The sequence below is a fragment of the Bradyrhizobium sp. AUGA SZCCT0222 genome, assembly GCF_018130205.1.
Taxonomy (GTDB): domain Bacteria; phylum Pseudomonadota; class Alphaproteobacteria; order Rhizobiales; family Xanthobacteraceae; genus Bradyrhizobium.
The window spans coordinates 112,328-201,866 of record NZ_JAFCLX010000011.1 but is presented as its reverse complement, the minus strand read 5'-3'; the positions used below and the strand labels follow the sequence as shown (position 1 = coordinate 201,866).

The following is an 89,539-nucleotide window of genomic DNA, read 5'->3' as shown; positions in this document are numbered from 1 at the left end:
CTAGTGTCCTGAACCAAAAGTTCGGGGCATTTTAGACCTTCGCAGGCGAGTTGTAAGCGCAGAAGCGTTCGATTGAGCGGAGAATGTCGTCGGCTGATTTGGTCCAATGGAACGGCCTTGGGTCTGCGTTGTGATGGTCGATGAAGGACGTAATCTCGGCACGTAACGCCGCCACGCTGCGATAAATGCCGCGCCTGATCTTGCGCTCTGTGATGAGGGCAAAGAAGCGTTCGACCTGATTGAGCCATGACGAACTTGTCGGCGTCAGATGCACGTGCCAACGCGGCCTCTTTGCCAGCCAGTTGCGGATCAGTAGCGTCTTGTGGGTTGCGTAATTGTCCATGACGAGATGAACGTCCAAATCGTCCGGAACAACGGCTTCGATCTCATCGAGAAATTTGCGGAACTCTTTGGCGCGATGGCGTCCATAGCACTTGCCGATGACCCGGCCGGTTGCGATGTCGAGGGCGGCAAACAACGAGGTGACGCCATGTCGCTTGTAGTCGTGACTGCGTCGCGCCGCCTGACCAGGTCGCATCGGGAACATGGGTTGGCTGCGGTCCAGCGCCTGGATCTGTGACTTCTCGTCGACGCACAGCACGATGGCACGCTCGGGTGGAGCCACGTAGAGGCCGACGACGTCACGCACCTTGGCGACGAAGTCGCGGTCGGTTGAGAGTTTGAAGGTCTCCAGCCGATGCGGCTGCAGGCCGAAGGCGCGCCATATCCGCTGGACTGTTGAGACGGATAGCCCACTGGCCCGCGCCATACCCCGCGAACTCCAGTGGGTAGCGTCGGGCGGCTTTGTCTTAAGGGTGCGGGCAATTACCGCTTCGATCCGGGCGTCCTCGATCGTGCGCGGCGTTCCCGATCGCGGCTCATCCCAAAGACCTTCGAGCCGATGCTCGGCGAAGCGCCGGCGCCACTTGCCGACCGTGTCCTGATCAATACCCAGGCGGGCCGCAACCACCTTGCTTTGTTCGCCTTCAGCGCAGGCCAGGATGATCCGAGCCCGCAGCGCCAAGCCTTGGGCCGTGCTTCGGCGCGAGGCCAACGACCTCAACTCAGTGAGTTCCACCTCATTCAGTTCCAGCGGAGCAAAGCGTCGACCCATAGCCAATCCTCCCCAAAATGCGGAGAGTCCGCCATCTTCGAGTCGATTTGGAGTCCGCTGAACTTCAGATTCGGGACACTAGAGCCCCGTTCCGATTCCATCGGAACGGAAAAGGCTCTAGGCTCCCACCCGCCTCTCAGATGCGGCCAGCGAGCCCCAATTATGCCCCACCCGCTCCGGAATTGCGGCCCATTACGACCCAAGTCTTTAACGAAAACTTGAATCGTAAGCGTCGCGTAAGCGTTGCGTATCACCATCGGGGATGGCCATGTCACACCGTTCAGCAAAATTCATCTCGGCGATCTTCGCCGGCATTTTGGCGGGAACCAGTTTCGCCGCCGTTGCGCAGGATGCCGCCAAGCAAGATGCCGCCAAGGAGAACAACGCGAAAACGGCGGACACCTGCCTGAAGGGTCCAAAAGGGCCTTTGCCGGCAGGCGGTCATTGGTATTACCGCGTCGATCACGCCACCAAACGCAATTGCTGGTACATCGGCGAAGCGAAGAACAAGACCGCGCGCGCCGCGCCGAAGGAATCTTCATCCACGCCTGCAGCATCGGATTCCGCATCGGCGGAGGCGCCCAATCCCGTTTCGCCGCAGCAGAGCATCAATACGCGCAAATCGATCGCCAACGCCCGCGCCGAACTGACCGCGCCGCAAGCACGCGTCGAGGATTTGATCGAGCCGCAGAGCGCGGGTGCCGTGCCCGCTGCTAGAATCGCAAATAGCCAAATTGCGGCCGCACCGGACTCGCCGCCGCCATCGTCCGTCGCGTCGCGCTGGCCGGAATCTTCGGGCGTCAGCCCCTCGAGCGGACCGCGCCTTGCCGCGGCCGAGCCAGCGCAGAGCCTGCAGACTCAAAACCCGCAGACCCAAAGCCTCCAGACCCAGAACCTTCAAACCCAGAACCTTCAAACCCAGAGCCTTCAAACCAATCCCGCAGCGGCGCCGCAGCCCGCCATCGCGCCGGTCGCGCTCGCTGCCGCGGATTCATCGCAGGAAAGACGGTCGGCATCGATGCAGATGCTGCTGCTGGTGATGGCCGGTGCGCTGGCGCTGGCAGGCATCACGGCAAGTCTGGTTTACCGGTTCGGCCGCGCACAGGCGATCCCGCTGGAAGCGCGCGGTGATCGCCGTGCGATCTGGGACTCGATCCCGACCGAACGGACGTCGCCATCGATGTTCCCGGACGAGACGCCGATCTGGCGCAGCAATACTCCCCGCGACGTTCCCCGCGATCCGCGCGCGCCCGACGATCCGGAGCGGCGGGTAACGGAGATGCTGTCGCGATTGGCGCGCAGTGCGCATACGTAAGGCCGGGCTTAGCGTAACCCCGGCACGGACCAGGCCTGCGATCGCAGTCGGGATTATTTTTCGAGCTGGCGCTGCAGGCCGCGAACGAATTCCGTCAGTCCGGTGCGGCGCTCGCGCTTGAGCCGCTCGGCCTTGAGGATCGACTGCACCTCGGCGAAGGCATGTTCGACGTCCTGGTTGATGACGATGTAGTCGTATTCCGCCCAATGGCTCAGTTCGTGGGTGGCGCGGTTCATCCTACCGCGAATGACCTCGTCTGAATCCTGGGCGCGGGTGTGCAGGCGCTTTTCAAGGTCGGCAGCCGACGGCGGCAGGATGAACACGCTGACCACGTCGGCGCGGGCTTTCTCGCGCAATTGTTGCGTGCCCTGCCAGTCGATATCGAACAGCACGTCCTGCCCGGCCGACAGCGCGGCCTCGACCGGCGCGCGCGGCGTTCCATAGCGATTGTCGAACACGGTGGCCCATTCGAGCAATTCGCCATTCTTGGCCATTGCTTCGAATTTCGGTTTGTCGACGAAGAAATAGTCGCGCCCGTCGACCTCTCCCGGCCGCATCGGCCGCGTGGTCGCCGACACCGACATCTTTAGACCAGGCATCTTGTCGATCAGCATCCGCGACAGCGTGGTCTTGCCCGCGCCGGATGGCGAGGACAGCACGAACATCAGTCCGCGCCGCTCAACCCCGTCGAAACCACCAGCCGTCATCGCTCACTCCAGATTCTGGACCTGCTCGCGGAACTGCTCCACCACGTTTTTCATCTCGAGCCCGGTATTGGTCAACTCCAGATCGTTCGATTTCGAGCAGCAGGTGTTGACCTCGCGGTTGAACTCCTGGGCGAGAAAATCCAGCCGGCGCCCCACCGGGCCGCCCTTGCCGATCATCTCGCGGGCCTGGGCGATGTGGGAGGCGATGCGGTCGAGCTCCTCGCGGATGTCGGCCCTGGCCGCGATCATGATCGCTTCCTGATTGAGCCGGTCAGGATCGAAACGATCTGACGTTTCCAGCAGCGCCGCGACCTGTTCGGCCAAACGCGCCCTGATCGCCTCGGGCTTGCGGCCGGGCGCGGCCTCGGCCCTCTTCGCGAGATTGTCGATCTCATCCATGCGCTGGTTGAGAATCTGCCCGAGCGTGACGCCCTCGCGGCGGCGCATCTCGACCAGATTGGCCAGCGCCTGCTCGAAGGCCAGCGCCGCGGCGTCCTTGGCCGCCTTGTCTTCGGCCTCATCGCTTTCGGGTTCGACCATCTCGATGACGCCCTTGATGCCGAGCAGACCGTCGATGCTGGGCGCCACCGCGTCGATCTTGCCGGCGAGCACACCCGCCACCTTTACGATCGAGTTGAGCACGTCCTCATTGATGCGGATGGTCGAGACCGCGTTGGCACGCTTGACGTTGAGATTGGCGTAGACCGTGCCCCGCGACAGCACCTCGCCGGCGCGCTTCTTGGCGAAAGCCTCGAGTTCGTCCCATCCGGGCGGCAGCCGCAACCGCAGGTCAAAGCCCTTGGCGTTGACCGACTTCAGTTCCCATTCGAACGTGTACGGACCGCTGGCGCCGTTGCTCCGGGCAAAACCGGTCATGCTCGATAGCGCCATCGCGTAAAACTTTCCGAAAACAGGGAGATGCGAGACTCGGGGTGCGGCGCGAGCTTAAAACGAATTCACGCCTGATGGAATTGACTTAGCGCTGAACCACCGGCGCCGTGGTGGTCGATTGCGCCGCGCCCTGGCGGGCGCCGGGGGCAGCCGCAGGCGCCGCCGGACGTGCGGGCTGTCTCTTCGTCCCCGTTGGCCTCGGCGTCGTCGCCGTCGGGTTGGTGTCGGCCGCCGGCGCGCCTGCCGCTGCAGGAACTGCGGCCTCTTCGGCCGGTTCGACCGTGTCGTTCTGGATCTGCTTTTCCAGCACCCGCAGCTTGGCGACGTTCTTCTGGTGCTGGTCGTAGGTTTCGGTAAAGGTATGTCCGCCGCTACCATCGGCGACGAAGAACAGGTCGCGGGTCCGCGCCGGGTTGGCGACCGCCTCAAGCGAGGCGCGGCCGGGATTGGCGATCGGGCCCGGCGGCAAGCCCTCGATCACATAGGTGTTGTAGGGCGACGGCTGGGTGATCTCGGAGCGCTTGATCGGCCGGCCCAGCGTACCCTTGCCGCCCACCAGCCCGTAGATGATGGTCGGATCGGACTGCAGCTTCATCTTCTGTCGCAGCCGGTTGGTGAAGACAGCGGCGACCCGGCTGCGCTCGTCGGCCCGGCCGGTTTCCTTCTCGACGATCGAGGCAAGCGTAATCAACGCCTCCGGCGACCTGACCGGAATGTCCGGATTGCGGCGTTCCCAGATTTCCGCAAGCACCCGCTTCTGGGTCTGCTGCATGCGCTGGACCACTTGTTCGCGGCTGGTGCCGCGCGGGAATTTATAGGTTTCCGGCAACAGCGTGCCCTCGCGCGGCATTTCCTTCAGCGAGCCCGAGAACAGGTCGTTGTCGGTGAGGCGCGCCACGATCTGCTCGGAGGTCAGGCCTTCGGGAATGGTGACGCCATGCTGCACCACCTTGCCTTCGACGATGGTGGCGATGACATCGCGCAGGCTGGCGCGCTTCTGGAACGAATATTCGCCTGGCTTGAGATCGGAACTCGCCTTCAGCGCAAACACGCTGCCGATGAACAGCCACGGATTGACGTTGATCACGCCCTCGCGCTGCAGCGCGTCGGCGATGTCCCTTTTGCCGGCGCGTGCCGGAATATTGACGATCTTGTCTTCCTGCAGCGGACCCGGCGTCTCCAAAAGCTGGCGGCCGTAATAATACGCCGTGCCCGCGCCGATCATCAAAATGATCAAAATGGTGATGATGGCATTGCCGATCACGACAAACGGATTGCGGGCACGCTCGGACCGCTTCGGCGGCGGCGGTACCTGCTCGGGCTCCAGCGCAGCGCGCGGGCTCCGGGGGGAAATGGGCGGCCTTTCACTCATCGATGCAACCTGAATCCTGCCGGTTCAATCGTGGCCTGACAAACCCCTGCCCGGCCAATAGCATACGCCCACGCCTAGGAGTCATCGCCGAATACGGCAAAACGGTGGAGTCGCTCTAAACACTTGCTAACTAACTACGCGCCGAACGATGACGGAGGCGTTGGTACCCCCGAAACCGAAAGAATTCGACAGCGCGACATTGATCTCGCGTTCGCGCGCCGTTTGAGGCACGAGATCGATCGCCGTCTCCACCGACGGATTTTCCAGATTGATGGTGGGCGGGGCGATGTTGTCGCGAATCGCAAGGATGCTGAAAATCGCCTCGATCGCGCCGGCCGCGCCGAGCAGATGCCCGGTCGACGACTTGGTCGATGACATCGACACCTTGGACGTTGCATTGCCGAGCAACCGCTCCACCGCGCCGAGCTCGATCTCGTCGCCGATCTGCGTCGAGGTGCCGTGCGCGTTGATGTAGTCGATATCGGAAGCGCTGATTCCAGCGCGCTTCAACGCCGCACTCATGCTGCGGAAGGCACCATCGCCGTCCGGCGCCGGCGAGGTGATGTGATAGGCGTCGCCGGACAGGCCGTAGCCGATCACCTCGGCGTAGATTTTCGCGCCGCGCTTTTTGGCGTGCTCATATTCCTCGAGCACCACGATGCCGGCGCCCTCGCCCATCACGAAGCCGTCGCGATCCTTGTCGTAGGGACGCGAAGCCCGTTCCGGCGTGTCGTTGAAGGCGGTCGAGAGCGCGCGCGCCGCGCAGAAGCCCGCCATCGCCAGCCGGCAGATCGGCGATTCGGTTCCGCCCGCCACCATCACCTCGGCATCGCCGAGCGCGATCAGGCGGCTGGCGTCGCCGATCGCGTGCGCGCCGGTCGAACATGCGGTGACGACGGAATGGTTAGGTCCCTTGAGGCCATGCTCGATCGAGACGTAGCCGGAAGCGAGATTGATCAGCCGCCCTGGAATGAAGAACGGCGAGACCTTGCGCGGCCCGCGCTCCTTGAGCAGCAGCGCGGTATCGGCGATGCCGGACAGGCCGCCGATTCCGGACCCGATCAGGGTGCCGGTCGCGCATTTGTCTTCTTCGCTCTCGGGATGCCAATCGGCGTCGTCGAGCGCCTGGCGCGCGGCGGCCATCGCAAAGATGATGAAATCATCGACCTTGCGCTGGTCCTTTGGCTCCATCCACTGGTCCGGATTGAAGGTGCCGCCGCTCCCGTCGCCGCGTGGAATCACGCAGGCGATCTGGCTGGAGAGATCGGCAACTTCGAAGGTCTCGATTCGCCTGGCGCCACTCCGGCCAGCGAGGATACGCGTCCACGTTGCGTCAACGCCGCAGCCGAGTGGCGTAACCATGCCCAGCCCCGTGACGACAACCCGCCTCATATCAAAAACTCCGGCCCGAAACTGGCGGTCCATAACAAGAAACCGGGGGACCGTTCGACAACGGCCCGTCCGGCTCTATGCGCACCGCGCGGGGGCGTCAGCTTTTCGCGTTCTTTTCGAGAAATTTTGTCGCGTCGCCGACGGTCAAAATCGTTTCCGCGGCGTCGTCGGGAATCTCGCAACCGAACTCTTCTTCAAATGCCATCACAAGCTCGACGGTGTCGAGGCTGTCAGCGCCAAGGTCATCGATGAAACTTGCCGCATCGACCACCTTCTCGGGTTCAACACCGAGGTGCTCGACCACAATCTTCTTAACCCGCTCGCCAATCTCACTCATCGTTCAACCTCGTGCTTGTTCCATTGGACCCGACCCCAAGATACCGCAAGACGATACGAGCCATCGTGGTCGTTAAACTTCCTTCGCAATCGCGCATAGTCTTGATTCGGCACGGTGGTAGCCGATAAAGGCCCGGCGAACGGCAGGCGTCGCCACGCCAATATACAGGGTTTCAAAATCCTGCAATGGCCTTGTTTGCCCATCCGTCGGTGGTTCGGTTATCATACTTCCCTACCGTTGACTACAAGCCCTCGCCCGGCCCCCCGAAACCGCCTTTGATCGCATCGATCGGGCCGTTAACCGGCTCAAATCATGGCCATTCCGCCGTTGACGTGGATGGTTTGCCCGGTGACGTAAGCCGCCTCGTTCGAACTGAGATAAACCGCCGCCGCGGCGATGTCCTCGGGCGTTCCCAGCCGTGCTGCAGGAACCTTCGACAGGATGGTCTCGCGCTGCTTGTCGTTGAGCGCATCCGTCATCGGTGTCTTGATGAATCCGGGCGCGATGCAATTGGCGGTCACGTTGCGCTTGGCGTACTCGGCGCCCAGCGTCTTGATCAGGCCGATGATTCCCGCCTTCGACGCGGTGTAATTGGCCTGTCCGGGATTGCCGGTCACACCGACGATCGAGGTGATGGCAATGATACGGCCGAACCGCTTGCGCATCATCAATTTGGTCGCGGCGCGCGCCAGGCGGAACGTCGCCGTCAGGTTGACGTTGATGACGTCGTCCCAATCCTCGTCGCGCAATTGCACGAACAGGTTGTCGCGGGTGATGCCTGCGTTGGCGATCAGGATATCGACCTGCCCCATCGCCGCTTCCGCCGCGGGCACCAGGGCCTCGACTTCCGCGCTGTCGGAAAGATTGCACGGCAGCACGTGAACGCGCTCGCCGAGCTTGGTGGCGAAGGCATCCAGCACCTCGCGGCGCGTGCCCGAAATCGCCACCGTCGCGCCCTGCGCATGCAGTGCCTGCGCGATGGCGTTGCCAATACCGCCGGTCGCGCCGGTCACCAGCGCCGTCCTGCCCGTCAAATCGAACATCGAAATCTCCTTGTTCGGCAAGCTTACTTCGAAGCCGCCAATGCGTCCTTGGCGGTGGCAATATCGCCGGGCCCGCCGACGGAAACGCCAACGGCACCGTCGGCGATGCGCTTGACCAGCCCGCTCAGCACCTTGCCGGCGCCGATCTCGAAAAACCGCGTGACACCGTGGCCCGCCATATAGGCGACCGACTCGCGCCAGCGCACGGTGCCGGTGACCTGCTCGATCAGGCGGCGCCTGATCTCATCGGGATCCGTGATCGGCGCGGCCAGCACGTTCGACACCAGCGGCGAAGCCGGCGCCTTGATCGTCACATCGGCCAGCGCCTTCGCCATGGCGTCGGCCGCGGGCTGCATCAGCTTGCAATGGAACGGCGCGGACACCGGCAGCAGCATCGCGCGCTTGGCGCCCTTGGTCTTTGCAATTTCAAGCGCGCGTTCGACCGCGGCCTTGTCGCCGGAGACCACCACCTGCCCGCCGCCATTGTCATTGGCGGCCTGGCAGACCTGGCCTTGCGCCGCTTCAGCCGCGACAGCCACCGCCGCCTCGTAGTCCAGACCCAGCAGCGCGGCCATGGCGCCGACGCCGACCGGCACGGCCTTTTGCATCGCAAGGCCGCGGGTGCGCAACAGGCGCGCGGTATCGCTGAGGCTGAGGCTGCCGGCCGCGGCCAGCGCCGAATATTCGCCGAGCGAGTGACCGGCCACGAATGCCGCATCCCGCCCGACCGAGAAGCCGGCCTCGGTCTCCAGCACGCGCAAGGTCGCGATAGACACTGCCATCAGCGCCGGCTGGGCATTTTCGGTGAGCTGGAGGGTTTCGGCAGGCCCCTCCCAGATGATCGCGGTCAGCTTTTCGCCGAGCGCCGCATCGACCTCGTCGAATACCGCCCGCGCGGCCGGAAAGGCGTCCGCCAGGGCCTTGCCCATGCCCACGGCCTGCGACCCCTGGCCCGGAAAGGTGAATGCTGCGGTCATTTTGACTGAAAACTCCTTCAAGTGCAGCCGTAAGACACCGGCTTTCGCCGCCCTGTCAAGCCGGACGGAGCGTGCATCGCACAAGCAATCGCGGTGCAAAATTGGTTACGCCGCCCGGAACCTCGCCGCGGCGCTTGCCGGCATCATCGCAGATATCGATCAACCCAGCTATTTCGGCACCGGAGCAGTTCCTGCTGCCTTGAGCGCCCTGTAACAAGCGTGTAACGGCGCGAGCGGAAACGGATGCCGCGCAAGCCCCGCAATCGCCGAGCCCGGCCAAGTCCTGCTCATAAGTCGTGCTCATAAGTCCTGCCCATAAGTCTTACCCAGGTGATCTCTTGAGTCCTGAACCTTCTGCGAAACCCGTGGCGTCCAGCTCGTTCGCGGCCATGAAGTCGCAGCCCTATCGGGCCCAGTTCATCGCTTACGTGCTGGCCATGATGGCTGACAATGTCGAGCACGTGATCAGCTACTGGGTGGTGTTCCAGAAATTCCATTCGCCGGCGCTGGCGGGCTTTGCGGTGCTGTCGCACTGGCTGCCCTTTCTGTTGTTTTCCGTCGCCGTCGGCGGTCTCGCTGACCGGTTCGATCCACGCCGCATCATTCAGTGCGGCATGCTGCTCTTCATCGTGGCGTCGGCGGGATGGGGAATTTTCTTCATCACCGACACGCTGCAAATGTGGCACGCGATGCTGCTCCTGGTCATCCACGGCTGCGCCGGCGTGCTGTGGCAGACGCCGAACCAGCTGCTGCTTTACGATATCGTCGGCCCCGCCGACCTGCCGAGCGCGGTGCGGCTGAACGCAATGGCGCGCTATCTGGGAATCCTGGTCGGTCCGGCCGCGGGCGGCGTGATCATGCTGGCACTCGGCCCATCCCACGGCATCATTCTCAACACGCTGTTCTATCTCCCAATGCTGCTCTGGCTGTTCTGGGCGCCGATCAGCGCCCAGGGCGCAGTGGCAAAGCGCCTCGCCGTCCGCGGCCTTGCCGACATCGTGCAGACCATCCGCGTCATCGGCACCTACCCTGTCCTGATCTCGATGACGCTGCTCGCCGGGCTGACCTCCTTCATGATCGGCAACGCCTATCACGCCCAGATGCCGGGCTTTGCCATCGATCTCGGCCACGGCGACCCCGGCGTGGCCTACAGCGTGCTGCTGGCCGCCGACGCCGCCGGCGCGCTGCTTGCGGGCATCGCGCTGGAAGCGTGGGGGCGGCTCAGAGCGACGCCTCAGACGGCCATCGTCCTTGCCATTCTATGGGCGTTGTCGCTGCTCGCGTTCGCGTCGGTCGGGATCTATTCGCTGGCGATCGCGCTGCTGTTCGCCGCAGGATTCTTCGAACTGTCGTTCAACACGATGGCGCAGACCATGGTGCAGTTGAATGCCCCCGCCGACATTCGCGGCCGCGTCGTCGGCCTGTTCAACATGGCCGGGCTCGGCATGCGGGCCTTCAGCGGCATCACCGTGGGCCTGTTCGGCGCGGCGATCGGCATTCACTGGTCGCTCGGCCTGTCGGCCGCGGTGCTGTTGGCGTTTCTGTTCGTGCTGTTTCGCCGCGCCAATGAGCAAGCCGGCCGAACACGCGTTAGCGGCGGCTAGAAGCCGCCGGCCTTCTGATCGCCGCCGACCTCCGCCCCGGCCCGCGCACGACGCGCGCTGCTCACAAGCTGGCCCGGACGATCCTGCTGGTTCGGCTTTGCGGTCGCTAGGCGCAGCACCGCAGCATAGTTCGGCTGCACCTCCATGCGGTCGGCATGCCGGCTTTGGCTGAGAATGCTGTGGACGCGCGGCAGGTTGTAGCAGGGCACGTAGAACAGCAGATGATGCTCGAGATGATAGTTCACGTAATAGGGCGCAATGAACAGCCGCTCGAGAAAGCCGGCATGCGTGGTGCGGGTATTGCGCAAGGGATCGCTGCTGTCGGGCACCACGGCATGCTCGGCGATATTGCGGATGCGGGTGATCACCATCTGCCAGGTGAAGAGCGGCAGCAGCCATAACAGCGGATAGGCCCACCACACGCCGGCAGCGGCAAGGCCTGCGAACATCACCGCATTGACCGCGAATTGCGGGCCGAGCTTTTCCCAGAAATGCGCTACGCGCTGCGTCAGCGGCCATTCGCGAGGTCCCAGCGCGTTGAGCAATTGCGCCTTGCGCTGCTGATAGCCGGTCTGCCCGGTGATATCGCGCAGGAATTTGCGGCGATAGCTCATCGTCGTAATCGGAAACGGCGCCGACAGGATGAGATCGGGATCGTCGTCCTGCTGGGTGCGCGCATGATGCTGCAGATGATAGCGGCGATAGGCGCGGGTCTCGGCAAAGACCGGATAGGCGCAGAACCACTGGCCCAGGGTCAGATTGGTTTTCTCGTCGGGCGAAAGGCAGCCATGGGCGCCGTCATGCATCAGGATCGCGAGCCCGAGCTGGCGCGAGCCGATGATGCCGACCGCCAGCAGAAAGGTCAGCGGATTGGGCCACCAGGCCACCAGCGCGATCGAGCCAATGATCAATACCCAGGCATGAACGATCAGGGCAACGCCTTTCCAGGTCGAGCGCCGGCGCACGGCGATCAATTCATCCTCGGACAGGAAATCACGGGCACGCATGCGAAGCGCGGTCATGACGATGTCTCCCCTTCGGGTGAATCTGAAGCTGATGTGGGATTGCCGACGAGGCGCAGGCGGCCGCCGTCGCCGGTCGATGTCGTCGTCGCCTGCTCGCCCAGCACGCGCAGCATCTCTGCGGATAATTCTTCGGCCGAACGGCCCATGGCATAGCCCTCGACCATCACGCCGATCGCGACCGCCCAGAATCGCCGCGAGGTCGCGTCGGGATCGCGCAGCGTGGTCCAGCCATGCCGTTCGATCTGGTTCGAATAGGCGCGCAGGCCCTCGCCGTGCAGCCGTTCGATGGTGCGCTCCACCAGCGGCGCGAGATCCTGGCGGCGGCGCGTCAGCGTCAGAGCCTCGGCAAAGAAGGCGACCGAATCCGTTGATGTCACGCTCTCGACCAGCGCGCGCGTGTAGTCGCGCGGCGTGTGCGCCGACAACGCCGCCTGCTCGGCCGCACGGGCGACATAGAGCATGTCGCGGCAGGCGGCCTCGACGAACAGCGCTTCCTTGGTGCGGAAATAATAGGTGATCTGGCTCGGAAACGCGTCGGCAGCGGCAGCGATATCCGAGATCGAGGTGCCGGAAAGGCCACGCTCTTTGAACAGGCGGCTGGCGCCATCCAGCAGGCGGGAACGCATCTGGCGTCCGGCGGAACGCGTGGCGCGGACGGCGTGCTTGGGGTCGCCGGCCAGTGCCTGAGCGGTTTCGACGGACTCGGAAACCATTTTGGGAGCCATTTTGCCCTCTCGTCTTTTATTTGTATGATATACAAACAAATATGTCAATTGGGCCCTTGGAGGCGGAGGTCGGCCATGGCATCAACCGGGCCAAAATCCCGCATCAACGCTTGCCAGCGGGCTCAAAATCTCTATAAACCGCGCATCCGTGGATCCCGGCCGGGAGCTGAACGGACGGTCTCAGCAATCTCACCTTTCGGCGATGTTGATGTGGCAGGGCCAGTTGGCCCGTCGTCCCGTGCTTCCGCCTTCTGAGCATTATCGAGTCCTTTCCGAAGGTCTCGAAGGGCTTGCCGCCGGGAACCGCGCCAACACAGGAAAGGACACCCATGCCTCTTTATGAGCATGTTTTTCTCGCGCGTCAGGATGCGAGCACCCAGCAGGTCGAAGAGCTGACCACCCAGATGACGGGCATCGTCGAAGGGCTCGGCGGCAAGATCACCAAGACCGAGAACTGGGGCGTGCGCTCCCTCACCTATCGCATGAACAAGAATCGCAAAGCACATTTCGTGCTGATGAACATCGATGCGCCCTCCGCTGCGGTCACCGAGATCGAGCGGCAGGAGCGGATCAGCGAAGACGTCATCCGCTATCTCACCGTCCGCGTCGAAGAGCACGAGGAAGGTCCCTCTGCCATGATGCGCAAGGCCGATCGCGATCGCGAACGCGACGACCGTGGCGGTGGTTTCCGGGGTGACCGCGAAGGCGGTTTCCGTGGCGATCGCGAAGGCGGTGGCTTCCGTGGCGACCGCGGGCCGCGCCGTCCGCGCGATGAAGACGCAGCGGTAGAGGAGTAAGAATCATGGCTGAAGCTGGTGCACGCCGTCCGTTTTTCCGCCGCCGCAAGACCTGCCCGTTCACGGGTCCGAACGCGCCGAAGATCGACTACAAGGATTCCAAGCTGCTGATGCGTTACGTTTCCGAGCGCGGCAAGATCGTGCCGAGCCGCATCACCGCCGTCTCCGCCAAGAAGCAGCGTGAACTCGCCCGCGCCATCAAGCGCTCGCGGTTCCTCGGCCTCTTGCCCTACGTTATTCGCTAAGACGATTTCGATCGGCGGCATCCGTGCCGCCGATCGCGACTTTTCATAAGGCTTCCGGGTCGTCCGGTCGCCGATGGTTGGGGTCCAAAGACCTCTAACCGCTCGAAGGGAGCGGGACAGCTGATGATCGTGATCATACTCATTGCGCTTGCGGCCGGCTCTGCGTCGGCGCTGATGTTCGCCTCGATCATCTCGGGCGCGTTGATCTCATTGCTGTTGTTCTATCTGGCCCCGCTGCCGCTGATGGTGGCCGCCCTTGGATGGGGACCGCTTGCGGCAACGATCGGCGGCATCGCCGCGGCTTCGGGCCTCGGGCTGATGTTCGGCCTGCCCTACTGCATCGCCTTTGTCGTCACCGTCGCCCTGCCCGCCTGGTGGCTCGGCCATCTCGCGCTGCTCGGACGGCCGCTGCCCGCCGAGGAAGCAGGCAATGGCGCGTCGCCTGCCGCGCCTGCCATGGAATGGTATCCGGTCGGCCGCATTCTGCTGTGGATTGCAGGCTTTGCCATGCTGACCACGATCACCGCCATGCTGACGCTCGGCAGCGACGCCGATGCGATTACGGCGGCACTGAAACGCGGCCTGCTGCGAATTCTGACGCCCCGCAATGCCGCGCCATCAGGCGACACCGAGCGGTGGGTTAGCGCGCTCGCAATCATCGCGCCGCCGGCGGCCGCGATCGTCGCCATGATGACGCTGACCCTCAATCTCTGGCTCGCCGGCAAAATCACCGCGACCTCCGGCCGCCTGCACCGGCCGTGGCCGGATTTGAAGGCCGCCGAATTACCGCCGATGACGCTGGTCGCGTTGTCGGTCGCACTGGCGTTCTGTTTCGTCGGCGGGCTTCCCGCATTGTTCGCGCAGATCACAGCGACAGCACTGCTGATGGCTTACGCCATCACCGGCTTTGCCGTGCTGCACACGCTGACACTGGCGCTGAACGGCCGCGCGTTCTGGCTGTCCTGCGCCTACGCCGTCGTCGTGGTGTTCGGCTGGCCGGTACTGGCGATGGTCGTGCTTGGCCTCGCCGACGCCGTCTTCGGATTTCGCCAACGCTTTATGCGCGGCAGACCGCCGCCGGTGCCTGCAGCGTAACCATTCCACCCATCCACTCGAACCACATCACCACTTCAAAAGGAGAACGAATATGGAAGTCATTTTGCTGGAACGCGTCGCCAAGCTCGGCCAGATGGGCGAAGTCGTCAAAGTCAGGGACGGATTTGCCCGCAACTTTCTGCTCAAGCGCGGCAAGGCGCTGCGCGCCACCGCGGACAATCGCTCCAAGTTCGACGGCATGAAGGCCGAACTCGAGGCCAACAACCTCAAGGCCAAGGGCGAAGCGACCAAGGTCGCGGAGAAGATCAACGACCGCAACGTGGTCGTGCTGCGCCAGGCCTCCGAAACCGGCCAATTGTTCGGTTCGGTCAGCGTGCGCGACATCATCGCTTCCTTCGAAGCCGACGGCGTCACCATCAGCCGCAGCCAGGTCATGCTGGACGCGCCGATCAAGACCATCGGCAAGCACTCGATCGCGATCGCCGTGCACCCCGAAGTCGAAGTCAGCGTCAGCGTCACGGTTGCACGCAGCGCCGATGAAGCCGAGCGCATCAACCGCGGCGAGGACATCTCGAGCCGTCAGGAAGATCAGGACGCCGCCGCCGAGGCGCTGGCCGCCGCCGGCGAGTTCTTCGATCCGGAAGCCCAGCACGACGACGAAGCGCCGGCACCGGCTGCGACCGAGAAGTAACGCGCGCTTCTCTTTATCGCGCCTCTGTTTATGTGAGAACCAAGCCCGGCCGATCAGGCCGGGCTTGGGATTCGTGCCGCCGCTTTCTCGTCGAGCATCGCGATCGAGGCCAGCGCCGTTGCGGTGTGCTTTTCGACGCCGTCGGTGAGGCAATAGACATCGGCCGCAACCACCGCGACCTGACGTCCGGGCTTGATCACCCGCGCCCGGCAGATCAGCCGCTCGCCCACCGCCGGCGACAACAGATTCAACTTATATTCAGCCGTGAGCGCCGCCTGGCCGCGCGAGGTCGCAGCCGCGATGGTGGTCGAATTGTCGACCAGGAACGCGGTGACGCCGCCATGGAACAGGCCGTGCTGTTGCAACAGCTCCGGCCGGCGGTCGACCGCGAGCGTGCACGACCCGCGCGTCAGTTCGGACAGCTCCGCGCCGATATGGGTCATAAAGCCCTGGCGACCGACATTGTCGCGGATGCGCGTGGCGATCGGCGCGAACTCCGGATCGGTATTGGCGATCATGGGGTCTCTCCTGTTCTGTGGTCGGCATCAATGGCGACCACCGCGCGGGTGGCGCAGGCGATCAGGATGTCGGTCTGGTCCCTGGGATCGGCGCGGTCGCGGCCCGACAACCACGCGCGACAGAATATCTGCGCAGGTCCGATGATCTGGCTGAAGAACAAGGTCGCCGTCATCGGCAGCAATTCGCCGCGCGCGATCAGCGGCGCGCGCCAGCGCTCGACGGCCTCGGCGAGACGCGAATTCTGCGCGCGCTGCGCACCACGGATTTCTTCGGTCCATTCGCTGCGCGAAATCTCGAACAGATAGCGCGCCTCGCGGCGGTTGTTCACAACCCAGTCCAGATGCGCATGGATCAGCTGCGCCACGCCTTGCCTGGCGCCGCAGGATTCGTCGATCGCAGCGAGCACGGCAGCGTGATAGCGGCCGAGAATTTCCAGGAACAGCGTGCCGGCCAGTTCCTTCTTTGATCCGAAGAAATGGAAGAAGCTGCCGTTCGACGCCCGCGCGCGGGTTCGAATGGCGGCCACGGTTGCGCCCTCAAAGCCGTCGCGGTCGAACACCGCCAATCCCGCCGCCAGCAAATCCTCTCGCGCCGTGGTCACCACACGCCAACCCTCGCATTTTTCTTAGATCGCTGCTCTAGAGTATTGCTCTAGGAATGATTGAGCAAGTCCGTCGTGCGAGCTTTCCGTCGCGAACGTTATCGGCGTGCGTTGTTGGAACGCGGCGTTACTGGGAAATGGGCGGTGCGGGCGGCCCCGCCGGAGCAACCGGCGGTGGAGGCGGCGCAGATGCCGTCACCTCGGGCGGAGTGGCCGGTGCAGTTGCTGCGGCGGGCGCCGACGGGCTCGGGATGGCGGCTGGCTCTCTCGGGATCGCGGCTGGTTCTGATGTACCGCTGGGGGTCGGTGCGGCGGCCGCCGGCGCGGGCGTGACCGGCGGGACTGGATCAGGCCGCAGCGGCGTTGGTTCGCTGCCGCCGGTTTCCCTGGGCGCATCGACCTTGGCGGTCTCGGACTTTCCTGATTCAGGCTTCCCTGCTTCAGACTTGCCTGCTTCAGACTTGCCTGCTTCAGGTTTGCCCGTTTCAGGCTTGCTCGAGTCAGACTTGCTCGAGTCAGACTTGCCCGAGTCAGAAATGCCCTCGCCCGCCGGCTTGGCGGCTTCAGGCTTTTCGCCGGGATCCACCTTGGCGGTTTCGCGCTTGGCTTCTTCCTTGGCCGCCTCGTCCGGTTTCGGCGGCTCTTCGGCAGGCTTGCCGCGCTTGCCGAGCTTCTGCTTGGCGCCCGTTTTGCTGTCGGTCGCGGCCTGCGGCGTCTGGCCATCGGCGGGCCTGGCGGCATCGGGCTGCTGCTGGCCCGGCCGTCGCTTGCCGTCGCGTCCGGGGCTTTGCGGCGTCAGCCCGTCGGCGTCGGGCCGGGACGCCTCTTGCGTCGCGGCGGGATGTTGCCGGCGGCCGAACCGGTCGGGCTGATCCGGCTTGGCAGCCTCTTGCTTGGCGCCCTTTGCCGCATCGGTCTTCGTCTGATCCTTGCTCTGAAATCGTGCGTCGGCCGCGCCGTTCGATATCAGGAACGAGGCGAGCACCCCGGCCATCTCGCTGCTGGTGGTGTAGTGCTGGCGCAGGAAGCCGGGCAGCGACGACGGCGACACGCTCTTCAAAAGGCCGCGAGGGCTCTTGTGGCAGGCGTTGCAGGTACCCGAGAAGATCTGGGAAGGGGTCTTGCCGGCCTCCAGGTTTTCAGCCCGGGCCGTGAGACAGCCAACCAGAAGCATCACCGTCGCCAGACTGAGCGCTCGGCTCAACATTCCCTGCTTCTCCAATTGGAATCGCTTCCGGCGTCGCACAACACGGCCGGCGGCGGACCACCTTGTAGCCGATTATCCTACGAATGGAAGCTCACTTGAGACGCAACTGCGTGATCTCCACATTTGGGAATATCCGCTTTGACTACAATGCCCTAGCCCCTCGGGCTGATCACGATTATGATCTGGCTGACGCACATGGGAACCTTCGTTCCCGCCGTGCGTCGGTTGTAACGGGCCGGTCGTTCCATTGGTGCTTTGATGGATCGTTTGTTGCGTTATTTCCTGGGGCAGTTCATCCGCCGCGGCACGATGACATTCACGGCCGCGAGCGGGAGCACATTTACCTGCGGCGACGGCACCGGGCGGCCGGTATCGGCCCGGTTCCTGAGCCCGCGCACCGAGTGGCGGATCCTCCTCAATCCCGAACTGGCGCTGGGCGAATCCTATATGGACGGCACGTTCGTGGTCGAAAATGGCTCGATCGCAGACGCGCTGGCGATCCTGCTCGATCAGCCGGCCATGGTGCCGCAATGGGCTCGGCTGCAATGGTGGATGCGCTATCTCGCCCGGCACTTCAGTCAGTTCAACTGGCGCGGCCGGTCACGAAACAATGTCGCACATCATTATGATCTCGACGGGCGGCTCTATTCGCTCTTCCTCGACGCCGACAAGCAATATAGCTGCGCCTATTTCGAGACGCCGGATGCCACGCTCGATGATGCCCAGTTGGCCAAGAAGCGCCACCTCGCCGCCAAGCTCAGAATCGGGCGCGGCGACCGCGTGCTCGACATCGGCTCGGGCTGGGGCGGCCTTGGGCTCTATCTGGCCGAGATGACCGGCGCCGATGTTACCGGCATTACGCTCTCGACCGAGCAATTGCAGGTCGCTAACGCCCGCGCCGGGGAGAAAAGACTGGGCCGTCAGGCGAAATTCCTGCTCAGCGACTACCGCGACATTCCGGGTCCGTTCGACCGGATCGTGTCGGTCGGGATGTTCGAGCATGTCGGTGTCGGGTTTTATGAAACCTTCTTCAAGCGATGCGCCGAATTACTCAGCGACGACGGGATCATGGTGCTGCACTCGATCGGCCGCTCCACCGGCCCCGACGTGACCAGCCCCTGGACCACGAAGTATATTTTCCCGGGCGGCTACATCCCCGCGATGTCCGAAGTGACGCCGGCGATCGAGAGCGCCGGGCTTCTGGTCTGCGACACCGAGATTCTGCGGCTGCATTATGCAGAGACGCTGAAAGCCTGGCGCGAGCGCTTCATGGCGCGGCGCGAAGAGGCCGTGCGCCTTTACGACGAACGCTTCGCCCGGATGTGGGAATTCTATCTGGCCGGGTCGGAAATGTCGTTCCGGAAGCAGAACCTGATGAATTTCCAGATCCAGCTCACCAAGCGCCAAGGCGTGGTGCCGATGACGCGCGACTACATCGCGCGTGAAGAGGCGCGGCTGCGCAGGATCGAAACCGGAAAGCAGCCGCGGCTGCAAATCGCGGGCGAGTAGACCGATTTTGAGCTGAATGTCTTAGTTTCGGAAGCTGTAGTCCGAGCCGTAGGCTATTCCGGCAGTAGCCGGGCGAGCGAGTTGCGCGCGCAGAGCATCCAATACCTTGATATCGCAGGGCACGGCACGCGATTCCGGGCGCGAGACGAGTTCCATGGTGTCGATCAGCATCGACAACCAAGCGCGCTGGTCGCCTCCTGATCGCCATGTACCGAGCTGTTGACCCATCGTCTTGTCCTTGATCCCTGCTCTTAACCAACCCGAAAGCCTAAAACCCGTTCCCGAACTCCTCGACCAGGATGCCGGCCAGAAAGCCTCTCGGATGTGATCTGGTTCACAGAGTTCGCCGGCTGATTGCCGTAAAACTACTGAATGGCCCAGAAAACCTACTCGACCTCGCTCGTCCCTCGCGCCGATCTCATCGTCGATTACGCCTTGATTGCGACCGGCATCGGCTCGGCCCTGATCGCGTTGATCTTTCTCATCCTGGCTTGATCAATCGCTAACATCGCGGCCCGGATGACCTCCGCAGCCTTGGATAGGTCTGTCCAACTGGCGATAAAGTTCAGTTGGCCCTAACAGCTTTCCCAACATTTTCGTGAATTCGGTGGCACCGCCCGGCCGCCGCGCGGTTTTGACCAAAACCCGTCAAGTGCAATGCCGCAACGACCGACGGGGATTCACATCTCGCTTGTGTGAATCGGGCATAAGGCATGTAGGTACTTCCGCTCGGCACGAGGGGAGCGCTTTATCGCCGCCCCAATCCGGCATCCCAAATACCGACCCAAATCCGAAGAACAATTCCGAGCATGGCGCTGACTGATTCGAACATTCTGAAGCTTGCCCCCGACGCGGGAACTCCGGCCTATCGGAGTGCGCCGCACAATATCGAAGCCGAACAGAGTCTGCTTGGCGCGATCCTGGTCAATAACGACGCGTTCTACCGGGTTTCGGACTTCCTCGAGCCAAAACACTTCTTCGAACCGATCCATCAGGCGATCTACGAGACCGCCGGCAGCCTGATCCGAATGGGCAAGGTCGCAACGCCGGTCACCTTGAAAACCTTCCTGCCCGCCGAGACCGATATTGGCGGCATGACGGTTGGCCAGTACCTCGCCCGTGTCGCGGCTGAGGCCACCACCATCATCAACGCGCAGGATTACGGCCGGACGATCTATGACATGGCGTTGCGCCGCGATCTGATCCGGATCGGCGAGGACATGGTCAACGTCGCATTCGACGCGCCGGTGGATTTTGCCCCGCGCGCGCAGATCGAGGACGCCGAACGCCAGCTCTACGAGTTGGCGGAGTCCGGCCGTTACGACGGCGGCTTCCAGCGTTTCGCACAGGCGATGAAGACCGCGCTCGATATGGCGGCCAACGCCTATCAGCGCGACGGAAAATTGTCCGGCATTTCAACTGGCCTGCGCGATCTCGACTCCAAGATGGGCGGCCTGCAGCGTTCGGACTTGATCATCGTGGCCGGACGTCCCGGCATGGGCAAGACCGCGCTTGCCACCAATATCGCCTATAACATCGCCGAAGCGCACCAGGCGGAAGTTCAAGCCGACGGCACCATGAAGTCGGTCAATGGCGGCGTTGTCGGCTTCTTCTCCTGCGAAATGTCCGCCGAGCAGCTCGCCACGCGTATTCTGGCCGAGCAAACCGGCATTGCGTCCAGCATGATCCGCCGCGGCGGGATCAAACAGGACGAATTCGACAGGATCCGCGACTACACCATCAAGCTCGAGCACTTGCCGCTGTTCGTCGACGAAACGGGCGGCCTTTCGATCTCGCAATTGACGGCGCGCGCGCGGCGGCTGAAGCGGCAGAAGGGCCTCGACATCATCGTGGTCGACTACATCCAGCTGCTGCAGGGCTCCGGCAAGCGCGGCAACGACAATCGCGTGCAGGAAGTCACCGAAATCACCACCAGCCTGAAAGCGCTCGCCAAGGAACTCAATATTCCCGTGGTCGCGCTCTCGCAGTTGTCGCGACAGGTCGAAAGCCGCGACGACAAGCACCCGCAATTGGCTGACTTGCGCGAATCCGGCTCGATCGAACAGGACGCCGACGTGGTGCTGTTCGTGTACCGCGAGGAATACTATTTGCAGAACAAGGAACCCAAAATCGGTACGCCCGAGCACGAGAAATGGAAGCTCGACATGGAGCTCGCTCACGGCAAGGCCGAGGTCATCATCGCCAAGCAGCGCCACGGACCGACGGGTACGGTCCAACTGCAATTCGAGGGGCAGTTCACGCGGTTTAGCGATTTCACCGAAGGGGATAATCTACCCTACCGCGCGCCCTAGCGCGGTCTCCAGCGAAGCGTCGGACTTGATCCGGGTGGTGCTAGGTTCGCGTGAAGAAAACACGTCAAAACGATAATCTGGAGCGCGATCGGTTCTGATCAATCAGGACTGATCGTGCCCCAGTCCTGCCTTCTGCGCGGTTGAACCATGGCGTTCGCCCGCGTAAAATGCGGCATGAACATCGCATCCGACCCCAAATCCATCCCGACCAGCACCCTGCTCTCGCCCGAGGCGAACCAGGCCGCCGCGCTGGCGAGCGTCACCGGCGTGCTGACCGTCGATCTCGACGCCATCGTCGCCAACTGGCGCAAGCTCGAAAAGACCGCCGTGCCGGCCGAATGCGCCGGCGTGGTGAAAGCGGACGCCTATGGCTGCGGCGCTGAACAGGTCGCGCGCGCGCTGGCCAACGCCGGCTGCAAGACGTTCTTCGTTGCGACGCTCGAGGAAGCCCGCGTGGTCCGTGAGGCTCTGCCCACCGTCACGATTTATACGCTCGACGGCTTCTTCCAGAACACCGGCGACGCCTACGCCAAGCTCGATTGCAAGCCCGTGATCGGCGATCTCAACGAACTCGCCGAATGGGACGTGTTCTGCCGCCGCTCCGGCTGGTCCGGAGGGGCGGCCGTTCACATCGACACCGGCATGAACCGGCTCGGCCTGACCGTGACCGAGGCGCAAGGTATCATTCCGCGCATCAATGCCGGCGATCACGGCATCACGCTTGTGATGAGCCACCTCGCCTCCGCCGAACTCCTCAACAACCCGCTCAACGCCAAGCAGCTCACGACCTTCCGCGAAATCGCGAGCCTGTTCGCGGGCGTGCCGGCGTCGCTGGCGAATTCGTCCGGCGTTTTCCTGGGGCCGCAGTTCCAGTTCGAACTGGTGCGGCCGGGCGCCGCCGTCTACGGCATCAACCCGACACCGGAAGCCGACAATCCGATGCAGCCGGTCGTCGAATTGAAGGCGCGCATCGTGCAGATCCGCAATCTGGAAAAGGGCGAAACCGTCGGTTATGGCGGCACCTGGACCGCGCGGCGGCCGACGCGGGTCGCGATCGTTTCCGCAGGCTATGCCGACGGATATTTCCGCGCAGCCAGTTCGAATGACGGCAGCCGGGGCGCCGAGGTGGTGGTCGCCGGCAAGCGCTGCCCGATCGCGGGTCGCGTCTCGATGGACCTGATGGCGGTCGATATCACCGATCTGGAAAAGAACGCCGTGCGGCGTGGTCACATGGTGACGCTGATCGGCGAAGGCATCACGGTCGATGAACTCGCCCATCATTTCGGCACCATCGGCTATGAAGTGCTGACCAGCCTCGGCAAGCGCTACGCGCGGATTTACAAGGGCGGCGACGCAAAGGCCGAGCCGCCGTCGGTAACGGCGTCAACGCCACCGGCAATCGAACCAGTGCCCGCGACCGCTGAACCGGCCGCCGCGCCAGCTCAGGCCCCGCCTCCACTGCCGACCTGACAATTCCAGTCAGGCATGAAGATCGCCACCTTCAACATCAACAATGTCAATCGCCGCCTGCCCAATTTGCTGCGCTGGCTGCGTTCGGCAAGACCCGATGTCGTGGCGTTGCAGGAGTTGAAATCGACCGACGCCGATTTTCCGGCTGCTGCAATCGAGAAGGCCGGCTACGGCGCGGTGTGGCGCGGCCAGAAGACCTGGAACGGCGTCGCCATCCTGGCGCGCAACGCCGAGCCGGTGCTGACGCGCTCCGCCCTGCCCGGCAACGCCGGAGATAACGAGGCGCGCTACATCGAAGCCGCCGTCAACGGCATCATCGTCACCAGTCTCTATCTGCCGAACGGCAATCCGCAGCCCGGGCCGAAATTCGACTACAAGCTCGACTGGTTCAAACGGCTGCGCGCGCATGCCGCCAAATTCATCAAGCAGGATATCCCCGTGGTGCTGGCCGGCGACTACAATGTCGCGCCGGCCGAACTGGATATCTATCCGACGAAATCCTGGGACAAGGACGCGCTGATCCAGCCGAAAAGCCGCGCCGCGTTCAAGACGCTGACGGCGCAAGGCTGGACCGACGCCATCCGCACCCTGCATCCGTCAAAGCCGATGTTCACGTTCTGGGACTACAAGCGCAACCGCTGGCCGCGCGACGCCGGGCTGCGGCTCGATCATCTGCTGCTGAGCCCCGTGCTGGCGCCGCGCTTGTTGAAAGCCGGCGTCGACCGCAAGATCCGCGGCGAAGACGGCGCCAGCGATCATGCGCCGGCGTGGATCGTGTTGAAGTAGACGGCCAACGCCGCATTGCTTCCATTTGAAGCCAAGTTTCCTAAACTTCATTAGGGCTTTGCGGCTAGTCTCTCGCCGGAGGTCGTTGCCATGCCGCCTGCCCAGGCCGGTCCGGATTATCCCTATGGATCGACGCAGCTGCGGCCGCAGTGGCGCGACCGCTGGGCGCAGGGCCTCTCATTCGTGGTCGTGGCCTGTGCCGGCACTTCACTGCTGATCTATCAGCATGTCTGGCCGCTTGAGCGGATGGCGCTGACGATCCTCTTTCCGGCGCTGCTCGGCATTACATTGGCCTTCGCGCCTGACCCTCCCGCCCTGATCTCGCGGCTGGCCAAGCGATTGACGGTGGCCGGCTGCGCCATCGGCACCTTGTCGGGCCCGTGGCTCGCGCCGATGATCCTCGCCGTACCGGCCTTGCTGGCCTCATCGGTCGCGATCGGCTGGCTCTACGGGGAACGCCGCCGTGGCTGACAGCTCCGGATTCGTCGCGCTGGCGAGGACCGCCCTCCTCATCGGGCCGACCCTCGCGGCCATGCTGATGCTGGTGTTGGTCCGATGCTCGCCGCGGCAGGCGACCGCGGCGATGCTGGGCGGCCTCTGGCAATTGCCGGCGCTCCTGTTGCTCAATTGGTTCGCCCAGCAAGCGGGCTGGTGGCGGTTTCAACCTGATGCCGCATCCGTCCTCGGTCTGCCGGTCGATCTCTGGATCGGATGGGCGATCTGGTGGGGACCGATCGCGGTGCTCGCCTCACGCAAATTGCCGATGCCACTCGTGATCGCCGGTCTGGTCGCCGCCGACATCATATCCATGCCGCTTCTCAAGCCTCTGGTGGTGCTCGGCGACAACTGGCTGATTGGCGAAATCGTCGCGGTCATCTTCGCGCTGCTTCCGGCGCTGATGCTTGCCCGCTTGACGGAAGCCGACCGCTTTCCCGTGTTGCGGACCTGTTTCCATGCGCTCGGTTGGGGCGGCTACATGCTGCTCGTGCTCCCGGCGTGTGTGCTGGCATGGGAGGGACGCGACTACATCGACGCGCTTGCGCAAGCCACGCCGTGGCGATGGATCGTCGCGCTCCTGATCGGACTGCCCTCGCTGCTGATCGGCTGGGCCGCCGCGCACGAATTCGCATTGGTCGGCCGGGGAACGCCGATCCCCTACGATCCGCCGAAACGCGTTGTGACCAGTGGCCCCTACGCATCGATTGCCAATCCGATGCAGCTGACATCGGCATTGGTGATGGCGGCGCTCGCGATCCTGGTGGCTTCAGGCGCGGCCTGGTCGCTGCCGATCATGTTTCTGGTGTTCGACGGCATTTTCGCCGCCTGGTACAACCGCGCCCACATCGCACTCGCCATGCCGGAAGACTGGGAGCGTTATCGTGCCGAGGTCCGCGACTGGCGCTTTCGGCGCCGTCCCTATATCGCGCGCACCGCGACGCTGCATTTTCCTGACTCCGGTCGCGACGCCAGGGCGTGGGCCTGGCTGATGCGGCGCGCCGCCGACGGACTGACCATCGAGGTAGCACCCGCGCGTCCAAGCCTCGAGCGCCAGCGCATCGTTTATGTCAGCAGCGATCCCGATCTCGATGCCGTCGGCATCGCCGCGTTCGGGCGCGCACTCGAGCATCTCGGCGGCATCCCGGCCTTCATCGGCTGGATGTTTCGCCTGCCGGGCGCCAATCATTTCGTCGAACTCGTCACCTTCCTCGTGCCATTGCGACGCCTGAACACGCGGCTCGCGCTCTGGTCCCGGTCGTGACGGCTACGTGCGGCGTTACCCGCCGAATTTCTTGTGCAGCATGACGCCAAGAATATTGGAGTAATCGTCGGTCCACAGCGCGCTCGACCGGTCCGGCTGCAACGGCGTCCAGCTTGCGGCAACGCTGCCGGTGGCGGCCGCGTCGCGCGCCAGGACTACGAGGCGTGCATTGGCTTTCATCGTGGTCAGCAGATCGCCGGCGCTGGTATCTTCCCGCAGGTAGGCGACAAGCCCAAGCGATTGCGCGACGTTACCCACAACAGGCGCGAGATCGAAGTACCGGTTGGAGATATGCACCACGATCACACCATGCGGCGTGAGCTTTGAAAGATAACCCGCAACCGCTTCGCGCGTCAGCAGATGCACCGGAATCGCATCCGACGAGAACGCGTCGAGCACGATCAGATCATAGCGGTCGGTTGATGCCTCCAGCGTCAGGCGCGCGTCGCCGGCGACAATAGGCGCATCGGGGGCGCATTTCGACAGGAACTCGAAGCGACGCGGATCGCGCGCGATCCGGATCACTTCGGGGTCGATCTCGAAGAAGGTCCAGCGCTCCCTACCCTTGCGATGACAGGCCAGCGTGCCGGTACCGAGGCCCACGACGGCCACATGGCCGAGGCCGCCCCGCGCGGCACGGGCGGCGCCAATGGCTTCCGCGTACGGACCACCCGGATAGTAATAGGTCTGCGGCAAGAGCGGTCCGGTGACCGGGGTGCCATCATCGTTGCGCAACCGCTGCGCGCCATGAATGGTGGTGCCGTGGTAGAGCAAACGGGCACTGCCGCCGTTGATCTCTGCGACCTTATGGACGCCGAAGAAACTGCGCGCGGTTTCGATCGGCGCAATGCCGGGCCGCCACAGGGCGGTCACCGCAAAACTCAGGATCACGAGCCCGACGAAGCGCATCGGCCGTTGCCGCTGAAACAGCATCGCCGCTGCCAGCAGCGCCAGCAGCACCTGGAAAGCCAGTTCCAATGTCGCCGGCGGCTGATAGCGCGTGACGTACCAGACCAGCGCCAGCGCTGCGCTGATCGCAAGCCATGGCAACGCTCCGGTCAGCGCCTTGCGGACGCCTCCGGTAAAAATGCCAGGCGCGCACAACAGCGCGAGCGCGATCAGGATCGGATATTCGTAATTGCCATTGAAGATCTGTGGCGCGACCAGCCCCGCAAAGGCGCCGCCGATCACCCCGCCAAGCGACGTGCAGAGATAGAACTCCGTCAACCGCCGCGGGCTCGGCCGCCGCGCGTAAAGTTCGCCGTGGCACATCAGCGTCAGCAGCGCGAAGACGACGAGGTTGAGGGCGATGGTCGTCAGCCAGAACACCTTCTCACCGCCGATCAGGCTGACCGCGAGCGGCGCCACCGCGAACGGAACGAAGCGCACCACATTGGCGTGGGCGATCCATGGCCGCTCGCGGAACACGGCGACGAAAGTCAGCAGATAAATCGCAAGCGGCACTACCCACAGGAATGGTGCGGCGGCGATATCGGTCGTCAGATATGCAGTGACCGCGATGACGAGCCCCGATGGCACGGCGGCGAGAGCGATCCACCGCATCCGTTCGCCGGTACTCGCGCGCGCATCGTCAGAAACCTCGACCTTTGCGGCGACAGGCTTCGCGCGCGACGTCAACACCGCGACCAGGCTCAGGAGCATGGCGAGCAGCGCAAAGCCTATCGACCACGCCGCTGCCTGCGTCTTCAGCGTGAGAAACGGTTCGATGACGACGGGATAGGCGAACAGCGCCGCGAACGAACCAAGGTTGGACGCGGCGTAGAGAACGTAGGGATTGCCGGCCCGGCTGTGCCCGCTGCCTGCGAACCAGCTTTGCAGCAGCGGCGCGCTGGCCGACAGCGTGAAGAATGGCAGGCCGATCGAGACCGCGAACAGGCCGAACAGCCAGAGCGCCGTCCCATCCGATGGCGGAACACCCCATCCAGGTGCGATCGCGATCGGCAGCATCGTCGCGGTTGCGCCGAGCAGCGCAAGGTGGAACATTGCAGCCCAACGCGGCGGAAGCACACGGTTCAGCAGATGCGCGTAGGCATAGCCGCTGAGCAGCACGGTCTGGAAAAACACCATCGCCACCGACCACACCGCGGGAGCGCCGCCGAGCTTCGGCAACACCATCTTGGCGAACATCGGCTGGATCGAGAACAATAGCAGCGCCGAGACGAACAGCGTCGCGACATACAGCAGCGGCGTCAGCCGGACCACCATCGCCTGCCGATCGCAGTCGGGCGAAATCCGATCGGAAGCATTAAAAAGCGACATAGTCCCCCTGGCACACCGGCAATTTAGGGTTGCACGGTAGCCAATCAGTCCTGAGCAAAGTCTTAATCCGGCTGCCGGGAACCGCTAACCTGCGCCATGGTAAAGGCCGCCTTGCCCGGTTCCAGCCTTCGCTCGCGAAGCGCGTGTAAGGCTGCCGCGCCGAAGCCGCAGGCGGGCTGCTCGGCCCGCGAGCTACGGCTCGGCAAGCCAAATGCCCCGCGGATCAGCCCTTCTTAGTATGGCCCCAGATCTGGTCCCAGTCCTCGCCCGCAGCATCGACGACGCGGCCGTCGGCCTCGAAGAACTTGTTCGGGACCTGGAAGATCGCGAGCATCAGCCCGCCCTCGGGGCACCAGGCGACGTGACGGCTGCCCTGCTCGCGCCAGATGTATTCGCCGGCCTTGCATTCGATGCCCTGCGCCGGACCTTCCTTGTCGACCAGGCTGCCCTCGAGCACGTAGGTCTGCTCGATGTTGACATGCTCGTGGTCGGGCAGCACCGCGCCGGGTTGAAACCGCATCAGCGCGGTCATCAGGCCGGTCTTGCGATCGAACAGCAGCGTCTTGGCTTCGCAACCGGGGAAACGGGTCTTCTGCCACTCCATGTCGGCCGGTCGAACGAGATGCGAATGCGTGTCTACGGTCTCTGGGTGTTTCGGCGTCACGGCGTCCATGGCGATCCTCCGTTTTTTTGGATTTGAGGCGATCCTAGCAGCTTTGCCCGCGACCGCCAGTCGGGGGAACCCGCATGCTGCCTTGCTGGCGCCCGCCCGCAATTGTAGGCTCGACAAGCCTGCCCCTCCCGCGACGCATGGTGAACAATGGCGGCGCTGCAACATTCGCGTTTCTGCAAGGGCTGCTGGGAGCAGATGCACATGCCCGTGCCGCTCCGCGGGGTCATCTCGGTGCCGTTCCGGGCGTTTGGCGTTCGCCCCAGCCGAATGAACCCCAACACCTGCACCATCTGCGAGCTGATGTTCACGAAGGTGATGCGAGCCCGCAAGATCACCATCGACGCGACCGTGATGTTTGCCGATCTGCGCGGCTATACCAGCCTGTCCCAATCGAAGTCGGCGGAGGCCGTCTCGGGCCTGCTCGACGCGTTCTATGATGAGTGTGCGGGCGCGATCTGGGCGCATGAGGGGCTCCTCAACAAGACGATTGGCGATGCCGTCATGGCCGTCTTCAATTTTCCGTTGCGGCGCGATGACCATGTCCGCAATGCCCTGCTCGCGGCACGCGATATCCAGAGGAACTGGCGCGAGCGGCGCGACAGCCTTGCAGTGGCCCTCGGCCTGAACGCCGGCGAACTCGGGATCGGCATCGGCATTCACGCGGGCGAACTCAGTTTTGGCGAGTTCGGCCGGTCACACACCGCGACCTCACCGCCATCGGGACCGTCGTCAACACCGCTTCCCGCGCGCAGTCGGTCGCCGAAGCCGACCAGATTCTCGTGACGCAGGAGGTCTATCAGCGCGCCCGACCGGATTTGCAGGACAGTCACTCCAAGACCTTTCAACTCAAGGGATTCGATGCCCCGATCGAGCTTTACGCGGCATAGCCCTGCCTCGCTTTCCAGCGATCCTTGCTCACCAGAGGTTCTTGCCGTCGATGACCGTCACCGGCACGGCGTCGAGATCGACATCGTCGAACAGCCGTGCATTGACGCCGACCTTGGGATTTTCGAAGTCCGGCTTGCCGGTCGACCAATCGGGCGATTCCCCATAGGTCCCGCAGCCGCAACTGGCGCAGAAATGATGTTTGATGGTGCGGCTGCCCCACAAATAAGTGGCGACATTTTCCGGCGGCGAGGTCAGACGAAATTGCGCGGGCGTGTAATAGGCCCATAGCGCGCCGCGCTTCGAACATAGCGAACAGGTGCAGCGGGTCACGTCGGCCGGCATCTCGTTCACCTCGAATTGCGTCTGGCCGCAATGGCAGCTTCCCTTGATTGGCACGATCTGTTCCCTTCCGAATGATCCGACACGGCGAGGTTCATAAACGGTGCCTGCTGCCAGCATGCTGTCAGCAGCAAGAACGTCGTGTCTCCATAACGCCGCCAAACGTGATGGGGTTGCGTTGCCGCTGCGTCGCGAAAGTTGCTAGCTTTCCAGTCCCGCCGGATCGAGTCGCGGAGCAAGTTTTCGGAGTAAGTCTTCGGAGTAAGTCTTGGGAGCAAGTCTTGGGTTTCCTCTTCGTCCTCACGGTCGGGCTTCTCGCCGGCACCATCAGCGGCATCGTCGGCACCGGCTCATCGATCATGCTGATGCCGGTGCTGATCTATCAATACGGGCCGAAGGAAGCCGTGCCGATCATGGCGGTGGCGGCCGTGATGGCGAACCTGTCGCGTATCCTGGCCTGGTGGCGTGAGGTCGACTGGCGTGCCTGCCTCGCCTACTCGGTCACCGGAATTCCGGCTGCGGCGCTCGGCGCCCGGACGCTGCTGGCCTTGCCGTCGCACGCCGTCGATATTGCGATCGGGCTGTTTCTGATCGCGATGGTGCCGGTGCGGCACTGGCTTGACCGACACCAGCTTAAAGCGCGGCTCTGGCATCTGGCGGTCGGTGGCGCTGTTATCGGCTATCTCACCGGCATCGTGGTGTCGACCGGCCCGCTCAGCGTGCCGTTGTTTCTGTTTTACGGGCTGAACAAGGGCGCGTTCCTCGCCACCGAAGCCGCAAGCTCGCTCGGGCTCTATCTCAGCAAATCGGTTACCTTCGAACGCTTCGGCGCGCTGACATCGGATGTGGCGCTGAAAGGCCTGGTTGCAGGCTCCTCGCTGATGTTTGGCGCCTTCATTGCCAAGCGCTTCGTGCTGCACCTGCAGCCCCAGATGTTTCGCCTGCTGATGGACGGCATCATGCTGGTTGCCGGGCTTTCCATGTTCTGGAATGCGTTGTGGAATAGCCAACGGCTTTAAGTGAGCGATCAGCGTTCTCCTGGCCATGTCGATGGCGAGTCATCAGCAGATATGTTTTCAACCCTCGGTAGCACAATTCGAAATGTATGGTAGCCTACACTTATCGGGATGATTTCCGTCCCGGATTTGGAAGGACATGTCATGAGACTGACGTCAGGCTTTGTCGCGCCCTCAGCTGTCGTTATCCTGTCAACGGCATTGTTGTGCGGCCCGAGCGGTACGGCAATGTCGCAAACCGCAACCGCCACCCCGCTTCCTACCATCACGGTCGAAGCGCCGAAGCAGGTGGCAAGGCCAAGGCCGACGCAGGTGCCGAGGCAGGTGGCCAACACAGGTGCGTCTCGCCGGACATCGTCAACCGTTCGCACGCCATCAGCTGCGCCGGATTCAGTATTAGGGAGGATTGCCGAGCTTGAGAAAGCCAGCAGCAGTTGCAACGGTGGTTGCGAAACAAGCTTCAAAACCGGCAACGCCCCCTGGATTGGATGCAGCTATTCGGCGGGGATATTTTCAATGTACTCGGTAACGTGCACAGACACACTCACGTACAAAACCTACGCGGAGTGCAAGGACACCAAAATGTTTTTGGGGAGCGTAGAAAGAGAAGCCAGGTGGATTTGCAGCAGCCTGCTCGCCGGGGGGAAGCTGGCCGGCGAGAAGCGTCAGGTCGCCGAACTCAAGCGAGCAGGACGTCGCTAGTCCATACCGCCCGCCGGCTGCGCCCGAGACGCAGGATCGCATGGTTCAATCAACGGACTTGGAGCCATGCGGCTCCGGGTCATTCGCGATCGGAGCCAACCAATTGCTTGTGCCGCCGACGCCGACGAGGCTGGTCGATCCGAGCGACTGGAACGCGGGCCTGCACGTGCTCGAATATCAGGGCTGAGTTGTCGGCGGCCGGGCTGGCCCGCCTGTGGTCGGCCCTCGCCTGCCAAATCCTCCTTTCCGATCTGAACCAACCCTGCGTCAGGAGAGACGAAGTGACGTGAATCACATCCAATTCCGGATGAGGCCTTAGACGTTGCGTGGCATGAACACTCGTTTTCAGCCACAGGAGATTTAGAAATGTACAGGGGCATTATCGGCGCCGTTGCTGCCGTCATCGTCGTCGGCTTGATCGCAGCCGGAAGCTGGTACACCGTCGATCAGACCGAGCGCGGCGTGCTGCTGCGCTATGGCGCGGTCATCGGCACCGCACAGCCGGGCCTCGGTTTCAAGATCCCGCTGATCGACAGCGTCGAGAAGGTAAGCGTCAAGACCACGACCTTCTCCTGGGACAAGATGAATTCCTATTCCTACGACCAGCAGCCCGCCGATCTCAAGATCAGCGTCACCTTGCGGGCATCGCCGGAAAAAGTAACGGATCTCTATGCCAAATTCGGCCGGCTGCAGGCGGCGGTCAATCAGGTGGTCAGCCCCGCCGTCAACCAGCAGGTCAAGATCGTATTCGGCCGCTATACCGCGGTAAAAGCCATTCAGGAGCGCGGCGCCCTCAACAACGCGATCAGGGACGCCATTACCGCTTCGCTCAAGGATGACCCGATGATCATCGTCGAGAGCGTGCAGCTCGAGAACATCGAGTTCAGCTCGACCTATCTGCATTCGATCGAGCAGCGCATGCTGGCCGAAGTCGAGGTGCAGAAGCTGCAGCAGAACGCCGAGCGCGAGAAGGTTCAGGCGCAGATCACGGTCACGCAAGCCAACGCCAAGGCCAACGCCGTCCGCGCCGAAGCGCAGGCCTCCGCCGACGCGCTGCGGCTGAACGGTGAAGCCCGCGCCACCAACATCAAGCTGACCGGTGAAGCCGAAGCCGCCGCGATCGAAGCCCGCGCCAAGGCGCTCGGCACCAACCCGAACCTCGTCACCCTGGTGCAGGCCGAGCGCTGGAACGGCGTGCTGCCGACCACCATGGTGCCCGGCTCCGCGGTGCCGTTCGTCTCGGTCAAATAATCTTCGAAACCATCCGGAAGCGGCGATGCCTGGGATCGCGATCTCAGGCATCATCGTCTCAGGAACAGGTCCCATGCGGAATGTCATCACCATGGCGGGCATCGCGCTCGCTTTCGCCCTCGTCACGCCTGCGTCGCAAGCCGCGACGCCGGCGTCGCAAGCCGCGGAGAGTTTTGACGGGCTCTGGGCCAGGACCGCGAAGGACTGCCGCAACAAGGAAGGCCCCGACAGCAAAACGCTCATCGACATGAGCAAGCCGACCGGCGGCAAGCCGGCGCCGATGGTCGACCAATATGAAAATCATTGCCGGATCGACCGCAAGACCGTGGCCGGAGACGGCATCAATCTCTCGGTCACATGTTTTGAATTCTGGGATTATTTCAACAGGGGCGTCGAACCACGCAAAGCCACCGTCAAGCTCGCGCCCGGCCCGAACGGCACCATCAAGATCGACGGCAAGCCGTATCTGCGCTGCAAGGCCGGAAGTGGTACCGCCAAGCGCTAGCCACAGACCCTCTGCCCGAGCCCCCGGTGATACACACCGCAACAGAAAGTGTTCGACTGCTTCAGGTTACGTCGGTCCATTTCATGTGGGACCGCATCTAACGTGCGAACCTCGATCCCTTCCTGGAATTGATAATCGTGGGCGCATTGATCTTCGACTTCGACGGCGTCATCGCTGACAGCGAGGCGATCGCCAATACCGTTCTGGCGGAAACGGTCACCGGCCTCGGTCATTCAACAACGCTCGACCAGGCGCTTGCGCGCTATTCCGGCCGGAGATGGGATGAAGCCGTGGCTGAGATCGAAGCGGCAATCGGAAAACCGCTACCTGCGGATTTCTCCAACCAGCTCAAGCTTGCCACCTTCGAGCGGTTCCGGACTGATTTGAAGGAAGTGAGTGGAGCTTCGGATTTCATCAGGCGTTTTTCCCACCTGCCCCGGTGCATCGCCTCGTCCAGTTCGATGGATCGGCTGCAGCTGTGCCTTTCGGTATTGGCGCTGGAAGCGGAATTCGGCAGTCATGTTTTCAGTGCCGATATGGTCGCGCGAGGAAAGCCGCATCCGGACATCTTTCTGTTCGCTGCAGGCAAATTGGGCGTAGGCCCGGAGAACTGTCTTGTGATCGAAGACAGTGCAAGCGGGATCAGGGCGGCGGTTGCCGCTGGCATGACCGTCGTCGGGCTGTGCGCGGCAAGTCATATTCGCGATGGCCATGATCTCAGGCTGCGCGATGCCGGCGCCGTCCACCTGGCGCATTCGTGGTCGGACGTCGAGCACGTCGCCCTGCAGTTTTTCAAGAGCTAGGCCGCCCGCAAACGCCGTCAGCGAAGGCGCAAGCCGGGGCATCGCGACCCGCATTTGAAAAACGCCGCCGGATGACATCATGCTGACGCCAACAATGCCCGGTACCGTGGCATAGTGCATGATCCGATCAATTCGGCCTTGAGGGCGATGTCTTGAGCGCAATAGCTGATGTGGCTGCTATCACCGATACCGGCAACCGGGTGACAGGGAAAACCGACGTCCGGCAAGATACCCTGAAATTCGCGGAGGCCGCGCTTACCGACAGCAAGCGCGAGGGCTTGCTGCTCGCCGTTCGGGCCCGTTGGGTTGCGCTGGCGGTGACGGCCGCAACCCTGCCGATCATCAATCCGGAGTGGGAAGTTCTCTATTACGTCCTGATGCTCGGCCTGTTTGCCCTGATCGGCTGGGCGCAGCTCAAGGTCGGCAAGGCCGAGCGGTCGTGGCCGGAGCTTATTCTGATATTTTGCGACCTGCTGCTGATGACCTTCCTGACCGTCGTGCCCAATCCCTGGAGCACGGTCGATTGGCCGCTTGCGATGCAGTACAGATTCGACAGCTTCATTTACTTCTTTGTTTTCCTGGGCACCGCGACACTCGCCTATTCATGGCGCACCGTTGTGGCAATGGGGTTCTGGACTTCAGCGCTGTGGGCGATCGGCGTCGGCTGGGTTTACCTGCAGCCGCAAACCCACGCCGCGCTGTCGGAACGGGTGCGGGCCGCTGTCGGCTCCGACGTCAGGCTGTTCGATATCATCGATCCCTCGTCGATCGGTTTTGGCGCGCGGTTCCAGCAGATCACCGTCTTCCTGATCGTCGCCATGACGCTGGCGCTGGCGGCGCGACGCTCGAACGCCCTCTTGATCAGCCACGCCGGCATCGAACGCGAACGCACTAACCTTGCGCGCTATTTCTCTCCCAATGTCGTCGAACAGCTGTCGAAAAACGACGATCCGCTCAAACAGGTGCGAACGCAGAATGTCGCGGTACTGTTCGCCGACATCGTTGATTTCACCGCCTATGCAGACGGCCGCAGCCCGATGGAAGTGATCGGGACGCTGCGGCAGTTCCACGAGCGGATGGAACGGGAAGTATTCCGGCACGCCGGCACGCTGGACAAATATCTCGGTGACGGATTGATGGCGACGTTCGGCACCCCCTTCACCAGCGATTCCGACGCCGGCAACGCGCTGCGATGTGCGCAGGCCATGATCGTGTCGATCGCTGAACTCAACCGCGAACGAAAAACCCGCAACGAGCCGCCGATCCAGCTCAGCATCGGATTGCATTTTGGTCAGGTCGTGCTCGGCGACATCGGCCTGAACCGGCTTGAATTTGCTGTCATCGGCACGGCGGTGAACGCCGCCAGCCGCCTTGAGGCGCTGACCCGCGAATACGGTTGCGCCCTGGTCGCCAGTGACGAACTCGTGCAGCGGGCGCGCGCGGAAACCGGCAGCTCAAACGCCGACTTTTTGCACCTCGTCAAAAAGCCGGCCCGAACCATTCGCGGTCTCGAGCAACCGGTCGGGATATGGACGCGGGATTACGACGCGACCTGATTCATGCCAGGCCAATTCATGCTATGACGCCGCGCTCATTGGACCCAACCGTCGGGCAAGGCATCTCATGAAGTCATTCGAACTTGTTCTATTCGCCGACTACTTCCAATTCTACATCCAGGATGAGGCAGCAAAAGGCGACCTTTCCCAGGCCTGGAATGAAGAGACAACTGACCGAATGCTGGCGCTGGCCGCGGGGACGGTTGGCATCGGCACGGTACGAAACATGGATGTCCCGGTCACGGTGGATATTCTCGAGCGTGCGCCGGAGGATGACTTCTCTGAATGGGATCATGTGGTTGAGGCCGGCTTGGACGTGGCGTCTGGACGGATCGTAATCGCCGGTTGCACCGACTACTTGCCGGACGCAAAGCGCGTCGAGGTTCCGCCAGGTACCTATCGGGTCCGAGTTTCCTACGGGGCACTTGATACACTTTCGGAAGACGGGCTAAGCGGAGATGATCGCTACAGGCTGCAGCTCTGGCCTGCCACCTCGACCGCCGTTCACATTCTGAAGCAGCGATTGAAATAGGTCCCAATGCCCCAACCCAAACAAAATCCAAACGACTCCTTCTACGTCGAACCGCGCAGCGGCGAGCGCTTTTCCCTGGATGTGCCGCGCTGGTGCGCCGACGGGCAAAGGCCGCTGCTGATCAACCCGCAGCCCGGCATCGGCCGCGAAGACATCGATCGCGGCACGCGGTCGCTGTGGCGCTATCGGGCCTCGCTGCCGGTCGAAATTGCAAAACCGATTTCGCTCGGGGAAGGCTGCACGCCGCTGGTGCAAAAGGAATGGGACGACTTCCGGCCGTTTTTCAAATTGGAGTGGTTCAACCCGACCTGCAGCTTCAAGGACCGCGGCACCACGGTGATGCTGTCCTATGTGCGGCAGCTCGGCATCGATGCGGTGCTCGAAGACAGTTCTGGTAATGGCGGCGCGTCGGTTGCGGCCTATGGCGCGGCCGGCGGCATGCGGGTGAAGATCCTGGCACCCGCCTATACGTCGCCCGCCAAGGTCGCGCAGGTTCGCGCCTATGGCGCCGAGGTGCAACTGGTCGAAGGCCCGCGCGAAGAATCCCAGCGCGAGGCGATCCGCCAGTCCAGCGAGATCTTCTACTCGAGCCACAACTGGCAGCCGTTCTTCCTGCAGGGGACCAAGTCGGTCGCCTATGAGATCTGGGAGGATTTCAACTTCACGGCGCCCGACAACATCATCATTCCGGTCGGCGCGGGCAGCAACCTGCTCGGCTGCCACATCGGCTTCTCCGAATTGCTCGCCGCCGGCCAGATCCGCAAACTTCCAAGGCTGTTTGCCGCGCAACCCCTCAACTGCTCGCCGCTGGATGCGAGCTTCCAGGCCGGCGTCGACACCCCGGTCGAGCGCGCCGTCCGCACGACGATCGCGGAAGGCACCGCGATCGCGCATCCGCTGCGGCTCAAGGAAATGATCCACGCCTTGAAAGACAGCGGCGGGGAATCGGTAGCCGTATCCGAAGACGAGATCGTCACCGCCCTGAAGCGGCTGGCGCGGCTCGGCCTTTTCGTGGAGCCGACATCGGCCAGCGTCGCGGCGGCGTTCGCAAGGCTTACGGCGCGAGGCGTCATCAAGGAGCGCGAAAACACGGTGCTGTTGATTTCAGGCACCGGCATCAAGACGGCGTCTGCGATCGCCGAGATGTTTTGATTCCGGCTTTGCACCTCCCAGCCTTTGACTTGGCTCTGGAACCACTATAGAACAAAATAAGAACGCGCCACTCCCCGGGACTTCATGGCCAAATCCACGCTCTCCTTCGTCTGCCAGAACTGCGGCGCGGCGTTTAATCGCTGGCAGGGCAAGTGCGAGGCCTGCGGCGAGTGGAATACGCTGTCCGAGGAGGACACGACGGGCGCGACGTCGATGCCGGTCTCGATCCGCTCCAAGCGCAGGGGACGAACTTTCGCGCTGGAATCGTTGACCGGCAAAAGCCAGGACGCGCCCCGCCTCTCCTCCGGCATGGCGGAGCTCGACCGCGTTACCGGCGGCGGCTTTGTCCGCGGCTCGGTGCTGCTGGTCGGCGGCGATCCCGGCATCGGCAAATCGACGCTGTTGACGCAGGCGACCAGCATGATGGCGCGCGCGGGGCACCGTGCGGTCTACATTTCAGGCGAAGAAGCCGTGGCCCAGGTGCGCTTGCGCGCCGAGCGGCTCGGCCTCGCCGACGCGCCGGTGCAGCTCGCCGCCGAGACCTCCGTCGAAGACATCGTCTCGACGCTGTCCGAGGGCGCGGTGCCGCGCCTGATCGTGATCGATTCGATCCAGACCATGTGGACCGATACGGTGGAATCAGCCCCCGGAACGGTCACGCAGGTCCGCGCTTCCGCGCAAGCGCTGATTCGGTTTGCCAAGAAGTCCGGCGCCACGATCATCCTGGTCGGGCACGTGACAAAGGACGGCCAGATCGCCGGCCCCCGCGTGGTCGAGCACATGGTCGATGCGGTGCTGTCGTTCGAGGGCGAAGGCTCGCAGCAATTCCGCATCCTGCGCGCGGCGAAGAACCGTTTCGGCCCTACCGATGAAATCGGCGTGTTCGAGATGACGGGCCTCGGCCTGCGTGAGGTCTCGAACCCCTCCGAATTGTTCCTGTCGGAGCGTGACCTCGGCAGTCCCGGCACCGCTGTGTTTGCCGGCATCGAGGGCACCCGCCCGGTGCTGGTGGAATTGCAGGCGCTGGTGGCGCCGACCACCCTCGGCACGCCCCGGCGCGCCGTGGTCGGCTGGGACCCAAGCCGGCTATCGATGGTGCTGGCGGTGCTGGAGGCCCATTGCGGGGTCAAACTGTCCGGCTACGACGTCTATCTGAACGTGGCCGGCGGCCTGCGGATCCAGGAGCCCGCGGCCGACGTCGCGGCCGCCGCCGCGCTGGTGTCGTCGCTGGTCAACGCGCCGCTGCCGACGGATGCGGTCTATTTCGGAGAGATTTCGCTGTCCGGCGCGGTCCGGCCGGTGGCGCAAACCTCGGCGCGGCTGAAGGAGGCGGCAAAACTCGGCTTTGGCCGCGCAATACTGCCCGAATCGGCGCGTGGCGAGGCCAGTGGCGACGCGGGCCTTGTGCTGAACAGCGTCGGCGGATTGACCAGCCTGGTCGCCGAAATTGCCGCGCGCGGCACGCCCAGAGCCAATCGAGAGGGTAACCGGGAGGCCAATCGCGAGGGCCCAGCGGAGAAAAATGCCACACCGGCGCGATTCCGTCGCGAGAACGGCTAAAGCGGCGTGACGTTACGCCCCCTCGCCGCTATACAACGCGCGCGAAAGGCGCGTGGGATGGCGTGATATCCGGCCTTGCGGGACACGCCATATGACCATCACCTAGAACGGCACCGACACGCCGATTCGCAAGACTTTGAGCATTTACGAGCGGACCTGACCAGCCGATGCCGATAACGATACTCGATCTCGTCCTGCTTGGTGTGATGCTGATTTCGGGGCTGCTCGCCATGGTGCGCGGCTTCATGCGCGAGATTCTGTCGATCGCGGCCTGGGGCGCGGCGGCTCTGGTCACGCTGTATGCTTTCTCAAAGCTGCTGCCGACCGCCAAAACTTATTTCAATAACGACACGGTGGCGGCTGTGGTGGTGGTAGCCGGCACCTTCATCGCGACCCTGGTCGTGGTGTCGATCATTACGGTGCGGATTTCGGACATGATCCTGGATTCCCGGATCGGTGCGCTGGATCGCACCCTCGGCTTCCTGTTCGGCCTCGCCCGCGGCCTCCTGATCGTCGTCGTCGCCTTCCTGTTCTTCAGCTGGCTGGTTCCGGACAAGCAGCGGCCCGACTGGATCACCGGGGCGAAGTCCCGGATGGTGCTGCAGGGAACCGGAGATTGGTTAATGGCGCTCTTGCCTGACGACCCTGAGAACACCATCTTAAAGAGATTCAAGAAGAATAAACCCGACGACGATTCAACTGACGCCGAGCCGGCAGCCCCGGCGTCCGGCGATGGCTACAGCAAACCTGCCCGCGACGGCCTTAAAAAGCTGATCGAGAAACCTGCGAGCAAGTAACTCTTGGCCAAAAGAGAGGCGATGGACGCGATGCAAAACCCTTCCGATCCCGCCGAGCAATTTGACCGAAACTCCGGTCCGATCGATTTGCAGGACGATCTCGAAGGCGACACGCTACGCGAGGAATGCGGCGTGTTCGGCATCTTCGGCCATCCCGAGGCCGCCGCCATCACCGCACTCGGACTACACGCCCTTCAACACCGAGGCCAGGAAGCCGCCGGCATCGTCTCCTTCGACGGCAGCCGCTTCCACAGCGAACGCCGTCTCGGCCTCGTCGGCGACACCTTCTCCCGCCGCGAAGTGATCGAGCGCCTGCCCGGCAACGCCGCCGTCGGCCATGTCCGTTATGCCACCACCGGCGCCACCATCCTGCGCAATGTGCAGCCGCTGTTCGCCGAGCTCAATGCCGGCGGTTTCGCGGTCGGCCATAACGGCAATCTCACCAACGGTCTGACGCTGCGCCGCGAACTCGTGCTCCACGGCGCCATGATGCAGTCGACCACCGACACCGAAGTGATCCTGCATCTGGTCGCGCAGTCGAAGCGCACCCGCTTCGTCGACCGGTTTATCGAGGCGCTGCGCACGATCGAGGGCGCCTATTCGCTGACGGCCTTGACCAACAAGAAACTGATCGGCGCCCGCGATCCGCTTGGCATCCGTCCCCTGGTGCTCGGCGACCTCGACGGTCACCCGATCCTGACCTCGGAGACCTGCGCGCTCGACATGATCGGCGCAAAGTATATCCGCGACGTCGAACCCGGCGAAATCGTCGTATTCGACGACAAGGGCGCGCACAGCCACAAGCCGTTCCCGCCGAAACCGCCACGGCCCTGCATCTTCGAATACATCTATTTCTCGCGGCCGGATTCCATCGTCGGCGGCCGTTCGGTCTATGAAGTTCGAAAAGCCTTCGGCGCGCAGCTCGCGCGCGAGAGCCGTGTCGAGGTGGACGTCGTGGTGCCGGTGCCGGATTCCGGCGTGCCGGCCGCGATCGGTTACGCCCAGCATTCCGGCGTGCCGTTCGAGCTCGGCATTATCCGTAACCACTATGTCGGCCGCACCTTCATTCAGCCGACCCAGAGCGTGCGCGAACTCGGCGTGCGCATGAAGCATTCGGCCAACCGCGCCGCGATCGAAGGCAAGCGCATCATCCTGATCGACGACTCGCTGGTGCGCGGCACCACCTCGAAGAAGATCGTGCGCATGATGCGCGACGCCGGCGCCCGCGAAGTGCATTTCCGCCTCGCCTCGCCGCCGATCCTCTACCCCGATTATTACGGCATCGACCTGCCGGACCGCGGCGGACTCCTTGCCGCCACGCATTCCCTAGAGGAGATGCGCGAGATCATCGGCGCCGATTCACTGGCGTTCCTGTCGATCGACGGCATGTACCGCGCGATGGGCGAACCCGGCCGCGATCCCGCCAATCCGAAATTCTCGGACCATTGCTTCACGGGCGCCTACCCGACCCACCTCACCGACCAGAGCGAAACCGAGCCGTCGCCCCGTCAATTGTCGTTGCTGGCGGAGGCGAGTTAATAGACCCCATTGGTTTGTCGTCCCGGCGAAGGCCGGGACCCATAGCCACCGGCCTTCGTTTTACGGACGCCTCTAGACACAGCCACCTTTTGCCTCATAACCGTCACGGCGTATGGGTCCCGGCCTTCGCCGGGACGACGTTTTTGTTAGAGCTTCTTCTATGCCCCAATCCCTCGCCTCCCGTATCGCTCTCGTGACCGGCGCCTCCCGCGGCATCGGCTATGCCACCGCACGCGCGCTTGCCAAGGCCGGCGCGCATGTCGTGGCGGTGGCGCGCACGCAAGGCGGGCTGGAAGAGCTCGACGACGAGATCCGCAAGGATGGCGGCAGCGCCACGCTGGTGCCGCTCAACCTCACCGACTCCGACGGCATCGCCCGGCTTGGGGCGGCGCTGCACGAGCGTCACAGCAAGATCGACATTCTCGTCGGCAATGCCGGCGTCGCCGGCCCTTCCTCGCCGCTCGGTCATATCGAGCTGAAGCCGTGGAACGACGTGATGGCGGTCAACGTGACCGCGAACTTCCAGCTGATCCGTTGCATGGAACCGCTGCTGAGGCAGTCCGACGCCGGCCGCGCCGTGTTCGTCACATCAGGCGCCGCCAACAAGGCCAGCGCCTATGTCGGTCCCTATGCCGCTTCGAAGGCTGCCCTCGAAGCGCTGGCACGCGCCTGGGCACAGGAGACCGCGAGCACCAATCTGCGCGTCAACCTTTTCAGCCCCGGCCCGATCCGCACGAAGATGCGCGCCACGGTATTCCCCGGCGAAGACCCCGCGACGCTGGACACGCCGGAGCAGGCAGCGGAGTTCATCGTGCCGATGTGCGCGCCCGACTGGACCGAAACCGGCAAGCTCTACGATTACAAGACGCGTACGCTGATGGACTTTCGCGCGCCGGCTTGAACTCTCTCCACGTCATTGCGAGCCAACGGGACGCGCGAATGCGCGCCCGATGACAGGCTCCGCGAAGCAATCCATTCTTCCTTTGCGTGACGCCATGGATTGCTTCGCTTCGCTCGCAATGACGGTGTCATACCGTTGACTCCTCCCCCTCCCCGCGATTGACTGCCCGCGCAAGCGGGAGCAACCCGCCAAGAAGATCAAGGGAGGAAGCATTATGCCGATGCGTCATCGCGCGCGCTCGATACCTGCGATCCAACATCTCAGCAAATCCATTTTCGTGAGTGTCACCGCCGCCATGCTGATGTCAGTTGCGGCGATGCCGCTTCCCGCGCTCGCCGGCGACATTCCGACCTTCGCGGTCGAAGCCTCCTGGCCGAAGCCGCTGCCGAACAACTGGATCCTCGGCCAGGTCGGCGGCATCGCCGTCGACTCCAAGGACCACATCTGGGTCATCCATCGTCCGCGCTCGCTGACCGACGACGAAAAGGGCGCGACGCTGACCCCGCCCCGATCGAAATGCTGCGTCTCGGCGCCGCCGGTGCTGGAGTTCGACGCCGAGGGCAATCTGCTGCGCTCCTGGGGCGGTGCGGGCGAAGGCTATGAATGGGTCGGCCGCGAACATGGCATCGAAGTCGACGAAAAGGGTTTTGTCTGGGTCGGCGGCAACGCCGACAATGACAACGCGGTTCTCAAATTCACCCTCGACGGCAAGTTCGTGATGCAGATCGGCAAGATCGCGCCGAGCAAGGGCTCTGGCGACACCACGCAACTCGGCAAACCCGCCGAGACCGCGGTCGACAAGGATGCCAACGAGATCTACATCGCCGACGGCTACGGCAACCGCCGCGTCATCGTGTTCGACGCCACGTCAGGCGCCTACAAGCGGCACTGGGGCGCCTATGGCAGGCCGCCGAACGACGACAAGCAGCCGCCCTATGATCCCAAGGCGCCCCCTGCCCAGCAATTCGCCAATCCCGTGCATTGCGTGAAGCTCACCAATGACGGGATGGTTTATGTCTGCGACCGCATCAACAACCGCATCCAGGTGTTCAAGAAGGATGGAACTTTCGTGAAGGAGTGGTTCTTCGAGAAGAACACGCTCGGCAATGGCGCGGTGTGGGACATCGCCGTCTGGCCCGATCCGAAACAGACCTGGCTGTTGAGCGCCGATGGCGAAAACAACGAAATCCGGGTGCTGAAGCGCGACGACGGTACCGTGGTCGGGAGTTTTGGACGCAGCGGCCGCAATGCCGGGCAGTTCCACTGGATTCACGCCATGGCCGTGGATTCCAAGGGCAACGTCTATACCGCCGAAGTCGACACCGGAAAGCGAATCCAGAAATTCAAGCTGACATCGGACGCGCTACGATAGGTGGATTGCCCAGGGCATCCGGAACCACTACCACCGTCTCAGTCATATGCCGGGCGTGGACCTCCCAAAGAAGGCCACCCGGCGACCATAGATGGAGGAAATACATGACTGCATTCACCGCGCGGCGACTCGCCGCGTTGATTACCGTTGCCGGTGTCAGCTTTGCTGCGCCCGCCTACGCCCAGGACAAGACCGTCAAGATCGGCGTGTTGAACGACATGTCGAGCCTTTACGCCGATATCGGCGGCCCCAATTCAGTGGTCGCGGTCAAGATGGCGATCGAGGATTCCGGGCTGCTCAAGAAGGGCTGGAAGATCGACGTCGTCAGCGGCGATCATCAGAACAAGCCCGACGTCGGCGTCAACATCGCGCGGCAATGGATCGACAACGACAAGGTCGATGCGATCGCCGATACGCCGAACTCCGGCGTGGCTCTCGCCGTCAGCAACCTCGTCAAGGAGAAGAACATCGCGCTGCTCAATTCGGGCGCCGCGACGGCCGATCTCACCGGCAAGGCCTGCACGCCGAACACGATCTCCTTCACCTACGACACTTACATGCTGGCCAACGGCACCGGTAAGGCGCTCACCAAATCCGGGGGCGACACCTGGTTCTTCCTGACCGCCGATTACGCCTTCGGGCACGCGCTGGAGCGTGATACTTCCGCGGTCGTCACCGCCAATGGCGGCAAGGTGCTCGGCGGCGTCAAGCATCCGATCAACACCTCGGATTTCTCCTCGTTCCTGCTGCAGGCACAGGCCTCCAAAGCCAAGGTCGTCGGCCTCGCCAACGCCGGCGGCGACACCACCAACGCGATCAAGCAGGCCTCCGAATTCGGCATCGTCGCCGGCGGCCAGAAGCTGGCCGCACTGCTGCTGTTCATCAACGACGTGCATTCGCTGGGATTGAAGACGGCGCAAGGCCTGACCTTCACGGAATCCTTTTACTGGGACCTGAACGACCAGACCCGCGCCTTCTCGAAGCGGTTCGCCGCATTGGCGAGCAAGAATGCGATGCCGTCGATGACGCAGGCCGGCAACTACGCCATGGTGCTGCATTATCTCAAGGCGATGGAAGCGCTCGGCGGCAATCCGCGCGATGGCGCCAAAGTGATCGCCAAGATGAAGGAACTGCCGACCGACGATCCCTTGTTCGGCAAGGGCCCGCTGCGCGCCGACGGCCGCCGTCTCATTCCGGCCTACCTGTTCGAAGTGAAGAAGCCGGAAGAGTCGAAGGGTCCGTGGGACTATTACAAGCAGATCGCCACGATCGCCCCGGAAGACGCCGCCAAGCCGCTCGAGGCCAGCGACTGTCCGCTGGTGAAGAAATAGTTGGATAACAAACTCGATTGTCGTCCCGGCGAAAGCCGGGACCCATACGCCGCGGCGGCTGTAATTGTAGCAGGTGTCGGCCACCTTGTTTTAGCCGATAGCACAACGCGGTATGGGTCCCCCGATGCGCAATTGCGCATCTGAGCTCAAGGCCGGGACGACGTAGACAAGAACGCTTTCATCCGCATTTTCACCGCGGCAGTAAATTGGTCTTGGCGAGATCAAGAACCTCGTCGCCCCGCCCGCTCATCACCGCCCGCAGTACCCACAGACTGAAGCCCTTGACCTGTTCCGCGGTGATCGTGGGCGGTATCGACAATTCCTGCCGCGCGGTGACGACGTCGAGCACCGCCGGTCCGTCATGGGCCAGTATTTCGCGGATCGCCTGTGGCAGATCGCCGGGATCCTCGACCCGCCGCGCATGAATGCCCATGGCACGGGCCATCGCCGCGAAGTCAGGGTTTTCCAGATCGACGCCGGTTTCGATAAAGCCGGACGCCTTCATTTCCAGCGCAACGAATCCCAGCACCCCGTTGTTGAAGATCACGACCTTCACCGGCAGCTTCATCTGCCGCAGCGTGATCAGGTCACCCATCAGCATCGCGAACCCGCCATCGCCGGACATCGACACCACCTGCCGCCCCGGTTGCGACGCCTGGGCGCCGATCGCATGCGCCATCGCGTTGGCCATCGAGCCGTGCACCCAGGATCCCAGCAGACGACGGCGTCCGTTCATGACGAGATAGCGCGCCGCCCAGATCGTCGGCGTACCCACATCGGCCGTGAACACAGCGTCGTCGGAAGCCGCCTCGCTGAGCAGGCGCGCCAGATATTGCGGGTGAATCGGCTTGTGCCCGGGCGTCCCGCGCGCCAGTTCGTCGAGGCCAGCGCGGGCTTTCTTGTAGTGGGCGGCACTGTCGTCGAGATGGCGGCGATCATCCTTTGCCGTCAGTTTCGGCAGCAGCGCCTCGATCGTGACGCCGACATCGCCGACGAGACCGAGATCGAGCTTGCAGCGGCGGCCGAGATTTTCGGGGCGGATATCGACCTGCGCGATCTTCGCTCCCGTCGGTAGAAACTGCTTATAGGGAAAATCCGTCCCCAGCATCAGCAACACGTCGCAGGCGTGCATGGCGGCGTAGCCGGACGAGAAGCCGATGAAGCCGGTCATGCCGACATCATAGGGGTTGTCGAATTCAACGTGTTCCTTGCCGCCGAGCGCATGCACCATCGGGCTCTTGAGCTTGTCCGCCAGCCGCTTCAGGCTGGGATGGGCGTCCGCGCAGCCGCGGCCGCAGAACAGCGTGATACGTTTGGCGCCGTTCAAAAGCCCCGCCAGCGCCATCAATTCCGTCTCATCCGGCCGAACCACCGGGGCTTTCGGCAGAAGCCCGGCATTCGGTGAAATGCCACGGCTGGGCGCCGGTCGCAGCGCGATATCGCCGGGGATCACCAGCACGGCCACGCCACGGCGGCCGACCGCAGCGCGGATCGCATTCTCCAACACGTAGGGAAGCTGCGCCGGATCGGAAACGAGCTCGCAATAATGACTGCATTCGCGGAACAACTCCTGGGGATGTGTCTCCTGAAAATAGCCCCCGCCGATTTCCGCGGATGGAATCTGGGCGGCGATAGCCAGTACCGGCGTGCGGCTGCGATGTGCATCGAACAAGCCGTTGATGAGGTGAAGATTGCCCGGCCCGCACGATCCCGCGCATACCGCGAGCCGGCCGGTGATTTGCGCTTCAGCTGAAGCCGCGAAGGCGGCGACTTCCTCATGCCGGACATGAACCCAGTCGATCACCTCGCGTTTGCGCAGTGCTTCGGTCAAGCCGTTCAGGCTGTCCCCTACCACGCCGAATATCCGCTTCACGCCGGCCTGGATCAACGTTTCCGCGATGAGGTCGGCGACGGTGTCGATGGGCATGGTGGCCTCGCTCTGTTGGAAGGGCTTCGGAACGTCAGCAAATCAGATGTAGCGGGCCGGCCGGGCCTGAACAATTCAGGCTACCGTGATGTCAGGGGAACTCTGCATCCGCTCAGAGACGGCCGCCTTCAAGCAACTGGTTTGCCAGCCATGGTCCGCCATGCGACCAACAGCGCCAGCGCCAATAGCGCAGCAGCCAGGAGGAACGGCGCGCCCGGCATTTTCACCGGCGCAGACTCGCTGATGAAATAGGCAAAGATCAGCGTAAACAAAAACGGTCCCACCATCTGGGCAACGCTGTTGACGCTGTTGGTGGCGCCCTGCAACTGGCCCTGCTGATCGGGCGCGACCAGTTGCGTGGTCAGCGACTGGATCGCCGCACCGGCAATGCCCCACAGCGCCATCACGGGAATGCCGGCCCAGAACAGCGGACCGGTCGGCGCAGCGCCATAGATCAGGAAACCGAGCGCCCCACAGCCGAGCCCGAGCAGCAGCGCGCGGCGTTCGCCAAGGCGCGTGACGATCGGTCCGACGCCTGCGCCCTGCACCACCATGGCACAGACACCGACCAGCGCCAGCGTCAGCCCGACGGTCTTGGTGTCCCACCCATAGCGATAGGTCGCATAGAGCACGAAGGTCGAGGGCAATACGACATGCGCGACCTGGCCAAAGAAATTAGCCAGCGAGAGACCTGCGAGAACCCGATCGGAGCGCAGCAGATGCAACGCGCCGAGCGGGTTGGCGCTCTTCCAGCGGAACGGCGAACGGCGCTCCGGCGGTAGCGACTCCGGCAGAATCAGCCAGCCATAAAGCGTATTGGCAAAACTCAGGCCCGCAGCGACCCAGAACGGCAGCCGCGGATCCATGTCACCGAGCAGGCCGCCGACAGCGGGGCCGAGAATAAATCCGGCGCCGAATGCCGCGCCGATCTTGCCGAACACGGCAGCGCGCCGTTCCGGCGGCGTCACGTCGGCGATGTAGGCGAAAGCCGTCGAGATACTGGCCGAGGTGATGCCCGAGATGACGCGGCCGATGAACAGCCACAGCAGCGACGGCGCCAGCGCCATCAGTACATAGTCCAGCGCCAGGCCAAAATTGGACAACAGCACCACCGGCCGGCGGCCGAACCGGTCGGACAAGGCGCCGAGGATCGGTGAGAAGATGAACTGCATCACCGCCCAGGCGGTGCCGAACAATCCAAAGATCCGCGCAGCTGTCGCGGTATCGTTGTCGACGAAGCTTTCGACCAGCTTGGGCAAGATCGGAAGGATCAGGCCGAGCGCGAACATGTCGAGCAGGATGGTAACGAAAATGAAGATGGCTGCGCCGCTGCGCACCGGCGGCATCCCGGTCGCGCGTTCCGAGGCCGCCTCGTTCACGACGGCCGTTTGCGCTTGTGGGCGAACGGATTGGCCTTCTCGCGCAGCATGATGCGGATCGGCGTACCCGGCAGATCAAAGGCCTCACGCATGCTGTTGGTGAGATAGCGCAAATAAGACGTCGGCACCGCGTCGGCACGCGAGCAGAACAGGATGAAACTCGGCGGCCGCGCCTTGGCTTGCGTGATGTAATTCAGCTTCAGCCGGCGGCCCGACACCGAGGGCGGCGGATTGGCGTCGACCGCCTGTTCGAACCAGCGATTGAGGGCTGCCGTCGGCACGCGCTTGTTCCATACCGCATAGGCTTGCTCGATCGCGCTCATCAGCCGATCGATGCCCTCACCCATCAGGCCCGACACGGCAACAACCGGCGCGCCCTTCATCTGCGGCAGCAAATGATCGACATCGGTGCGCAGCCCCGAAACGAGGCTGCCTTTCTTTTCCATCAAATCCCACTTGTTGACGGCCAGAACGACCGCGCGTCCCTCGCGCTCGATGAGATCGGCGATGCGCAAATCCTGTTCCTCGAACCGGTTCTGCGCGTCCATCATCATGACAACGACTTCGGCAAAGCGCACTGCGCGCAGCGCGTCCGCCACCGATAGCTTCTCCAGCTTCTCGTCGATCCGCGCCCGTCGCCGCAAGCCGGCGGTATCGAACACCCGGAAGTCGCGCCCCTGCCAGGTCACCTCGACCGAAATGGAATCGCGGGTGGTGCCGGCCTCGGCGCTGGTTAGCAGCCGCTCCTCGCCGAGCAGATGATTGATCAGCGTCGATTTGCCGGCGTTGGGACGGCCGACGATCGCGACGCGAATCGGACGCTTGGCGAAATCCTCATCGGATTCGATGATGTCGTCATCGTCGAATTCCTCACCCTCCTCGGTGGGATCGGGCATCAGCACGCGCAGCGCGTCGTAGAGATCGCTGAGGCCTTCGCCATGTTCGGCGGAAATCTGCACGGGATCGCCGAGCCCGAGCGCATAGGCTTCCATCGCGCCGACTTCGCCGTGCCTGCCCTCGCTCTTGTTGGCGACCAGCACCACCGGCTTGTTGGCGCGGCGGGCGAAATCGGCAAAGGCGCGGTCGTTCGGCGTAAGCCCGGCCCGCGCGTCGATCACGAACATCAGCGCGTCGGCAAGCGCAATCGCGGTTTCGGTCTGTTCCTGCATCCGCGCGGTGAGCGACCCCCTGGCGCCTTCATCGAGGCCGGCGGTATCGAGCACGGTGAATTCGAGATCGCCGAGGCGCCCATTGCCCTCGCGGCGGTCGCGGGTGACGCCGGGTTCGTCGTCGACCAGCGCGAGCTTCTGCCCGACCAGCCGGTTGAACAGCGTCGACTTTCCGACATTGGGCCGGCCGATGATGGCAATCGTGAAGGGCATAAATAAATCCAAACGCCCTTTTTGATGGACGTGTCAATCGAACGAAACGATAGAGCACGGTTCCGTCGGAACCGCGCTCTGATTTTGTTTTGACGCGTTTGCTTTACGCGAACCGGCGCCGACTTCGCGCGAAAACGCTATGCAATTAACGCGTGAAGCTGCCGCTCGGCATCGGCGCCGGGAACGGCGCGGCGGATTGTTGGGTGGACTGCGCGGGCGCCGCCGATTGGGCCGCCGGCTGGTCGGGCGGCGGCGCGGTGGTGCGCTTGCGCACGATCTTCTTCGGCTTCGGCGCCGGCGGCGCTGCGTTGGTGCCGCCCTCTTCCTCGGGCGCGGCATCGGGCTCTGCGGCGGCGGGCTCAGCCGCGGGCGCTGCTGCAACCGGGGCTGGCGCCTGCCTGCCTCTGGATTTCGCGGATCCCTTCGATTTCGGCTCCTGCGGCGCCGGTGCGACCGCTGCCTGGGCATTCGGGTCGTCGATCTGCTGCTGGCGCGCGCCTCTGTAGAGATCCTTCGGCACGCCCTGCTCGAGACCGGGCACACCGTCGGGGAAAACCGGTTTGCGTTCACCGGGCAGCTTCTTTTTGGTGTCGAGGAAGTCAAGCATGTCGGTCGGATCGAAATTGCCGATGCTGCTACAGCCCGCCAGCGCGCTGGAAAACGCGATGAGGACGGTGGCTGCGATCAGACGGTGCGGGCGGCGCATGCTCGGTTCTCGTTATCTCGTTGGCCGGCTCAGCTCTTTGCGACAGGCGGAAGCAACGCCTGCAGCGCTTCGGCGCGTGAGCGCAGGCTCGGTGGCGTGCCGCCGTCATTGGCAATTACGTCCAGCCATTGCCGTGTCGCTGTCGCATCGTTGGCGCGCCAGGCAGACAGCGCCAGCAATTCGCGCGCAGTATGGCGAAAGGTAGCAGCCGGCCCGGCTGCCGCCTCGAGGCGAGACTTCATGTCGGGATAGGAGGCGCTCTCCAGCAGCAACTGGGCGGCGCGAATCCGGGCCAGATCCTGTTCCGCCACGCCGACGCTGCGGTCGGCGGCAATCTCGTCGAACATCTTGGCGGCAGCCTGCTGGTCGCGGCTTGCGACCTCCGCGGCTGTACGCAGGCGCGCCAGCACGCGGTATCCGGCCGGCGCCTTCGCCGCCAACTCGGCAAACGCCGCCTCGGCCTCTGCGTGCTTGTTGGCTTCCGATAGCTCTGCCGCCTTGTCAAAGGCCGCACCGGCCTCAACCGCCTTCTTGGCTTCCAGATATTGGTAGCCACGCCAGCCACCCACGGAGGCGATGATCAGGAGCGCTCCGGCAATGATATAGATGGAATATTGGTCCCACAGCTTCTTGAGCTGATCGCGACGGACCTCCTCATCGACTTCATTAAATAATTCAGACACTTATGGCTATCCCATCCCCGCTGAGCCGCTGGACGCGCGGCGGCGCCCTGCGCCCGATCCCCGCATGGCGGCGGCGATACCCTAACGATATGGCGGTGGCAAGGCAAAGCGAGCCGGATCAAAGCGTTAACGCTGGACGTGGCAGTCGGAAGCGAGTTGTCCCACGCCGCGAACGTCCGGGAATATTGACTTCGCGGTTCAAAGCTTGGCGTAATCCGTTCGATTTTTGTCGGTTATTCGTCTGATTTTGCAGGTGCTTCATGGTTTGCCGCGCCCTGGTCGTCACGCTTGCCATCGGGGCCGCCGCCCTGCCCGCCGCGACCCAAGCCTACGACATCAAGGCGAAGACGCCGGACTCGGCATTTTCCGGCAAGCTCCGCCCGGACATTTTGGGCATCTCGGCGGATTCCACCGCTGATTCCACGCGTGCCACGCTAGATTCGTTCTTCAAGGGACGCTCCAACACCACGACCGACGTCCAGCAGCAGAAGTTCGGCAGCACCGCGATCAGCTTCACCTCGGCACTGACTTTCAGCCTTCCTCCCGGGCCCAGCCAGAACGGTGAGATGCTGTCGAGCAGCTTCTCGTCGCCGGCGAGCGGCAATCGCATTTACTTCCTCGCCCGCAACCTCACCTTTGCGAAGGACCAGCAGCCGGCGAAGGCCGACATGGTCAAGGAGGTGATGGGCAAATACGGTGCGCCTACCATCGTTGGCGATCAGCACCTCTATTACATCTATCGCGCCGGCTCGATCGTATCGGTCGGCACGAAATACAAGGAAGCGACCGCGGTTGAGGCCATCGGCAAGCCACTCGATCCCAAGGCCGCGCTCAAGCTCAACGGCGAAACCATCCGGGGCAGCTGCGTGGCGGTCGTCAAGCGTGCGCAGGCAAAGGAGAAAGCGCTGGCCGCGATGCTCAGCGAAGCCAAGGGCGCCAATTGCGACGGCGTGCTGAGCGTGCAGCTGATACCGGGCACGGCATCCGACCGTGTCGGGATCGCGCAGTTTTCGCTATTGGACGTCAAACGCGTCATCAGCGCGGCGGCGATCGACAGCGATGCGCTTACCGCGGAACAGAACGAACGCAATGCGATGCCGAAAGGCAGCGCGCCGAAGCTCTGATCGTCAGGCGCTTAAATTGCGAGCCTCACGCAACTGCCGTTTCAGCACCTTGCCGTTGGCGTTGCGCGGCAGCGGATCGGCGGTCAGGTCGATGGTTTCCGGCACCTTGTAGTCCGACAGCCGCTCGGCGCACCACGCACGCAAGGTCTCAACGCTGGCCCCGCCCCTGATCACGACCACGGCGTGGACGCGCTCGCCGAGCACCGGGCACGGTTTGGCGATGATCGCGCTTTCGAGCACGTCGGGGTGGCCTGACAGCACAGACTCGACCTCGGCAGAATAGATCTTCAGACCGCCGCGGTTGATCATGTCTTTCTGGCGATCGAACACGCGCACGAAATTGGCTTCATCGACCGAGCCGAGATCGCCGGAATGCCAGAAGCCGGCGGTAAAACTTTCAGCCGTTGCTTTTGGATTGTTCCAGTAGCCCTTGATGACCGAGCCGCCGTGGATCCAGATTTCACCGATCGCGCCGCGCGGCAGTTCGTGGCCGTCGGGATCGACGACGATGATCTGCGCGCCGGGACAGGGCAAGCCGACGCTGTCGATGTACCGCGCGGTCAATTCGCCGGGCATCATGGTCGACGGCGACGTCGTCTCGGTGGCGCCGTAGCAATTTGCCAGCTTCAGGCCCGGAATCCTGGCGGCCAGCCGTTCGATCGTCGCAATCGGCATCGGCGCCCCGCCAAAGCCGCCGATCCGCCAGCTCGACAGATCGTAGCTGTCGAAATCCGGCTGCAGCAGGCAGAGATTGTACATCGCCGGCACCATCACGGTGTAGGTGACACGCTCCCGCGCCGCCAGCTTCAGATATTCCGCGGCCTTGAACTCCGGCATCACGATCAGTGCGCCCGCGCAGCGAGCCATGGTCGTTATGTTGGCGACCACGCCGGTGACGTGCCCGAGTGGCACCGCGGCAATCGAGCGGTCCGCCGCGGTCAACTGCAGGCAGGACACAAAGACCATCGACGAATGGATGATGTTGCAATGCGCCAGCATTGCGCCCTTTGGCTTGCCGGTGGTGCCCGACGTGTAGAGGATCATCGCGGTGTCTTCTTCGCCGACCTCGGCAGGCGCCGCCGACGCCGCGTGATCCAGCAGATCGGAGAACTGCGAGGTGCTGCCGTCACCGACGGAAACGCGATGCAGGAGGTCAGGCACATCGCGCGCATCCGGCACGCGCTCGGCCAGTGTCGCTTCGTGGATCAGAAGTTTTGCGCCTGAATCGGTCAGCACATAAGCGATCTCGGGCTTTTGCTGGCGGATCGACAGCAACACCGTCACAAGGCCGGCATGAGCGGCGGCGAACATCGTCAGCACGAACTCGACGCGATTGCCGAGCAGCACGGCGATACGATCGCCGCGCTGCAATCCGAGCCGCTGAAACCCGGCCGCAATACGTGCCGATTGAGAGGCCACGTCGCGCCAACTCATCCGGCGATCACCGCAGATCAACGCTTCGCCATCCGGATTTCTCTCTGCAGCCTCGGCAATCATCGCCCAGACGGAGCCCGGCCGTTCGCTAAATGCCGGCACGACGCGATCGCCGAAGCGCGTCTCGAGCCGCATCGCCGGAATAGGATGTTGCGACCAGTCCATGGCTCAACTCTTGCCTTGCTAGACTCCAACCACGGGGACGCCGATCACGACCGGATGGAAGGCAAATGCCAGCGCCAGATAGGCGATGACCCCGACCGCGATCGCGATCAGGTCGTTGCCGGGACCGCCGACCGGTATCGGCGGCCCGCCGGCGTCCGCACGGCGTTTCAGCGAGATGCGGTCGAACACCGCCCACGCCAGGAACGAGCCGAACAGGATGATCGAGCCGAGATCGCCATTGGCGAGCAGATGCGCGGCCGCCCATAGCTTGACGCCGGTCAGCATCGGATGCTTCAGCGTCGTGTAGATCCGGCCGCGGATGTAGGAGGCGACCACCAGAATGATCGCGGGCAGCATCAGGGCAACGGTGAGGTGCTTGAACGCCGTCGGCGGGTTCCAGACGTTGATCCAGCCCGTCGCGCGATAATTGGCAAAGCCCCAGATGACCAGCGCCAGGCCCGCGACCGAGGCCAGCGTATAGCCGATCTTGTAGCCGCCCTCGCCCATCGAGCCGACGACCCGTGCGCGCAATTCGCGCTGCGTGGTCAGCGTGTGGACGCCGAGAAACAGGACCAGGCCCAGGATCATCACCAGCAGTCCCATGATGTCCCTCTCCCTGGGCGGCTTCGCTTCTACCCTCGCCTATCATTGATGGGGCTTGGAGCGCAATGCGCTACGCCGCCATCCGCCTCATGGCTTCTCCGCTTGCTTCTTCAGATCGCGGTTATCGACATAACGAATGGCGATCGGTCGCCCGGCCAGCGCGCCTCCGAGCTCGCCGGTGAATTTCAGCGGCTTGCAGGCATCGAGCGAGGCGTTGATCGCCTTAAGATAGGTGGCGCGGGTATCGGCCGGAACGCCGGCGGTGGCGAAGGTCAGCCGGGGGGCGGCAATGATTTCACCCGTGCGCTTGAAACTGAAGCGCACCGACATCTGCATGCCCTCGCGCGCGCTATCGGCCGGCGGCGGGGTCCAGCAGGACCGCAGCGCCGCAAACAGGTCGCCGATGCTGTCGAGGTCGTGGTCCGGCTTCCGGTATTTCGCGGCCTGGTCCTTTGGCGGGACGCTTTCGATCGTGAGCTGCAGGTTCTGGCCGTAGGGATAATCGATCTCGGGAATGCACGGGCCATCGTTGAACACGCTGCAGAACGACGGCGTGCAGGGCTGCCCGTCGAGCACGCTGCAGGGCGCGTGCGAAAACGGCGTGGCGTCGATCTGACGCCGCGACTGGGCGTCGGCGGCACCGATCCCCGCAAACGCCACAATCAGGCAGATGATGACACGCCGGAGCATACGCCGGTTCCCTTGAAGTCGACGATCCAATCAAGTTGGTCCGCGCCTTGGTCGGGTTCAAGCGGGCCGGCGTTCACATCCCCGCGTTCATTTCCCGGCATTCATCGCCGATAGTTCCGCAATCAGCGCCTTTTCGCTGGGCTGGTCGAGCACGCCGGCCGCATAGAGCGAAATACCACCATAGAGCGTGATGTAGATCTTCATCACGGCCCGGCGCCGCGCGGCTGATGTCGGGATGTCCTGGCAAAAGATCCGCATCGCCTGGGTGATGACGCCGTGGACCGCGGTCTGCAGCGGCGGATTGTGCTTCATCGTCGCGTGCGGGCGGCTGGTCATCAGCGCATAGAGCGCGCGATTGGCGAGCGCGAAGCGGACATATTTCGCGGTGTAATCCTCCGGCGTGGTCGCCTTGACGAGGATCGCGGCCAGCCGGTCATAGGCGCCGGTGGCGACCGCATCGAGCAGCGCTTCGCGATCCCTGAAATGATTATACAGCGAGCGATGCGCAACACCGACAGCATCAGCCACCTCGCGCAAACTCAATTGCTCATGGCCGGCCTTGGCCACCAGACGGGTGGCGGCCTTCAGCGCGGCTGATTTCAGATTGCCGTGGCGGTAAGTCGCCCGGCGCGGCGATGCGGTCATATCCCTTCATACAAAGGCCCCGGCCGCAGCGCCACTGTCGCGGACACGATTTTCCAAAGCTTAAGCCGAAGCGCGGCTCCTGATGCGATCCTCGCCATATTGCGGGGTGATGTCCTCGTCGATCATGCCGCGGATCATCTTGATCACGGCACCGCGCGCCCGCGCCTTGGTGGCGGCATGCGCCGCCATGTCGAGCGTGCTCAGCTTCCCGGCCACCTCCTCCGCGCTGCGCTCCAGGGCGTCAGCCGGCACTACGCGGTCGAAGAAGCCGGCCGTGACGGCTTCCGCCGGACCGAACATTTCGGCCGTCATCACCACCCGGCTGAAATAGGCCGGCGTCAGCCGCTGCCGGGCGATCTCTATGGCGAACCGCGGCACCGTGAGCCCGATTGCGACTTCGTTCATCCCGATCAAGTAATTGCCCTCGGCGGCGAGACGGTGGTCGCTGGACATGATCAGGAACGCCCCCATCGGATAGGCATTGCCCTGGCAGGCGGCCACCACCGGGGTCGGAAACGACAGGATGCGCAGCGCCAGTTCGGCGCCCCCTTTCAGCATCAGGTACTGATCCTCGGCGCTCCCTTTGGCGAAGACGTTGAGGTCGAAACCGCCGGAAAAGTGCCTCCCGCGCGCCTTCAGGATCACGACGGTTTTGTCTTTTTCCGCCTGGTCGAACGCCGCATGCAGCGCGTTCAGCATCGCCAGCGACATCACATTGGCCTTGCCATCATCCATCACGATGGTGCCGACGGGGCCGGTGCGGGAATAGGTCGCAAGATCAGTCATGTGTGCCTCCCTGTTCTATAAGCATCCACTGGATACTTTCGGAATGCCCGCGGCCGTGCAAGACCAGTCAGGGAGCAAGAAACGCATACAGGCATCCACTGGATGCATGGGTGGTGGGCGTGCTGTGCTGTAACGACACGCCGCAGCTGTCGTCACCCGCCTTGTGCGCAATTGCGCACTGGGGCGGGTGACCCAGTATTCCAGAGGCGATTATTGATTAGCTGAAAGGCCGCAGCGTACTGGGTCCCCCGCTTTCGCGGAGGACGACAGGAGAACGGAAGCCAATTGCAGCCTCCCCGCGTCCCTCACGCCTTCTTCTTCACATCCTTGATGTGGGAAAACACGATGCCCTCGGCGCGTTCCTTGGTATAGCCCAAATAGAACTCGTTCTTGGCGAGGAACACCGGGTCACCGTCGACGTCATCGGCGACACCCGAACCATTGGCCGACATGAACGCGTCGAGCTTCTTGCGGTCGTCGGACGAGATCCAGCGCGCCAGCTGGAATTCCGAGACTTCGAATTCGACCGGCAACGAATATTCCGCATCGAGCCGCGCTTTGAGTACGTCGAGCTGCAGCGGACCGACCACGCCGACCAGCGCCGGCGCGCCGTCGCGCGGGCGGAACACCTGCACGACGCCCTCCTCCGACATCTGCTGCAGCGCTTCCTTCAGCTTTTTGGCCTTCATGGCGTCGGTCAGGCGCACGCGGCGGACGATTTCCGGCGCAAAGCTCGGCACGCCGACGAACGTGAGATCTTCGCCTTCGGTGAGCGTATCGCCGATCCGCAACGTGCCGTGGTTGGGAATGCCGACGACGTCGCCGGCAAAGGCTTCATCCGCCACCGAGCGGTCCTGGGCAAAGAAGAATTGCGGCGAGGACAGCGACATGTTCTTGCCGGTGCGCACCAGCTTGGCCTTCATGCCGCGGCTGAGCTTGCCGGAGCACAGCCGCGCGAACGCGATGCGGTCGCGGTGGTTCGGGTCCATGTTGGCCTGAATCTTGAACACGAAGGCGCTCATGCGCGGCTCTGATGCCTCGACCTTGCGCAGGTTGCTCTCCTGCGCACGCGGTGGCGGTGCAAAGCGCCCCAGACCTTCCAGCAAATCGCCGACGCCGAAATTGCGCAGCGCGCTGCCGAAATAGACCGGCGTCAGATGGCCCTCGCGGAACGCCTCGAGTTCGAACGGCTTGCAGGCTTCCGAGACCAGCGCGAGTTCGTCCTTGACCTCGGCGACGTCGAGATTGGCGCTTCGGCCGGCGAGATCGGCGATGTCGATCTGCTGCGCGGCGCCGGTCTTGGCGCCGCCGCCTTCGAGCAGGCGCACGCCGCCGGTGGCGATGTCGTAGGTGCCGAGGAAGTCACGGCCGCGGCCGACCGGCCAGGTCATCGGCGTGGTGTCGAGCGCCAGCGTCTTCTCGATCTCGTCGAGCAGTTCGAACGTGTCGCGGCTCTCGCGGTCCATCTTGTTGATGAAGGTGATGATCGGGATGTCGCGCAGGCGGCATACCTCGAACAGCTTTCTGGTGCGCGCCTCGATGCCCTTGGCGGCGTCGATCACCATGACCGCGGAATCGACCGCGGTCAGCGTGCGGTAGGTGTCTTCCGAAAAGTCTTCATGGCCCGGCGTATCCAGGAGGTTGAATACGAGGCCATCGAACTCGAAGGTCATCACCGAGGTCACGACCGAAATGCCGCGCTCGCGCTCGATCTTCATCCAGTCGGATCGGGTGTTGCGGCGTTCGCCCTTGGCCTTGACCTGGCCGGCAAGGTTGATGGCGCCGCCGAACAGCAGCAGCTTTTCGGTCAGCGTGGTCTTGCCGGCGTCCGGGTGGGAAATGATGGCAAAGGTCCGCCGCCGCGCCACTTCATCTGCAAGCGGCGAGCGGGACGGCGATTCGGCTGAAACGGCAATGTCGGACATGAATCGAGCGTTTGGCAGGGAAAACGGGCGCAATCAAGGGCGATTTGGCAATTGCCGACCGTGGATACACCCCCCATATCCAGCAGGGAAGGACGACCTTCCCATCACCATCATCCGCGGGGACGACCCTGCCTTATCTGGAGGGTTTGTCATGGCCTGGGCTGTGTTGTTCACCGCCGGTCTCCTGGAAATCGGCTGGGCCATCGGTCTCAAATACACCGAAGGCTTTACGCGACTGGTGCCGTCGGCCCTGACGCTGGCGGCCATGGCCGGAAGCATCCTCCTGCTTGGACTGGCGCTGAAAACCTTACCGATCGGAACGGCCTATGCCGTCTGGACCGGAATCGGCGCCGTCGGCACGGCTATCCTTGGCATCGCCCTCTTCGGCGAACCCGCCACCGCGGCACGCCTGGCCAGCATCGGGCTGATCGTAGCCGGCATTGTCGGGCTGAAGCTGGTCACCTGATTAGCGAAGCAGCACCACCGCCCAATATGTCGCTGCGGCCACGATTCCCGAGGCCGGGATGGTGATGACCCAGGCATAGACGATCGAGCTGGCCACGTTCCAGCGCACCGCCGAGACCCGGCGCGCCGCGCCGACGCCAACGATGGCGCCGGTGATGGTGTGGGTGGTGGAAACGGGAACCCCAAGCCAGGTCGCCATGAACAGGGTCGCGGCCCCGCCGGTTTCCGCGCAAAAGCCCTGCATCGGGGTCAGTTTGGTGATCCGCAGGCCCATGGTACGGACGATCCGCCAGCCGCCCATCAGCGTGCCGAGCCCCATCGCCGCCTGGCACGAGATCACCACCCAGAACGGGATCGAAAATTCAGTGCCGAGATGGCCCTGCGAATAGAGCAACACCGCGATGATGCCCATGGTCTTCTGCGCGTCGTTGCCGCCATGGCCGAGTGAATACAGCGAGGCCGAGACGAATTGCAGGATGCGGAAGGCGCGGTCGACCGCGAACGGCGTCGAGCGCACCGAGAGCCAGGACACGATCGCCACCAGCACCAGCGCCAGCAGGAAGCCGACCAGCGGCGACAGCACGATCGCCAGCAGCGTCTTCGAAAGCCCACTCCAGACCGCTGCGGACAGGCCTGCCTTGGCGATCCCGCCGCCGAGCAAGCCGCCGATCAGCGCGTGCGAACTGGACGAGGGAATGCCAAGCCCCCAGGTGATCAGGTTCCAGACGATGGCGCCGACCAGCGCGGCAAAGATCACCGTCGCATCGACGATGCTGGGCTCGATGATGCCGGTGCCGATGGTGTTGGCGACGTGAAGACCGAACACCAGAAAGGCGATGAAGTTGAAGAAGGCGGCCCAAAACACCGCGTATTGCGGCCGCAATACGCGCGTCGACACGATCGTGGCGATCGAATTGGCGGCGTCGTGCAATCCATTGAGGAAGTCGAACAGCAGCGCGACCGCAATCAATGCGATCAGAATTGGAAGACCAAGCGCAGCATCCACTTGTTGGCCCTGCCCTAAGTTACTGGGAGCATGATTTTTTCGGAAAACCGGTACCCACTTTTCCGGATCATGCTCATACCTGTTCAATCACAATGCTGTTGATCTCATTGGCGACGTCGTCGAAGCGGTCCGAAACCTTTTCAAGATGCTTATAGATCTCGGCGCCCACGATGAAATCCATGGTGTTGGCGTCGCGATGCTTGAGAAACAGTTCCTTCAGCCCGATATCGTGGAGGTCGTCGATGCGACCCTCAAGCTTGCCGATCTCCTCGGTGATCGCGGTCAGCATCGCGACGTTGTCACCGATCGCCTGCATCAACGGCAAAGCGCGCCCGACCAGATTGGCGCATTCGACGATCAGCGTTCCGATTTCGCGCATCGGCGGCTCGAAGACGCGGACCTCGAACAGAATGACGGCCTTGGCGGTCTGCTGCATCTGGTCGATGGCATCGTCCATCGAGGTGATCAGGTTTTTGATATCGCCGCGGTCGAACGGGGTGATGAAGGTACGCCGGACCGCAGTCAGCACCTCGCGGGTGATATTGTCGGCATCGTTTTCGAACTGATTGACGCGCTGGCAGAACACCGGCGTCTCGTCGCCGCCGCGCAGCATGTCCTGCAGGGCCAGCGCCCCCTGCACGACGGTCTGGGAATGACGGGCAAAGAGGTCGAAAAACCGCTCTTCCTTGGGCAGGAAATAGCGAAACCAGCGCAACATCGGTCTTATCCATCGTTCTGGAACGGCTGCCCGAGGCAGCCTGTCACAAAACTGTCATAGACCATTCACAGGCAAAGCGCGCGACGACCGACCCCGGAATAGTGGTCATCCACCGCTTTGTAGGGCGTTAAAACGCGCCCGAACGGGCAATTTACAGCGAACGGCGGAAGAAATGCGCGATCTCGCCAATCACGCCGCGGCGGAAAGTCAGCACGCAGGCAACGAAGATGACGCCCTGGATCACCGTCACCCACTGGCCGAAACCGGCCAGATATTGCTGCATGGCGATGATCACGAAGGCGCCGACCACGGGACCGAATACGGTTCCGAGACCGCCGACCAGCGTCATCAGCACGATTTCGCCCGACATCGTCCAGTGCACGTCGGTGAGCGAGGCGTTCTGCGCCACGAATACCTTTAGCGAGCCTGCGAAACCGGCGATCGTTCCGGAAAGGATGAAGGCCAGCAATTTGTAGTGATCGGTCTTGTAGCCCAGCGAGATCGCGCGCGGTTCGTTTTCGCGGATCGCCTTCAGGACCTCGCCGAACGGCGAGTTGATGGTGCGATAGATCAAGAGGAAACCGCCAAGGAACCCGACGAGGATGACGTAATAGAGCACCGTCGGCTTGGCGAGATTGAAGATGCCGAACAGATAGCCCTGCGGGATGCCCTGGATGCCGTCCTCACCATGGGTGAACGGCGTCTGCAGGTAGATGAAATACAGAAGCTGCGACAGCGCCAGCGTGATCATCGAGAAGTAGATGCCCTGACGGCGAATGGCGACGACGCCGGTAATGACGCCAAGCCCGGCGGCACCCAGGGTGCCGACCAGAATTCCGAGCTCCGGCGACAGCCCCCAGACCTTCAGGGCATGCGCGGTGAAGTAACCGGCCGTGCCCAGAAACATCGCGTGGCCGAACGACAACAGCCCGCCGTAGCCGATCAGGAGGTTGAACGCGCAGGCCAGCAGCGCAAAGCACAACGCCTGCATCACGAAGAACGGATAGATCCCTGTCAGCGGCACGATCGCCAGCAGCGCCGCCATCAGGACGAATACGATCATCTCGTCGCGCACGGCGCGCGGTGATGCCGGCAATGTATCGTCAGTCAATGCGCTCATATCAGGCCGCCCGTCCGGTCAGACCCGTTGGCTTCACCAGCAACACCAGTACCATCAGGACGAAAACCACGGTGTTTGAAGCTTCGGGATAGAAGTATTTGGTCAGTCCTTCGATCACGCCGAGCGAAAAGCCGGTGATGATCGATCCCATGATGGAGCCCATGCCGCCGATCACCACCACCGCGAACACGACGATGATCAGGTCGGCGCCCATCAGCGGCCGGACCTGGTTGATCGGGGCGGACAAGACGCCGGCCAGCGCCGCGAGGCCCACGCCGAGCCCATAGGTCAGCGTGATCATCCTGGGCACGTTGATGCCGAACGCGCGCACCAGTGTCGGGTTTTCGGTCGCGGCGCGCAGATTGGCACCAAGCCGCGTCTTTTCGATCAGGTACCAGGTGGCGAGGCAAACGATGAGCGAGAACACGACCACCCAGCCGCGGTAAATCGGCAGGAACATGAAGCCGAGGTTCATGCCGCCCCTCAGTTCATCGGGGATCGCATAGGGAAGGCCCGAGGAGCCGAAATAATTCTGGAACACGCCCTGCACGATCAGCGCGATACCGAACGTCAGCAGCAACCCGTAGAGATGATCGAGGCCCGAAAGCCACTGCAGCATGGTCCGTTCCAGGATCATGCCGAAGATGCCGACCACGATCGGCGCAATGATCAGCGCCGGCCAGTATCCAATACCCGCCAAATTGAGCAGGAAATAGGCGCAGAACGCACCCATCATATAGAGCGCGCCATGGGCGAAATTGATGATGTTGAGCATGCCGAAGATCACGGCCAGCCCCAGACTGAGCAGCGCGTAGAACGAGCCGTTGATCAATCCCACTAAAAGCTGCGCGTAGAGAGCTTGCATCGGTTTCGCACTCGATTTCGTTGTGACGCTATTTCGCGTGGTGACGCGAAGAGAAGCCCGCCGGCATGGTGCCGGCGGGCGATCGTCTTACTTCTTTACCAGCGGACAGGCGCTTTCCGAAAGCGGCCGGAAAGCCTGGTCGCCGGGGGTGGTCCCGATCAGCTTGTAATAGTCCCACGGCCCCTTGGATTCGGCCGGCTTCTTGACCTCAAACAGGTAGGCCGGATGAAGCTTGCGGCCGTCGGCACGGATCGTACCCTTGCCGAACAGCGGGTCGTCGGTCGGCGCCGCCTTCATTTTCTCGACGACCTTGATGCCGTCATGCGGATTGCCGCCCATCGCATCGACCGTCTTGAAGTAGTGGATCAGACCGGAATAGACGCCGGCCTGCACCATGGACGGCATCGCCTTGTTCTTCATGCGCTCGGAGAAGCGCTTGGAAAACGCGCGGGTGTCGTCGTTGAGATCCCAGTAGAAGGTTTCGGTGAAATTCAGGCCCTGGGCAACCTTCAGACCGAGCGAATGAACGTCGGTAATGAAGAGCAGAAGACCGGCCAGCTTCTGGCCGCCGGCGACGATGCCGAATTCCGACGCCTGCTTGATGGTGTTGGTGGTGTCGCCGCCGGCATTGGCCATGCCGACGATCTTGGCCTTGGAAGCCTGCGCCTGCAGCAGGAACGAGGAGAAGTCTGACGAGTTCAGGGGATGCCTGACGTTGCCGATAACCTTGCCTCCCGATTTAGTCACGACCGCGGCGGTATCGCGCTCCAGCGCGTGGCCGAACGCGTAGTCCGCGGTCAGGAAGTACCAGGTGTCGCCGCCCGATTTCACCAACGCCTGGCCCGTGCTGTTCGCCAGCATGTAAGTGTCGTAAACCCAGTGGATCGTGTTCGGCGAGCACTGGGCATTTGTGAGATCCGACGTCGCCGCGCCGGTATTGATCATGATGGCGTTCTTTTCTTTCACCAGATTGTTGACCGCCAGCGCCACGCCGGAGTTCAGCACGTCCATGAAGATGTCGACCTTCTCGACGTCGATCCATTGGCGCGCGATGGTCGTGGCGATATCGGGCTTGTTCTGATGATCGGCCGAAATCACGTCGATCTTCCAGCCCTTGGCGGCGAGCCCGGAATCCTCGATCGCCATCTGGGCGGCGAGCGTGGAGCCGGCGCCGCCGAGGTCGGAATAGAGACCGGAATTGTCGGTGAGTACGCCGACCTTGACGGTTTTATCCTGCGCCAGCGCGCCGCTCGCGGCGAGCGTCAGCGCGGTGCCGAAAAGAAGTGCCGAAATTTTCTGTTTCATATTTTCTCCCTGAATTTTGCTTGCCGAACTATACCGATCAGACGCCAAGATAAGTGTGGAGCTTGTCCATATTGGCCTGCAGTTCCGAATTCGCGAACCCGTCGATGACCTTGCCGTGCTCGACGATGTAGTAGCGATCCGCGACCGTCGCGGCGAAGCGGAAATTCTGCTCGACCAGCAGGATGGTGAAACCTTCCGACTTGAGCCGCGCGATGGTGTGCCCGATCTGCTGGATGATAACGGGTGCCAGACCTTCGGTCGGCTCGTCCAGCATCAGGAACCGCGCACCGGTACGCAGGATTCTGGCGATCGCGAGCATCTGCTGCTCGCCGCCCGAAAGCTTGGTGCCCTGGCTGTTGAGCCGCTCCTTCAGATTCGGAAACAGCTCGAAGATCTGATCGAGCGACAGGCCGCCGGGGCGCACGATCGGCGGCAGCAGCAGGTTTTCGCGCACGTCGAGGCTCGCGAAAATGCCGCGCTCCTCCGGGCAGAAAGCGACGCCCATCCGCGCGATCTTGTCGGACGCGGCGCGGGTAATGTCCTGATCGTTGAAGCGGATCGAACCGGTGCGCTTGCCGATGATCCCCATCACCGATTTCAGCGTGGTGGTCTTGCCGGCACCGTTGCGTCCGAGCAGCGTCACCACCTCGCCGGCATTCACATTGAAGTTGATGCCGTGAAGGATGTGGGATTCGCCGTACCAGGCCTCCAGGTTCTGAACCGAGAGAACCGGCGTGCCGGTCGTCCTTGCAGGGGCTTCCGCCATCTTTACTTCAGCCATGACCGGCCCCCAGATAGGCTTCCTTGACGCGCTCGTCCTTGGACAGATCGGCATAGTTGCCTTCCGCCAGCACCTGACCGCGCGTCAGCACCGTGATGATATCGGAAAGATTGGCGACCACGGAGAGATTGTGTTCGACCATCAGGATCGTGTGTTTCGCCGAGATGCTCTTGATCAGCGCCGCGATCTTGTCGATGTCCTCGTGGCCCATGCCGGCCATCGGTTCGTCGAGCAACATCATCTCCGGATCGAGCGCCAGCGTCGTTGCGATTTCGAGCGCGCGCTTCCGCCCATAAGGCATCTCGACCGCCGGCGTGGTGGCGAATTCGCTTAGACCCACATCGTTCAGCAGCTCATGGGCCCGGCCGTTGAAGCGATCGAGCACGCTCTTGGAGCGCCAGAAATCGAATGAGCTGCCGTGCTGCCGCTGCAACGCGACCCGAACATTCTCCAGCGCCGTGAGGTGCGGAAACACCGCCGAAATCTGGAACGAGCGCACCAGCCCGAGGCGGGCCACATCGGCCGGCGCCATCGCGGTGATGTCCTGCCCCTTGTACAGAATCTGGCCCGCCGAGGGCTTCAGAAACTTGGTCAGGAGGTTGAAGCATGTCGTCTTGCCGGCGCCGTTCGGCCCGATCAACGCATGAATACTGCCGCGACGCACCTTGAGAGCAACGTCGCGAACGGCGAAGAACCCCGCGAATTCCTTGGTCAATCCGTGGGTTTCGAGAATGATCTCATCGGCCAAACAAACTTCCCCCATCAGCCCGCTGCGAAGTCCCCTCGCGCGCGGCCAATTTTTCCCTTGTCGGGCAGGCTCTCCCGGACGCCTTGGAAACCGTCCCGGACCTGCCGCCTCCGGGCGGAATATGCCGTCAACGGCACGGATTAGGCAAGGCGGAAAGCTTGGCTAGCCAAAGCATTAGTGCCGGTTCCAAATCCGCCCTTAGTCGAATTGCACGGCTTGCGCGAATGGCAGGGTGCCGGAGCGTCTTTCCGCCGTACCCGCGCACCGGAAAGCCGCCGTTAACGGTGTTTTGCTGCAATCGGGCCGTTTCATAGAATATTACCGCCCGCGGCGGATCATCTCGCGATTTAGTCAGGCAGGGATCGCGGCCGTGAATTTCGCAAGCGCCGACCCATCAATCGTCAAATCGATCAAGCAGCGCGATTTGCTGAACACCTGGCTGCGGCTTTTTGCCCGCGATCAGGCCTTGCCGCGCATGGACGAATATCAACCGGCGCGGATCGAGGACGAACTTCCCGACCTTGTTTTTTTGGCTGTCGATACCGGCGCTCAGCCACCGCGCCTGCTGATCCAAAGTGACGGCGCGCGGATGTCGAGCGCGTATGGCAATACCGGCAAGGGCCGCTATCTTGACGAGTATCTGGGCGCAAGGCTCGCGTCCATCGTGATGCCGGTCTATTACGAAAGCATCGCCCGCCGCCTCCCCGCCTACACCATCGCCAATATCGATGACATCTACGGGCGAATCGTTGCCTATGAGCGGCTGCTGCTGCCGTTCTCCGACGACGGCAACGTCACCCACATCATCGCATCGCTAAAGACCATCAGCGAGGATGGCGGCTTCGAGATCAGGAATCTGATGCGCGGAAGCGATAAGCTGCCGGTGCCCAAGCTTCGCACCATCATCGACCGCGATCTTTTCCATCGCGCGCCCGGCCGCATTCCGTCCGGCGACGTGCTCGAATTCGGCTAGGGCAATGGAATTCGAAAGCGCCGATCCTTCGGTCGTGAGGTCGATCAAGCAGCGCGAGCTCCTGAATGCGTGGCTGCGCGCCGCAACCAGGCACCGGCCTCTTCCCCTCGTCGATGATTTCCAGCCCAACCGCGTCGGCGACGAACTGCCCGACATGATGGGATTTAACGTCGAAGGCGACGGCGACGGCGCGCGCTTCCTGATTACCCAGGCAGGCGCCAGATTGAGCGCCACTTATGGCAGCGACCATCTCAGCCCGGCTGAGCGCATCAATCGCTATCTTGACGACGCGCTCGGGCCTGAACGGTATGCCCGCGTGATTGCCCTGTATCGCGCTTGCCTGAAGCACAGGCGGCCGGCCTATTCGATTTCAACGGTGCAGGACGCCGACAACAAGGACGTGTCCTATGAGCGGCTCCTGATGCCGTTCGGTCGTGGCGATGCGGTCGAACAGATCGTCGGCTCCTACAAAAGCATCAGCATCGAGGGCGGCTTCAAGATCAACAATCTGATGGGCTTGAGACCCAAAGCCGTTCCTGTGATCCTGGTCCGGGCTATCATCGATCGCGACTTTGTGCCTCATCAGCCGAGCCGACAACTGTCCGACGAAGTGGTCGAACTCGACTAAAGCGTTGTCGAGCGAAGCATGCCCTCGGACTTGATCCGGGGGTGGGCACCGGTTCGCGCAAAGAAAACGCGTCAAACCAAGAATCTAGGCCTTGCGCTTGCCCTTCGACGCCACTTCCTTGGCGTAAATATCCGGCTTGAACCCGACCAGCAATTTGCCGCCGAGATCGAGCACGGGCCGCTTGATCATCGACGGCTGCGCCAGCATCAGCGCCAGCGCCTTGCGCTCGTTCAGCCCTTCCTTCTCGCTGTCCGGCAGTTTGCGGAACGTGGTGCCGGCGCGGTTGAGCAGGGTTTCCCAACCGAGTTCATCGGACCATTGCTTGAGCTTGTCCTTGGCGATGCCCGCAGTCTTGTAGTCGTGACAATCGTAAGCGACGCCGTGGCTGTCGAGCCAGGTGCGGGCCTTCTTCATGGTGTCGCAGTTCTTGATGCCGTAGATCGTGATGGGCATTTCAATACATTCCGGATTTGGCGCCATTCGCTGCTGGCGGAGCGTCCGCAGGTTTTTATACAATGCAGATCAGCGAATCCATCATAGACTGACGTGTCACCCGCTGGTGAGGCCCCGCATGGAATTCACCCTTTTGTTTCTAGCAGCAAGCATCGTGATGCTGGTTGCCTGGCGCGGTACACGCGCCCTCGCGCTCGGCCTGTACGCCGCCGTCATGGTCGTCTGCGCCGCGACCTATCTGCACCACGCGACCGATACCTTGAAACTGTCGTTCTGAGCCGCCCATGACCCAGACCCGCGCCATCACGCTGAATGCGCTCAGCCTCTACGCCGTCGCGCTGGTGCTGGCGGCGGCGTTTGCGGCGCAGCTGCTGCTGCACGAACTGCCCTGCCCGCTCTGCCTGCTGCAGCGCATCCTGTTTGCGATGCTGGCCATCGGCCCGATCCTGAACATCCGTTTCGGCCCGCGTCCCAGCCATTATGCGTTGTCGCTGTTGGCAGCGGTTGCCGGCGCTGTGGCCTCGACGCGGCAGGTGCTGCTGCACATCATGCCGGGAGACGCGGGCTACGGTTCGGCGTTGCTCGGCTATCACTATTACACTTGGGCCCTGATCGGCTTCATCGCTGCCATCGTTCTGCTCGCGGCGGCGCTGCTGTTCGACCGTCAGTTCGAAGATGATGGCGCTGCATTGCCGCCGACCGGCGGCCTGTTTGCGCAGGCCGCCGTCTGGCTCGTGATCGCCCTGACAGGCCTCAACGTGATATCGACCCTCCTGGAATGCGGTTTCGGCGCCTGCGCCGACAATCCGACCGTCTACGAACTGCTCAAGCGCTTCTCCTAAGGCCGCTTCGGAATATTCAGGCCGCGCTCCACGGCAGGCCGCGCGAGGCCGCGCTCCAGCCATGCCGGCACGTGTTTAAAACTATCGAACGCGACGAGTTCGCGCGCACCATAGAAACCGATCAGGTTGCGCACCCAGCCGAGCATCGAAATATCGGCGATGGTATATTCATCGTCCATCACCCACTGCCGGCCGCCCAGATGGGTCTCAAGCACGTCGAGCAGGCGCTTGGACTCCGCGACATAACGCTCGAGCGGCCGCTTGTCGGGAAACTCCTTGCCGGCGAATTTATGGAAGAAGCCGACCTGGCCGAACATCGGCCCGATCCCGCCCATCTGGAAGTGCACCCACTGAATGGTCTGCCAACGGCGCGCGGCGTCCGCCGGCAGCAGCTTGCCGGTCTTCTCGGCGAGGTATTGCAGGATCGCACCGGACTCGAACAGGCCGATCGGCTTGCCGCCGGGACCATCGGGATCGAGGATCGCAGGGATCTTGCCATTCGGATTCAGTGACAGGAATTCCGGCGTCTTCTGGTCGTCCTTGCCAAAGTCGACGAGATGCACTTCGTAAGGCAGCCCGATCTCTTCGAGCATGATCGAGATCTTGACGCCGTTCGGCGTCGGCAGCGAATAAAGCTGAAGTTTTTCGGGATGTTTGGCGGGCCAGCGTTTGGTGATGGGAAAGCCGGAAAGGTCGGACATTGACACTCGTTCTTTGCTTGGTTGTTGTGAGGCGGGTAATGTACGAACCTTGCCGCGCTTAACAAGGGTTGGCGCCACCAATGACTGATCATCCGTCGCCGCCGAAGCTGGGCATGACAGACGCGGAGCTCGCGGTTCATCCGACCGTGTTCGCGGCAGATGCCCTCAACGGTCAGGTCGTGCTGGTGTCGGGCGGCGCCGGCGGCATCGGGCGGGCGATCGCCTGGCTGTTTGCGCGGCTCGGCGCGCATGTTGCCGTGGCCGGGCGCGATCAGGGCAAGCTCGATGCGCTGGTGGCCGAAATGGCCGGACGCGGCCTGAAAGCATCGGCCCACACCGCCGACATCAGGGAGCCCGACGCAGTCGACGCCCTGTTCGCCGCGGTGTGGGACGCCCATGGAAGGCTCGATATTCTCGTCAACAGCGCCGGCGGGCAGTTTCCGCAAGCCGCGATCGACTTTTCCGTGAAGGGCTGGAACACGGTCATCAACACCAACCTCAACGGCACCTGGTACATGATGCAGGCCGCCGCGCAGCGCTGGCGTGACCGCAAGCATCCCGGCCGCATCGTCAACATCGTGGTCGTCACCACGCATGGCCTCTACGGCATCGCTCATTCGGTCGCGGCGCGAGCCGGCGTGATCGGGTTGTCGCGCGCCGTCGCCGTCGAATGGGCGCCGCTGAACATCCGCGTCAATTGCGTGGCGCCCGGCGCGATCGAAACCGAGGGCTGGAACGTCTACACGCCGGAAGCCCGCGCCGCCTATCCGCGCTCGAACCCGATGATGCGCGCGGGCTCGCCCTGGGACATCGCGGAAGCCAGCGTCTACCTCGCCGCCCCGTCCGGCAAATTCGTCACCGGCGAAACGCTGACGGTCGACGGTGGCGGCCAGCTCTGGGGTGAGACCTGGACCACCGGCAAGCCGGACTATTTCGGCGGCGACAGGTGATGTGCTAGTCGATCCCGCATGCCCCGCTATCGCCTCGCCATTTTCGATTTCGACGGCACGCTCGCCGACTCGCTTCCCTGGTTTCGAACCGTTTTTCAGGACCTGATCGCGAAGTTCGACCTCGCGCCCGTCAGCGCCGAGGAACTGGAGGGATTGCGCGGACGCTCGGGCCGCGAAATCATCGCCCGCCTCAACATGCCGATGTGGAAACTTCCAGCCATCTCGCGCGACATACGGAGGCGCAAGCTTGCGGCCGCAAACCAGATATCGCTGTTCGACGGCGCCTCGCAACTATTGACCGACCTGCAGAGCCTCGGCATCCACACCGCGATCGTCAGCTCCGACAGCGAAGCATCGGTACGCCAGGTCCTCGGTCCTTCCGCGGCGCTGATCGCGCGCTTCGACTGCGGCGCCTCGCTCTTCGGCAAGCATCACAAATTCAAGCGCGTTGCGCGGCAGCTCGGAACAAGTGCTTCCGAAGTCCTCTGCATTGGCGACGAACTCCGCGATATCGAAGCCGCCAGGGCCGCCGGGATGGATTCCGGCGCGGTCGCCTGGGGCTACGCCCTTCCCGCCGCGCTGCAGGCAGCCGGGCCGACGCATTTCTTCCATACGTTCGACGAGATCAAACAAAAGCTCACGATCGCCTGATCGAACGGTCACGCCTTTTTCTGCAACACCGTCACATGCAGGCGACGACGGATCTCCATGCCCTGCCTTTGATAAAGCGCGATCGCTGAGGTGTTGCTGCTGAACACATGCAGAAACGGAATCTCGCCTCGATCAACGATTCCGCGGGCAACCGCGCCGAGCAACGCCTGCGCGTAGCCGCGGCCGCGATACGAGGGATGCACGCAGACGGCGGTCATCTCGGTGTAATTGCCGGGCTTCATGCGCTCGCCGGTCATCGCGACGAGCTGGCCGTCGATCCTGATGCCGAGAAACATTCCCAGTTCATGGGTTCTCGTGCTGAAGGGACCGGGTTTGGTCAGCTCGACCAGCGCGATCATCTCGGGCACGTCGGCCACGCCGAGCGTGACGATGTCCACGCCGGGAAGCGAACTTTGCGCTGGTGTGCCGACCATCTGCTCTCCGGTCTCGGCAAGCAGGGTTTTGAAGTCATCCGGCACGCTGACCGCTTCTGACGTAAACAGCACCGCGATCTCGGATCCGGACATCAGCGCGCCGAGGGCGGCAAAACTTTCGGGCGACATGTCCTCCATGTCGGCGAATGGCGCGATCGCAAGCGGGAAGCGCCGCGCCACGGTGTCGCCCTCCGCCAAGGCCTGCTGCCGGGTCGTCAATGCGCTCCAGATGGGCTGATCGAGCGGATGGGTCATGGTTCTGCCGGCGCAAGTCCGCTCAAAGCACGCAGCCATAATGCGCCGACGACACCAGCCGGATATATTTGTCGTGCACCGAGCCGCGCCGCACCCGCCCCGCATCAGGCGCGCGCCAGTCGGCCATGCGCCGGGCGATCTCCTCGGGCGACACGTCGAGGGTGACGGTGCGCGCGCCGGGATCGATCACGATCGCGTCGCCGTCGCGGACCGCCGCGATCGGACCGCCACGCGCCGCTTCCGGCGAGACATGGCCGATCAGGATGCCGTGCGAGACGCCGGAGAAGCGACCGTCGGTGATGAGCGCGACATCCTCACCGAGGCCCTGCCCCTGCAACTGGATTGTCAGCATCACCATTTCGGGCATGCCCGGGCCGCCGACCGGACCGACATTGCGCACCACGATCACGTTGCCGGCCACGATCTCGCCGGCGCGGATTGCAGCCATCGTGGCGGCTTCGGATTCGAACACCCGCGCGGTGCCGCGGAATTGCCCGTGGTCGAGCGTCTTGCCGGAGAGCTTGAGCAGGCAGCTTTCCGGCGCGAGATTGCCTTTCAGCACGCTGATGTGGTTGTTCGGCGGCGCGACCGGACGTGCCACCGGCGAAACGATCTTCTGCGGGCCGATCTGCTCCAGCGTCGGCACATCAGCGAGGTTTTCCGCCAGCGTCTTGCCGGTCACCGTCATGACGTCACCGTGCAGCAGGCCGTTGCGCAGCAGTTCCTTCATCACGACAGGCACGCCGCCGATCGCATGCAGGCTTCCCATCGCAAAGGGTCCATGCGGCTGCAGATTGGCCAGCAGCGGCACCCGCTCGCCAACCTGCTGGATGCGCTCGATGCCGACCGGCACCTGCGCCTCGCGCGCGACCGCGAGCAAGTGCAGATACATGTTGGTCGAACCGCCCATCGCGTAGACGGTCGTGATCGCGTTCTCGAAGGCACGCTCGGTCATGATGTCGCGCGGCCGGATGCCGGCCTCGATCAGCCGGTACAGCGCGTCGACCGAAGCACGGGCCTGCGCACGGACGTCGGCATGGATATCGCTGCCGGCATGGTAGTCGGCGGGATGCGAGGCGCCGCGCGGCAGCATCATGCCGATCGCTTCCGCTATCGTGCTCATCGTGTTGGCGGTGAACATCGCACCGCAGGTCCCGCTGCCGGGCATCACGTTGCGTTCAATTTCAAGGAACTCTTCCGACGAGATGCGACCAGAATCGTTGGCCGCGCGCGCCTCGGCGTAATCCATCACCGTCAGATTGTTGCCCTTGGCCGCCCACGCCCCGAACGACACCCGGCCCGGCGAACTGGTGCCGGGATAGAGCACGAGACCGAAGGCATTGGTCCGCGCCAGCGGCATCAATGCGGCAGCTCCTGTTTTGTCGCAGCCGGAGATCACGATCATGGCGTCGCCATGGTGCGCGTAGTGGCCGATCTCGAAGCAATCGGCGACGACGTCACGCGATGCCAGGCTGTAGCCCGCCGTCGGCGTGCCCTGCGTCAGCGCGTCCGACACCGCAGGCGCCCCCACGATCAGCCCCTGCCCGCCTCGTTCGGCGAGAAGTTCGACGAGCAAATCCGTAATGGTCCGCACGCGATTGTTGCAGCGATGCGCGTTGGTATAGGCGCTCGCAATCGTCACGACCGCGCTGGCCTTCGCGGCGCGGTCCGGTTCGAAGCCGGCGGCACGCAATTCAACACGGGCTTTCTTCCAGTAGGTGCTGCTGTCTTCAACCATTATTGTTTATTTGCCCCTTGCATGCTGATCGAACGCGCTGAGCACGGCGAGCGTCAACGCCGTGATGCCGGTCTGGATAGTCGGCTTCGGCACCGGCGCGAACAGCGGTGAATGATTCCCCGCCAGCGGCGTACCGGCCTTGTTTGCCGCCATCCACCGTTCAGGCTCGTAGACGCCGATATTGAACATCATCGACGGCACCCCGGCTCCGGCGAACTCGGAAAAATCCTCGCTTGTCGTGTTCGCGGGCGTCTGCCTCAATTTTTCGCCGAACGCCGCCTTGAGCACTTTCTCGGCGGTCGCGACCACGGCAGGATCGTTGATCACGGCCTTGGTGCCCTCCGCGATATTGATCTCCGGTGGCGGCGCATCCGACATCGCCGCGGCGGCCTTCGCCACCCGTTCGATACCCGCCACCAACTTGTTACGCACCGCGGGCTTGAAGGTACGAATCGTCCCCAGCAGCGTCGCCTCATCCGGGATGATATTCCCGACCGTGCCGCTATGGATCGACCCAATGGTGACAATTGCGAATTCGGTCGGATCCTTTTCGCGGCTGATCACGCTCTGCACATCGACGATGAAGCGCGCGGCCATCATCACGGGATCGATGGTCAGCTGCGGCATCGCACCGTGACCGCCGCGGCCACGGAACTTGATATAGAGGCCGTCGACAGTGGATGAGCCGACACCGACGCGATAGTTGACATTGCCGTAGGGAACGCCGCCGGCATGCAGGGCAAAGGCGAAATCGGGCTTCTGAAATCGCGTGAACAGGCCGTCATCCAGCATGGCCTTCGCGCCTTGCACGATTTCCTCGGCCGGCTGCGCGATGAACATCAGCGTGCCCTTCCACTGGTCCTTCAGGCCTACCAGTGTCTTCGCTGTGCCGACCCAGTTCGCCATGTGAATGTCATGGCCGCAGCTATGCGCGACGAACGTCTCCCGGCCGTTCCAGGTGGTCTTTTCGCGGCTCGCATAGTCGAGGCCGGTCTTCTCCTCCATCGGCAGCGCATCGAGCTCGGTGCGCACCAGGATGGTGGGGCCCTCACCGTTCTTGTAGATCGCAACCAGCCCGGTCCTGCCGACCTTCTCGGTGACCTCAAAACCAAGCGCGCGCATCTCGGCGGCGAGTTTTGCCGCGGTCTTTACCTCCTGAAAGGCGAGTTCAGGATGGGCATGGAGGTCCTTGTAGAGCGCATCGAGCTTTGGATAGTCCGCCTCGAACGATTTTTCGATTGCGGCCTTGAGCGCGGGAACGTCCAACTCGGCATGTGCGGGCCAGAGCGGGAGGGCGCAGAGCGCCGCGGACACGAGCAAGGATTTGACAAAGTGCTTCATGGCGGTGACGCTCCCTTGTTTCCCCGGTGTTGTTCTTATCGGCAGCTTGGACGACGGCTTGTTGGGTGTCTAGCCGGTTTTACCGTCGTCAAAGCTCACGATCACGGCAGCGTTGGCGATCAGGATAGGATCGTTGCCCAGATCGGACGGGATCTCGAGCCCGCCCGCGATCGCCTTCACGGTCTTGGTGCCATATGGCAATTCCTTGGCGACTTCAGCGGTATCCACCGCCTCGGGGTTCGGCACGGCGATGGTGACATCGACGTACATATCGTTAGCGGTCTTGCCCAGCATCCGGAAGAAGCCGAGGCTGGAGTGGCGGATCGCGTCCGAGACCGCGCGCTTCGCGGCCTTGGTGGCGTCTCGGCCATGAACATCAACGCCCATGCCCATTTCGGTAATACAGCGCACGCGTGCCATCAGGTTTTTGCTTTCATTGGAGTGCGAGGGTTATCAGTCTTGGCGCAGAGTTTCGCGCCATGGCGGTCCGAAGGCAAGCCGCCGACTGAAGGCGACGGAGCAATCCGCTTCTTCTTGACGCGACGGGATGAGCAAACTGATCACGGGCGATCCCTGAGCTTCCGAACAGCCGTCGTCAGACGATCGATTTCGTCCTCCGTATTATAATAGTGAGGCGAGGCGCGCACAATCGAAGGCAATGCACGCCGCTTCGCGTCGAGCAGCGTGCTCGCAGGGTCCGACGTGCTGACATTGATTCCCGCGCCGGCCAGATGCGTCTTCACCGCATCGGCCACAAAGCCCGGGACGGAGAATGTGACGATCGCGGCCGGATGCGGTCCAAGGTCATGGATCGTTACACCAGGAATCTGGCCAAGCTCATTGCGCAGCCGGCCGGCCAGGGTCCGGCAACGCGCGGCAATCGGCTCGATTCCGATCGCCCGCGCGTAGTCCACCGCGACACCGAGCCCTAATCTTGCGGCGTAGTTGTTCTCCCAGGTCTCGAAGCGACGGGCGTCGGCCCGCAGCTGGTAGCGATCGGGCGCCACCCACGGCGCGCCGAAATGGTCGATCATCGGTGGTTCGAGCTTGGCCAGCAGCTCGCGACGCACATACAGGAATCCGGTCCCGCGCGGACCGCGCAAGAACTTGCGTCCCGTCGCTGAAAGCATGTCGCAGCCAAGCGCCGCGACGTTGACTGGCATCTGTCCGACGGCCTGACACGCGTCGAGCAGATAGGGAATCCCGTGCGCCCGTGCGATGCGGCCGACGGCGGCCGCAGGATTCACCAGGCCGCCATTCGTGGGCACCCAGGTGATCGCGATCAGACCCACGCGATCGTCAAGCATCCGCTCCAGCGCTTCCGCATCCAGCACGCCATTTGCGTCATCAGGGATGATCTCGATCACCGCCCCCGTGCGCTTGGCGACCTGCAGAAACGCAACGTAGTTCGCCGCATATTCGGCCCGCGCGGTCAGGATGCGATCGCCCGCGCGCAGTGGCAAGGCGTAAAAGGCCATTTGCCACGCCACAGTGGCATTTTCGGTCAGCGCAATCTCATCCCTGGCGGCGCCGATCAGACCGGCAACACTGTCGTAAACGCCGTCAAGGCGTGCTGCAGCCTCGGCGGCCGTCTCGTAACCCCCGATCTCGGCCTCTCGCTTGAGGTAGTCTGTCATCACCTGCAGCACCGGAAAGGGCATCAGGCCGGCGCCGGCATTGTTGAGGTGGACACGGCTGACGACACCGGGCGTCTCAGCGCGAAGGCGTTCAAGATCAATGGACATGAGCAATCCGGTTTCAGACGAACCGAGGAAGCCTACCAGACCGGCCCTGCCCCCGGAGGGGTGGATTGGGCGTTGCGCAAAAAAAGAAACAGACCGTGTCGGAATCCCGTCCGTGCGTTCGTCCTCCCGATGAGCCCACTCTCCCTCCAAAGCACCGAGCCTGCCATTTCATCCCAACCGACAAGGACATCCGTCATGACTTCCATCACGCCGTTCCTCTGGTTCGACAACAACGTCCCCGCGGCCGTCGCCTTCTACAAATCGGTGTTTCCCAATGCCAAGGTCGAGGTCGTCAATGATTTCATGGCGAGTTTCGAACTCGAGGGGCAGAAGTTCAACGCCCTCAATGGCGGCCCCAAGTACAGGTTCAACGAAGCGGTCTCCTTCTTCATCGGCGTCGAGACCCAGGAAGAGGTGGACTATTTCTGGAGCAGACTGACCGCCGACGGCGGCGAGGAATCGCAGTGCGGATGGCTGAAGGACAAATTCGGCCTGTCCTGGCAGGTTGTGCCCACGGCGCTGGGCCGATACCTCGGCGATCCCGATCGCAACAAGGCCGATCGCGCCATGCAGGCCATGATGAAGATGCGGAAGATCGTGATTGCCGATCTCGAAAAGGCGTTTGCCGGGTGAATCCTGACACAGCAAGGCGATCAAGCTAACAATGAACCCGGGGCGCGCCTGCACACGCCCGGGCCTGTTAATCTGACTATGCCGAAGCCGGCACCGGTGCCGCTTGCGCGTTGGCGTTCGCCTTGGGGAACGGCTTGAAGGTCATCGCGATCAGGAACGCGCCAAGTCCCATGGCCCAGGAGCCGACATAGAGCCACGTGTAGCTGCCAAGGGTATCATAGATCAGACCGCCGGCCACCGGGCCCATGGCCATGCCGAGGCTGCCGGCCATCGCGGTGCCGCCGATTACGGTGCCCATCATCTTCAGCGGAAAATTCTCGCGCGCGATTGCAGCATAGAGTGGCATCGTGCCGGCATAGATGAATCCGAACACCGCCGCGACAGCATAGAAGCCGGCAAGGTCGCGGACGAACACATAGGCCAGCGCGCCGAAGGCCTGCACCAGCAATCCCGCGACCAGAACGCGCTTGGCGCCTAATTTGTCGCCGAGGATGCCGAACGCGACGCGGCCGCCGAGCCCTGTGAGCCCCTCGAGGCTGTAGATCGAAACCGCCGCGATCAGCGGGATGCCACAGCTGACGGCGTAGCTGACGGTGTGGATGATCGGACCCGAATGGGTGGCGCAGCAGAAGAAATTCGTCAGCAGCAGGATGGCGAACTGGGGCGACCGCACCGCCTCGCCCACCGACATTTCGTTGTGCGGCTCGCCGTTTGCCAGAGCTGGGGCGTTGGCCGCCGCGAGCGCCGGCGGACGCCGCACCAACAGCGATACCGGAATCATGATCACGGCAACGATACCAGCCACGATCTGCAGCGTCGTTCGCCAGTCATGGACCGAGACCAGCCAGGCCACCAGCGGCGCCATGGTCATGGGCGCGATCCCCATGCCGGCCGACACCAATGAGACCGCGAGACTGCGATTTGTATCGAACCAGCCGGTGACGCAGGCCATCATCGGCGCAAAGATCGCGGCAATGGCGCCGCCGACCAGAACGCCGAAGATGAACTGGAACGCGAGCAGCGAAGTCGCCAGGCTGGCGAGCAAGAGGCTTCCGGCCAGCACCGATGATCCCGCCAGCACCACCGGCAACGGCCCGAAGCGGTCGGACAGGCTGCCCCAGAGCATGCTGCAGCACGCCATGGCCAGGAAACCGATCGTCATCGCGCTCGATACGCCTGCGACCGACCAGCCGGTATCCCGCGTGATCGATTGCAGCAGCACCGGCAGGGAAAACATCGCCCCGGCCGCGACGCAGCCCAGCGTGCCGCCGGCCACGACGATCACCCAACGATAGCGAGAATGGTCCATTACAAATCTCCGTTTTGGCGCCTCTCGTTTCAAGACGTTCGAGAAGCGCCAAAGGCGACATGATCAGGATAATCTTTCTTGGGGCACGCCTTTTAAAGACCCTTGGCCGGTTCAGGAACTGGCAGCAGGTGGCATCTTGTCGAATTTCGCCAAAGCCGGATCGAGATCGTCCCAGGCGTGGCCGCGCATCGCGTAGGTGACGGCCTGCGGCTTGAAGCGGGCGGGGTCGTCGAGGCTCGCCGCATGCACGGTGAAGAGATCCGGCATCGCGGCAAACGTCAGATAGACCGGCGAGCCGCAGGCGGGGCAGAAGCTGTGCGTCTTCACGTTGCCGCTGTCGCCAACGGCGTCGCAATGCGCCGCCTGGCCTTCCAGCTTGACGTCCTTCCTGCCCATGAAGGTCAGATAGGAGCCGTGCCCGGTGCCGCTCCTGCGCTGACAGTCCTGGCACTGGCAGTGGTTCATAAAGACCGGTTCGCCGGAAATTTCATAACGAATCGCAGCGCAGGCGCAGCCGCCGGCATAGACATTGCTCATGTCGTTTCCTTCCAGTGGGATGATGCGAGGCAATTTAATTTCGAACGCGAGATCAGCGCCGGCTGACACCGTTTCGCCGGCGGGAGATCAGCTTCAGCCAGGGCGCCAAATGAAAGGCGCTCATCAGCAGATACATCGGGACCATGCCGCCCAGCGGTGACGTACCCGCACTCGAGCAAAGGGCGTCGGATGATCCAAGGAAGCCCGTCAGCAGCGCCATGACAGCAAAAGTCGGCGCCGCCGCGAGATAGAGCCAATCGGCGATGCCGCTCGCTGTCGCGTTGCGGCTTTCACGGATCGCGCCGGAACGGGCCTCGGTCACGGCTTGCGGCCCGCGCTCTCGGCCCGGAAAGCAGCCTCGCCGGCGTCCGACACCTCGACCCATTTCTTGTCGGGCGCGGCGTCGGGCACGTAGCTGTCGTGCCAGTTCCACCATTTGTATGTTGGCGTCTGCGGAGTGCCTTTCGGAGAATCCTCCCAGACTTCCTGCCGGCCGAGCGGCGTGATGTCGAGGTAGTTCCAGGTGCCGCCCATCTGCTCGTCGCCGCGGTTGTTGATGAAGTAGGTCCGGAAGACTTTGTTGCCGTCGCGGATGAACACGTTGGTGCCGTGCCATTCATCCACGCCGAAGTCTTTGTCGAAGCTGTCGGTGATGGTGTACCAGGGCATCGTCCATTCCATCCGCTTCTTCAGCCGCGCGATGTCCGCCTGCGGCGCGCGCGAGACAAACGCGAGCGTGGTGTCCCGGGCGTTCAAATGAGCGACGTGGGCGACCTGGTCGGCCACCATGGAGCAGCCGCGGCAGGCTTGTTCGGGCCAGCCATGCACGCCGGGCTCGAAGAAGGCGCGGTAGACGATCAACTGACGGCGGCCGTCGAACAGATCGACCAGGCTCGCACTGCCGCTAGGTGTTTCGAACGCGTAACTCTTCTCCACGGCCACCCACGGCATTCGCCGGCGCTCGGCGGCCAGCGCGTCGCGGGCGCGGGTACTGGCCTTCTCCTTCACCAGCAGCTGCTGACGTGCGGCTTCCCACTCCTGTGCCGAAACGGCATGAGTCTTCATTGCCAGAGTCATGGCTAGCCTCCTGTTGGTTGCGATGCGTGTTGCGTTCGGCGTCGTGCTGCGGCGTCAGGCCGGAAGCCGCCGGTCGTATTCGTCTCGCAGGCGGCTCCAGCCTTGCCAGAACGGCGCCGGGTCCTTGCCGGATGCGCGGGCGACAAGGACATCGAGATGCATATGCCAGCCGGCGCCGACCTTGAGCAGGGTCGAGCGATCGGGCAGACGGCGATGGATCACCGTCAGCAGCACGCCCTGCCCCCTTGGCTCCAATTCAAACGTCACGTCGCCGCTGTTGTTCCAGGCGATCGAAAGCTTGCGCATCGGATCGAGTTCGGTGATCCGGCTTTGCATGCGGTGCTCTTCGGGAAAATCCGCCGGCCGCGGGCTTGGCGGATCGTTGAGCTCGCCGTTGCGCCAGACGAATTCGACTGACGCGCCGACCTTCATCTCCATCGCGCCTGCCGCCAGCCATTTGCGGCGCAGGTCGCTGTCGATGAGATAGGCCCAGATGCGCTCGATCGGACCGGGCAGCAGCCGCTGGATCTTCAGCGTGGTGGGTTCGATCAGCGCGCCGTAGGCATCGGGTGTCTTCGCATCCATCGTTCTACTCCTTCACGTCTTGCTTTTCTTTGCTGCCGCTTCGTCTTCGGCGCGCAACAGGGATTCCAAGGTGTCGAGCTTTTCATTCCAGAAGCGCTCATAACGCCGCAGCCACTCATTGGCCTCCGCAAGCCGCGCCGCCTGCAGGCGGCACAGATGGGTGCGGCCCTGGATCGTGCGCGTCACGAGGCCAGCGTTCTCCAGCACCCGCACGTGTTTCGAGGCGCCCGCGAAACTCATGCTGAATGGGGTCGCCAGTTCCCCGATCGTGAGTTCGCGTTTCGCGAGCTGGCCGAGCATGGCCCGCCGCGTCGGGTCAGCAAGGGCATGAAAGACGGCGTCCAGATGAGCGTGTTGTTCAACCATTTGGTTTAACATAGTCGCCTGAAACGGATTGTCAACCGATCGGTTTAACTTCTTCGTGATGGGTTCCGCGGGGGTTCCAGTGGCCCATTCTTACTTTGCATGGGGTTGTTTTCGCGATTTTGTTGTTGTGCAGCCTTTGTCAGGTCGCCGACTGACCGTCCGGCACGGTGTAAACGTCGCAGGGAGCGGCGATGCCGCGCAGCGGATGCGTTCCCAGCGGGATCAGTTTTGCGGTGGTCTCACGAGCGACTGCGCCGGAAATCAAAACCGTTCGGCCGAGCGGCCGGCAAAGTCCCTCGAGCCGGCTGACCAGATTGACGGCGGGACCGATCGCGGTGAAATCGAGCCGGTCCGCCGCACCGACATTGCCCCAAAGGATTTCGCCGAGATGCAGCGCGGCGCCAAACGCCAGCGATGGCAACCCCTGCTCTCGCCTGATCCCATCAAGATGCGCCATCCCGGCTTGCGCGGATGTGACGGCACGAAGCGCCGCGTTGCAGGCATCGCCGAGATTTTCCCCGGTGACTGGAAAGATCGCCAGCATGCCATCGCCGATGAATTTCAGCACTTCGCCGCCGAAGGCGTGAACGGCGCCGGCGATGCAATCGAACCAGGCGTCCAGCGCGGCGATGACAGCAGCCGGCGGCGAAGTCTCGGACAGCGCGGTGAAGCTGCGCAGGTCCGCATAGAGCAACGCGGCACGGATGGTTTCGCCGACATCGCGCCGCAGCGGTCCCGCCATAACGCGTGCCGCACTGCGCCGGCCAAGATAGGCCTCGAGCGTTGCGATCAGCGTCGCGCGCGCTGAAAGTGCTGCAAGTGGTGCCGCGGCAAAACGGGCGACCTCACGCAACCGGGCGATCTCTGTTTCCGTGAACTGACGCGGCCCGATCCATGAGAGCACCGGTCCATCCGATCCCGGACCCACGACGTCTTCATGCACCATTCCGTCCGCGAGCCCGGCCAGCCAACGCCAGCCGGCATCGCCAGCGGAATCCTTCTGCGCTGCATCTGCCGGCGCAAAACCCACCGCCTCGATCACCTCGCCGTTCTCGGCTCGCCACAACCAGGTGCGGCGCGCAATGATCGGATGCGGAACCGCGAGCGTCAGGGCGCCGCCGGCGAGCGGCAGATTATCAGCGATCAAATGCGCACCGACTTCGGCAAGGAACCGGTCTGCACCCGGTGAAGCGCCCGCCGCATCCACCAGCCATGTCAGCGTCGAATTGAGTTGCATGGGCCGATCATGTGGCAGCGGCGCGTCATTGTCATCAACCGCCCTTGGTAAATCCGCGCGCGGGCATATGTTCGCATCGGTTGCACCTTCTTCATGCCAACGAGCAACGAGGTTTTCGATGACTGAAGCGTTCGTCGTCCAGCGCGAGACCCACATTGCGGCACCACGCGCCAGCGTGTTCGCCTTCCTCACCGATCCCGACAAGATCGTGCAATGGATGGGGACCGAGGCGACGACGGAGATGCATCCGGGCGGGCTCTATCTCCTGAAAGGCGTTGGCAGCGCCACCGCGCGCGGCGCCTTTCGTGAAGTCGTGCCGGTGCACCGCCTCGCCTACAGTTTTGGTTGGGAAACCAACGACGAGGTGCCGCCGGGATCAAGCCTGATCGAAATCGATCTGATCGAACAGGATGGCGGCACGCTGCTGCGCATGACCCATAGCGGCCTTCCGAACGAGGCAACCCGTGCCAGCCATGACAAGGGTTGGGCGCATTATCTCAGCCGGCTCACATCAGCCGCCGCCGGTCGCGATCCTGGTCCCGATCGGGGCCCGAATGGCACGCAGGGTGCGGCGTGACGTCCCCCGTCATTCTCGTCAAGCGGCCGGCGTGGGAAGATCAAGCGCCGAGCGCAGGCGGCCTGCGCCCCGCTGATAGAGCATCGCGTTGCGTGCTGGCGCCAGGTCAACCCAATAACTTCATGAAGTTGCGCTTGCGATCGAAACGCGCTTTGAGCCCCAGGACATAATCCGCCTGTTCCTTTCTGCTGCGCAGCGTCGCCATGCGCGCGATCAATTTTGCTGCCTCCGCATAAGCTGCATTGCCACCAGCATTGACAAACAGCACAACGCGTTCGGCATAAACTTCAAGTGCCTCACGCGGATGGGTCGCCTCGCTCGCCCTGGCAAGTTCGTCCTTCAGGACCGGTGACAAGCCGTGTTTCGTCGCCACCGCCCAGGCCGCATCGAACATCTTCTCCTGCATCCATATCCGGACCAGAAGATCAGACGGCTGAAACCAATGGAATCGCGCGCCTGAGGCCTGCTTGGCCTCCAGGAAGCTGACAGCGCGATCGCGCATTTCCTCGCCGCCGAATTTGCGCAGCCGCGCGTAGAGATGGAGCGACGGCGTCTTTTCGAAAGCACGCCACAGGTGAGCCTCGGCATTTGCGCTTCGACCTGCCTTCGAAAGGGCGTCCGCGGCGAAGAGCACGAGTCGCTCGTCCGGCCGCTCATCCTCGAACATCCAGAGGCCTTCCTCAGCACGGCGAACGGCCTCTTCCTCTCGCTCGTGCGAGCGGCAGAATTCGGCGAGTTGCAGATAGTCCCACTGGGACGACAGGTCCTTGGCCCGCAAGGCAATGCGGGCGTCGACGTCCCCGGCACGTTCGGCAAAGAAATCGAGAATCCTCATGAGTTGGTCCGAATTATCGTCGAACTCCTGCTGCCTCCCGCGACTGCTGCACTGGGACAGCTTCTCCCACGCCTCGGCAGCGAGCCGTCGATATTCGGCGAGCCCGCTCTCGCCGAGTACCTCGGCGTAAAGCGCCACGGCGCCGTCGAACGTTCCGTATTCGTCGTGCATCTCGCGGGCGAAGAGATCGCGAGCGAGTTGTATTGGCTCGGGCCGTGTTTCGCGGACCGCGGCAAGATGTATGTCGCGCGCCCGACCCAACAGCGCGCCACAACCGCCGTCGGAATCGTCGATCCCCTCGATTGCATGCTCGATCCGCTCGATCGCGCGCTCGGCAAGCTCGCGTGCCAGACCAGCGCGAGTGCCTGACGCGAGACCGGCAATGGAGTCGAGCACCGAATCCACATTAGCTACCCAGTCGGAAGCCTTACGATAATCAATAAAATCTCTCACGCGTGTCGCGCCGTCAATCGCCTTGCGCAGGCGCTGGCCGACCGTCTCGTCATCAGCGTGCAGCAGTACGGCGGCCGCATCGAGCTTGCGGAACAAGGTCGGATCCTGCTCGACCAAACCGACGATTATCTCGACAAGGGCATCGATGCCTTTTTCCTTAAGGTGATCACGGATACGGGCAAGCGCGCCGCCATCTATCTCGTCGGCACGGAATTCATTGGCCGCAAGCGCCGTGGCTACCATATGCTTGCAGAAGCCCCGATCCTCGAATGCAGGACAAGAGCAGTTGCCATCGATATCCTCACCCTTGCCGGCGAGTTCCGTTCGGTAGTCTTCGGTGCCCGTCACTTGCGCCAACACGCGGTCCGGCTTGATGGCAAGTATCTGTACTTGTCCGTTGCGATGATAGACCTCGCCGCGCGTGAACACTTTCTCGCCGGTGATCTCGCGCAAGACATCGATGTCGAAACGGGGTTGGCTCTTGGCTTTCATAGGCCCGGTCGCAGCAGGAATCGCGCCCGTCGAAGGTGCATCGGCAACGCCCCCTCATCAACTCACATAGATCGTCTCCGAGAAAAAATAATTGCCGAACGGTCGACAAGGAGGCCGTTAGCGCCACTCGGAATGGCGTTCCTGCGCCAGCATGCCGGTGATCCAGTCAACAAAGGCGATGATTTCCGGATTGGCGCGATCCTCGCGGCGATAGAGCAGTCGATGGGCGACCGCAGGAATGCCGAGCGGCCCGAAAGGCATGGTCAATGCGCCCCGGCGCAGATGGTCACCCGCTTGCAAGGTCGATTCGAGAGCGAGGCCCAGCCCGTCTGCGGCGACAGCAAGTGCAAGATGGGCCCGGTCGAATTGCAGGCCGCGCGGATTGAGCGGCACCAGCCGCGCGTGCCTGGCCGACCATTGGTCCCACGGCACCACACAACGCAGCGAGTGGATCAGCGGGACGCGGGCGATATCGGCGGGGCTCGTCAATCGGTGTTCGGCAACGAAGCTTGCGCTCGCCAGCGGCACGATCAACTCCTCGACGAGCGGCACCGCTTCGCAGGATTCCGGCACCGGACGCGCATACTGGATATCGACCAGGATGCCGTCCTGACCGAGCCGCGCCGGCTCGTGACTGGCGTAGAGCGCAATGTCGATCGCCGGGTGCTCGCGCAGGAACTGGCCGAGCCGTGGCACCAGCCAAAGCGTCGCGAAGCTTGGCGAGGCGTGGATCGGCAGCCGGCGCACGCCGGCGCCGGAGGCGACGCGGCTGGTTGCGGTGACGAGCCGGGCGAAGCTCTCCCCTATCGATGCGCTGTAGGTCAGCGCCTCCTCAGTCGGGATCACGGTTCGCTTGACGCGCAGGAACAGCGGGCGCCCGAGCGTGCCTTCCAGCGCGCGCATCTGATGGCTGATCGCAGAAGGCGTCAGGTTCAACAGCCTGGCAGCACCGACAAAGCTGCCGGCTTCCATCACGGCGCGGAAGGTCAGCAGCCACTGCAGGGGCGGCAACTCGCCAATCATTGACGAATACAGCTCATCGATTCAGGCATCCTTATTCGCTTTTGCTGCCCCATTTGCTCATGCTAGCACGCATAAATGAGGAATGCAGCTCATCAAAAGAAGCTGCTAGCGATCGGGAAGAGACGTCACCCGCCATAGTGGGGACGAAGATCGGCAGGCGGCGCAAGCCCGCCTGGTGATCGCTGTACGCCGCCAAGTAGGCGGCACGGCACTCGCTGTTTCCGTCGATTCCTCACTGGATGAGGCTGGCCCGATCATCGATCGGCCGAAGGCGGAAGGCGCACCAACATGAACCTGCATCGCATGCTCCTGGAACGGAAGGCGGCCGGACGGCCGGTCACGGTCGCCATCATCGGCGCCGGAAAATTCGGAACGATGTTCCTCTCGCAGGCCCGCAACACCGACGGCATGCACATCGTCGGCGTCGCCGACCTCAACACCGCGCGCGCCCGCTCGCAGTTGCAGCTCGCCTGCTGGCCGCAGGAGCAATATGCCGCCGCCTCGATCGAGGACGCGCTCAAGAATGGCGCGACGCATATCACCGACGATGGCGACAAGCTGGTCACCCATCCCGGGGTCGAGGTCGTCATCGAAGCGACGGGCGATCCCGGCGCCGGCATCCGCTTTGCGCTGAAAGCGATCGAGCACGGCAAGCACATCATCATGGTCAATGTCGAAGCCGACGCCGTCGCCGGCCCGATCCTGGCCCGCAAGGCGAACGCGGCCGGCGTGGTGTATTCGCTCGCCTGGGGCGACCAGCCGGCGCTGATCGCCGACCATGTCGACTGGGCGCGCGCCGCAGGCTTCAAGGTGGTGTCGGCCGGCAAGGGCACGCGCTACCACCCGACCTACCACCAGTCGACCCCCGACACGGTCTGGGACATTCTCGACAAGTACATGAAGATCAAGGATCGCAACTCGATCAATCCGAAGATGTTCAACAGCTTCGTCGACGGCACCAAGTCGGGCATCGAGATGACCGCCGTCTGCAACGCGACCGGCCTTCATGCGCAGGCCAACGGCCTCTCCTTCCCGCCGGCGACACGTTTCGAGCATGCCGAGATATGCAAGCCGAAATCAGACGGCGGTGTTCTGGAGCGCAGCGGCGTTACCGAGGTCACGTCCTCCGTCTACCGCGACGGCACCGATGTCGCCAACAGCCTCGTCATGGGGACCTATGTCGTCTTCGAGAGCGACAGCGGCTATAGCGAGGAGTGCTTCCGCGAGTACAGCATGCTGCCGGACAAGACCGGCAAATATTCCTGCCTGTATCGGCCGATCCACATGATCGGGCTGGAACTCGGCATCTCGGTCGCCTCGGCCGCGCTGCGCAAGGAGCCGACGGGCGCGCCGATCATGTTCAACTCGGATGTCGTCGCCACCGCCAAGCGCGCGCTCAAGGCCGGCGAGATGCTCGACGGCGAAGGCGGCTTCTGCGTCTGGGGCAAGCAGACGCCCGCCTCGGCCTCGCTCGATGAAGGTTATCTGCCGCTCGGGCTCGCCCACAACGTCAAGCTCAAGACCGACATCGCCGAAGGCCAGCGCCTGAAATGGAGCGACGTCGCCTACGACCCCGCCAATCTCGCCGTAAAAGTCCGGCGCGAGATGGAGGCCGCCTTCGCGCGCCCCAACACCCGCGTCGCCTGACCGACTTCATGACGGGGCGCCGTTGCGCCCCGCCATCGCCGTAGAGCCCGAACAACGGGCCGAACCACAACCGAGGAGGACTAACCATGACGGCCAAGGGACGAAGCTATCTATCCCGCCGCGCCATGCTCGGCGGGCTCGCGACCGGCGCGGCGCTGATCGGCATGCCGGGCGTGCTCAGGGCCCAGAAGCTCAGCTGGATCGGCGCCAGCGCAGCCTCGCAGCAGGATTTCATCGGCATCAGCCTCGATTTCTTCAGCAAGCGCGTCACCGCACTGAGCAAGGGCCAGATCGAAATCACCGGCCACCATGGCGGCGCGCTCGGCGGCGAACGCGAGCATGTCGAGGCCGTCCTGCAGGGCGCGATCCAGATCGCAACGCCGGGTCAGGGCGTGGTCGCCGGCTGGTACCGCCCGGCAGAGGTCTGGACCCATCCTTATTTGTTCAAGGACGTCGCGCACAAGGATCGCGTCTGGGACACGATGCGCGCCGAATACCAGGATGACATCGCCAAGACCTCCAAGCTGCGGCCGCTCGGCGCGATCCCGCGCATGCCGCGCATGCTCTCCTGCAACCGGGTGGTGAAAGTGCCAGCCGACATGAAGGGGCTCAAAATCCGCGTGCCGGAAACCGCGCTCTGGCGCCGCACCTTCGAGCTGTTCGGCGCCTCGCCTACCCCGCTTCCCTTCCCCGAAGTTTTCCAGGCGCTGAAGTCGAGCGTGATCGACGGCCAGGAGAACCCGATGGGCCTGACCTACAATTCCGGCATCTTCGACGCCAACACCCATCTGTCGCTGACCGAGCACATGATGCAGGACAACTGCGTCGTCATGAGCGAACAGGCCTACCAGAAACTGAGCCCGGAGCTGCGCCAGGCCGTCGACCAGGCCGCGCGCGACATGGAAGCCGAGATGCGGCCGAAGGTGATCGGCGACGACGTTCGCATCCTGGAACTGATCAAGGCCAAGAAGATCGTGATCTCCGAGGTCGACAAGACGGCCTTCACCGCGACGGTGAAGAGCCTGACGACCGAGTTTCCGGCCGGCAAGAAATGGGCCGACCGCATCGGCCAGATCGCCTGACGCGTTCAGCTTGCTGCGGGCGCGCACGCTTCGGTCCAGGGCCGAAGCGGCGCGTGAGCGCTTCCGGACCGGCAATTGTTGTTTGACAGCGGAGCATCCCGCATGACGGCGCTCATCGGCAGGCTATCGGACGTCATCACCGAGATCGCCAAGTTCGTACTCGGGCTCTGCGTCGCTGCGATCGTGTTGATCACGCTTGCCGCCGTGTGGTGGCGCTATGTCATCAACGCACCGATTGCCTGGATCGAGCAGGTCTCCAACATCCTGTTCATCTGGATCACCTTCATCGGCGCGGCGGTGCTCTACCGGCAAAAGCTGCATATCGGCGTCGACATGTTCATCGGCATGCTCAAGGGACGCGCCCAGCAGGTGATGTTCTGGGTGATCGAACTCGCCAACCTGACCTTCATCATCGTGCTGTTCATCTACAGCCTGAAACTCTCGATCGACGTCCTGCCCAACACCTATGGCGCGCTCGATATCACCCCGGCCTTCTTCTATTTCTCGGCGCCGGTCTCCTGCGCGATGATGATGCTCTACTTCATCGAGAAGATCGTCGATCCCTCCAAGCGTCAGCCTGACGGCTTCGCGGGGGATTTCTGAGATGAGCACCGTTCTGATCGGCGGCTTCTTCCTGCTGCTCGCATTGTCGGTGCCGATTGCCTTCGCGATGGGGCTCGCCACCATCGGCGCGATCCTGGCCCATGGCTCGCTGCCGATGTCGATCCTGGCGCAGCGCACGCTGGTGGGCGCCGATTCCTACGCGCTGCTCGCGATCCCCTTCTTCATCCTGGCCGGAAACCTGATGAATGGCGGCGGCATCACCCACCAGATCATCAACCTCGCCAACGCCATGGTCGGCCGGTTCCGCGGCGGTCTGGCGCTGACCTCGGTGACGGCGGCGATGATCTTCTCCGGCCTGTCGGGCTCGGCGGCGGCCGACGCCTCGGCGCTCGGCAAGGTGCTGATCCCGGCGATGAAGAAACAGGGCTATGGCGGCGGTTTCGCCGCGGCGCTGATGGCGTCGGCCTGCGTCAACGGGCCGATCATCCCGCCCTCGATCCCGCTGGTCATCTACGGGCTGTCCGCAGGAAAAGGCGTCTCCATCATCGCCCTGTTCCTCGGCGGCATCGTGCCGGGCGTCCTGCTTGCGCTGTCGCTGATGGTCGCGGCCTACTGGATTTCGGTGAAGCGCAACTACCCCGTCTCGGAAGCCGTGCCGATCCGGCAGATTCCGCGGCTCTTCCTGCCGGCAAGCTGGGCGCTGATGATGCCGGTGATCATCCTGATCGGCGTCACCGGCGGCATCGTCACGGTCACCGAAAGCGCCACCATCGCCGTGGTCTACGCGGCCTTCATCGGCTTCTTCGTCTACCGGGAGCTCAGCCTCCGGACGATCTGGCCGATTCTGATCCAGACCGCCCTCGACACCGCGCTGGTGATGTTCATCATCGCGCTGTCATCGGGTTTCGGCTGGCTGCTCGCGGTCTCCGGCACACCGCGCGCGCTCGCGGTCTGGATTGGCTCCCTCTCCTCGGATCCGACGATCATCCTGATGATGATCAACGTCTTCCTGCTCATCATCGGCATCTTCATGGAGCCGCTGCCGGCGATGTTCATCCTGATCCCGGTGCTGGTCCCGGTGGTCCAGGCCGTTGGCATCGACCTCGTCCATTTCGGGCTGGTGATGGTGTTCAACCTCTGCCTCGGGCTGATCACGCCACCGGTCGGAATCCTGCTCTACATCTGCGCCAACTTCGCCGGCGTGAAGCTGGAAGAGGAGAGCCGTGAACTCGGCCCCTTCCTGGGCGCCGGGGTCGCGGTGCTGATCATCATCTCGCTGTTTCCCGCGACGGTATTGTGGCTA

General features: G+C 63.3%; 92 protein-coding genes and 1 pseudogene (1 of these 93 only partly in view). 42 read left to right on the top strand and 51 right to left on the bottom strand.

What is annotated here, in order from left to right:
- Positions 1 to 31: 31 nt before the first annotated feature.
- Entirely contained in the window at positions 32 to 1,114 is a 1,083-nt protein-coding gene (locus tag JQ629_RS12865; RefSeq protein WP_212412980.1) for an IS630 family transposase, read from the bottom strand.
- A 268-nt stretch (positions 1,115 to 1,382) separates the two neighbouring features.
- Between JQ629_RS12865 and JQ629_RS12860 the strand changes: the two genes are divergently transcribed.
- Complete coding sequence (locus tag JQ629_RS12860) at positions 1,383 to 2,429, top strand: hypothetical protein (RefSeq protein ID WP_212412979.1); 1,047 nt, start codon at positions 1,383 to 1,385, stop codon at positions 2,427 to 2,429.
- Between the two features lie 53 nt (positions 2,430 to 2,482).
- On the opposite strand, the gene gmk is transcribed toward JQ629_RS12860, so the two are convergent.
- The 7 genes from gmk to fabD form a co-directional block, all read right to left on the bottom strand.
- Positions 2,483 to 3,136: a guanylate kinase gene (gmk, locus tag JQ629_RS12855; protein ID WP_212412978.1), complete on the bottom strand. Its 654-nt coding sequence runs from the start codon at positions 3,134 to 3,136 to the stop codon at positions 2,483 to 2,485.
- A gap of 3 nt (positions 3,137 to 3,139) precedes the next feature.
- Positions 3,140 to 4,027 carry a YicC/YloC family endoribonuclease gene (locus tag JQ629_RS12850; RefSeq protein ID WP_212412977.1) on the bottom strand — a complete coding sequence of 296 codons (888 nt, stop codon included), beginning with the start codon at positions 4,025 to 4,027 and terminating at the stop codon, positions 3,140 to 3,142.
- Between the two features lie 85 nt (positions 4,028 to 4,112).
- A complete protein-coding gene (gene mltG, locus JQ629_RS12845; protein ID WP_212412976.1) occupies positions 4,113 to 5,399 on the bottom strand; it encodes an endolytic transglycosylase MltG in 1,287 nt (428 codons plus the stop codon).
- 126 nt (positions 5,400 to 5,525) lie between these two features.
- The gene (fabF, locus tag JQ629_RS12840; protein WP_212412975.1) at positions 5,526 to 6,791 is read right to left on the bottom strand and encodes a beta-ketoacyl-ACP synthase II; all 1,266 of its coding nucleotides are present in this window, start codon (positions 6,789 to 6,791) and stop codon (positions 5,526 to 5,528) included.
- Between the two features lie 97 nt (positions 6,792 to 6,888).
- The gene (locus tag JQ629_RS12835) at positions 6,889 to 7,128 is read right to left on the bottom strand and encodes an acyl carrier protein (protein ID WP_006020277.1); all 240 of its coding nucleotides are present in this window, start codon (positions 7,126 to 7,128) and stop codon (positions 6,889 to 6,891) included.
- Positions 7,129 to 7,433: 305 nt separating this feature from the next.
- Positions 7,434 to 8,171 (bottom strand): 3-oxoacyl-[acyl-carrier-protein] reductase, encoded by a 738-nt coding sequence (gene fabG / locus JQ629_RS12830; RefSeq protein ID WP_212264801.1) that lies wholly within the window; start codon positions 8,169 to 8,171, stop codon positions 7,434 to 7,436.
- Between the two features lie 23 nt (positions 8,172 to 8,194).
- On the bottom strand, positions 8,195 to 9,148 hold the full coding sequence (gene fabD / locus JQ629_RS12825; RefSeq protein WP_212412974.1) for an ACP S-malonyltransferase: 954 nt from the start codon (positions 9,146 to 9,148) through the stop codon (positions 8,195 to 8,197).
- A gap of 365 nt (positions 9,149 to 9,513) precedes the next feature.
- On the opposite strand from fabD, the gene JQ629_RS12820 reads away from it, so the two are divergent.
- A complete protein-coding gene (locus JQ629_RS12820; protein ID WP_349631256.1) occupies positions 9,514 to 10,752 on the top strand; it encodes an MFS transporter in 1,239 nt (412 codons plus the stop codon).
- Here JQ629_RS12820 and JQ629_RS12815 read toward each other — a convergent pair.
- Positions 10,749 to 11,774 carry a fatty acid desaturase family protein gene (locus tag JQ629_RS12815; RefSeq protein ID WP_212412973.1) on the bottom strand — a complete coding sequence of 342 codons (1,026 nt, stop codon included), beginning with the start codon at positions 11,772 to 11,774 and terminating at the stop codon, positions 10,749 to 10,751. The genes JQ629_RS12820 and JQ629_RS12815 overlap by 4 nt on opposite strands.
- Entirely contained in the window at positions 11,771 to 12,502 is a 732-nt protein-coding gene (locus JQ629_RS12810) for a TetR/AcrR family transcriptional regulator C-terminal domain-containing protein (RefSeq protein ID WP_212412972.1), read from the bottom strand. Before JQ629_RS12810 ends, JQ629_RS12815 begins: the two co-directional genes overlap by 4 nt.
- Positions 12,503 to 12,831: 329 nt before the next feature.
- On the opposite strand from JQ629_RS12810, the gene rpsF reads away from it, so the two are divergent.
- From rpsF to rplI, 4 genes are all read left to right on the top strand, one after another.
- Complete coding sequence (gene rpsF, locus JQ629_RS12805) at positions 12,832 to 13,299, top strand: 30S ribosomal protein S6 (protein WP_192740693.1); 468 nt, start codon at positions 12,832 to 12,834, stop codon at positions 13,297 to 13,299.
- A gap of 5 nt (positions 13,300 to 13,304) precedes the next feature.
- Positions 13,305 to 13,544: a 30S ribosomal protein S18 gene (gene rpsR / locus JQ629_RS12800; RefSeq protein ID WP_002711478.1), complete on the top strand. Its 240-nt coding sequence runs from the start codon at positions 13,305 to 13,307 to the stop codon at positions 13,542 to 13,544.
- Between the two features lie 123 nt (positions 13,545 to 13,667).
- Positions 13,668 to 14,639, top strand: coding sequence for a hypothetical protein (locus tag JQ629_RS12795; RefSeq protein ID WP_212412971.1), 972 nt, complete (start codon positions 13,668 to 13,670; stop codon positions 14,637 to 14,639).
- A 52-nt stretch (positions 14,640 to 14,691) separates the two neighbouring features.
- Positions 14,692 to 15,291 carry a 50S ribosomal protein L9 gene (gene rplI / locus JQ629_RS12790; protein WP_212388584.1) on the top strand — a complete coding sequence of 200 codons (600 nt, stop codon included), beginning with the start codon at positions 14,692 to 14,694 and terminating at the stop codon, positions 15,289 to 15,291.
- Between the two features lie 53 nt (positions 15,292 to 15,344).
- Here rplI and JQ629_RS12785 read toward each other — a convergent pair whose 3' ends face one another.
- From JQ629_RS12785 to JQ629_RS37885, 3 genes are all read right to left on the bottom strand, one after another.
- Positions 15,345 to 15,809 (bottom strand): PaaI family thioesterase, encoded by a 465-nt coding sequence (locus tag JQ629_RS12785; protein ID WP_212412970.1) that lies wholly within the window; start codon positions 15,807 to 15,809, stop codon positions 15,345 to 15,347.
- Positions 15,806 to 16,411, bottom strand: a complete 606-nt coding sequence (locus JQ629_RS12780; protein ID WP_212412969.1) for a TetR/AcrR family transcriptional regulator — start codon at positions 16,409 to 16,411, stop codon at positions 15,806 to 15,808. Before JQ629_RS12780 ends, JQ629_RS12785 begins: the two co-directional genes overlap by 4 nt.
- Positions 16,412 to 16,606: 195 nt before the next feature.
- Complete coding sequence (locus JQ629_RS37885) at positions 16,607 to 17,134, bottom strand: pentapeptide repeat-containing protein (RefSeq protein WP_502752855.1); 528 nt, start codon at positions 17,132 to 17,134, stop codon at positions 16,607 to 16,609.
- A gap of 742 nt (positions 17,135 to 17,876) precedes the next feature.
- Here JQ629_RS37885 and JQ629_RS12770 point away from each other — a divergent pair.
- On the top strand, positions 17,877 to 19,127 hold the full coding sequence (locus tag JQ629_RS12770; RefSeq protein WP_212412968.1) for a cyclopropane fatty acid synthase: 1,251 nt from the start codon (positions 17,877 to 17,879) through the stop codon (positions 19,125 to 19,127).
- Positions 19,128 to 19,148: 21 nt separating this feature from the next.
- Here JQ629_RS12770 and JQ629_RS12765 read toward each other — a convergent pair whose 3' ends face one another.
- Positions 19,149 to 19,355: a transcriptional regulator gene (locus JQ629_RS12765; protein WP_212412967.1), complete on the bottom strand. Its 207-nt coding sequence runs from the start codon at positions 19,353 to 19,355 to the stop codon at positions 19,149 to 19,151.
- A gap of 144 nt (positions 19,356 to 19,499) precedes the next feature.
- Between JQ629_RS12765 and JQ629_RS37500 the strand changes: the two genes are divergently transcribed.
- From JQ629_RS37500 to JQ629_RS37725, 6 genes are all read left to right on the top strand, one after another.
- The gene (locus JQ629_RS37500; RefSeq protein WP_283813416.1) at positions 19,500 to 19,622 is read left to right on the top strand and encodes a hypothetical protein; all 123 of its coding nucleotides are present in this window, start codon (positions 19,500 to 19,502) and stop codon (positions 19,620 to 19,622) included.
- Between the two features lie 314 nt (positions 19,623 to 19,936).
- A complete protein-coding gene (locus JQ629_RS12760) occupies positions 19,937 to 21,439 on the top strand; it encodes a replicative DNA helicase (RefSeq protein ID WP_212412966.1) in 1,503 nt (500 codons plus the stop codon).
- A 174-nt stretch (positions 21,440 to 21,613) separates the two neighbouring features.
- Positions 21,614 to 22,909, top strand: a complete 1,296-nt coding sequence (gene alr, locus JQ629_RS12755; protein ID WP_212412965.1) for an alanine racemase — start codon at positions 21,614 to 21,616, stop codon at positions 22,907 to 22,909.
- 15 nt (positions 22,910 to 22,924) lie between these two features.
- Positions 22,925 to 23,695 carry an exodeoxyribonuclease III gene (locus JQ629_RS12750; RefSeq protein ID WP_212412964.1) on the top strand — a complete coding sequence of 257 codons (771 nt, stop codon included), beginning with the start codon at positions 22,925 to 22,927 and terminating at the stop codon, positions 23,693 to 23,695.
- A 90-nt stretch (positions 23,696 to 23,785) separates the two neighbouring features.
- Complete coding sequence (locus JQ629_RS12745) at positions 23,786 to 24,166, top strand: hypothetical protein (RefSeq protein WP_212412963.1); 381 nt, start codon at positions 23,786 to 23,788, stop codon at positions 24,164 to 24,166.
- Positions 24,159 to 25,454, top strand: a complete 1,296-nt coding sequence (locus JQ629_RS37725) for a methyltransferase family protein (RefSeq protein WP_212412962.1) — start codon at positions 24,159 to 24,161, stop codon at positions 25,452 to 25,454. The genes JQ629_RS12745 and JQ629_RS37725 overlap by 8 nt, the downstream gene beginning before the upstream one ends.
- Before the next feature lie 15 nt (positions 25,455 to 25,469).
- On the opposite strand, the gene JQ629_RS12735 is transcribed toward JQ629_RS37725, so the two are convergent.
- Both JQ629_RS12735 and JQ629_RS12730 read right to left on the bottom strand, forming a co-directional pair.
- Positions 25,470 to 27,734 (bottom strand): fused MFS/spermidine synthase, encoded by a 2,265-nt coding sequence (locus tag JQ629_RS12735; protein ID WP_212412961.1) that lies wholly within the window; start codon positions 27,732 to 27,734, stop codon positions 25,470 to 25,472.
- A 223-nt stretch (positions 27,735 to 27,957) separates the two neighbouring features.
- Positions 27,958 to 28,407 (bottom strand): cupin domain-containing protein, encoded by a 450-nt coding sequence (locus tag JQ629_RS12730; protein ID WP_212412960.1) that lies wholly within the window; start codon positions 28,405 to 28,407, stop codon positions 27,958 to 27,960.
- Positions 28,408 to 28,563: 156 nt separating this feature from the next.
- Between JQ629_RS12730 and JQ629_RS37720 the strand changes: the two are divergent.
- Positions 28,564 to 29,294 (top strand): annotated as a pseudogene (locus JQ629_RS37720) (adenylate/guanylate cyclase domain-containing protein).
- Positions 29,295 to 29,322: 28 nt separating this feature from the next.
- Here the strand turns inward: JQ629_RS37720 and JQ629_RS12720 are convergent.
- A complete protein-coding gene (locus tag JQ629_RS12720; RefSeq protein WP_212412959.1) occupies positions 29,323 to 29,691 on the bottom strand; it encodes a GFA family protein in 369 nt (122 codons plus the stop codon).
- Positions 29,692 to 29,915: 224 nt separating this feature from the next.
- Between JQ629_RS12720 and JQ629_RS12715 the strand changes: the two genes are divergently transcribed.
- The 14 genes from JQ629_RS12715 (at position 29,916) to JQ629_RS12650 (ending at position 44,651) form a co-directional block, all read left to right on the top strand.
- Positions 29,916 to 30,653 (top strand): sulfite exporter TauE/SafE family protein, encoded by a 738-nt coding sequence (locus JQ629_RS12715; RefSeq protein WP_212412958.1) that lies wholly within the window; start codon positions 29,916 to 29,918, stop codon positions 30,651 to 30,653.
- A 739-nt stretch (positions 30,654 to 31,392) separates the two neighbouring features.
- Positions 31,393 to 31,539: a hypothetical protein gene (locus JQ629_RS12710; protein ID WP_212412957.1), complete on the top strand. Its 147-nt coding sequence runs from the start codon at positions 31,393 to 31,395 to the stop codon at positions 31,537 to 31,539.
- Positions 31,540 to 31,718: 179 nt separating this feature from the next.
- Positions 31,719 to 32,603: a prohibitin family protein gene (locus JQ629_RS12705; RefSeq protein WP_192740676.1), complete on the top strand. Its 885-nt coding sequence runs from the start codon at positions 31,719 to 31,721 to the stop codon at positions 32,601 to 32,603.
- Positions 32,604 to 32,676: 73 nt separating this feature from the next.
- On the top strand, positions 32,677 to 33,108 hold the full coding sequence (locus JQ629_RS12700) for a hypothetical protein (RefSeq protein ID WP_212412956.1): 432 nt from the start codon (positions 32,677 to 32,679) through the stop codon (positions 33,106 to 33,108).
- Positions 33,109 to 33,245: 137 nt separating this feature from the next.
- Positions 33,246 to 33,911, top strand: a complete 666-nt coding sequence (locus JQ629_RS12695; protein WP_212412955.1) for an HAD family hydrolase — start codon at positions 33,246 to 33,248, stop codon at positions 33,909 to 33,911.
- A gap of 152 nt (positions 33,912 to 34,063) precedes the next feature.
- Positions 34,064 to 35,467 carry an adenylate/guanylate cyclase domain-containing protein gene (locus JQ629_RS12690; RefSeq protein ID WP_212412954.1) on the top strand — a complete coding sequence of 468 codons (1,404 nt, stop codon included), beginning with the start codon at positions 34,064 to 34,066 and terminating at the stop codon, positions 35,465 to 35,467.
- A 67-nt stretch (positions 35,468 to 35,534) separates the two neighbouring features.
- Entirely contained in the window at positions 35,535 to 35,999 is a 465-nt protein-coding gene (locus tag JQ629_RS12685) for a hypothetical protein (RefSeq protein ID WP_212412953.1), read from the top strand.
- Positions 36,000 to 36,005: 6 nt separating this feature from the next.
- Positions 36,006 to 37,151, top strand: coding sequence for a threonine synthase (locus tag JQ629_RS12680; RefSeq protein WP_212412952.1), 1,146 nt, complete (start codon positions 36,006 to 36,008; stop codon positions 37,149 to 37,151).
- Between the two features lie 84 nt (positions 37,152 to 37,235).
- A complete protein-coding gene (gene radA / locus JQ629_RS12675) occupies positions 37,236 to 38,711 on the top strand; it encodes a DNA repair protein RadA (protein WP_212412951.1) in 1,476 nt (491 codons plus the stop codon).
- Positions 38,712 to 38,878: 167 nt separating this feature from the next.
- Positions 38,879 to 39,508: a CvpA family protein gene (locus JQ629_RS12670; protein WP_192740670.1), complete on the top strand. Its 630-nt coding sequence runs from the start codon at positions 38,879 to 38,881 to the stop codon at positions 39,506 to 39,508.
- A 30-nt stretch (positions 39,509 to 39,538) separates the two neighbouring features.
- Complete coding sequence (gene purF, locus JQ629_RS12665; RefSeq protein WP_212412988.1) at positions 39,539 to 41,047, top strand: amidophosphoribosyltransferase; 1,509 nt, start codon at positions 39,539 to 39,541, stop codon at positions 41,045 to 41,047.
- A gap of 160 nt (positions 41,048 to 41,207) precedes the next feature.
- On the top strand, positions 41,208 to 41,948 hold the full coding sequence (locus tag JQ629_RS12660; protein WP_212412950.1) for an SDR family NAD(P)-dependent oxidoreductase: 741 nt from the start codon (positions 41,208 to 41,210) through the stop codon (positions 41,946 to 41,948).
- A 214-nt stretch (positions 41,949 to 42,162) separates the two neighbouring features.
- A complete protein-coding gene (locus JQ629_RS12655) occupies positions 42,163 to 43,320 on the top strand; it encodes an NHL repeat-containing protein (RefSeq protein WP_502752840.1) in 1,158 nt (385 codons plus the stop codon).
- 104 nt (positions 43,321 to 43,424) lie between these two features.
- Positions 43,425 to 44,651, top strand: coding sequence for an ABC transporter substrate-binding protein (locus JQ629_RS12650; RefSeq protein WP_212412949.1), 1,227 nt, complete (start codon positions 43,425 to 43,427; stop codon positions 44,649 to 44,651).
- Positions 44,652 to 44,841: 190 nt separating this feature from the next.
- Here the strand turns inward: JQ629_RS12650 and poxB are convergent, their stop codons facing one another.
- From poxB to JQ629_RS12625, 5 genes are all read right to left on the bottom strand, one after another.
- Entirely contained in the window at positions 44,842 to 46,578 is a 1,737-nt protein-coding gene (gene poxB / locus JQ629_RS12645) for a ubiquinone-dependent pyruvate dehydrogenase (protein WP_212412948.1), read from the bottom strand.
- 128 nt (positions 46,579 to 46,706) lie between these two features.
- The gene (locus tag JQ629_RS12640) at positions 46,707 to 47,924 is read right to left on the bottom strand and encodes a TCR/Tet family MFS transporter (RefSeq protein ID WP_212412986.1); all 1,218 of its coding nucleotides are present in this window, start codon (positions 47,922 to 47,924) and stop codon (positions 46,707 to 46,709) included.
- Positions 47,925 to 47,953: 29 nt separating this feature from the next.
- On the bottom strand, positions 47,954 to 49,339 hold the full coding sequence (der, locus tag JQ629_RS12635; RefSeq protein ID WP_212412947.1) for a ribosome biogenesis GTPase Der: 1,386 nt from the start codon (positions 49,337 to 49,339) through the stop codon (positions 47,954 to 47,956).
- Positions 49,340 to 49,484: 145 nt separating this feature from the next.
- A complete protein-coding gene (locus JQ629_RS12630; RefSeq protein WP_212412946.1) occupies positions 49,485 to 50,045 on the bottom strand; it encodes a hypothetical protein in 561 nt (186 codons plus the stop codon).
- Between the two features lie 29 nt (positions 50,046 to 50,074).
- Entirely contained in the window at positions 50,075 to 50,728 is a 654-nt protein-coding gene (locus JQ629_RS12625) for a tetratricopeptide repeat protein (protein WP_212388637.1), read from the bottom strand.
- Between the two features lie 260 nt (positions 50,729 to 50,988).
- On the opposite strand from JQ629_RS12625, the gene JQ629_RS12620 reads away from it, so the two are divergent.
- Entirely contained in the window at positions 50,989 to 51,852 is an 864-nt protein-coding gene (locus JQ629_RS12620) for a hypothetical protein (RefSeq protein ID WP_212412945.1), read from the top strand.
- A 3-nt stretch (positions 51,853 to 51,855) separates the two neighbouring features.
- On the opposite strand, the gene JQ629_RS12615 is transcribed toward JQ629_RS12620, so the two are convergent.
- From JQ629_RS12615 to JQ629_RS12590, 6 genes are all read right to left on the bottom strand, one after another.
- A complete protein-coding gene (locus JQ629_RS12615; RefSeq protein WP_212412944.1) occupies positions 51,856 to 53,451 on the bottom strand; it encodes a class I adenylate-forming enzyme family protein in 1,596 nt (531 codons plus the stop codon).
- Between the two features lie 18 nt (positions 53,452 to 53,469).
- Positions 53,470 to 54,054, bottom strand: coding sequence for an NnrU family protein (locus JQ629_RS12610; RefSeq protein WP_212412943.1), 585 nt, complete (start codon positions 54,052 to 54,054; stop codon positions 53,470 to 53,472).
- 87 nt (positions 54,055 to 54,141) lie between these two features.
- A complete protein-coding gene (locus JQ629_RS12605) occupies positions 54,142 to 54,744 on the bottom strand; it encodes a UCP034077 family protein (RefSeq protein ID WP_212412942.1) in 603 nt (200 codons plus the stop codon).
- A gap of 87 nt (positions 54,745 to 54,831) precedes the next feature.
- Entirely contained in the window at positions 54,832 to 55,389 is a 558-nt protein-coding gene (locus tag JQ629_RS12600; protein WP_212388646.1) for a TetR/AcrR family transcriptional regulator, read from the bottom strand.
- 60 nt (positions 55,390 to 55,449) lie between these two features.
- Entirely contained in the window at positions 55,450 to 56,175 is a 726-nt protein-coding gene (locus JQ629_RS12595; RefSeq protein WP_212412941.1) for a crotonase/enoyl-CoA hydratase family protein, read from the bottom strand.
- Between the two features lie 305 nt (positions 56,176 to 56,480).
- Complete coding sequence (locus tag JQ629_RS12590; RefSeq protein ID WP_212264836.1) at positions 56,481 to 58,100, bottom strand: peptide chain release factor 3; 1,620 nt, start codon at positions 58,098 to 58,100, stop codon at positions 56,481 to 56,483.
- Between the two features lie 151 nt (positions 58,101 to 58,251).
- Between JQ629_RS12590 and sugE the strand changes: the two genes are divergently transcribed.
- Entirely contained in the window at positions 58,252 to 58,566 is a 315-nt protein-coding gene (gene sugE / locus JQ629_RS12585) for a quaternary ammonium compound efflux SMR transporter SugE (RefSeq protein WP_212034055.1), read from the top strand.
- On the opposite strand, the gene JQ629_RS12580 is transcribed toward sugE, so the two are convergent.
- From JQ629_RS12580 to JQ629_RS12550, 7 genes are all read right to left on the bottom strand, one after another.
- A complete protein-coding gene (locus JQ629_RS12580; protein WP_212264837.1) occupies positions 58,567 to 59,571 on the bottom strand; it encodes an inorganic phosphate transporter in 1,005 nt (334 codons plus the stop codon).
- A 73-nt stretch (positions 59,572 to 59,644) separates the two neighbouring features.
- On the bottom strand, positions 59,645 to 60,289 hold the full coding sequence (locus JQ629_RS12575) for a DUF47 domain-containing protein (RefSeq protein ID WP_212264838.1): 645 nt from the start codon (positions 60,287 to 60,289) through the stop codon (positions 59,645 to 59,647).
- 151 nt (positions 60,290 to 60,440) lie between these two features.
- Positions 60,441 to 61,409: a branched-chain amino acid ABC transporter permease gene (locus JQ629_RS12570; protein ID WP_212264839.1), complete on the bottom strand. Its 969-nt coding sequence runs from the start codon at positions 61,407 to 61,409 to the stop codon at positions 60,441 to 60,443.
- A 1-nt stretch (position 61,410) separates the two neighbouring features.
- A complete protein-coding gene (locus JQ629_RS12565; protein WP_212264840.1) occupies positions 61,411 to 62,274 on the bottom strand; it encodes a branched-chain amino acid ABC transporter permease in 864 nt (287 codons plus the stop codon).
- Positions 62,275 to 62,361: 87 nt separating this feature from the next.
- Complete coding sequence (locus JQ629_RS12560; protein WP_212412940.1) at positions 62,362 to 63,579, bottom strand: ABC transporter substrate-binding protein; 1,218 nt, start codon at positions 63,577 to 63,579, stop codon at positions 62,362 to 62,364.
- Between the two features lie 37 nt (positions 63,580 to 63,616).
- A complete protein-coding gene (locus JQ629_RS12555; protein WP_212412939.1) occupies positions 63,617 to 64,360 on the bottom strand; it encodes an ABC transporter ATP-binding protein in 744 nt (247 codons plus the stop codon).
- Positions 64,353 to 65,108 carry an ABC transporter ATP-binding protein gene (locus JQ629_RS12550; protein WP_212412938.1) on the bottom strand — a complete coding sequence of 252 codons (756 nt, stop codon included), beginning with the start codon at positions 65,106 to 65,108 and terminating at the stop codon, positions 64,353 to 64,355. The genes JQ629_RS12555 and JQ629_RS12550 overlap by 8 nt, the downstream gene beginning before the upstream one ends.
- Positions 65,109 to 65,478: 370 nt before the next feature.
- On the opposite strand from JQ629_RS12550, the gene JQ629_RS12545 reads away from it, so the two are divergent.
- Together JQ629_RS12545 and JQ629_RS12540 are read left to right on the top strand one after the other, a co-directional pair.
- Positions 65,479 to 66,081: a PAS domain-containing protein gene (locus JQ629_RS12545; RefSeq protein WP_212412937.1), complete on the top strand. Its 603-nt coding sequence runs from the start codon at positions 65,479 to 65,481 to the stop codon at positions 66,079 to 66,081.
- Between the two features lie 4 nt (positions 66,082 to 66,085).
- Entirely contained in the window at positions 66,086 to 66,709 is a 624-nt protein-coding gene (locus tag JQ629_RS12540; protein ID WP_212412936.1) for a PAS domain-containing protein, read from the top strand.
- 84 nt (positions 66,710 to 66,793) lie between these two features.
- Here the strand turns inward: JQ629_RS12540 and JQ629_RS12535 are convergent, their stop codons facing one another.
- A complete protein-coding gene (locus JQ629_RS12535; RefSeq protein ID WP_212412935.1) occupies positions 66,794 to 67,162 on the bottom strand; it encodes an ArsC family reductase in 369 nt (122 codons plus the stop codon).
- 118 nt (positions 67,163 to 67,280) lie between these two features.
- Between JQ629_RS12535 and JQ629_RS12530 the strand changes: the two genes are divergently transcribed.
- Both JQ629_RS12530 and JQ629_RS12525 read left to right on the top strand, forming a co-directional pair.
- On the top strand, positions 67,281 to 67,439 hold the full coding sequence (locus tag JQ629_RS12530; protein ID WP_212412934.1) for a DUF5993 family protein: 159 nt from the start codon (positions 67,281 to 67,283) through the stop codon (positions 67,437 to 67,439).
- 7 nt (positions 67,440 to 67,446) lie between these two features.
- A complete protein-coding gene (locus JQ629_RS12525; RefSeq protein ID WP_212412933.1) occupies positions 67,447 to 68,004 on the top strand; it encodes a disulfide bond formation protein B in 558 nt (185 codons plus the stop codon).
- Here the strand turns inward: JQ629_RS12525 and JQ629_RS12520 are convergent.
- Positions 68,001 to 68,705, bottom strand: a complete 705-nt coding sequence (locus tag JQ629_RS12520) for a glutathione S-transferase N-terminal domain-containing protein (RefSeq protein ID WP_212412932.1) — start codon at positions 68,703 to 68,705, stop codon at positions 68,001 to 68,003. The genes JQ629_RS12525 and JQ629_RS12520 overlap by 4 nt on opposite strands.
- Before the next feature lie 113 nt (positions 68,706 to 68,818).
- On the opposite strand from JQ629_RS12520, the gene JQ629_RS12515 reads away from it, so the two are divergent.
- Both JQ629_RS12515 and JQ629_RS12510 read left to right on the top strand, forming a co-directional pair.
- The gene (locus JQ629_RS12515) at positions 68,819 to 69,655 is read left to right on the top strand and encodes an SDR family oxidoreductase (RefSeq protein ID WP_249135006.1); all 837 of its coding nucleotides are present in this window, start codon (positions 68,819 to 68,821) and stop codon (positions 69,653 to 69,655) included.
- A gap of 18 nt (positions 69,656 to 69,673) precedes the next feature.
- Positions 69,674 to 70,306, top strand: a complete 633-nt coding sequence (locus JQ629_RS12510; protein WP_212412930.1) for an HAD hydrolase-like protein — start codon at positions 69,674 to 69,676, stop codon at positions 70,304 to 70,306.
- 8 nt (positions 70,307 to 70,314) lie between these two features.
- Here the strand turns inward: JQ629_RS12510 and JQ629_RS12505 are convergent, their stop codons facing one another.
- The 5 genes from JQ629_RS12505 to JQ629_RS12485 form a co-directional block, all read right to left on the bottom strand.
- The gene (locus JQ629_RS12505) at positions 70,315 to 70,995 is read right to left on the bottom strand and encodes a GNAT family N-acetyltransferase (protein WP_212412929.1); all 681 of its coding nucleotides are present in this window, start codon (positions 70,993 to 70,995) and stop codon (positions 70,315 to 70,317) included.
- 22 nt (positions 70,996 to 71,017) lie between these two features.
- Positions 71,018 to 72,733: a dihydroxy-acid dehydratase gene (gene ilvD / locus JQ629_RS12500; protein ID WP_212412928.1), complete on the bottom strand. Its 1,716-nt coding sequence runs from the start codon at positions 72,731 to 72,733 to the stop codon at positions 71,018 to 71,020.
- Positions 72,734 to 72,739: 6 nt separating this feature from the next.
- A complete protein-coding gene (locus tag JQ629_RS12495) occupies positions 72,740 to 74,074 on the bottom strand; it encodes an amidohydrolase (RefSeq protein ID WP_212412927.1) in 1,335 nt (444 codons plus the stop codon).
- A gap of 69 nt (positions 74,075 to 74,143) precedes the next feature.
- Complete coding sequence (locus tag JQ629_RS12490; protein ID WP_211994544.1) at positions 74,144 to 74,494, bottom strand: Lin0512 family protein; 351 nt, start codon at positions 74,492 to 74,494, stop codon at positions 74,144 to 74,146.
- A gap of 140 nt (positions 74,495 to 74,634) precedes the next feature.
- Entirely contained in the window at positions 74,635 to 75,819 is a 1,185-nt protein-coding gene (locus JQ629_RS12485; RefSeq protein ID WP_212412985.1) for an aminotransferase class V-fold PLP-dependent enzyme, read from the bottom strand.
- A gap of 195 nt (positions 75,820 to 76,014) precedes the next feature.
- Between JQ629_RS12485 and JQ629_RS12480 the strand changes: the two genes are divergently transcribed.
- Positions 76,015 to 76,452, top strand: coding sequence for a VOC family protein (locus JQ629_RS12480; protein WP_212412926.1), 438 nt, complete (start codon positions 76,015 to 76,017; stop codon positions 76,450 to 76,452).
- A gap of 76 nt (positions 76,453 to 76,528) precedes the next feature.
- On the opposite strand, the gene JQ629_RS12475 is transcribed toward JQ629_RS12480, so the two are convergent.
- The 7 genes from JQ629_RS12475 to JQ629_RS12445 all read right to left on the bottom strand — a co-directional run bounded on the left by JQ629_RS12475 (position 76,529) and on the right by JQ629_RS12445 (position 81,563).
- Complete coding sequence (locus tag JQ629_RS12475) at positions 76,529 to 77,761, bottom strand: MFS transporter (protein ID WP_212412925.1); 1,233 nt, start codon at positions 77,759 to 77,761, stop codon at positions 76,529 to 76,531.
- A 111-nt stretch (positions 77,762 to 77,872) separates the two neighbouring features.
- Complete coding sequence (locus JQ629_RS12470) at positions 77,873 to 78,298, bottom strand: GFA family protein (protein ID WP_212412924.1); 426 nt, start codon at positions 78,296 to 78,298, stop codon at positions 77,873 to 77,875.
- Between the two features lie 52 nt (positions 78,299 to 78,350).
- Complete coding sequence (locus tag JQ629_RS12465; protein ID WP_212412923.1) at positions 78,351 to 78,620, bottom strand: hypothetical protein; 270 nt, start codon at positions 78,618 to 78,620, stop codon at positions 78,351 to 78,353.
- Complete coding sequence (locus JQ629_RS12460) at positions 78,617 to 79,375, bottom strand: DUF899 domain-containing protein (RefSeq protein ID WP_212412922.1); 759 nt, start codon at positions 79,373 to 79,375, stop codon at positions 78,617 to 78,619. Before JQ629_RS12460 ends, JQ629_RS12465 begins: the two co-directional genes overlap by 4 nt.
- A 54-nt stretch (positions 79,376 to 79,429) precedes the next feature.
- Positions 79,430 to 79,960: an SRPBCC family protein gene (locus tag JQ629_RS12455; RefSeq protein ID WP_212412921.1), complete on the bottom strand. Its 531-nt coding sequence runs from the start codon at positions 79,958 to 79,960 to the stop codon at positions 79,430 to 79,432.
- A 12-nt stretch (positions 79,961 to 79,972) separates the two neighbouring features.
- Positions 79,973 to 80,326, bottom strand: coding sequence for an ArsR/SmtB family transcription factor (locus tag JQ629_RS12450; protein WP_212412920.1), 354 nt, complete (start codon positions 80,324 to 80,326; stop codon positions 79,973 to 79,975).
- A gap of 139 nt (positions 80,327 to 80,465) precedes the next feature.
- Positions 80,466 to 81,563 carry an adenylate/guanylate cyclase domain-containing protein gene (locus JQ629_RS12445; protein ID WP_212412919.1) on the bottom strand — a complete coding sequence of 366 codons (1,098 nt, stop codon included), beginning with the start codon at positions 81,561 to 81,563 and terminating at the stop codon, positions 80,466 to 80,468.
- A 118-nt stretch (positions 81,564 to 81,681) separates the two neighbouring features.
- Between JQ629_RS12445 and JQ629_RS12440 the strand changes: the two genes are divergently transcribed.
- Entirely contained in the window at positions 81,682 to 82,140 is a 459-nt protein-coding gene (locus JQ629_RS12440) for an SRPBCC family protein (protein WP_212412918.1), read from the top strand.
- A gap of 106 nt (positions 82,141 to 82,246) precedes the next feature.
- Here the strand turns inward: JQ629_RS12440 and JQ629_RS12435 are convergent, their stop codons facing one another.
- Both JQ629_RS12435 and JQ629_RS12430 read right to left on the bottom strand, forming a co-directional pair.
- A complete protein-coding gene (locus tag JQ629_RS12435; RefSeq protein ID WP_249135004.1) occupies positions 82,247 to 83,920 on the bottom strand; it encodes an SWIM zinc finger family protein in 1,674 nt (557 codons plus the stop codon).
- A gap of 117 nt (positions 83,921 to 84,037) precedes the next feature.
- On the bottom strand, positions 84,038 to 84,943 hold the full coding sequence (locus JQ629_RS12430) for a LysR substrate-binding domain-containing protein (protein WP_212412917.1): 906 nt from the start codon (positions 84,941 to 84,943) through the stop codon (positions 84,038 to 84,040).
- 288 nt (positions 84,944 to 85,231) lie between these two features.
- On the opposite strand from JQ629_RS12430, the gene JQ629_RS12425 reads away from it, so the two are divergent.
- The 4 genes from JQ629_RS12425 to JQ629_RS12410 form a co-directional block, all read left to right on the top strand.
- Positions 85,232 to 86,590: an NAD(P)H-dependent oxidoreductase gene (locus JQ629_RS12425; protein WP_212412916.1), complete on the top strand. Its 1,359-nt coding sequence runs from the start codon at positions 85,232 to 85,234 to the stop codon at positions 86,588 to 86,590.
- An 86-nt stretch (positions 86,591 to 86,676) separates the two neighbouring features.
- Positions 86,677 to 87,672 (top strand): TRAP transporter substrate-binding protein, encoded by a 996-nt coding sequence (locus JQ629_RS12420; RefSeq protein ID WP_212412915.1) that lies wholly within the window; start codon positions 86,677 to 86,679, stop codon positions 87,670 to 87,672.
- Positions 87,673 to 87,774: 102 nt separating this feature from the next.
- Positions 87,775 to 88,275 carry a TRAP transporter small permease gene (locus JQ629_RS12415; protein WP_212412914.1) on the top strand — a complete coding sequence of 167 codons (501 nt, stop codon included), beginning with the start codon at positions 87,775 to 87,777 and terminating at the stop codon, positions 88,273 to 88,275.
- A 1-nt stretch (position 88,276) separates the two neighbouring features.
- Positions 88,277 to 89,539, top strand: the 5' portion of a protein-coding gene (locus tag JQ629_RS12410; RefSeq protein ID WP_212412913.1) for a TRAP transporter large permease. The gene runs 30 nt beyond the window's last position; the window shows 1,263 of its 1,293 coding nt (coding positions 1–1,263); it begins with the start codon at positions 88,277 to 88,279; its stop codon lies beyond the right edge, outside the window.

Excerpts from the sequence above, each read along its gene's own strand:
- JQ629_RS12865 (WP_212412980.1), bottom strand. The coding sequence starts at position 1,114 with ATGGGTCGACGCTTTGCTCCGCTGGAACTGAATGAGGTGGAACTCACT.
- JQ629_RS12860 (WP_212412979.1), top strand. The coding sequence starts at position 1,383 with ATGTCACACCGTTCAGCAAAATTCATCTCGGCGATCTTCGCCGGCATT.
- gmk (WP_212412978.1), bottom strand. The coding sequence starts at position 3,136 with ATGACGGCTGGTGGTTTCGACGGGGTTGAGCGGCGCGGACTGATGTTC.
- JQ629_RS12850 (WP_212412977.1), bottom strand. The coding sequence starts at position 4,027 with ATGGCGCTATCGAGCATGACCGGTTTTGCCCGGAGCAACGGCGCCAGC.
- mltG (WP_212412976.1), bottom strand. The coding sequence starts at position 5,399 with ATGAGTGAAAGGCCGCCCATTTCCCCCCGGAGCCCGCGCGCTGCGCTG.
- fabF (WP_212412975.1), bottom strand. The coding sequence starts at position 6,791 with ATGAGGCGGGTTGTCGTCACGGGGCTGGGCATGGTTACGCCACTCGGC.
- JQ629_RS12835 (WP_006020277.1), bottom strand. The coding sequence starts at position 7,128 with ATGAGTGAGATTGGCGAGCGGGTTAAGAAGATTGTGGTCGAGCACCTC.
- fabG (WP_212264801.1), bottom strand. The coding sequence starts at position 8,171 with ATGTTCGATTTGACGGGCAGGACGGCGCTGGTGACCGGCGCGACCGGC.
- fabD (WP_212412974.1), bottom strand. The coding sequence starts at position 9,148 with ATGACCGCAGCATTCACCTTTCCGGGCCAGGGGTCGCAGGCCGTGGGC.
- JQ629_RS12815 (WP_212412973.1), bottom strand. The coding sequence starts at position 11,774 with ATGACCGCGCTTCGCATGCGTGCCCGTGATTTCCTGTCCGAGGATGAA.
- JQ629_RS12810 (WP_212412972.1), bottom strand. The coding sequence starts at position 12,502 with ATGGCTCCCAAAATGGTTTCCGAGTCCGTCGAAACCGCTCAGGCACTG.
- rpsF (WP_192740693.1), top strand. The coding sequence starts at position 12,832 with ATGCCTCTTTATGAGCATGTTTTTCTCGCGCGTCAGGATGCGAGCACC.
- rpsR (WP_002711478.1), top strand. The coding sequence starts at position 13,305 with ATGGCTGAAGCTGGTGCACGCCGTCCGTTTTTCCGCCGCCGCAAGACC.
- JQ629_RS12795 (WP_212412971.1), top strand. The coding sequence starts at position 13,668 with ATGATCGTGATCATACTCATTGCGCTTGCGGCCGGCTCTGCGTCGGCG.
- rplI (WP_212388584.1), top strand. The coding sequence starts at position 14,692 with ATGGAAGTCATTTTGCTGGAACGCGTCGCCAAGCTCGGCCAGATGGGC.
- JQ629_RS12785 (WP_212412970.1), bottom strand. The coding sequence starts at position 15,809 with ATGATCGCCAATACCGATCCGGAGTTCGCGCCGATCGCCACGCGCATC.
- JQ629_RS37885 (WP_502752855.1), bottom strand. The coding sequence starts at position 17,134 with ATGGCCAGACGCCGCAGGCCGCGACCGACAGCAAAACGGGCGCCAAGC.
- JQ629_RS12770 (WP_212412968.1), top strand. The coding sequence starts at position 17,877 with ATGGATCGTTTGTTGCGTTATTTCCTGGGGCAGTTCATCCGCCGCGGC.
- JQ629_RS12765 (WP_212412967.1), bottom strand. The coding sequence starts at position 19,355 with ATGGGTCAACAGCTCGGTACATGGCGATCAGGAGGCGACCAGCGCGCT.
- JQ629_RS37500 (WP_283813416.1), top strand. The coding sequence starts at position 19,500 with ATGGCCCAGAAAACCTACTCGACCTCGCTCGTCCCTCGCGCCGATCTC.
- JQ629_RS12760 (WP_212412966.1), top strand. The coding sequence starts at position 19,937 with ATGGCGCTGACTGATTCGAACATTCTGAAGCTTGCCCCCGACGCGGGA.
- alr (WP_212412965.1), top strand. The coding sequence starts at position 21,614 with ATGAACATCGCATCCGACCCCAAATCCATCCCGACCAGCACCCTGCTC.
- JQ629_RS12750 (WP_212412964.1), top strand. The coding sequence starts at position 22,925 with ATGAAGATCGCCACCTTCAACATCAACAATGTCAATCGCCGCCTGCCC.
- JQ629_RS12745 (WP_212412963.1), top strand. The coding sequence starts at position 23,786 with ATGCCGCCTGCCCAGGCCGGTCCGGATTATCCCTATGGATCGACGCAG.
- JQ629_RS12735 (WP_212412961.1), bottom strand. The coding sequence starts at position 27,734 with ATGTCGCTTTTTAATGCTTCCGATCGGATTTCGCCCGACTGCGATCGG.
- JQ629_RS12730 (WP_212412960.1), bottom strand. The coding sequence starts at position 28,407 with ATGGACGCCGTGACGCCGAAACACCCAGAGACCGTAGACACGCATTCG.
- JQ629_RS12710 (WP_212412957.1), top strand. The coding sequence starts at position 31,393 with ATGGTTCAATCAACGGACTTGGAGCCATGCGGCTCCGGGTCATTCGCG.
- JQ629_RS12705 (WP_192740676.1), top strand. The coding sequence starts at position 31,719 with ATGTACAGGGGCATTATCGGCGCCGTTGCTGCCGTCATCGTCGTCGGC.
- JQ629_RS12700 (WP_212412956.1), top strand. The coding sequence starts at position 32,677 with ATGCGGAATGTCATCACCATGGCGGGCATCGCGCTCGCTTTCGCCCTC.
- JQ629_RS12685 (WP_212412953.1), top strand. The coding sequence starts at position 35,535 with ATGAAGTCATTCGAACTTGTTCTATTCGCCGACTACTTCCAATTCTAC.
- JQ629_RS12680 (WP_212412952.1), top strand. The coding sequence starts at position 36,006 with ATGCCCCAACCCAAACAAAATCCAAACGACTCCTTCTACGTCGAACCG.
- radA (WP_212412951.1), top strand. The coding sequence starts at position 37,236 with ATGGCCAAATCCACGCTCTCCTTCGTCTGCCAGAACTGCGGCGCGGCG.
- JQ629_RS12670 (WP_192740670.1), top strand. The coding sequence starts at position 38,879 with ATGCCGATAACGATACTCGATCTCGTCCTGCTTGGTGTGATGCTGATT.
- purF (WP_212412988.1), top strand. The coding sequence starts at position 39,539 with ATGCAAAACCCTTCCGATCCCGCCGAGCAATTTGACCGAAACTCCGGT.
- JQ629_RS12660 (WP_212412950.1), top strand. The coding sequence starts at position 41,208 with ATGCCCCAATCCCTCGCCTCCCGTATCGCTCTCGTGACCGGCGCCTCC.
- JQ629_RS12655 (WP_502752840.1), top strand. The coding sequence starts at position 42,163 with ATGCCGATGCGTCATCGCGCGCGCTCGATACCTGCGATCCAACATCTC.
- JQ629_RS12650 (WP_212412949.1), top strand. The coding sequence starts at position 43,425 with ATGACTGCATTCACCGCGCGGCGACTCGCCGCGTTGATTACCGTTGCC.
- poxB (WP_212412948.1), bottom strand. The coding sequence starts at position 46,578 with ATGCCCATCGACACCGTCGCCGACCTCATCGCGGAAACGTTGATCCAG.
- JQ629_RS12640 (WP_212412986.1), bottom strand. The coding sequence starts at position 47,924 with ATGCCGCCGGTGCGCAGCGGCGCAGCCATCTTCATTTTCGTTACCATC.
- der (WP_212412947.1), bottom strand. The coding sequence starts at position 49,339 with ATGCCCTTCACGATTGCCATCATCGGCCGGCCCAATGTCGGAAAGTCG.
- JQ629_RS12630 (WP_212412946.1), bottom strand. The coding sequence starts at position 50,045 with ATGCGCCGCCCGCACCGTCTGATCGCAGCCACCGTCCTCATCGCGTTT.
- JQ629_RS12620 (WP_212412945.1), top strand. The coding sequence starts at position 50,989 with ATGGTTTGCCGCGCCCTGGTCGTCACGCTTGCCATCGGGGCCGCCGCC.
- JQ629_RS12615 (WP_212412944.1), bottom strand. The coding sequence starts at position 53,451 with ATGGACTGGTCGCAACATCCTATTCCGGCGATGCGGCTCGAGACGCGC.
- JQ629_RS12610 (WP_212412943.1), bottom strand. The coding sequence starts at position 54,054 with ATGGGACTGCTGGTGATGATCCTGGGCCTGGTCCTGTTTCTCGGCGTC.
- JQ629_RS12605 (WP_212412942.1), bottom strand. The coding sequence starts at position 54,744 with ATGCTCCGGCGTGTCATCATCTGCCTGATTGTGGCGTTTGCGGGGATC.
- JQ629_RS12600 (WP_212388646.1), bottom strand. The coding sequence starts at position 55,389 with ATGACCGCATCGCCGCGCCGGGCGACTTACCGCCACGGCAATCTGAAA.
- JQ629_RS12595 (WP_212412941.1), bottom strand. The coding sequence starts at position 56,175 with ATGACTGATCTTGCGACCTATTCCCGCACCGGCCCCGTCGGCACCATC.
- JQ629_RS12590 (WP_212264836.1), bottom strand. The coding sequence starts at position 58,100 with ATGTCCGACATTGCCGTTTCAGCCGAATCGCCGTCCCGCTCGCCGCTT.
- sugE (WP_212034055.1), top strand. The coding sequence starts at position 58,252 with ATGGCCTGGGCTGTGTTGTTCACCGCCGGTCTCCTGGAAATCGGCTGG.
- JQ629_RS12575 (WP_212264838.1), bottom strand. The coding sequence starts at position 60,289 with ATGTTGCGCTGGTTTCGCTATTTCCTGCCCAAGGAAGAGCGGTTTTTC.
- JQ629_RS12570 (WP_212264839.1), bottom strand. The coding sequence starts at position 61,409 with ATGAGCGCATTGACTGACGATACATTGCCGGCATCACCGCGCGCCGTG.
- JQ629_RS12565 (WP_212264840.1), bottom strand. The coding sequence starts at position 62,274 with ATGCAAGCTCTCTACGCGCAGCTTTTAGTGGGATTGATCAACGGCTCG.
- JQ629_RS12560 (WP_212412940.1), bottom strand. The coding sequence starts at position 63,579 with ATGAAACAGAAAATTTCGGCACTTCTTTTCGGCACCGCGCTGACGCTC.
- JQ629_RS12555 (WP_212412939.1), bottom strand. The coding sequence starts at position 64,360 with ATGGCTGAAGTAAAGATGGCGGAAGCCCCTGCAAGGACGACCGGCACG.
- JQ629_RS12540 (WP_212412936.1), top strand. The coding sequence starts at position 66,086 with ATGGAATTCGAAAGCGCCGATCCTTCGGTCGTGAGGTCGATCAAGCAG.
- JQ629_RS12535 (WP_212412935.1), bottom strand. The coding sequence starts at position 67,162 with ATGCCCATCACGATCTACGGCATCAAGAACTGCGACACCATGAAGAAG.
- JQ629_RS12530 (WP_212412934.1), top strand. The coding sequence starts at position 67,281 with ATGGAATTCACCCTTTTGTTTCTAGCAGCAAGCATCGTGATGCTGGTT.
- JQ629_RS12525 (WP_212412933.1), top strand. The coding sequence starts at position 67,447 with ATGACCCAGACCCGCGCCATCACGCTGAATGCGCTCAGCCTCTACGCC.
- JQ629_RS12520 (WP_212412932.1), bottom strand. The coding sequence starts at position 68,705 with ATGTCCGACCTTTCCGGCTTTCCCATCACCAAACGCTGGCCCGCCAAA.
- JQ629_RS12515 (WP_249135006.1), top strand. The coding sequence starts at position 68,819 with ATGACAGACGCGGAGCTCGCGGTTCATCCGACCGTGTTCGCGGCAGAT.
- JQ629_RS12510 (WP_212412930.1), top strand. The coding sequence starts at position 69,674 with ATGCCCCGCTATCGCCTCGCCATTTTCGATTTCGACGGCACGCTCGCC.
- JQ629_RS12505 (WP_212412929.1), bottom strand. The coding sequence starts at position 70,995 with ATGACCCATCCGCTCGATCAGCCCATCTGGAGCGCATTGACGACCCGG.
- ilvD (WP_212412928.1), bottom strand. The coding sequence starts at position 72,733 with ATGGTTGAAGACAGCAGCACCTACTGGAAGAAAGCCCGTGTTGAATTG.
- JQ629_RS12495 (WP_212412927.1), bottom strand. The coding sequence starts at position 74,074 with ATGAAGCACTTTGTCAAATCCTTGCTCGTGTCCGCGGCGCTCTGCGCC.
- JQ629_RS12490 (WP_211994544.1), bottom strand. The coding sequence starts at position 74,494 with ATGGCACGCGTGCGCTGTATTACCGAAATGGGCATGGGCGTTGATGTT.
- JQ629_RS12485 (WP_212412985.1), bottom strand. The coding sequence starts at position 75,819 with ATGTCCATTGATCTTGAACGCCTTCGCGCTGAGACGCCCGGTGTCGTC.
- JQ629_RS12480 (WP_212412926.1), top strand. The coding sequence starts at position 76,015 with ATGACTTCCATCACGCCGTTCCTCTGGTTCGACAACAACGTCCCCGCG.
- JQ629_RS12475 (WP_212412925.1), bottom strand. The coding sequence starts at position 77,761 with ATGGACCATTCTCGCTATCGTTGGGTGATCGTCGTGGCCGGCGGCACG.
- JQ629_RS12470 (WP_212412924.1), bottom strand. The coding sequence starts at position 78,298 with ATGAGCAATGTCTATGCCGGCGGCTGCGCCTGCGCTGCGATTCGTTAT.
- JQ629_RS12460 (WP_212412922.1), bottom strand. The coding sequence starts at position 79,375 with ATGACTCTGGCAATGAAGACTCATGCCGTTTCGGCACAGGAGTGGGAA.
- JQ629_RS12455 (WP_212412921.1), bottom strand. The coding sequence starts at position 79,960 with ATGGATGCGAAGACACCCGATGCCTACGGCGCGCTGATCGAACCCACC.
- JQ629_RS12450 (WP_212412920.1), bottom strand. The coding sequence starts at position 80,326 with ATGGTTGAACAACACGCTCATCTGGACGCCGTCTTTCATGCCCTTGCT.
- JQ629_RS12445 (WP_212412919.1), bottom strand. The coding sequence starts at position 81,563 with ATGCAACTCAATTCGACGCTGACATGGCTGGTGGATGCGGCGGGCGCT.
- JQ629_RS12440 (WP_212412918.1), top strand. The coding sequence starts at position 81,682 with ATGACTGAAGCGTTCGTCGTCCAGCGCGAGACCCACATTGCGGCACCA.
- JQ629_RS12435 (WP_249135004.1), bottom strand. The coding sequence starts at position 83,920 with ATGAAAGCCAAGAGCCAACCCCGTTTCGACATCGATGTCTTGCGCGAG.
- JQ629_RS12430 (WP_212412917.1), bottom strand. The coding sequence starts at position 84,943 with ATGATTGGCGAGTTGCCGCCCCTGCAGTGGCTGCTGACCTTCCGCGCC.
- JQ629_RS12425 (WP_212412916.1), top strand. The coding sequence starts at position 85,232 with ATGAACCTGCATCGCATGCTCCTGGAACGGAAGGCGGCCGGACGGCCG.
- JQ629_RS12420 (WP_212412915.1), top strand. The coding sequence starts at position 86,677 with ATGACGGCCAAGGGACGAAGCTATCTATCCCGCCGCGCCATGCTCGGC.
- JQ629_RS12415 (WP_212412914.1), top strand. The coding sequence starts at position 87,775 with ATGACGGCGCTCATCGGCAGGCTATCGGACGTCATCACCGAGATCGCC.